Consider the following 114,490-nt stretch of genomic DNA (forward strand, 5'->3'; position numbering starts at 1 on the left):
GCCGGGCCCTTCAGGACCTCGATGGACTGGACGTTCTGGGTGTCCGGCGCGCCGTTGTAGCCGCGGGCGATGTTGAAGCCGTTGAAGAAGATGTCCTGGGTGGCGAAGCCCCGCACCGAGTACAGGGCGAGGTTCTGGGCGCCGAAATCGTTCTGCTTGCCGACCCCCGGCACGTAGTCGAGGGCGCGCTCGACCCGGGTCGCGGCGGTGTCGACCAGGACCTCGCGGGGCACCACGTCCACCTGCTGCGGCACGTCGCGACGTGGCGTCACCGTCTTGGTCCCGCTGTGGAGCTCGGGCACCCGATAGGTCGGCGTGGCGGTGAAGGTGCCCTCGACCGAGAGCGCGTCGAGCACCACGGCGGTCTCGCCGGAGCGCGCCCCCTGGGCCCCGACGGCGGAGGGGATCGCACAGGTCAACACCAGGGCGGGCCAAAACGGATGCGATGGACGACGGGACAAGACGGACGGCCTCGGCAGTGGCACGTCACCGCGAACGAGGCCGAAACACGCGCGACGCGTATGCTCCCGCACCCGCCGGGGCACCCCGCCCAGCGCGTTTCGCGTGTGACCACGACTGACGGCAGGTCTCCTGGCTCGCGGGTCACCGCCCTCTCATCGTCTTCCCAGGTGCCGAGGCACCCAGTGACGTGTTGATGATGGGCTCGCCGCTCACAGTTGCGGGGGCAGCCGCGGCTTCGGGCTTCCACCCTCACCGCGTTCCCTTTTGATCCTCCGGGGAGGAACCGTCGAGGACAAGGAGCCCGAAGAGGCGGTTCGCCGTCAACGGCATTCCGAGGCTTTCCCCTGGCATGTGCTTCGACGGTGACAGGCCGGCGCTCACGACGATTGGCTCAGAGCTCCGCGGCGTCCGCATCTCGACTTCTTCGCCTCGAAGCGGACCGTCGGGGCGCGCCCCGACATCCACGCGGCGTCTTGCGATCCGGACATCGGGCAGGCACGAAGACGTGCGAAGGCGGACGGAATCCAACCTCGATCCGGAGCCCACGTGCGAAACACCTTGGCCATGAGCTTGGCCATGAGCCCAGGTCACCCCCCCTGGGCGGCGCCGCCGGGGGGATGGATCGGACGGGCTCTCCCGGAGCTTGCGACAGATCCGGATCGCGAGGCCCACGGGTGGACGCGGCGCTGACCGTCCGCATCCGGTACCGGCGCCCGTGAGGCGTGCGGTGCTCGGCAAGGTCGCAGGGTCGCGCAGGGCCGATGGGCTCCGGCCGCAAGGGCAGGGAGGCGCCGGCGTCGCGCCGGAGGCACGCGCTTCGGTCTCGGCGCCGGGACCTCGAGCCCGTCCCGCCGTCACCGGCGATTGCGGGCTTCACCGCGTGAAGCCGATGGGCACGTCGGTGTCCGGGTGCCGGAAGATCCCCATGCGAATCCCGTAGATGGCTTCGAGGGATTCCGGCGTGAGGAGGTCGTCCGGAGAGCCGCGCCGGATGAGGCGCCCGCCGTGGAGGGCGAGGATCTCGTCGCAGTAGCGCGCCGCCAGGTTGATGTCGTGCAGGACCACCAGCACCGTGACGCCGCGCGCGTCGGCCAAGCGCCGGACCAGGGCCATCACGTCGACCTGATGGGCGACGTCGAGGGCCGAGATCGGCTCGTCGAGGAGGAGGCAGCCGGCATCCTGCGCCACCAGCATGGCGAGCCAGACCCGCTGGCGCTCGCCCCCCGAGAGGCTGTCGACGAGACGCTCGGCGAAGGCCTCCGTGTCGGTGAGGGACATCGCCTCGGTGACCATCCGGCGGTCGGCGGCGCCGACCCGACCCAGGGCTCCGTGCCAGGGATAGCGACCCATGGCGACGAGCTCGCGCACCAGCAGTCCCGGCGCCTGGGGCGTCGCCTGCGGCAGGTAGGCGACGGCGCGCGCGAAGGCCCGGTCGCCCCAGGCATCGAGGACGCGACCCCGGAAGCTGATGCGGCCCCCGCTGGGGCGCTGCTGGCGGCCCAACAGCTTGATCAGGGTCGATTTGCCGGAGCCGTTATGCCCCACGAGGCCGACGACGCCCCGGCTCGGCAGGTCGAGGGTGAGGGGGGCGAGGAGCTGGCGCCCGGGCACCGCGAACGACACCCCGTCGAGCCGGTAGCCCACCGCGTCCCCCGCCGGCGGGACGGCCCCGGGGGCATCGGTGGGTAGAATGGCCGTGGCGATCATCCGGGATGGTCCGTCGAGGCGCGAGGTCGGTCGGGGCGGGATCAGGCCGAGGCGCGGACCGGGGGAGCGTCCCTCAGCAGCGCTTGCGCGATCTCCTGCCCGCGAACCACCAGGATGGAAAGCAGGGTGTCGCTCAGGCCGTGGCTCTCCTCGCTGAAACCCTGCAGGTAGATGGCCGGCTCGAAGCCGGGCCGGGTCCGCAGGCGGTAATCGCGATCGACGCCCCCGTCCGCGAGGTAGGGCTCCAGGGCCGGCATCAGGGACTGGACCCGGTCGCGCCGATAGCCGGTGGCCAGGATCACCGCGTCGTAGCGGTCGCGGCGCCGGGCGCCCGTGGCCTCGTCGACGAGGTCGAGCGCGACCTGCGGGCCGTGGTCGGTCACCGCCTCCACGCGGGTCCGCCGGTGCAGGGCGTGCCGGGCCGTGCCCACGACCTTCTGCTGGTAGAGGATCTCGTAGATCCGGGTCAGGAGGTCCCCGTCGATCACCGAGTAGTTGGTGCCGCGGAATTCCTCGATCAGCGCGCTGCGGCCCGAATCGGGCTGGCCGTAGACGAAGTCGGTGAAGTCGGGATTGAAGATCTCGTTGACGAAGGGGCTGTCGTCGGCGGGCTTCAGGGCCTGGCCGCGGAAGATCAGGTCGACCTGCGCGCCCGGCAGCCGGCTCTGGAGGTCGAGGAACAGCTCGGCGGCGGTCTGGCCGGCGCCGATCACGGCGATGCGCGGCGAGGGGCCGGCGAGGGGGAGCGCCTCGATGCTCCGAAGGTAGCCGGAGGAATGGAACACGCGCGGATTGCCCTGAGAGCCCGTGAAGGCCTCCGGGATGCGCGGCTCGCCGCCCGTGGCGAGGACGACGGCCCGGGTCCGGCGACGGCGCTCGCGCCCGGCGCCGTCCATCGAGCGCACGACGAGGTGGCGCACCGTCTCGCCCGTCCGCTCCGGCTCCACCGCCAGGACGGTCTCGCCGTAGTCGCACCGGTCGGCGAAGTGGGACGCCACCCAGCGCAGGTAGTCGTTGAACTCGATCCGGCTCGGATAGAACGACTTGCGGTTGATGTAGTCGGTCAGCCGGCCGTGCACGTGGAGGTAATTGATGAAGCTGAACGGGCTCGTCGGGTCGCGCAGGGTGACGAGATCCTTCAGGAACGAGATCTGCATGCCGCTGTCGGGCAGCAGCATGCCCCCGTGCCAGAGAAACTCGGGCTGGCGCTCCAGGTAGCGCACCCGGGCGGGACGCCCGCTCCGGCGGCCGGCCTCGTCGAGGGCGATGGCGAGGGCGAGGTTCGACGGGCCGAAGCCGATCCCGATCACGTCCTGCACGGCGCCGCCCGGTCCCTCACCGCCGAAGGTGAAGGCCTCCGCCTCGGGGACCGGGCTTCGAAGGCCCAGGGCGGCGCCGGACTGATAGCCTTCTGTCATGCGGCGGCTCCCAGCGCGCGGTCTGCGATTATCGCGTCGTCCCCGCGCGCGGGCTGCGCCTGCGGCAGGTTCGGCGCCCACAGCCGCTCGCCGAAGAAGCGCTCGCGCAGCAGCATCACCAGGGCGGCGCGCTTGTGCGGGAAGTCGAAGGTCTTGATGCGGGCGAAGCCCGAGCGTTCGAGGTTGCGCAGTTGCTGGACGTGATCGGCCCGGGGCTCGCCGACGATCCGGTCGGTGCGCGCATCGTCGAGGAAGAGGGCGTGCATCAGCGAGGGCAGCCAGGCGGAGACGTAGGGCCGGCCACGGAACCGGTCCTCGCCCACCAGCACGTGCCAGCCGCGATCGTAGTCGCGCACCTCGTAGAACGGCGCGAGGCGGTTCTCCTTGGCCCAGTACACCTCGAAATAGCCGAACGGTTCGTCGCCGAAGCTGCCGATCAGGGGGAGCATGTGCGGATCGGCGATGAGGCCGGCGAGGTAGGCCTCGTGCTTGGCGCGGGGACCCGCCTCCGCCCAGACCGCGTCGACGCGCGGGTCGTTCATCCAGCGGTGCAGCCGATCGACGTCGTCGAGGGTCGCCGCCCGGAACGCAACCGACTGTCCGAGCCAGGGGACGAAGCGCCGATAGAGGAGTCCCGTGGGCTTGGGCGCCCGCAGGGGATGGCGCCGCCCCTCGGTCATCACCGGCATGGCGGGGAAGTCCCGGCGCGACGGGTCCGCGAGCCAGGGCTCGGGACGCTGCCAGAGCAGGGCGGCATGGACCGCGAGCGCGTCCCCGTCACCCACCGCGAGGCCCGCGGCGCGCAGGGCCGGCAGCAGGGCCGGCATGAGATCCGCGGCGCCCGCGAGGTCCAGACCGATCCGGTCCTGGTCCGGATGGGCCGCCGAGACGGCCTCGAACGCGGCCATCAGGGCGGGCAGCGCGGTTGCGGCGTCCAGGCCCTCCCCATCCTCGAAGGTCAGGCGGACGGGGCCGGTCCCGGACAGCCGCAGGCGCAGGGCCACGCGGTCGTCCGCCACGACGCTGAGCTGTTCGCCGGCCTGGTGGACGATCCGGGGGCGGCCGGCCGCCTCTCCGGCGCGAAAGGGCATGGGGGTTCGCAACATCGGCCTCGCCTTCGCTGGCAGGTCTGCACGGCTGACAGGTCTGCACGCCGGCAGGTTCTCCGCTGTCAGGCGCGGACCGCCCCCGATCGCGCCGGGGACGCAGCACCTGTTGCCCACAAGGACGCCGGGGCGCCGCCGCGATTTAGGCCCGGCCCGAACTTTTTTCGCGGCGTCGGACTAAATTCGCGGCGGCCCTCACCGTCCTGCCTAGCGAGACCGCAGCGTTCCGGGAGCAGGCCCATGGCCATCGACGACAGCGAAGCGACGTTCCTCGTCGTCCTCAACCACGAGGCGCAATACTCCATCTGGCCGTCCTTCCGGCCGGTGCCGCAGGGCTGGGCCGCCACCGGATATTCAGGGACCCGGGCCGACTGCCTCGCCCATATCGACACGGTCTGGACCGACATGCGACCGGCCTCGCTGCGGCGCGCCCTCGACGGGGACGCGCCGGCGCCCCGGACCTGAGCCCGCCGCCGCTCCCCAGCCCCGCATGTCGTCAGGAGATCCGATGACCGTCGTCGTCCCGCGCGCTCCGATCACGGTGGCGCCCGCCCGCGATTTCGTCCGCCACCTGCGCGGGCTGGCCGAGGCCCATGGCCCGGTCGCGGCCCTGCATTTCCTCGACGATCCGGCCTCAGGCGAGATCACGGTGAGCTACGCGGACCTCGACCGGCGCGTCCGGGCCGTCGCCGCCCGGCTCCAGGGCCATGCGCTGCCGGGCGACCGGGTCGCCCTGATGCTGGAGACGGGCCTCGACTACGTGGCGGCCTTCTTCGGCTGCCTCTATGCCGGCCTGATCGCGGTGCCGGCCTTCCCGCCCGAGGCGCGCCGGGCCCAGCATCAGGCGCGCCTGTCGGCGATCCTGACGGATTCCGAGCCGGCGGTGATCCTGGTCCACCGGGAGGCCGGCGACATCGTCCGGGCCATGCCGGGGGCCGGCGTTGCCGTGGTCTTAGGCGTCGAGGACATCGCAACGGCGGAGGCCGAGGACTGGCGCGAGCGTCTGCCGGAGCCGGACGGGATCGCCTTCCTGCAATACACTTCCGGGTCCACGGCCTCGCCCAAGGGCGTCGTGGTCAGCCACGCCAACCTGATGGCGAACGAGCGCGCGATCCGCGACGGCCTCGGCTTCCGCGCGGACGACGTGCTGGTGAGCTGGCTGCCGCTCTACCACGACATGGGCCTGATCGGCGGGCTGCTGCAGCCGATCCATGCCGGCGTCCCGGCGGTGCTGATGTCGCCCAAGCACTTCCTGGGGCGTCCCGCCCGCTGGCCGGAGGCGATCCACCGCCATCGCGGCACGGTGAGCGGCGGACCCGACTTCGCCTTCCGGCTCTGCCACGACCGCGTCGACGACGACGCCCTGGCGCGCCTCGACCTGTCCTCCTGGCAGGTGGCCTTCTCGGGCTCCGAGATGGTGCGTGCCGCGACCATGGCGGATTTCGCCGCGCGCTTCGCCCCCGCCGGCTTCGACCCGCGCGCGCTCATGCCCTGCTACGGCCTCGCCGAGGCGACCCTGTTCGTCTCGGCGGGCCGGCGCGGCGCCGGCCTGCGCAGCCTCGATCTCGATCCCGGGAGCCTGGCCCGGGGCGAGGCGCGGGAGACGGGGAGCGGGGCGGCGAGCCGCCTCGTCGAGTGCGGCATGTCGCCGGAGGACCATCCGGTCCGGATCGCCGACCCGGCCGGGGCCTTCCTGCCGGAGGGCGTCGTCGGCGAGGTCCGCGTCTCCGGTCCCAGCCTCGCCCAGGGCTATTGGCGCAACCCGGCGGCGAGCGCCGAGACCTTCCCGGAGGTCGAGGGCCGGCGCTGGCTGCGTACCGGCGACCTCGGCTTCCTGACGGCGGGGCGGCTCGTCCTGGTGGGACGGGCCAAGGACCTCATCATCCTGCGCGGGCAGAACGTCTATCCGCAGGACGTCGAGCGGGTGGTCGAGGCGGAGGTCGACATCCTGCGCCAGGGCCGGATCGCCGCCTTCGGCCTGGAACGCGAGGGCCGCGAGGGCATCGGCGTCGCCGTGGAAGTCTCGCGCAGCGTCCAGAAGCTGGTGCGGCCCGAGGCGCTGGCGGCCCTGGTCTCGGAAGCCGTGGCCGACGCCTTCCTGGAGACCGCCCGCGTCGTCGTGCTCCTCAATCCGGGCGGCCTGCCGCGCACCTCCAGCGGCAAGATCCAGCGCGGGGCCACCCGCGAGGGCTGGCGGGCGGGCAGCCTCGATGCCTACGCGGTGATCGAGGATGGCCGGCCGGCCGGGGCGCGGGACCGGCAATCCGCGGCGCTCGCGCCCACCGAGGCGCTGGTGGCCGGGCTGTTCGCCCGGGTCCTCGGGCGGACGGAGCAGGATCGCGACAGCCACTTCTTCGCCCAGGGGGGCGACTCCCTCAGCGCGATCCGCCTCCTGACCGAGATCCACGCCGCGACCGGCCTGTCGCTGCCCGCCGCGACCCTGTTCGCCCATCCGCGCCTCGGCGCCCTCGCGCAGGCCCTGGACCGCCTGCGCGAGACCGGCGCCGCCCAGGCCGCGATCCCGCGCGCGGATCGCTCGGGCGCGCTTCCGCTCTCGCCCGGCCAGGACCGCCTGTGGTTCGAGGCCGCCTACGGTGACGGCCCCGGCCACCACATCGCCGGCGGCCTGCGCCTCGACGGCCCCCTGGACCGTGCGGCCCTCGAAACCACTCTGTCCGCGCTGACGGGGCGCCACGAGGCGTTCCGCACGCGGCTGCGCCAGCGCCCGGACGGGCGGGCGGATGCCGTGATCGATCCCGTGGCCGCATCGCCCGACCTGCCCGAAACGGACCTGTCGGGGCTCGACGAGCGGGCGCGCGAGGAAGCCCTGGAGGCGCTCATCCATGCCGAGGCGGAGGCTCCCTTCGCCCTCGATGGCGGCGCTCTCTCCCGGTTCCGGCTGGTGCACTGCGCCCCCGAGGCGCACGTGCTTCTCGTCACGATGCACCACATCGTCTCCGACGGCTGGTCGATGCGGGTGATCCTGCGCGAATGGCCGGCCCTCTACGCGGCGGCCCGCGCGGGCCGGGCGGATCCCCTCGAGCCCCTGCCGATCCAGCCCGTCGACGTCGCGGCCTGGCAGCGCGACCCGGCCCGGGAAGCGGCGCGCGCCGAGGACCTCGCCTGGTGGCGCGCGCGCCTGGATGGGACGGAGCCGGATCTCGCTCTGAGCGACCGTGCCCGTCCCACCGAGACGGCGTCCTCCGGCCGGCTCGCCTTCCGGATCGATCCGGCCCTCGGCCGCGGCGTGGCGGATTTCGCGCGCGCCACCGGCACCTCGCCCTTCGCCGTGCTGACCGCCGCCTTCGCGCTGGTCCTGGGCCGCTTCGCGGGCACGCGCGCCCTGCGCCTCGCCCTGCCGGTGGCCGGGCGCCAGCGCCCGGAGACGGAGGGCCTGGTCGGCCTCTTCGTGAACACCCTGGTCATCCCGGTCGCGATCGAGCCGATCGGCGACGGGCGCGGCCTCGTCGCCCGGGTCTGGTCCGTACTGGCCGAGGCGCAGGCCCATGCGGAGCTGCCGTTCGAGCGCCTGGTGGAGGCCCTGCAGCCGCAGCGCCTGCCCGGCCGCGCCCCCCTGGCGCAGGTCATGATCAGCCAGCAGCCAGCCGGACTCGGCGCCCTCGGGGAGGCGGGTGGCCTCAGCCTGACGGCTTTCGGGCGGGATACCGGCGATCCGGCCTTCGACCTCGTCCTGGAAGTCGCGGAGAACGCGGAGGCGCCCGCCTGCACCTTCGCCTATCGCACCGTGCTGTTCGACCCCGGCGCGGTCGCGCGGATCCGCGACGGTTTCCTGGGACTTCTGGCTGCGCTGGTGGCGGAGCCGGCGCGGCGGGTGGACCTCCTGCCGCTGGTCCCGGAACGGACCCGCCTGGTGCCCTCGACGATCCGGTTGGTCCACTGGTCCTCGATGCCGATGACCACCACGGCGGCGACGTTCGGGTTCTGGCAGGTCCGCAGGGCTTCGCGCTGCCCCTCTCGCAATCCGACCTGGCNATCATGTCCATCGGACTGCACCAAGGGGCGCATAGGCCGCGACCTGTTCCAGCAGGAGACCCTGGAGCGGATCCGCGACGGTTTCCTGGGACTTCTGGCTGCGCTGGTGGCGGAGCCGGCGCGGCGGGTGGACCTCCTGCCGCTGGTCCCGGAACGGACCCGCCTCGCGCTGTCGGCCCCCTATCCCGGACCGCTGCCCCTGGCCGACGACCTCCTGCCCGGCCTGATCGCGAAGGCCGCCGCCGCACGCCCCGACGCGCCCGCCGTGATCTGCGGCGAGACCACCACCACCTTCGCCGCCCTCGACGCCAGCGCCAACCGCCTCGCCCACGCCCTCGTCCGGCACGGCGTCCGGGCCGAGACCCGCGTCGCCGTCGCCCTGCCGCGCTCCGCCCGCCAGATCGCCGCCTTCCTCGCAATCCTGCGCGCCGGCGGCGCCTTCCTGCCCCTCGATCCCGGCCTGCCCCCCGCCCGGATCGCCGCCCTCCTGGCCGATGCCCGACCGCGCCTCGTCCTCGGCGACGCCGACACCCTCGCCCGCCTCGCCACCGTCCCGGGCCCGCCCGGGACCCTCGACCGCGACGCCCTCGATCACCAAGCCCTCGACCTCGATCTCGACGCCCTCGACCTCTCCCGCGAGCCCGCCACCGCCCCCGCCGTGCCCCTGCACCCGGACCAGCTCGCCTACGTCATCCACACCTCCGGCTCCACCGGCCGGCCCAAGGGCGTCGCCGTCGCCCACGGACCCCTGGCTCGAAGGGTGGTTCGAGACCCNCTCTCCCGCGAGCCCGCCACCGCCCCCGCCGTGCCCCTGCACCCGGACCAGCTCGCCTACGTCATCCACACCTCCGGCTCCACCGGCCGGCCCAAGGGCGTCGCCGTCGCCCACGGACCCCTGGCCGCCCATCTGCGCGCCACCGGCGCCCTCTACGAGACCGGACCCGACACCCGCGAACTCCACGTCCTCTCCATGAGCTTCGACGGCGCCCACGAGCGCTGGATGGTGCCCCTCGCCTTCGGCGSCTGCCTCGTCCTCAAGCCCGACGGCCTCTGGACCCCGCGCGAGGCCCTCGACGCCATGGAGCGCCACCGCGTCAGCCATGCGGGCTTTCCCACCGCCTACATGCACGCCCTGGCCCGCGAGGCCGCCGCCGGACCCGCCCCCAGCCCGCGCTCCTACGCCTTCGGCGGCGAGGCCCTCTCGCGCGAGAGCTTCGGGCTCATCGCRCGGGCCTTGCGCCCGCGCTTCCTCGTCAACGGCTACGGCCCCACCGAGACGGTGATCTCGCCCCTGGCCTGGAAGACCGACGGACGGGCCGGCGTCGAGGACGCCTACGCGCCGATCGGCCGGGCGGTCGGCCCGCGCCGCGCCCTGRTCCTCGACGCSGCCCTGGAGCCGGTGCCGGTGGGGGTGACGGGCGAGCTCTACCTCGCCGGCGMYTGCCTGGCGCGGGGCTATCTCGGACAGCCCGGCCAGACGGCGGCCCGCTTCCTGCCCGACCCCTACGGGGCGCCCGGGGCRCGGCTCTACCGCACSGGCGAYCTCGCCCGCTGGCGGGCGGACGGGACGGTGGCGTATCTCGGGCGRGCGGACGCGCAGGTGAAGCTGCGCGGCTTCCGGATCGARCTCGGCGAGGTCGAGGCGGCCCTGCTCGCCCAGGAGACGGTGGCGGGCGCCGCCGCCGCCCTGCGGGACGGGCCGGCGGGTCCGCGCCTGGTGGGCTACGTGGTGGCGGCCCCCGGGGCGGCGCCGGCGGAGGSGCCCTTGCGGGCGGCCCTRGCGCGGCGGCTGCCGGATTACCTGGTGCCGGGCCGGATCGTGGTGCTGGCCGCCCTGCCGCTGACGCCGGGGGGCAAGCTCGACCGGGCGGCCCTGCCGGCGCCCGCCGACCTCCCGGCCGAGGCGGCCYCGGCCCGCCCGCTCAGCGAGACCGAGGCCGTCGTCGCGCGCATCTGGGCCGAGGCCCTCGGCCTCACAACCATCCACCCCGATCAGAACTTCTTCGAGGCCGGCGNCGGCCCGCCCGCTCAGCGAGACCGAGGCCGTCGTCGCGCGCATCTGGGCCGAGGCCCTCGGCCTCACAACCATCCACCCCGATCAGAACTTCTTCGAGGCCGGCGCGCATTCCCTCACGGCCCTGCGGGTGCTGACCGCCCTGGGAACGGCCTTTCCGGGCCGCGCGCCCACCATCGCGGACCTGTTCAACAACCAGACCGTGGCGACCCTGGCGGCGGCGCTCAGCGCCGACGCGGTCGGCACGCCCCAGGTGGTGCACCTCTCACGCACCGGGACCCGCCCGATGCTCTACTGCTTCCCAGGCCTGATGGTGAACACCCGCGAATACGCGCCCCTGGTGCGCCGCCTCGGGCCGGACCAGCCGGTGACCGGCTTCGTGTGCTACTCGCTCACCGAGGCCCGCAAGAGCGTGGTCTCGGTGGAGGACATCGCCGCGCGCTACGCGGAGACCATCCGGGCGGAGTGCGCGGGCAGGCCCTGCACCCTGCTCGGCTGGTCCTGGGGCGGGGTGCTCGCCTACGAGGCCGCCCGGATGCTGGGCTCGGACGTGGACCTGACCTTCGTCGGCATGCTCGATGTCTGCGACATCGACGTGAACTTCGCGGTCGGCGCCCTGCCGCGTCTGTCGCCGGAGGCGCGCAGCGCCCGGCAGGCGCAGGTCGCCCTCTGGCTCGAGCGCTCGCCGATGCGGGCCGACTGGGAGGACCTGTTCCGGCGCATGGACGAGGGCCTGACGGCGCAGTTCCTCGCCTACGTCGCCGCCTCCGGCCCGCTGCCCGCCGACGGGCCGGGCCTCGGCAGCAAGGAATTCGAGCTCTGGACCTTCGTGGACAACACGCTGCTGTACCGGGGATACCGAGCCGCGGCCTTCGATGTCCCGATCCGGGTCTGGCTCGCCGGGGAATCGCTCGCGCGGGGGCTCAACCACGTGGATTGGAGCCGCTACTCCCGGCACGTGCTCAGCCGCGATGTCATTCCCGGCGTCACCCACCGGGAAATCGTCGATTCGGCCGACTTCCACGCCAGTTTCGCGGCCCGCCTGGACGCGGGCCGGGCCTGAGGAGCGCTCAGGATTCGTCGAAGACCTCCAGGACAGGGCTCGCCGCCACCGTGAAGCCGAGGCGCCGGTAGAGGCGCTCGACCGGGCCTTCGCCGACGCATTGCAGGAACACCGTCCCGGCGCCGGTCTCCGCCGCGCAGCGGAGGGCGGCCCGCGTCGCCTGGGCGCCGAGACCCCGGCCCTGGCGGGACGCGCGAGTGCCGACATTGTACAGGCCCGCCAGGGGGCCGGCCCGGTAGAGCGAAGCGCAGGCCACCGGCACGCCCGCCTCGCTCAGGGTGAGGTGCCGGGTCTCGACCCCCGGCACTGCCCGCGCCGCGGCCAGGAGCGGCACGAAGACCGCCTGCGCCACGGCGTTGAACGCGGGCTCCGCGTAGAGGTCGCCGCAGACCGAGAGGAAGGCGTCGCCGGGGGCGGGGGCCGTCTCCACCGTCAGGTCGATTCCCTCCGGCGGGGCGGCCTCCGACGCATCGGAGCCCCGCACCATCCACCGGGTCGGGTAGCGGGCGAGGCAGGCCGGCTCCGCATCCGGATCGGCCGGCGCCTCGTCGTCGAGGGCGAGGCGCGCGGGCCGGCGTCCGTGCCGGCGGGCCATGGCCGCCATCCAGCCGAGATCCCGCGTGCCGATGGCCAGATTGAAGCCCGGCTCGGGCAGGGCGGACCAGACGTAGCACCCGCCGGCGGGGGCCGGCTCGACGCCGGCCACGTAGCATCCCGCCTGCATCCGCAGATGCGCGTTAAGCAGCGTCGTGAAGTCCGTTTCGGGCCGAAACTCGGTTCGAACCATGGATTCCGCCTCTCGCGTCGCTTCGCCAGGGAGCACAGGGGCAAGACGATTCCTGTCCGCCGATTGTATCATAGATAGCAACTGCAGAAGACTATTGCCCATCGACAGGGTATTTTTGAATTGGAACTCTTCTAATTCCAGATATCATTTTCAAGTACAAGCTTGAATTCGTCAGCGATATGCCGACATAGCCTCGCTTGTGAAATCGACGATCGCGGATAACGCGGGCCCGGGCGCCGAGCCCGCTCCGTTTCCGAAGGATCGTCGCGGCCATCACGATGAGGAAGGCTGTCGATGACACAGACCCGGGCTCCCGTGCCCCCGCAGGGCTCCTCCCCCGCCATCGCCACCCTGCTCGCCGCTCTGGTGCGCGAGCAGGCCACCCTGGTGGACGTCGCCGCCCGCATCCTGCGTGACCGCGCCACCGCGGAGGACGTGGTGCAGGACGTCGTCCTCAAGCTGTGCGAGGCTTCGGTCTGTCCCGAGGTCGCGGCGCCCGCGCCGTACCTGCGCCGCATCGTCCGCAATGCCGCGATCGATTGCGCCCGCCGCCATCTGCGCGAGCGCTGCCGCCTGGCGCCGGACGCCGAGGCGGATGCCGTGCCGGCGCCCTGCACCTGCCCGCAGGCGCACATGGAGCGCTGCGAGGCGCTCCGCGCCGTCCTGGCCGCCCTGGCGGAAACGCCCGAGCGCACCCGACGGGTCTTCCTCGCCCACCGCATCGACGGCGTGCCCCAGAACGTGCTGGCCCGGGAAGCCGGCATCTCGCCGACGCTGGTGAACTTCATGATCCGGGACGGCACCGCCCTGTGCCGGGCCGCGGCGGCGTGAGGCTGGATCAGGTCCGGCGCGGATCGGCGTCAGCGATCCGGCAAAGATCTCTTCAGACGAGACGAAGAACAGAGACCGCTTCGTGAATGAACAATACCTGCGACATTCTAATTAGAACGATTACAAAACAAGCATCTCTGTTGTTTCCGCATCGCCCATCCTTTAGGGCTGGCCGATCTGAGACATCGCTCGATCGGCTCGAATTGCACATCCGCGCGTACGGGGAGACCATCCTGTGACATTGCTGGCGGCCGAGGCCCAGGTCCATCTCGCCGATGCCGAGCGGCACGTGGCGCATCTCTGCGAGCATTTCGAGGAGCACGACTTCCTCGTCGAGGCCGCGCCCGGGCGTGCCCGGATCGCCTTCGACATCGGGACCGGTAGCCTGGAGATCGACCGGGATCGCCTCACCCTGCGGGCCGAGGCCGACGACACCACCCGGCTCGCCGCCATCAAGTTCATGCTCGCCCAGCACCTGCAGGAGCTGCCGGGTGCGGCGGAGGCCAGGCTGATCTGGACCGGGGACGGCTGCGCGGACACCACCCTGCCGAGCCTGCGCGAGGTCCGGGTCCGGCGGATCGAGGATCTGACCCCGCACCTGCGCCGCATCACCTTCGGGGGCCAGGATCTCGCCCGCTACGACGCGCCGGACATGCACATCCACCTGCTGATCCCGCCCGAGGGCCAGCCGCCGGTCTGGCCGGTGCCGGGCGCCAACGGGATCCCGGTCTGGCCGGAGGGGCCGTCCGCGCCGGCTATGCGCACCTACACCGTCCGTCGGGTCGATGCGGCGGCCGGCGAGATCGCGGTGGACTTCGTCCTGCACGATGCGCCCGGTCCGGGGGCGGCCTTCGCCGCGCGGGCCCGCTTCGGCGACGTCGTCGGGTTGCTGGGGCCGGGCGGCCGGGGCGTCGCGCAGGCGGACTGGTATCTGCTGGCCGGCGACGAGACGGCGCTGCCGGCCATCGCCCGCATCCTCGAGCGCCTCTCCCCGGAGGCCACCGGCGTCGCGGTGATCGAGGTCGGCGAGGTGGCCGACGAACTGGACCTGGCGCATCCGGAGGGAATCGCCCTGCACTGGCTGCACCGGACGGGCGCACCGGCGGGATCCACGCTCCGGTTGGCCGAGGCCGTGAAGGCGGTTCCGATTCCGCAGGACCGCAGCGTCTTCGCCTGGGCCGGCACCGAGTTCGAGACCTTCAAGGCCCTGCGCGCCCATTGGCGCAAGACCTGCGGCCTGCCCCGCGACCGGCACCTCGCGGTGGCCTATTGGCGGCGCGGGCACAGCGAGGACGCGGACGCGTAGGGACCCGCGATGGCCGCCTTCGGCTTCCTCGACGTCGCGCCCCTGCGCGCGAGCCCGGGCTTCCGGCTGCTCTACGCGGCGCGGGCCGCCTCCTTCCTGGCCTTCGGGGTGCTCGGCGTCGCCGTCAGCCTGCAGACCTACGCGCTCACGGACTCGTCCCTTCAGGTGGCGCTGCTGAACGCCGCCGTGGCGGGGCCGATGGCCCTGTCGCTGATGGTCGGCGGCTGGCTCGCCGACCGCTTCGACCGGCGCACCGTGATGGTGTGGTCCCGGACCGCGCACCTGGCCGCGATCCTGATCCTGATGGGCAACGCGGCCCTGGCCGAGCCGGGAATCCTGCCGATCTTCGCGGCCGCCGTGGTGGGCGGGGCGACCTTCGGCTTCGGCATGCCGGCCCTGATGGCCGCGACCCCGGCCCTGGTCGGGCGCGAGCACCTCGCCGGGGCGGCCGCTCTCACCGCCGTGGCGGCTCAGGCCGGCGCCATCGCGGGGCCGTTCCTCGCCGGGGCGATCACAGCGCGGATGGGCCTGGTCGCCTGCTACGGACTGGTGGCGCTGGCCTCGGGCCTGACGCCGATCCTGCTCGCTCGGCTGCCGCGCCTGCCGCCGGCGCGCGGCGAGCCCGGCGGCGACGCGCCGTCGGATCGGACGGGCGGCCTCCGGTTCCTGCTGCGCTCGCCCCTGGTCCTCAATCTCCTGCTCATCGACCTCGTCGCCCTGGTCTTCGCGGTGCCCTACGTGCTCCTGCCCGAACTCGCCGCCCGCGCCTTTCGCGGCGACGCCGACAGCCTCGGCCTCCTCTACACCGCGCCCGCTTTGGGCGCCCTGATCGGCGCCCTCGGCTCCGGCCGTGCCGGGGCGAGCCCCTGGGCGGGACGCTGGCTGCTCGCCTGCGTGGCGGTCTGGGCCGGAGCCTGCCTCGCCCTCGGCCTCGTCGGCGGCCTCGTCCCGGCCCTCCTCGTCCTCGCCATCCTGGGGGCCGCCGCGAGCCTGGCCGGCATCCTGCGCGCCGCCCTGATCCAGCGCGCCACGCCGGACGCGATGCTCGGCCGGGTCTCGGGCCTCTGGGTGCTGGAGGAGACCCTCGGCCCGGCGCTCGGTGGCATGCAGATGGGCACCAGCGCGCATCTCGCCTCCGCACGCCTCGCCCTGGTGACGGGCGGAGGGCTCTGCCTCGCAGCGACGGCCGGTTTCGCGGCCCTCATCCCCAGCCTCCGGCGCGCGAGCCTCGCGCCCGAGAAGCGCCCCGAGACCGGCCATGCCGGGCTGGTTCCGGCCGATGCGCGCTGAAACCCGTCGCCGGATCGTCCTCGGATGGATTCTCGTCCTCCTCGCCGCGTCGCTGCCGGCGCGGGGGGAACCTCCGGGACCACGCGTCGCCGCCCTCGACTGGGGCGCGGTGGAACTGCTGCTCGGCCTCGGCGTCGTGCCCGTCGGCGTGACCCAGCCGAAGGGCTACAACCGCACCGTCGTGGCGCCCGCCCTGCCGCCGGGCGTCACCGATCTCGGCCTCGTCGTGGAGCCCAATCTCGAGGTCCTGGCCCGGCTGAAGCCCGACCTCATCCTGGGCAACCCCCTCCAGGTGGCCAGCCAGGGCGATTCCCTCCGCCGGATCGCGCCGACCGAGGCGGTCTCGATCTACGCCCAGGCCGGCACGCCCTACGCCCAGGCCCGGGCCGAAACCCGGCGCATCGCCGCGCTGATCGGGCGCGAGTCCGCCGCCGAGGCCCTGGAGACGCGCACCGAGGCGCTGCTGGAAACCCTCGCGGCGGAGGCCTGCCCCGGCGACCGGCGACCGGTCTTCCTCGTCTGGATCGTCGATCACCGCAACGTGGTGGTCTACGGCCGCAACAGCCTGTTCCAGACGGTGCTCGACCGGCTCGGCCTCGCCAATGCCTGGACCGGGGCGACCAACGCCTACGGCTTTGCCGCCCTCGGCATCGAGCAACTCGCCGCAGGTCCGCCCGACGCCCGCATCGTCCATATCGGCCCGATCCGCTCGGATGCCGCCCGCGCCCTGGCGTCGAGCCGGCTTTGGCAGACGCTCCCGGCGGTCCGCGATCACCGGGTCACCGTGCTGCCGCCGGTCTGGTTCTACGGCGGATTGCCGGCGATCGCGCGCTTCGCCGGTCTGATGGCGGACCGGCAACGGGAGACCTGTCCGCGTGGCTGAGGCGCGGGCCATCGCGGGCGCCCCCGCGCGCCGCCCCTCCGGCACGGCGCTGCTCATCGGGGCCGTGTGCCTCGCGGCCGCGCTCCTCACCCTGCGCAGCCTCACGGCGGACCTGCCCCTGGCGCGGGCCCTGTCCGCCCTGTGGACCCCGGACTGGACCGACATCCACCAGGTCATCCTGCACGAGAGCCTCGCCCCCCGCCTCGCCACCGCCTGGCTCGCCGGCGCGGCGCTCGCCCTGTCCGGGACCGTGCTGCAGCAGGTCCTGCGCAATCCCCTGGCCTCGCCCTCGACCCTCGGGATCTCGGCCGGCGCGCAGCTCGCCCTGGCGCTCGCCTCGCTGTTCGCCCCCAGCCTGTTCGCGAATGGGCGCGAGGCGGTGGCGCTCGCGGGAGCCGGTCTCGCGGCGCTCGCGGTCTTCGCCCTCGGCCGGAACCGGGGCTTCGCGCCCCTCGGGCTGCTGCTCGCCGGGCTCGTGGTCGAGCTCGCCTGCGGGGCGATCCAGACCCTCCTGGTCATCCTGCACCAGGAGCGCCTGTTCGGGCTGTTCGTCTGGGGTGCCGGGTCGCTGGCCATGAACGACTGGTCGGCCCCGGCCTACCTCGCGCCGCGCCTCGCGGTCGCCGCCGGGCTCGTGGCCCTGATGGTCCGGCCGCTCGCGCTCCTCGACCTCGACGAGACCAACGCGCGCAGCCTCGGGCTCGGCCTCGGGCCGGCCCGCCTCGGCGCCCTGGTGATCGCGGTGGCGCTCGCCGGCTTCGTGGTGAGTGGCGTCGGCGTGATCGGCTTCGTCGGCTTCGCCGCGCCGATCCTGGTGCGGCTGACCGGCACCCGGCGCCTGCGCGACCGCCTGATCGCCGCGCCGCTGCTGGGGGGCGCCCTGCTCTGGCTCACCGATGCGGTGGTGCTGGCCCTCGGCCCCCTGGTCTCGCTGCCGACCGGCGCCTTCGCGGCGCTCCTCGGCGTGCCGCTGCTGCTCTGGCTGCTGCCGCGCCTGCGCGGGGTCGGAAGTCTGCACCACGCCACCGAGGCGACGGCGCGCGCGCCGAGGCCCTGGCGCCGCATCGCCGCCTGGGGCGCGCTGTTGGCGCTCCTGTCCGTCGGCGCCCTGGTGCTCGGCCGGCAGGAGGGCGGCTGGGTCGTCAGCCTCGGCGATGGCTTCGCCGAGGTGATGCCCTGGCGCTGGCCGCGCGTCGTCGCCTCGCTGGCCGCGGGCGCGACCCTGGCACTGGCCGGCGCCCTGGTCCAGCGCCTCACCGGCAACCCCCTCGCGAGCCCGGAGGTCCTCGGCGTGAGCGCGGGAGCGGCCTTCGGACTGATCGTCGTCAGCCTGCTCGTCGCCCTGCCGGACCGGGCGATGCTCCTCGGCGCGGGCGGCGCCGGCGCCGTGGTCTCCCTCCTGGCGATCCTGGCGCTCGGCCGGCGGGCCGCCCTCGCACCGGAACAGATGCTGCTCGCCGGCATCGCCCTGACCACGGGCTTCGGCGCGCTCCTCACCATCCTGATGATCAGCGGCGATCCGGCGGTGGTGATGCTGCGGGCCTGGACGGCGGGTTCCACCGCGCGGGTGGCGCCCGACGATGCCGTCGCGGCCCTGGCGCTCCTCGGGATCGGGGCGGCCTGCCTGCCCCCGGTGGTGCGGTGGCTCGACCTGATGCCGCTGGGGGACTCCACCGGGCAGGCCCTCGGCCTGAGTCTGGGGGGAAGCCGCCTCGCCATCCTGACGCTGGCGGCCCTGCTCACGGCGGCCGGAACCCTCGTCGCCGGTCCCCTGAGCTTCGTCGGTCTCGTGGCGCCGCAGGTGGCGCGGCTCGCCGGCCTGGCGCGGGCCGCGCCCCATCTCGCGGGCTCCGCCCTCGCCGGCGCGCTGATCATGGTGGCGGCGGATTTCGTCGGCCGGATGGCGTTCTTCCCCGACCAGCTTCCGGCCGGCCTCGTCGCGGCCCTGGTGGGCGCGCCTTTCATGATGTGGCTGCTGGCCCGACGGTAAGTCTTCGAGTTTTTACTTATTCCAAAGTGTTGATGTGTTGAATCAACAACGCCATATTGAAATATGTGAAACGGTCGCACAGTCAGCTTGATCAATAGCCTCCCGCATGCGCACCTCGTCGTCGCAAGATAAGTTCGCCTGCTTAGAATAACTCCAGAATTCAGTCGGGAGCATTCGGCAAGTGCCCTTTTGACGGATCTCGCTGATCCCGTCTGCTGCATGACGTCAAGATCGGCATCGGAAAGCATTCCCCATGATCCAGGTCGACCTCCTTCCCGCTTCCTGCAGGTCCGCGCGTCCCGGTCGCCGGATCGGCGCGGCGGGCGTTTCCGCCCTCGCACTGGCGGCGATGGTGCCGGCCCTGGGGTGCGCCACGGCCCTGGCGCAGGGCGCGGGCGGCACCGCGGCGGTGCAGCTCGAAACCCTGTCGGTGGCCGGTTCGGGGACCGGCATCCCGGCCGGCACCGCGAGCGCGCTGAAGGCGGCCACGTCGTACGTGGTCCCGAATTCGAACACCGGCACCAAGACCGACACCCCCTTGCGCGAGGTGCCCCAGTCGGTCTCGGTGGTGACGCAGAAGCAGATCGAGGACCGCGGCGTCCAGAACCTCGCCGACGCCCTGGGCTACAGCGCCGGCGTGGTCACCTCGCCGCAGGGACAGGACGGGCGATTCGACCAGCTCATCATCCGGGGCTTCGACCAGACCCAGCGCGGCATCTACAAGGACGGCCTGCGCCTGCCGCAGACCAGCTTCTCGGGCTTTCCAATCGAGCCCTACGGCGTCGAGCGCATCGACGTGCTGCGCGGACCGAGCTCGGGCCTGTTCGGGCTCAATGATCCGGGCGGCCTCGTCAACTTCATCACCAAGAAGCCCCTCGCGGTTCCCTATCGCGAGATCTTCGGCGGGTATGGCAGCTTCAACCGCAAGCAGTTCGGCTTCGACCTGAGCGGCCCGGTCAACCCCGAGAAGACGATCCTCTACCGCGTGACCGGCCTGCTGCGCGAAGGCGGCACGCAGGTGGACGATGCGCCGCTGGACCGGATCTACATCGCCCCCGCGGTCACCTTCGCGCCGTCGGCCGATACGAGCCTGACGCTGCTCGGCAACTATCAGAAGGACCGCACGGGCGACACCTTCCGGGCCATTCCGCGCGACTACACCAACGGCAGCAATCCCTATCGAGCGCGGCTGCGCAGCCGCTTTCTCGGAGAGCCGAACTTCTCGCGCTTCCTCGCCGAGCACTTCGAGGGCGGATACCAGTTCTCGCACCGGTTCGACGATTCCTGGACCGTGCGCCAGAACCTGCGCTACGCCCATGCCTCGACGGACTACAACGCCGTCTATGCTACCGACAGCAGCCCGGCGGCGCCCAACATCCTGGGGCGCTCGGCGCAGACCTGGCTGGAGGAGTACGGCGTCTTCACCGTCGACACGCAGCTCCAGCACGATTCCCAGTTCGGCCGCATCAAGAACACCGCGCTGGTCGGCGTCGACTACAGCAAGATCAACAACAAGAGCAATCAGTTCGGCGGGCCGTCCGCCGCGCTCCTCGGCGCCGGTCCCCTGGTCGGCCCCCTCGACATCCTGAACCCGGTCTACGGCACGGGCGTCGCCACCCTGCCGCAGACGCGGCTCGCGCGCATCGACCAGGAGCAGGTCGGCCTCTACGCCCAGGACCAGGTCAAGTTCGACGACCGCTGGGTGCTCAGCCTCAACGGCCGCTACGACTGGGTGACGACGAAGACGACCGCCACCAACCCGCCGATCGACGCCGTGCGCCAGCAACTCGACGCCTTCGGAATTCCCAACGCGATTCCCGCCGTCTTCGGCGCGAACCAGGATGCCCAGGCCTTCAGCGGCCGGGCCGGCCTGTCCTATCTCTTCGACAACGGCCTGACGCCCTACGTCTCGGCGGCGCGCTCCTTCAACGTGCTGCCGGTCTACGTCCAGCAGAGCACGACCCAGACCATTCCGGGCCTTGGCGCGATCCCGACCTCGTACAACATCCTCCCGCCCAAGCCCGAGCGCGGCGAGACCATCGAGGCCGGCGTGAAGTTCCAGCCGCCGGGTGCCGCGAGCTCGATCCTGTTCTCGGTGTTCGACACCAAGAAGACCAACGCGCTGACCTTCGACCCCACCGATCCGCTGCAGCAGGCGTTCTACCAGGTCGGTGAGATCTCGGTGAAGGGCTTCGAGACCGAGGCCACCGTGGATCTGCTCAATGGGTTCAAGCTGATCTCCTCGGCGACCGTCCTGAGCGCCGAGGTGACCAAGGACGAACCCCCTGCCGGCGCCCTGAGCGCGGTCGGGCGGCGCCCGATCCAGGTGCCGAACTTCACCGCCGCCACCTGGGCCGACTACACGGTGCAGGACGGACCCTTCCGCGGCCTCGGCCTCGGCGCCGGCTTCCGCTACGTCGGCGCCAGCTTCGGCGACCCTCAGAACACCATCCGGGTGCCGGATTACTTCCTGGTCGATGCCGCGATTCGCTACCAGTACGAGAACTGGCGCTTCCAGGTGGCGGCCAACAACCTGCTCGACCGCGTCTTCGTCGGCACCTGCTCGCAGCAGATCGGCTTCGTGGGCTGCAACTACGGCGAAGGCCGCCGCGTCACCGGAACCGTCAGCTATCGGTGGTGACCCGCCTTCGATCGTCGAGGGCCGGCCGGTCGGGCCGGCCTCGGCGTCAGTCCGCGAACTTGTAGCGTGCGCAGAGCTTGTTGCCGTCCGGGTCGCGCAGGTAGGCGAGATAGATCCGGCCCATCGGCGTCCGGCGCTCGCCCGGCGGGTTTTCCACGGAGGTGCCCCCGTGGGTGACACCCGCTTCGTGCCAGGCGCTGGCCTGGTCCGGGCCGTCCATCGCGAACCCGATGGTCCCTCCGTTGGCAGCGGTCGCGGCTTCCCCGTTGATCGGCCTGGTGATGACGAACCGGCTGCCGCGATGCGCGTAGACCAGACGTCCCAGGGCATCCGTCGTGCCGGGCTCGCCGCCGACGGCTGCGAACAGCGCGTCGTAGAACGTCTTCGACCTGGCCAGGTCGTTGCTGCCGATCACCATATGGCTGAACACGTCGTCGCCTCCCTCGCTCGTTGGGCCGCAGGGCTACCGCGACCGAGGCCATCGCTGCAACCACGACCCTGTTCGGTCGCCCAGCATGACAGTCCGGGAAGCTGAACGATCCGCCCTGCCGAACCATGCGTGGAGCAGGCGGCGGAATGGCCAGCGTCCGATCCGGACCATGCAGGGCGTGGAGCACCGGCCCTATGCAGCGAGAGCCGACGCGGGCGGCCCGATCTTGACCGAGAGAGCGTCGGAGCAAGAACAACCAAAACTCCACTTCCTGGTATTCCGAATACTACATACCAAAAATTGATCTTGTTGCTTGCGTTATTTCTACTATCTTCGGCTCATTCACTCTCTCGCCGGAGGAATAATGCCTTACACTGCCCATCATCTTTACAGCCGAGAGGATGTCACGGTTGCGCTCGGCACATCATCCTCGCGAAAGTTGCGGGCTGAGTCGGATGCCGATGCAGTCGCCGAGGCCAACATCTGGCTGCTGTCGTCGCGGATCGTGGCCCGCATCGCCGGTGACGCGCCGCCCGTGGCCGAAGTCATCTGGAAAGACGGCGAAGTTTTCGCCTGTGTGAGGATGGAGCCGCAGCCAGAACCGACCGGAGGCGGCTGAACCTGCATCGCCGGGAGGATGGCGAGGCGCCGCGCCGCCGAGCGCCTGTGCGGGAGGCCGGCACCGTTCGCCTCGACGAATCCGGCGCCCCGGCAATCGGCACCGCCATGGCGATGGCGATGGCCGGGGCCTATCCGGAGGGAGAGCGCGGCCGTGCGGTACGGATCGCGACTCTCTGCGGCGATGGGGCAGGGGAGGTCCACAAGCCCCAAGGTCCACAAGCCCCAAGGTCCACAAGCCCCACGAAAGGAAGATCCCTGAGACTGCGGCGCTGCGTTGGGGATTGATACCTTGGTCCGAACAGCCCTGTGCCTGGTGATGCTTCTGGCATCGGCCGTGCCGTCGGCCTCCGAGCCGTGGCTGAAACCGCTCTTCGTCCGATTGCCGCCGCTTGCGGTCGAGGGCGACCAGGGCCGCCCGGCCGTGCCCCAGACCAGGGCCGCGTTGCAGGAAGCGAACGCCAAGGCCGCGGCCCTGATGAACGCCTTCGAACACCGCATCGGGCAGAAGGCCCATCGCGCGATGAGCTCGATCTGTCAGGGCTGCGCGCTCTCCGCCCAGGCGGCGAGACGACCCATCAGACCCATGGAAGCCACCGCCCTCACGGAGGAGCACATCGTCGACGATCCGGCTCAGGCTCCGGCCGACTGAGCCGGGACGCCCGCACCGCCTGCACCGGCGACGTGACCTCCCCGGGCCACGTGCCTCTCCGTCCGGATGCCGCGTCCGCATCCCGTGACCGGCGAGATCCTGAAGGCCAGGGCGAGCAAGCCCCCGACGCCGGGGCTTGACCGGTCGACGAGGGCCCCGCGCTCGATCTCCGAGGCCCGACCGTCTCGCGACGGGTCCCCCCGACGGCCAGGCATTCGGGGCGCAGGGGCCGACCGTCATCGACAACCGGCGGTGCCCCGCAGAGCCGGAGGGTCTTCCGGACCGGGCGGCGCGCACGCGCCGTCCCGGGGTTCCAGGCGCACGGGACGGCGCGTGCGCGCCCGCACAGGCTTGCGACCGGTCGCGGCCTGCCTGTCTGGCCTCGCCCGGCGCGGCAACCACATGAGGTCACCGACGGGCGCGGCGCAGGCCGTGCGCCGTCCGTTCGTCCCTGCCGCTTGTCCTTGAAACAACGTGAGCGTCCCCATGACTGCCCTGTCCGACCCGATCCGCATCGGCGCGATCGACGCCAAGAACCGCGTCTTCATGGCGCCGCTGACCCGCGGCCGCGCCACCCGCGAGCACGTCCCGACCCCCCTCATGGTGGAGTATTACCGCCAGCGCGCCGGCGCGGGCCTGATCCTCACCGAGGCGACCGGCATCTCACAGGAAGGCCTGGGCTGGCCCTTCGCGCCGGGCATCTGGTCCGACGAGCAGGTCGAGGCCTGGAAGCCGGTGGTCCGGGCCGTGCACGAGGCCGGCGGCAGGATCGTCTGCCAGCTCTGGCACATGGGGCGCATCGTGCACCCGGACTTCCTCGGCGGCGAAAAGCCGATCTCGGCCTCGGCCACCACGGCCCCGGACGCCGCCCACACCTACGAGGGGAAGAAGCCCTACGCCGAGGCCCGGGCGCTGCCCGCCGACGAGATCCCCCGCCTCCTGGCCGATTATGACCGCGCCGCCCGCAACGCCATCCGGGCCGGGTTCGACGGCGTGCAGATCCACGCCGCGAACGGCTACCTCATCGACCAGTTCCTGCGCGACGGCGCGAACTTCCGGACCGACGCCTATGGCGGCTCCATCGAGAACCGCATCCGCCTCCTCACCGAGGTGACGCGGACGGTGGCCGATGCCGTGGGCAAGGACCGCACCGGCGTGCGCCTGTCGCCCAACGGGGCGATCCAGGGCGTGGACGATTCGAACCCCGACGCCCTGTTCGGGGCCGCCGCGGCCGCCCTGTCGAAGATCGGCATCGCGTTCCTCGAGCTGCGCGAGCCGGGACCGAACGGCACCTTTGGCACGGCCAACCATCCGCCGGTCGCCCCGACCATGAAGGCGGCCTTCGACGGCCCCCTGATCCTGAACTCGGATTACGACGGCCCCCGCGCGCAGGCGGCCCTCGACGAGGGCCGTGCCGACGCCGTCGCCTTCGGGCGCCCGTTCATCGCCAACCCCGATCTGCCCGAGCGGCTGTTCACGGGAGCGGCCCTGAACAAGGACGTGGCGAAGACCTGGTACAGCCAGGGTCCGGAAGGCTACGTCGATTATCCGACGCTGGATGCGGCGAAGGCCGCCTGATCGGCGATCCGATGGGATTGCGGCCGTCTCCTGTTTCGTTCTCGGAAGGAGACGGCCCGTCGACGGAGGACGGACGCACCCTGCGCCAATTTGTGCGGATCGCCTCGGTAGAGGTCGGCGCTATCGCTCGGACCAGAGACACCCTATGTGTTGCGATCGACGAGGATAGCCGCTTTTGCCTTCGACCGACGCCTGCTCAGTCGCACCGACCGGATGGACCGAGTCCGATCGGCTGGCGGAGCTCGCCAGCCTCGATCTGGCCGCGTCCGGGCGGGAAGCCGTCTACGACGACCTGACCCGCATCGCGGCGCTGCTCTGCGACGCGCCCATCGCGCTGGTGAGCCTCGTCGAGGCGGACCGGCAATGGTTCAAGGGCCGGGTCGGGCTCGAACTGCCCGAGACGTCCCGGCAAATGTCCATCTGCTCGCACGCCATCGCGGCCGGGACGCTCCTCGTCATCCCGGACCTGACCCGCGACCCGCGCACCCGCGACAACCCCCTCGTCACCGGGGAGCGCCAGCTCCGGTTCTATGCCGGCGCGATCATCCGCTCGCGCGCGGGCTATCCCCTCGGCACCCTGTGCGTCCTCGACCGGGTCCCGCGGCCCGATGGGATCACCCCGGTCCAGGCCGAGATGCTGGAGGCCCTGGCACGGCAGGCCGCGACGCTGATCGAGCTGAACCGGACGCGCGGCGAGGTCGAGGCCCGCGAGGCGGAACTCGAGGCGAGCGAGCGCCGCTTCCGGGTGATGACCGGCGCCATGCCGCAGATGGTCTGGACGACGCAGCCCGACGGCTACCACGACTTCTACAACGACCGCTGGTACGAATTCACCGGCATGCCGCCCGGCTCGACCGACGGCGAGGCCTGGAACGGGATGTTCCATCCCGACGACCAGGAGCGGGCCTGGACGCGCTGGCGCCACAGCCTGGCCACCGGCGAGCCCTACGAGGTCGAGTACCGCCTGCGCCACCATTCCGGGGCCTATCGCTGGACCCTCGGCCGGGCGATGCCGCTCTCGGATGCCGATGGGCGCATCGAGCGCTGGTTCGGCACCTGCACCGACATCGAGGACCTGAAGCGGGCGGAGGCTGAGGCACGCAAGCTCGCCGCCATCGTCGAGCAGTCGCAGGACTTCATCGGCATGGCCGACCGCGAGGGATTGGTCCAGCACATCAACGAGGCCGGACGGCGCCTCGTCGGGCTGCCGGACGTCACCGCCGTGGCCGGAACCCAGATCCTCGACTACTTCATGCCCGAAAGTCAGGCGCTCGTCACCGGGACGGTCCTGCCCGCCGTCGAGCGGCAGGGCTGGTGGGAGGGCGAGCTCGCCTTCCGGCACTTCGGCACGGGGGACGGGATCGCGGTCCTCTACAACATCTTCCCGGTCCGCGACGACGAGGGCCGCTTCGTCGGCTACGCCACCGTCACCCGCGACCTGCGCGAGCGCAAACGGGCGGAAGAGGCGCAGGATCTGCTGATCAAGGAGCTCTCGCACCGGATCAAGAACATCTTCGCGGTGGTCGGCGGCATCGCCGGCCTCTCGGCCCGCACCGATCCGGCCGCGCGCCCCTTCGTCTCGGCCTTCCGCGAGCGCCTCGGCGCCCTGGCGCAGGCCCACGAATACGTCCGGCCGCACTCGCCCGCCAGCGCCCCCGCGGTGAAGGGCCAGACCCTGTTCGGCCTGATGCGCCTGATCATGGCGGCCTACGTGCAGGACGGCCGCGCGCGGATCGTCGTCGACGGCGACGACGTCGCCGTGGGAGAGCGCGCCGCAACCGCGCTCGCCCTCATCATGCACGAGCAGGCCACGAACGCGATGAAGTATGGCGGCCTGTCGACCGAGGCCGGCAGCGTCCGCCTCACCGGCCTCCGCGACGGGCCATCCTACATCCTGACCTGGGCGGAGAGCGGCGGCCCGACCGTGACCGGACCGCCCACCCGGCAGGGCTTCGGCACGGTCCTGGCCCAGCGCAGCGTCGTCGGGCAGCTCGACGGCACCCTGGAGCAGGATTGGGCCCCGGGCGGCCTCGTCATGCGCCTCGTCGTGCCGGTGGACAATCTCGGTTCGTGAGCCCGCGTCCGTATCGCCTCGTCGTCTTCGATTTCGACGGAACCCTGGCCGACAGCTTCCCTTGGTTCGCCGGAATCATCAACGGCGTGGCCGACCGCTACGGCTTCGCCCGCATCGCCGAGCACGAGACCGAGACCCTGCGGAGCATGGATGCGCGGGCGATCGTCCGGCACCTCGGCATCCCGGCCTGGAAGCTTCCGCTGATCACCCGGCACATGCACCGGCTCGCCGCGCGCGACATCGCGGCGATCCCGCTGTTCCCCGGGGTCCCGGACCTGCTGGCCGAGCTCGATGGGGCGGGTCTTCGCCTCGGCATCGCGAGCTCGAACCGGGAAGCGACGATCCGGCGGAAACTGGGACCGGCGGCCGGGCGCTTCACCCACTACGCCTGCGGCGCCGCGCTGTTCGGCAAGGCGCGACGCCTGCGCGCCCTGATCCGCGACGCCGGGATGGTCCCGTCCGAGGTGCTCTACGTCGGCGACGAGATCCGCGACCACCAGGCCGCGACCGAGGCCGGCTGCGCCTTCGGGGCGGTGGCCTGGGGCTATAGCCGCGCCGAGGCCCTGGCGGCCCGGGCGCCCGCGCACGTCTTCTCCGAACTGGCCGCGATCCGGCGATGCGTCGTGTCGACGCCGCCACAGGCGCCCGGAAACCGCCCGGCGGAGGTTTCGGACCGGTTGCATCCCGCGTCCATCGGGCGCCTGATTAACCTGTGATAGGCCGGCACCTGCGGCGCACGGGACGCTCGGAGATGGACACGACACGTCGATCGCAGCCGGTCGGAACGGAACCAGCCGCGAGCCGGGACCAGGTGGTCCGCCGATCCCAGGCGCGTGGGGCGCGGTCGCATTTTCTCGTGGCCTGCCTGGCCGGCGGCCTGCAGGCCACCTATGCCCCGGAACCGGAGGCGGACGTCTCCGACCTGTTCGCCGGCCTGATCGCGCGCCTCGAGGCCGGCGAGCCGGGCGTGGGCTGAGCCCATCAGGTCCGGGCGCGACGCCCGCGCCGGCTGCGCGCCACGGCCTCCCTGAGGACCCGCGAGAGCTGCTCCACCGAATAGGGCTTGTGCAGCAGCTCGAAGCCGTGAGCCCCCTCCTCGGCCAGGACGTGGCTGTAGCCGCTGGCCAGCACCACCGGCAGGTCGGGACGGCGCCGGGCGATCTCCTTGGCGAGCTCGATCCCGTTCATGCCCGGCATGACGATGTCGGAGAACACCACCTCGAAGCGGAAGGGGATCTTCTCGAGCTGGCGCAGGGCGTCGGCGGCGGAGGTCGCCCAGACCGTGTGGTAGCCGAGTTCGGCCAGGGTCTGCGTCGCGAAGCGGCCGACCTCCGGATTGTCCTCGACCACGAGCACGCAGGTGCCGTGTCCCTCCGTCAGAGGCTCGGCCTCCTCGGGGAGCCCGGCGGCCTCCGGCACGGCCGCGACCTGCGGCAGGAACAGGGTGAAGGTCGAGCCGCGGCCCGGCGCGCTCTCGACGACGACCTCGCCGCCCGATTGCTTGGCGAAGCCGAAGACCTGGCTGAGGCCGAGGCCGGTGCCCTGGCCCACCCCCTTGGTGGTGTAGAACGGCTCGAAGATCCGGTGGAGGTCGCCCGCGGCGATGCCGGCCCCGGTATCGGTCAGCGACACGGCCACGAAGGCGCCCTGGCGGATGTCGAGGGGTGGGATGCCCTCGACGGTAGCGACGCGGATCGTCAGCCGGCCCTGACCGTCCATGGCGTCGCGGGCGTTGACCGCCATGTTCACCAGTGCGGTGTCGAACTGGCTCGGGTCGGCATGCACGTAGCAGGGCGCCTCGGGCACCTCGACCACGATCGCGATGCGGGCGCCGGTCAGGGTTCCGACCATCTCGCTGATCGCGGCGACGCCGGTGCCGACGTTGAAGGTCTCGGGCTTGAGGGCTTGGCGCCGGGCGAAGGCGAGGAGCTGGCCGGTGAGCTTGGCGGCCCGCGCCACCGTGTCGGAGATGGCGTCGACGTAGCGGCGGCGGCGATCCTCGGCGAGTCCCGGACGCTTCAGGAGGTCGGTCGAGGACTTGATGACGGTCAACAGGTTGTTGAAGTCGTGGGCGACGCCGCCGGTGAGCTGGCCCACCGCCTCCATCTTCTGGGCCTGGCGCAGGGCCTCCTGGGCCTGGGCCAGGGCGGCCTCCCGCGCCTTGTCCTCGGTGATGTCGCGGCCGCTGCAATAGGAGCGCCCGCCCTCCGGCACCGCGGTCCAGGACAGCCAGCGGTAGCCGCCGTCCCGGGTGCGGTAGCGGTTCTCGAAGCGGAAGACCGGCGTGCTGCCCGCGAGCGTGCGGATCGCCGCCTGGGTGCGCTCGACGTCGTCCGGGTGGATCAGGTCGACCACGGGGCGCCCGGCGATCTCCGATTCGGACCAGCCGAGCACCACCTCCCAGGCGGGGTTCAGGCGCTCGAAGTAGCCGTCCGGGTGGAACACGCCGAGGAGGTCGGGGCTGACCAGCCAGGTCAGACCGCGCTCGTTGGAGCGCAGGACGACCTGGCGCTCGAGGTCGGCGTTGAGGAAGCGCAGCTCCGCCTCGTTCCGGCGCAGCGCGATCTCGGCCAACGCCCGGTCGGTGACGTCGACGCCCTCGACGAAGATGCCCGTGACGGTGCCGTCGTCGTCGAAGATCGGCTGATAGACGAAGTCGAGGTAGAGCTCGACCTCCGGCCCCTCCGCCGCGGCCTTCAGGGTGAGCTTCGAGGCGGTCGCGGTGAACGCCTCCCCGGTGCGGTAGACGGTGTCGAGGAGGCCGAGATAGCCCTGGGCCACGGCGTCGGGCAGGGCCTCCGCGACGGTCCGGCCCAGGACCGGCCGGTCGCCGACGAGGCGCCGGTAGGCCGGGTTGGCGAGTTCGAAGCGATGCTCGGGCCCGCGCAGGACGGCCATGAAGCTCGGCGCCTGTGCGAAGAGCTGCTCGAGGCGCTCGCGCTCGGCCTTGGCCCGGCGCTCCGCCTGCACCCGGCCCGTTGTCTCGGCGCAGGCGCAGAACATGCCGGCGACCTGACCGGCCTCGTCGCGCACCGGCGTGTAGCCGAACGAGAAATAGGTCTCCTCCGGGTAGCCGTTGCGGTGCATGACGAACGCGATGCCGTCCATGTGCGTGGCCTCGCCCGCATAGGCACGGGAGAGGATCGGCTCCACCTGCGCCCAGATGTCGTGCCAGAGGTCACGGAACGAGCCGCCGAGGGCGGCCGGGTGCCGGGAGCCGCACATGGCGGCGTAGCCGTCGTTGTAGAGGGTGATGTAGTCCGGTCCCCAGACGATGAGCATCGGCTGCTGTGAACCGAGCATCACGCCGACCAGGGTCTTGAGGGCCTGCGGCCAGCCGGCCGGGGCGCCGAGCGAGGTTCCCGACCAGTCGTGTCGGCGCAGGAGCGCTCCGGTCTCGCCACCCTCGACGAGAAAGGCTTCGCGAAACGGCATCCTCGGGTCCTCTGCCCGCCTGGGAGCGACCCCTGGCGCGCCGTTCAGGGAGCGCGCGGCGAATCTTCCGCGTTGGCGCTCGGGGGCATCCTCCGCCGGTGGCCGGGGCGATCGGCCGCGCCCGTCCGCCTCCGGCAGCGGGCCGCGACGGTTACAGTCCGCGGTTGGCGCCCGGAACCACACTCGCGCCGGATCCGCTGCCGAACGGCTCGTATTTGGTCAGGCCACGGAAGAGCTGGCTGAGGAAGGCGCGGTCGGCGCCGCTGGTCGGCGTGGTCCGCTCGATGAAGTCGAACACCTTGCCGTCCTGCAGCCCGTAGAGCGCCACGCGCTCCACCTTGAAGGCCTGGTTGAAATAGACGGCGGTGACCTTCTGGTCTTCGACCCGCTCTCCGAGGAACAGGACCGTCCGGCGCGTGTTCTGGCTGATGTAGTACCAAGACTTGTTGCCGACGGTGGAGACGGTGGACGGCGTGCCGAGGACCTGCAGCACCTGCTCGGCGCTCATGCCGGGCTTCACGGTGGCGAGGGCCGCCTGGTCGATCTGGTAGCCATGGCGGATGTCCTCGCCGATGCAGCCGGACACACCAGCTCCGATCACGCCGAGGACGGCGAGGCGAGCGAGCGACGAGACGAGACGGCGCGACATCGGCCACCCTTGCTGCAAATGAGGAACTGAACGCGTCTTCCGTGAAGGCGACTTCCCGGAAGGCATCTTCCGTTCAGGCGTCTTGCGGCCCCGATCCCGACCCGGCACCGAGGGCAGAAGAATCCCGATGGAGGTTGCACCTTGACCGTTCGCTGCCGTAACGCGGGGTTATGGTTTTGACAAGGCAAGCCCGGCCACACCCACGGTCCGTCCGTACCTGCGCCAAGCCCGAAGGCGGGAGGAGACGCGCATGAAGATGGGACTCCTGGACCGGCTGCGCAGCTGGGGACGGTCGAGCCCGCGCGAGCAGGTGATCGAGACGCTGCACGGGCGGATCAACGAGGCGGCGCGCCACCCCGACCTCTACCTGCGCCTCGGCGTCCCGGACACGCTGGAGGGCCGGTTCGAGTGCCTGATCCTGCACGTCATCCTGGTGCTGCGGCGGCTCAACCGCCTGCCCGAGCCGGCGGCGGACGTGGCCCAGGATCTCGTGAACTCGGTGTTCCTGCAGCTCGATTCGTCGCTGCGGGAATCCGGCATCGGCGATTTCGGGGTGCCCAAGCGCATGAAGAAGCTCGGCTCGGCCTTCTACGGCCGCGCCGAGGGCTACGATGCCGCCCTCGATGCCGGAGACGTCGCGGCGCTGCAGGCCGCGCTCGCCCGCAACGTCCTCGGGCTCGACGCGCCGGAGGCCGCGGCGGAACTCGCGCGCTACGTCCGCGCCAGCGACGCCGCCCTGGCGCGCTCCGACCTCGACGGCCTGATCGGCACCGGCCCGGCCTTCCCGCCGCCGCACACCTTCGCCGCCCCCGCTGCCGGGCTGGACGGCACCACGACACGGACAAGCCCATGACCCGTCACGACAAGCCTCACCACGACACGCCCCGCCGCGACGAGACGGGCCCGCTCTCGCGGATCGTCAGCGTCGACCGCCTGCGCCGGAGCGACGGCCGCCTCGTCGTCACCGCGACCCCGGACGAGTGCGCGGCCCTCGCCGCCGACTTCAAGATCCCGGCCATCCGCGACCTCGAGGGCGACTTCGAGACGAGCGGGCCGTCCTCGGCCTTCCGGGTGCGCGGGACCGTGACCGCGCAGGTGACCCAGGTCTGCACGGTGTCCCTCGAGCCCTTCGAGGGCCCCGTCTCCGAGCCGGTGGATCTGCTCTTCACCGACACCGACCGGCTCGCCGGGACGGATGCGGAGGATGCCGACGTCCCCGATCCGATCGTCGGCGGCAAGATCGACTTCGGCACCATCACGGCCGAGTTCCTGGCCCTCGGCCTCGACCCCTATCCGCGCAAGCCCGGGGTCGCCTTCGAGCCCCATATCGAGGACCAGGACGAGCCGCCGCTCGCCGGCCTGCGCGGCCTGAAGCCCGCCAACGACTGAGCCGACCGGCCCTCACGGCGGAACGGCGTTCGGCGAAAGCCTCAGATTTCGTTTGCCCGCCGAGCCTCAATCGCTATTTTCCGCCGCGCCGGGCAGGGGGCCGGTCGTTCGCCGCACCCCGCCCATCGTGATGCCTCCCCGCCGGGAGGCGGTCCCTTCCGCGTTTCAGAGGCCACCGGCCACCCGCCATGCCCCAGAGAGTGTGCATCTCGCTCGACGCCATGGGCGGCGACCACGGCCCCACGACCGTGGTGCCCGGCGCCGCCATCGCCCGCGAGCGCCATCCCGAGATGACGTTCCTGATGTTCGGGGACGAAGCAATCCTTGCGCCATTGGTGGCCGCCGAGCCGCGCCTGAAGGGGGCCGTCGAGATCCGCCACACGACGATGGCGATCTCCATGGACGAGAAGCCGAGCCAGGCGGTGCGCTCGGGGCGCGGCAAGTCCTCGATGTGGCGCGCCATCCAGGCGGTGAAGGACGGCGAGGCCGACGCCGCCGTCTCGGCCGGCAACACCGGCGCCCTGATGGCGATGTCGAAGATCTGCCTGAAGACCCTGGCGGGCATCGAGCGCCCGGCCATCGCCTGCCTCTGGCCGACGGTGCGCGGCGAGAGCGTGGTCCTCGACGTCGGCGCCACCATCGGCACCGATGCCGAGCACCTGGTCGAGATGGCCGTGATGGGCGCCGCCATGGCCCGGATCGTGTTCGACCTCGACCGGCCGACGGTGGGCCTCCTCAACGTCGGCACCGAGGAGATGAAGGGCAACGAGGCCGTCAAGGAGGCGGCGCGCACCCTGCGCGAGACCGACCTGCCGAACCTCGCCTATCACGGCTTCGTCGAGGGCAACGACCTCGGCAAGGGCACGGTGGACGTCGTCGTCACCGAGGGCTTCACCGGCAACATCGCCCTGAAGACCGCGGAGGGAACGGCCAAGCAGATCGGCAGCTACCTGCGCGCCGCCATGAGCCGGACCCTCTCGGCCAAGATCGGCTACTTCTTCGCCCGCCACGCCTTCAAGGCCCTGCGGGACAAGATGAATCCGAGCCGGGCCAATGGCGGCGTGTTCCTCGGCCTTGAGGGCATCGTCATCAAGAGCCACGGCTCCGAGGACGCGCACGGCTTCGCGGCGGCCGTGGACCTCGCCCACGACATGGCCCGGCACGACCTGATGCGCACCATCCGCGACATGCTCGACCTGACGCCGGCCGCGGCCGCATCGTGAGCCGCGCCGCGAACAGAAGGACGGCCCCATGACGGTCACCACCGGGACGGCCCCCTCCGGAAAGGTCCTGCGCTCCGTCGTCGTCGGCTGCGGCTCGGCCCTGCCGGCCCGATGCGTCAGCAACGACGAGCTCAGCCGCACCGTCGACACCTCCGACGACTGGATCGTGCAGCGCACCGGCATCCGGCAGCGCTACCTCGCGGACGCCAGCGAGACCACCTCGGTCCTCGGCGCCCGCGCCGCCCGGGCGGCCCTCGACGAGGCCGGCCTGACGGCCGACGACATCGACCTCATCATCTGCGCCACCTCGACGCCCGACCATACCTTTCCGTCCACCGCCACCGAGATCCAGGCGGCTCTGGGCCTGCGCGGCGGCTTCGCCTTCGACGTCCAGGCGGTCTGCGCCGGCTTCGTCTACGCCGTGACCACCGCCGACAAGTTCCTGAGCACGGGCAGCGCCCGGCGCGCCCTGGTCATCGGCGCCGAGACCTTTTCTCGGATCCTCGACTGGGAGGACCGCACGACCTGCGTTCTGTTCGGCGACGGCGCCGGCGCGGTGGTTCTGGAAGCGCGCGAAGGGGAGGGCACCAGCGCCGATCGCGGCGTGCTCACCGCAAGCCTGCGCTCGGACGGGCGCCACCGCGAGAAGCTCTACGTGGATGGCGGCCCCGGCTCCACCGGCACCACCGGCCACCTGCGGATGACCGGCAAGGAGGTGTTCCGCTTCGCCGTCGGCTCCGTCACCGACGTCATCGACGACGCCTTCCGGGCCTCCGGTACCAGCGCCGAGGAGTTGGACTGGTTCGTGCCGCATCAGGCCAACCGGCGGATCATCGAGGCCTCGGCCGACAAGCTCGGCATCGCGCGCGAGAAGGTGGTCCTCACCGTCGATCGGCACGGCAACACCTCCGCGGCCTCGATTCCCCTGGCCCTCGACGTCGCCCGCAAGGACGGCCGGATCCAGCCCGGCGACCTCGTGATGATCGAGGCGATCGGCGGCGGCTTCACCTGGGGCGCGGCCCTCATCCGCTGGTAGGGGCCCGGTGTTCGAAAAACGGGGCCTCACGCACAGTTGACCCCGGCCTGAACGCCGATTAGCGTGCGCAATCATAGAGATACTAAGAAAACTCGAATCGCCTTGGGGAATATCGCATGACGGGAAAGACGGTCACACGCGCCGATTTGAGCGAGGCCGTCTACCAGCAGGTCGGCCTCTCTCGGACCGAGTCGTCCGCCCTGGTCGAGACGGTCCTGTCCGAGATCTGCGCCTGCCTCGCCAGCGGCGAGACGGTGAAGCTGTCCTCGTTCGGCTCCTTCGTGGTGCGCAGCAAGGGGCGCCGGGTCGGGCGCAACCCGAAGACCGGCGTCGAGGTGGCGATCGAGCCGCGCCAGGTCATGGTGTTCAAGCCCTCGAACGTGCTGAAGGCCCGGATTAACGGCCTGAACGGCGCGGCCGAGCACGACGACGAGTAGGCCCCAGATGTCCCTCGCGGCGCGGATCGACGAGACGGTGTCCGACCCTCACGACGGCGAGGCGCCTGTACGCGAGGCCTCCGAAAAGAGCGCCGGCGCCTTCCGCACCATCAAGGAGGCCGCCGACGAGCTCGACGTGCCCCAGCACGTGCTGCGTTTCTGGGAGACGCGCTTCGCCCAGATCCGCCCGGTCAAGCGGGCCGGCGGGCGGCGCTACTACCGCCCCGACGACGTCGATCTCCTGAAAGGCATTAAGCGCCTGCTGCATGGGCAGGGCTACACCATCCGGGGCGCCCAGCGCGTGCTGCGGGAGCGCGGCCTGCGCTTCGTCCAGTCGGTGGGCCGAGGCGAGGCCGTGGCGGCCGCGCCCTCGCTCCAGGACGCCGAGCACGAGGCACCGGCGGCCACATTGCCCGCCGGCGAGGGCCTCACCGACGGGCAGCGGGCGGTGCTCGAGGCGGCGCTGGACGACCTTCGGACGTGCCGCGCGGCCATCGCCCGCCTGCGCCTGCCGCCGGAGCCGGCCGCGGACACCTGACGCCGCGAGTCTGTGCGGACGGATCGACGCCCACTCGACGGCCGCGCCCGCGATCCCCACATCCGATTCACCTGGGCCGAATCCACCGCGTCCCGCGCGGATCGCCCGGCGTGATCGGAGTTCGTCCCGCATGCTGCTCGCCCGTTCCCTCACCCTCCTGGCCGCCGGCGCCCTTCTGGCCGGGCCGGCCCTGGCGCAGACCACGGTCACCCGCAGCGAGACCGCCGCGACCGGCAAGAGCGTGCGCCTCGCCATCGTGCCGAACCTGAAGAAGGACTGCTCCACCGGCCCGATGCCGGAGATCCGGGTCAGCGGCGCGCCGAAGAACGGCTCGCTCATCACCAAGGTCGGCAAGATCAAGACCCCGGCGAAGTACCGCTGCCCCGGCAAGGAGGCCGCGGTGCAGGCGGTGTTCTACCAGAGCAAGGACGGCTTCACCGGCAGCGACGAGGTGACAGTGGACGTCAAGGATTCCGACGGGAACGTCCAGACCCAGAACATCAAGATCACGGTGGGCGCCGCCAAGTCCGACGGGGGGAAACCCGACGCAGCCGCGAAGAAGGACTCCACCGACCTGTGAGCCGTCCCCGGGGCCACGACCGACCGTTGCCGTGGCCCCGGCACCGAACCCGGATGGCAGGCCCGCCCGTTGCACTGTGGCACGCATCACACGCCCGATTTCCGTGATGAATGCGCTGCGACAAAACTGGGCCTGTCAGTTGCATCCAAGGCGAGACAGGATGAAGCTGTCGCTGTCGTGAGGGGATCGGAAAGCCTATGCCGTCGACGAACGACCTGTTCCAGAGCTTCGCCCGTGGCTACGAGGCGCGTCGCGATACGGAGATGAGCCTCTCCGAGTATCTCGAGGCCTGCCGCGACGAACCGCTGATGTACGCCTCCGCCGCGGAGCGCATCCTCGAAGCCATCGGCAAGCCCGAATTCGTGGACACCGCGAAGGACCCGCGCCTCGGGCGCGTGTTCATGAACCGTACGATCCGGGTCTACCCCGCCTTCGCCGAGTTCTACGGCATGGAGGAGACGATCGAGCGCATCGTCTCGTTCTTCCGCCACGCGGCACAGGGGTTGGAGGAGCGCAAGCAGATCCTCTACCTGCTCGGCCCCGTCGGCGGCGGCAAGTCCTCGCTCGCCGAGCGCCTCAAGGCCCTGATGGAGACCCACCCCATCTACGTGCTGAAGGCCGGCAACGAGGTCTCCCCGGTCTTCGAGAGCCCGCTGGGCCTGTTCGACCCCGAGACGATGGGGGCCGAGATCCAAGAGCGCTACGGCATCCCGAAGCGCCGCCTCACCGGCCTGATGAGCCCCTGGGCCCTCAAGCGCCTCGACGAGTTCAACGGCGACATCTCGAAGTTCAAGGTCATCAAGGTCCGGCCCTCGCGCCTGCGCCAGATCGCCATCGCCAAGACCGAGCCGGGCGACGAGAACAACCAGGACATCTCGAGCCTCGTCGGCAAGGTCGACATCCGGCGGCTGGAGACCCTCTCGCAGGCCGATCCCGACGCCTACTCCTACTCGGGCGGGCTCAACCGGGCGAACCAGGGCGTCCTCGAATTCGTCGAGATGTTCAAGGCGCCGATCAAGATGCTGCACCCCCTGCTCACCGCGACGCAGGAGGGCAACTACGTCGGCACCGAGAACATCGGCGCGATCCCGTTCACGGGCGTGATCCTGGCCCACTCGAACGAGTCCGAGTGGCAGACCTTCAAGACCAACAAGAACAACGAAGCCTTCATCGACCGCATCTACGTGATCAAGGTGCCCTACTGCCTCCGGGTGACCGAGGAGCAGCGCATCTACGAGAAGCTGGTCTCGGGCTCCGAATTGTCCGATGCCGCCTGCGCGCCGGGCACCCTGGAGATGCTGGCCCGCTTCTCGGTGCTCTCGCGCCTGCGCGAGCACGCCAATTCCAACGCCTTCTCGAAGATGCGGGTCTACGACGGCGAGTCCCTGCGCGAGGTCGATCCCCGCGCCCGCTCGATGCAGGAATACAAGGACGCCGCCGGCGTCGACGAGGGCATGGACGGGATCTCGACCCGCTTCGCCTTCAAGGTGATGGCGGCGACCTTCAACCACGACACCACGGAGGTCTCGGCCGATCCGGTCCACCTCATGTACGTGCTGGAGCAGGCCCTGCGGCGCGAGCAGCTGCCGCCCGAGACCGAGAAGCGCTACCTGGAGTTCATCAAGACCGAGCTGGCCCCGCGCTACGCGGAGTTCATCGGTCACGAGATCCAGAAGGCCTACCTCGAATCCTACCACGACTACGGCCAGAACCTGTTCGACCGCTACATCGACTATGCCGATGCGTGGATCGAGGACCAGGACTTCAAGGATTCCGAGACGGGGCAGCTTCTCAACCGCGAACTCCTGAACCAGGAGCTGACCAAGATCGAGAAGCCGGCGGGCATTGCCAATCCGAAGGACTTCCGCAACGAGGTGGTGAAGTTCGCCCTGCGCTCGCGGGCGCAGCACGGCGGTCGCAACCCCTCCTGGACGAGCTACGAGAAGCTGCGCGAGGTCATCGAGCGGCGCATGTTCAGCCAGGTGGAGGAACTGCTGCCGGTGATCTCCTTCGGGTCCAAGAAGGACGGCGAGACCGAGAAGAAGCACGGCGAGTTCGTCGATCGGATGGTGGCCCGCGGCTACACCGAGCGGCAGGTCCGCCGTCTTGTCGAATGGTACATGCGGGTGAAGCAGGCCGGATAGGGCGACGCGAGACGCCCTGTCCCACGGGTGAAGGGGGCGGCCACGCCGGTGGCCGCCCCGGCCAGTCGATCCCACATTGGTTCCGAGGGCGAAGGCACACATACCGGATGCACATCGTCGACCGTCGTCTGAACCCCGGGGGCAAGAGCCTCGCGAACCGCCAGCGCTTCCTGCGGCGCGTGAAGGACGTGGCCCAGCGCGCCGTGCGGGAATCCGCGCGGGAGAAGGACATCAAGGATCTCGGCAAGGACGGCCGCGTCTCGGTGCCGGCCGACGGCGTCCGCGAGCCCCGCTTCGCCCGCCAGCCCGGCACCGGCCTGCACGACCACATCCTGCCCGGCAACAGGACCTACGTGGAGGGCGACCGCATCGAGCGTCCGCCCTCGGGCGGCGGCGGCAAGGGGTCGGGGGAGGGGGGCGAGGGCTCGGAGAACAGCGAGGACGCCTTCCGCTTCGTGCTCACCCGCGAGGAATTCCTCGAACTCTTCCTCGAAGACCTCGAACTGCCGGATCTGGCCAAGCGCCGGCTCTCGGTGGTGGAGACGGAGGGGCTTCGCCGGGCCGGCTACACGATCTCGGGCTCGCCGGCCAATCTCGCGCTCACCCGGACCCTGCGCAATTCGATGTCGCGCCGCATCGCCCTGAAGCGGCCGAAGCCCGACGAGATCGCCGCCCTGGAGGCGCGCATCGCCGCGACGCCGTCGAGCGATCCCGACCTGCCGGCCCTGCTCCTGACGCTCTCCGCGCTGCGCGAGCGCACCAAGCGCATCCCCTACGTCGATCCCCTCGACCTGCGCTACCGCCGCTTCGAGACCTATCCGCGCCCGGTGGCGCAGGCGGTGATGTTCTGCCTGATGGACGTCTCGGGCTCGATGACCGAGCACATGAAGGATCTCGCCAAGCGCTTCTACATCCTGCTGCACATCTTCCTGACCCGGCGCTACCGGCACGTGGAGATCGTCTTCATCCGCCACACCGACAAGGCGACGGAGGTGGACGAGGAGACGTTCTTCGGCTCGCGCGAGACCGGCGGCACCCTGGTCTCCTCGGCTCTGGTCGAGATGAAGCGCGTCATCGCCGAGCGCTACGACCCCAACGACTGGAACATCTACGCCGCGCAGGCCTCCGACGGCGACAACGTCTCCAGTGACGGGCCGACCGCGACGGAGTTGCTGCGCGCCCACATCCTGCCGGCCTGCCAGCACTTCGCCTACCTGGAGGTCGGCGACGAGAACGGCCCGCGGGCCGGCTTCGTCGAGCACCGCACCACCCTCTGGCGGACCTACGAGGGCCTGGCGAAGACCGGCGCGGCCATCGCCATGCGCAAGGTCAACCACCGCCGCGACATCTACCCGGTCTTCCGCGAACTGTTCGGGCGCAAAGACGCCCGGGCGGAGGCCGAGGCCTGAGCGCCCGCGCGTCGCGTCGCCGGTCGCGCGGGACACGGGACCCTTCGAGCACGGACCCTTCGAGGAAGGCGTAAATCGTATGGTCGGCAGCATCATCCGCCCCAAGCCCCAGCCCATCTCCGGCGGCCGGGAGCCGCTCTTCACCGGGAACGACTGGGACTTCGACACGATCCGGCGCATCCACGATGCCTGCGAGGTCGAGGCGCGGGCGCTCGGCCTGTCCTGGTACCCCAACCAGATCGAGATCATCACCGCCGAGCAGATGCTGGACGCCTACGCGTCGATCGGCATGCCGCTGTTCTACAAGCACTGGTCCTTCGGCAAGCACTTCGCCCAGCACGAGGCCGGCTACCGGCGCGGCATGATGGGGCTCGCCTACGAGATCGTCATCAACTCGGACCCGTGCATCTCCTACATCATGGAGGAGAACACGGCGACGATGCAGACCCTGGTCATCGCGCACGCGGCCTTCGGGCATAACCACTTCTTCAAGAACAATTACCTGTTCAAGCAGTGGACCGACGCGGAGGGCATCCTCGACTACCTCGACTTCGCCAAAGGCTTCATCTCGCGCTGCGAGGAGCGCCACGGCCACGCCGCCGTCGAGGCGGTGCTCGACGCCGCCCACGCCCTGATGAGCCAGGGCGTCCACCGCTACCCGCGCAAGAAGCGGCCGGACCTGGCCTCCGAGCAGCGCCGCGAGCGCGAGCGGGCCGAGCACGGCGAGCAGATCTACAACGACCTCTGGCGCACCCTGCCGCAGAAGGTCGCCGGCGTGCGCCCCGACCTCGCCGCGGAGCGGCGCAAGGCGCTCCTCGAACTGCCGCAGGAGAACATCCTCTACTTCCTCGAGAAGGCGGCCCCGCGCCTGCGGCCCTGGCAGCGCGAGATCCTGCGCATCGTCCGCCTCGTGGCGCAGTACTTCTACCCACAGCGCCAGACCAAGGTGATGAACGAGGGCTGCGCCACCTACTGCCACTACCGGATCATGAACGCGCTGTCCGAGAAGGGGCTGATCGGCGAGGCGGCCTATCTCGAGTTCCTGCAGTCGCACACCAACGTCGTGCGCCAGCCGAACTACAACGAGCGCGGCTACAACGGCCACAATCCCTACGCCATCGGCTTCGCCATGATGCAGGACATCGCCCGCATCGTGGAGCAGCCGACGCAGGAGGACCGGGAGTGGTTCCCCGAGATCGCCGGCACCGGCGATGCCATGGCGACCCTGCGCGACATCTGGGCGAACTACCGCGACGAGAGCTTCATCGCCCAGTTCCTCTCGCCCAAGCTCATGCGCGACATGCGGCTGTTCCACGTCGTCGACGATCCCGACGAGTCGGAGCTCTTCGTGGAGGCGATCCACGACGAGCGCGGCTACCGCAAGATGCGCCGCTCCTTCGCCCGGCAATACGACGTGGCCTGGCTCGATCCGGACATCGAGGTGGTGGACGTGGACCTCACGGGCGACCGCCGCCTGATCGTGCATCACCGCGCGCTGAACCGCATCACCCTACAGAAGGACGATGCCCGGCGGGTGCTGCAGCACCTGGCCGATCTCTGGGGCTACGACGCGGTGCTGAAGGAGATCGATCCGGCCAACGACGCGGTGCTGGCCGAGCATCACGCGAGCGCCCGGCCGATCTTCTTCTGAGCGGATTTGTGAGCGGACCCGGATTGGCGCGGCGCCGGTCCGGGTCTAGCCTGCGCCCATGACGAACGACGACCTGCGCGAATCGCGCGCCGCCCTGATCCTGCTCGCCGTCGCGGTGGGCTCCGTCCTGATCTTCGGAGCGGTCACCATCCTGATCCAGCTCTGACGCGCCGCGTGGGGCGCTTCAGTGGGTCCAGGGCGCGGTGCGGTTGAACTTGAAATTGTCCGAGTAGGACAGGCCCTTGCGCAGGATGGGCTTCTGCGGCTCCTCGACCCGGTAGGACAGACCGGCGCGGGTGGCGTAGGCCACGGCCTCCTCGCGGGTCTCGAACTCGAGATGCACCTGCTGCAGCATGTCGGACGAGCCGGTCCAGCCCATCAGCGGGTCGGTCTCGCGCGGCGCGGTCTGGTCGAATTCCAGCACCCAGGCCTTGGCGCGCGCCGTTCCGGACTGCGTCGGATCCTTCGCGGGCTGGTAGATGCGGGCGCTCGACATCGGGTCGTCCAACTCCAGGGAGCCTCGGCGGGAAACAATGGTCGGGGCGATAGGATTCGAACCTACGACCCTCTGGTCCCAAACCAGATGCGCTACCAGACTGCGCTACACCCCGACACGCTTGCGCGTAGAGGGGACGTACGGTTTCGGCGGTGAAATGGCAACCGGGCGGGGCGAACATAAGGTCGTCGCCCGGTCGTGAGGGGCGGGTGCCGGAACCGGGAGCCCCGAGGAAGACCCGGACTGCGTTCCCGCCGTATTCCATCGGCCCGGACCGGGTCTTCGACCGCCGAACGAGCCCGGCACCGGCCGAGGCGGGGACGGAGTGCCGCGTGCCGTTGAAGACCCGATCGATCCGGGGCAGGGCGGTCGGCCGCATCGGATCGGGCCTGCGCCGCCCGAACGCTCCGGCACTTCGAGCCTGCGCGCGACCGGCGACACGCGAGGAGCGAAAAATCCCGCTTCAGGCGCGGCCGTTGCCATCGGCAAGTGTTCGAAATCCAACGCACTGTCTTGTGAGGCAACGATAATTGGAGGATCGCCGTTCCTGGGCGATGACCCAGACGTCTCCCGCTCGCGAGCACATCCGTTCGATTCTCCTGAAGCTGGCCCGGCTTCGCGAGGCCAAGCGCCAGCCGGAGGCCAAGCGCCAGCGACCGGACACGAACCAGCCGTCGCGGGTCGCTCCGGGCGAGTGACGGCCGGTCAGGCCCGCGCCGCGATGGCCGCAGGCCGCATCGAAGCCGGTGCGGCGCATCCTTTTCCGCCCACGCCTCGCTGGACAGTTCCGGTCGCGCCCCGCCACGATCGGCGCAGCGAACGGAAACGACGGAGCGGCCGATGAACGATGCGAAGTTTCGCGCCCTGGAGGCGCGCATCGACGCATTGGAAAGCGAGGTGAGGCGCGCACGAAACGACATCCAATGGGCGATCGCCCTGATGTTCGTCGTTCCGGTCGGGCTCCTGATCATCCTTCGGGTCTGGTCGTGAGGATCGGCACCGGCGCGAGGCGCCGCGAAGGTCGTAAGGGTTCGACTCCGTTCGTTAACGCGTCGGTCACAATGACGGCAATCAATCCGTTCCCGAGCGTCGAACCATGGTATTAGGGTTCGAACGAGGGCCGATCGATGTTCCTGATCTTACTGGCCGCCATGGGCGGAGGCATTATCTCGACGGCGCTGCTTCTGCCGTACGGGATCTGGACCGCACTGATGTGCGCGCCGCTGACGGGAAGTCTTTGTGCCGCCGCGGCTGGCGCCGTAATCATGCTGCGCCGGGGCGAGGATTGGAGCACGGACGCGGCGTTCGACGAAACCACCAGCGACCAGACCGACGCCATGGTCAAGATGCTGCGCGACATCGCTGCCAAGGGCCGCGAGACCGGCGAGACCGCGAAGCGTCCCGCGGCGGGCAACTCCAGGGCGGCTTGAGGCGCGCCTCGGCGGCCCGGCGCCGGCCGAACCCGACCCGAAAATCACCGCACGCGCAACGAAGCGACTGGCCCGGTGACGCGCCGGACAGCCCGGCCAACCCTCTCGGCCTGGGGCTCGCGGGCTGTGCGCCTGTCTCGGACGGGCCGCCGACGAAGGCGGGCAGGCGCCACACGGTGCGTTCTTCCTGCACCCCGATCAGCGATCATTCCGCAGTGCCGCCGGCCGCCGCCGGCGCCAAGGCAGGCCGCATGGCCGTCTCGGCTGACGGGACCGGCCTCGTCGGACCGATGGCTGTCCCTGCGGGACGGAGCCAGCCGGGTTCAGACCCTACACGCGCAAATCGACGACGCGGCGCTGACTTGGAATTCCGTCGCTCTCGCCGGCGCGCGAGCGGTCCACCTCGACGGAGACGATGCGGGGCTCGGTCTCGTGGCGGCGCGCGGCGTCGTTCCGGCTGCCATGCACGATCTCGGTGGCCCGGAGGATGCCGACCTGCGTGATCGGAACGGTGATCGTCATGGGCGTCGATCCTTCGGAAGGCTTCGAGGCGCACCGGTCCTCAGGCCAGGATGTCGAGGACCCGGCGCTCGGAGTCGAGCGTCGATTTCAGGATGGCGGTGTTCATCCCGATGTTGGACTTTTCCTGCAGGAGCTGGACGGCGGTGGTCGAGAGATCGACCTGGGTCGCGCTCGGCAGGCTGGTGCCGATCGTCGCGACGCCCTCGGCCGCCGTGGCGTAACGCTGGGTCGCGGCCAGTAGCCCGCCGCTGCTCGCCGAAATCGCGCTGACCATGCCGTCCTCCCCTCGTCCCCGCCGAGGCAACCACGCGCCCCTGAAGGTCCGGTTGAGAAACTCCGGCGCATTTGAGCGACCCGTCGCGGCCGGGTCCGCGCTTGACCCCACGTCCTCCGGACCCCACCTCGCCCGCGACGCGGCCGGACCGAGCCTCGGCGCGCCGCACGGAGACCGCGATGATCGATCTGTATTATTGGCCGACCCCGAACGGCCATAAGGTCACGATGTTCCTCGAAGAGGCGGGGCTCGACTACACCCTGAAGCCGGTGAACATCGGCAAGGGCGACCAGTTCAGACCAGATTTTCTCGCGATCGCGCCCAACAACCGCATGCCGGCGATCGTCGACCACGCCCCGGCCGGCGGCGGCGCCCCGGTCTCGCTGTTCGAGTCCGGCGCCATCCTGCTCTACCTCGCCGAGAAGACCGGGCGCTTCATCGCGCAGGACGTGGCCGGCCGCGCCGAGGTGCTGCAATGGCTGTTCTGGCAGATGGGCGGCCTCGGGCCGATGCTCGGCCAGAACCACTACTTCACCCAGTACGCGCCGGAAAAGGTGCCCTACGCCATCGACCGCTACCTCAAGGAGACGAACCGGCTCTACGGCGTCCTCGACCGGCGGCTCGCGGACCGGCCCTTCCTGGCCGGTGCCGACTACGCGATCGCCGACATGGCGAGCTATCCGTGGATCGTGCCCTACGAGAAGCAGGGCCAGCGGCTCGAGGACTTCCCGAACCTCCGGCGCTGGTTCGAGGCCATCGCCGAGCGCCCGGCGACGAAGGCCGCCTATGCCCGCGCCCCCGAGATCAACCCGGATTTCGGGAAGACCATGAGCGAGGAGGCCAAGAAGGTCATGTTCGGCCAGACCGCGGCGACGCGGGGCTGATCCGGGCCGCATCCGGGCGAAGGCCGATCCGCGTCCCGGGAGAATCGCCGGATGGGGCCGGCCGCGCCCTCAGCGCCGCAGGGTGTCCAGGGGCACCGGGGCGGCGTGCGGGCGGGTCGCCAGCATGCCGTCGATCAACGCCAGCACCTCGGCCCGGCCGCAATTGGCGGCCGGCTCGAAGGGCGTCCAGGTCTGGGTGAAGTCCAGCCGGGCGAAGACGTCGCGGTAGTGCCGCAGCTCGTTCGTGGTCAGGGGCACCCCGCGCACGAAGGCCTTGTGGGCCGAGATGGTCAGCGCACGCCGGAAATCCTGCGGGTCGAGCTCGAACTTCAGGGCGTCGCCGCAGAACAGGATCTTCCGCCCGCGGTCGAACAGCACCGCGTGCCCGTCGAAGTGGCCGGCGGTGCGGTGGAGCTCGAGGCCGGGCAGGGGCTCCAGGAAATCGTCGTAGGGCCAGGAGACCTGCAGCGCCGCGCTCCAGGTGAAGTCGGCGGCCGGCAGGCAGAGTTCCGGGTCGAAGCGGTCCTGCAGCTGGACCAGGGCGCCGTAGGCGTGCGGGTGCGAGGACGACAGGACCTGCATCCCGCCGAGGCGTGCGATGTGCTGGAGGGCCGCCTCGCTGAAGACCGGGCAGGCCTCGAAGCCCATGTTCCCGGACGGCGTCTGGACGAGGTAGGCGCTCGGGCCGATGCCCGAGACGGGATCGTTCCAGAACCGCCAGACGCCGGGCTCCAGCTCCTCCCAGTGGCACGGGAACCGCTCCTGCGCCTCCCGCTCGGTCCAGAACTGCCAGCCCTTCTGCGGCACCACGTGGCGGGCATCGAGGCACATCGGACAGGCCGGCGGCCGCTCGAAATGGCGCTGCCAGAACCCGCAATTGTCACAGGTGTAGGCGGGCAGATCGAGGGCGCCGGCGAAGGGCAGGTATCCGGGAGACACGAAAGATTGCTCGCGTTGGCGGCGGGGACCGCGGGTAGCCTCGGGCTGAGGCGTGCGCATATAGGCGCGAGGTGGAGAGCGGCCATACGGCCCCGCACCTGAACGCCACCGGAGGACCATGCCCGTCCCGAGCCTCGCCTTCGACCTGACCCGCCTGATCACCCGCCTGCGGCATCCGAGCCCGAGCGGGATCGACCGGGTCGACCTCGCCTATGCCCGCCACGTCCTGGCGCAGGAGGGGGACCGATTCGGCCTGGTCTCGACGGCGTTCGGCCCCCGGGTGCTGGCCCGGGCGGAGGCGCGCGCCATCGTCGAGGCCGTGGCGGCCGGCTGGGTCGAGGATCGCGACGCGCCGCAGGACCCGGTCTACCGGCGGCTGGCGGCGAGCCTCGGGGCGGCGACCGACGCTGGGATGCCGGCCGCCGCCGCGCCGGCGCGCGGCGGTGCCTCGGACCGGCGCCGGATCCAGGCCCGGACGGCGGCCACGACCCTGCGCGCGCGGGGCCCCGAAATCTTGCCCCCCGGGACCGTCTACCTGCACAGCTCGCACCTGCGCCTCGACAAGCCCGGCCGCTTCGACTGGCTCTACGACCGGCGCGACATCCGCCCCGTGTTCTTCGTCCACGACCTCATCCCCATCGACTACCCGGAATACGGGCGCCCCGGAGAGGCGGAGCGGCACCGGATCCGGATGGAGACCGTGGCCCGCCACGCCGCGCACGTGCTGGTCAATTCCCGCGACGTCGGCGAGCGCTTCGCCCGCCACTGCGCGGCACGCGGCCTGCCCGCGCGGCCCGTGACGGTGGCGCTCCTCGGCGTCGAGCCGGTGTTCCGCCCGGCGGGGGAGGGGCCGTCCTTCTCGCCCGCGCGTCCGACCTTCGTCGCCTGCGGCACCATCGAGCCGCGCAAGAATCACCTGGCGCTGCTGCATCTCTGGCGCGACCTCGCCGAGCGGCACGGGCCGGACACGCCCCGCCTCGTCCTCGTCGGCCGGCGCGGCTGGGAAGCGGAGAACATCGTCGACATGCTGGAGCGCTGCCCCGCCGTCCGGGCGCACATCAGCGAGGTCAGCGGGTTGTCGAGCCACGGCCTCGCGGCCCTGCTGCGCTCGGCGACCGCCCTGCTGATGCCCTCCTTCGCGGAGGGCTACGGCCTGCCGGTCGTGGAGGCCGCGGCCTCCGGACTTCCGGTCGTCGCCTCGGACCTCGCGGTCCACCGGGAGATCGGCGCCGGCTTCGCGCAGTTCCTCGATCCCCTCGACGGACCGGGCTGGCGCCGGGCGGTGGAGGACCTCGCCGATCCGGGCTCGTCCCTGCGGGACGCGCTCGTCGCCCGGCTCGCAGGAGCCGTCCTGCCATCCTGGACGAATCACTTCGCCACCGTGGAGGAGGCCCTCGGGCAGGCGATTTGCGGTCCTGATACCTGACGCATAAGAACAACCGTCAGAGAACGGTCGCCCCTCCGGGCGGGAAGTCATGGGGATGGACGGATGAAGGTTGTCGACCTCGACCGGGATGCGATCAAGGCCGGCCTCGCCGACCGCTCCCTATTGGTGATCGACGTGCGCGAGCCGCACGAATTCGACCAGGGGCACATTCCCGGGGCGGTCCCGCATCCGCTCTCGACCTTCGACACGGGGGCCATCGCGGCGCTGATCGCGCAGGACGGCCGCCGCCCGGTCTTCTCCTGCATGTCGGGCGTGCGCTCGGTCCATGCCCTGGCGGCCGCCCAGGGCGCCGGACTTCCGATCGAAGCCCATTATACCGGCGGGTTCAAGGACTGGGCGGGTTCGGGTGAACCGGTCGAAGTCTGAAGATCAGCAGAACATGTGTGGCAGCGCACGACATGATTCCGGACAGACCTCTAGCTGGCGCAGCGTAGGGAACAACCATATGCGCATGCGCTCGATCTTCAGTCTTCTTCCGGCCCTCGGGCTGGTGGCGTCGGCGCTCGTCGCGCCGGCCCTCGTGACCTCCGCCCGGGCCCAGGCGCCCGGCGGGCCGCCGCCGAAGGTCACCACCGCCAAGCCGGTGGTGCGCGAGATCGTCGAGACCGACACCTATACCGGCCGCTTCGACCCCGTCGACATCGTGGATGTCCGCGCTCGCGTCACCGGCTACCTCGAGAAGGTGAACTTCACGGACGGCGCCACGGTGAAGAAGGGCGACCTGCTCTTCGTCATCGACCGGCGCCCCTACAAGGCGGCCCTCGACCAAGCCCAGGCGGCTCTGGTCTCGGCGCGCGCCCGCCTCAACTTCTCGCAGACCGACCTCGACCGCGCCCAGACCCTGAGCAAGTCCGGCAACATCTCCGAGCAGGTCACCGACCAGCGCCGACAGGCCTCGCAGACCGCGCAGGCCGACGTCGACAGCGCCGACGCGCAGCTGCGCCAGGCCCAGCTGAACTACGACTTCACCGAGGTGAAGGCCCCGATCTCCGGCCGCATCAGCCGGCGCCTGGTCACCGAGGGCAACATCGTCATCACCGACCAGACCCAGCTGACGACGATCGTCTCCCTCGACCCGATCTATTTCGGCTTCACGGTCGATGAACGCTCGTTCCTGAAGTACCAGGGCAGCCTCGGCATCGGCATGGGCGAGACCCAGAAGGGCAAGGGTGTTCCGATCCTCATCGCGCTCACCGGCGAGGCGAAGCCGACCCGCAAGGGCACCCTCGACTTCGTGGACAACCGGGTCGACAACGCCACCGGCACGGTGCTCCTGCGCGCCACGGTGGAGAACCCCGACGGGTTCATCAAGCCCGGCCTGTTCGGCGTGGTCGCGCTGCCCGCCACCAAGCCCTACCAGGGCATCCTGCTGCCCGACGAGGCGGTCTCGGCCAACCAGGACAAGCGCATCGTCTACGTCGTCGCCGACGACGGCACGGTGTCGCTGCGCGACGTCAAGCTCGGGCCGAAGGTCGATGGCTACCGGGTCATCCGCGAGGGCCTGAAGGGCGATGAGAACGTCGTGGTCAACGGGGTGAGCCGCGTACGGCCCGGGGCCAAGGTCGCGGCCGAGGCCTCGACCCTGCCGCCGAGCAAGACCTGAGACCGCCGCCCCGGACGAGATAGACCCCGGCCGAGCGCGGCCGGGGAGCGGCCACCAGACCGCGGACGAAGAAACGATGCCGCCTCGGACCCGCGCGAGCGGGCCGCGCGCGGCGAGAGGTTCAAGCGATGCGTTTTGCCCACTTCTTCGTCGATCGGCCGATCTTCGCGTCGGTCACGTCGATCGTCTTCCTGATCCTCGGCTACGTCGCCTACCTGTCGCTGCCCGTGGCGCAGTATCCCGAGATCGTTCCGCCCACGGTGACGGTGCGCGCGAGCTTCCCGGGCGCCAACGCGGAGACGGTGGCGGCCACGATCGCGACGCCGATCGAGCAGGAGGTCAACGGCGTCGACAACATGCTCTACATGACGTCGTTGTCGACCAACGACGGCAACATGCTGCTGACGGTGACCTTCAAGGTCGGCACCAACCTCGATATCGCCAACGTCCTCGTCCAGAACCGCCTCTCGGTGGCGCAGCCGCGCCTGCCGCCGGACGTGCGCAACCTCGGCGTCACCGTGCGCAAGGCCTCGCCGGACCTGATGCTGGTGGTGCACCTGCTGTCGCCGAAGAAGACCTACGACCAGAACTACCTCGCCAACTACATCTACCTGAACATCCGCGACGAGCTCCTGCGCCTCGACGGCGTCGGCGACATCACCATCTTCGGCGGCAACGAATACGCCGAGCGCGTCTGGCTCGATCCGAACAAGCTCGCGGCCTACGGACTGACCACCTCCGACGTCATCACGGCGCTCTCGGAGCAGAACGTGCAGGTGGCCGCCGGCGCCCTGAACTCGCCGCCCGCCGCCACCGGCCAGGCCTTCCAGCTCATCGTGCAGTCGCAGGGGCGCTTCCAGAGCCCCGAGGAGTTCGCCGACGTCATCGTCAAGGCCTCGGACGGCCGCCTCGTCCGGGTGAAGGACATCGCCCGCGTGGAGATGGGTCAGAAGGACTACACGACGAATTCGTTCCTCAACGACACGCCCGCCATCGGCATCGGCGCCTTCCAGCGCCCCGGCACCAACGCCCTCGACGCCGCCGCGTCGGTGCGCAAGGTGATGGACAACCTCAAGAAGAACTTCCCGCCGGACATCGAGTACCGCATCGCCTACAACCCGACGGAGTTCATCGAGGAGTCGATCCACGAGGTCTACAAGACCCTCTTCGAGGCCGTCGGCCTCGTCGTCATCGTGGTGCTGGTCTTCCTCCAGAGCTGGCGCACCGCGCTGATCCCGGTGATCGCGATCCCGGTCTCGCTGGTGGGCACCTTCGCGGCCATGTCGGCCTTCGGCTTCTCGCTGAACAACCTCACGCTGTTCGGGCTCGTGCTCGCCATCGGCATCGTGGTCGACGACGCCATCGTGGTGGTGGAGAACGTCGAGCGCAACATGGCCGAGGGCCTGTCCCCGGGCGACGCCGCGCACAAGACCATGGACGAGGTCGGCGGCGCCGTCATCGCCATCGCGCTCGTGCTCTCGGCGGTGTTCATCCCCACCGCCTTCATTCCCGGCATCACCGGCCAGTTCTACAAGCAGTTCGCGCTCACCATCGCGGCCTCGACCATCATCTCGATGTTCAACTCGCTGACGCTGTCTCCGGCGCTCTGCAAGCTGCTCCTGAAGCCCCACCACGAGCACGCCAAGCCGAAGTTCTTCCTCTTCCGCTTCGTCGCCTGGCTCGCCGACATGTTCAACAAGGGCTTCGACTGGCTCTCGAACACCTACGGGCGGATCATCTACGGCCTGACCAACTACGCGGTCGGGCTGATCGCGATGCTGCTCGTCTATGCCGGCGTCATCGCCGCCACCCTGCACCTCGTCCAGACCACGCCCACGGGCTTCATCCCGGACCAGGACCAGGGCTACCTCATCGGCGTGGTGCAGCTGCCTTCCGGCGCCTCGCTCGACCGCACCACCGAGGTGGTGAACCGGGCGGCGGCGGCGGCCCGCAAGATCGACGGCGTGACCAACACCGTCATCATCGCGGGCTTCGACGGCGCGACCTTCACCAACACCACCAATTCGGGCGTGATGTTCATCACCCTGGCGGGCGCCAAGGAGCGCGCGACGCAGGGGCGCAGCGCGGCGGTGATCACCAACGACGTGATCAAGGCCACCGCGGACATCCAGGAGGCCCGCGTCATCGTCATCCCGCCGCCGCCGGTGCGCGGCCTCGGCCAGGGCGGCGGCTTCAAGATGCAGATCGAGAGCCGGCAATCGTCGGCGATCGGCCCGCTGCTGGGCGCCGTCGGCGAGGTGCTGGGCAAGGCCAACCAGAGCAACGACGTGCAGCGGGTGTTCACCACCTTCGGCAACGACACGCCGCAGCTCTACCTCGACATCGACCGCACCGTGGCGCGCATGCTCAACGTGCCGCTCTCCAACGTGTTCTCGACGGTGCAGACGGCCCTCGGCGGCGCCTACGTCAACGACTTCAACACCCTCGGGCGCATCTACCAGGTCCGCGTGCAGGGCGACGCGCCGTTCCGCGTCTCCAAGCAGGACATCGAGCAGCTGAAGGTCCGCTCCTCCACCGGCGCTCTGGTGCCGATGGGCACGCTGGCCACGATCCGCGAGATCACCGGCCCGCAGATCGTCCAGCGCTTCAACCTGTACTACTCGGTGCCGGTGCAGGGCACGGCCAAGCCCGGCATCTCCACCGGCCAGGCGCTGGACGCCATGGAGGCCATCGCCAAGGACACCCTGCCCGACGGCTACTCCTACGACTGGACCGAGATCGCCTACCAGCAGAAGGCGGCGGGCAACACGGCGATCTACGTCTTCGCGCTCGGCGTGCTCCTCGTCTTCCTGGTGCTCGCCGCGCAGTACGAATCCTGGGCGCTGCCCCTGGCCATCCTGCTGGTGGTGCCCACCGGCGTGCTGGCGGCCCTGTTCGGGGTGCAGCTGCGGGGCCAGGACAACAACATCCTGACCCAGATCGGCCTGATCGTGCTGATCGGCCTTGCGGCCAAGAACGCCATCCTGATCGTGGAGTTCGCGCACCAGCTCGAGGAGACCGAGCGGAAGGGCCCCGTGGCCGCCGCCGTCGAGGCCTGCCGCCTGCGCCTGCGCCCGATCCTGATGACGGCCTTCGCCTTCATCCTCGGCACGGTGCCGCTGGTGATCGCCACCGGCCCCGGCGCCGAGATGCGTCAGGCCCTCGGCACCGCCGTCTGCTTCGGCATGATCGGCGCCACGGTGTTCGGCCTCTTCCTCACCCCGGTCTTCTACGTGGTGATCCGGAACTTCCTGATCTGGCTCGCCAAGAAGCGCGGCAAGGACCCGCACAACACCACGCCGGACAAGCACGATCCGCACGCGGCCCCCTCGCACGCCTGAGACCCTTCCGAGCCCGGATGCGGACCCCGCATCCGGGCTTCACGTTGGGGGTTGCGCCCCGCAGACCGGAAAGCTAAAGACCCCTCACCCCGTCAGGGGCGTCGGAGCGTAGCGCAGCCCGGTTAGCGCACTAGTCTGGGGGACTAGGGGTCGGAGGTTCGAATCCTCTCGCTCCGACCATTCACATCAGCCGATCACCCCCCAGGTGGCCGACATCCGCGAACCGGCCCATCGGCACGCCCGGTCCGGTTCCCGCGGTGCTCATCCTGTTTCGCGATCGCCGAATGGGCGAGAGCCAGGGTTCGAGCCGGACAGCATTTCGAAATCTCCGACGCGAACGACCGGCCCTGGCCTTCGGGACGACCCATGCTCCCCGGGACCCTGGGCCTCTTCCACGCGGCGGACGGTGCAGGCCATGGACGGGCCGTCGGCTCCGAGCGGTGACGGACGACCGATGGCGATGCCGCCCCGGCGGACGACAGGTCCGCCCCGTGCCCCCTGAGCGGCCGGGAAACCGGAGCGGCTCGCGCCGGACGGAACTTGCGCGCAGAATGCCTGCCGGATTACGGGGCGATGGCGCCCTCCGTGGAACGCGGGGGCACGGGAGGCATGCCGTGAAGGGCACGCGATGGTTGACCAGGGTCGCGACGGGCCTCCTCCTCGGCCTCGCCCCGGCCGCGGCCGAACCCAGCATGCGCAAGTTCCTCGAAGGCCGCTGGGTCGGCGACGGCCTCCAGATCCGCGTCGATCAGGATGCCGTTCAGGCGAACGACAATCCGGAGAAGCCGTTCGAGTGGAGCCCGCTCAACATCCGGGACGTGACCGGTGGCATGATCGTGTTTCAGATCGGCTCCCGCCAGTACATCGGACTGATCGACGGCCAGCAGATGACCGTGACGATCACGGGGTCGAGCAGTTCGCACGTGCTGACCAAGGTCCCCCCCACGCCGCCAGTCCGGCAGGGCCGTCCGTAACTCTCCGGGTAAGCCGGCGGCCCGGCGCGGACGGAGAATCGCCCCTTTTGCGCGCCCCGTCCGCATCTCGCGGCAGGGCGGACGCGGCCGGGACCGACGCGGTTCGGACAACACGAAATCGTCAGCCGCTTCCGACCGCCCGTCGCGCGGCGGCCGGGCGCCCTCCGGACCCGCCGACGGCGGATTGACTCGCGGGCAAGCTTGGCCTTCTCACTCCGCCCCGGAGGCCGCGCGGGCACGCGGCGCCGGCCGGGCGGGCCACCGATCTCGGCTCTCGGCCGAGCCTTCGGGCGAAGCGGCCGCCGAGCGGACGGAGAACGGCGCCTGTCGGGGGCTCGGGAGCCCATCGAAAATTTGCCACGAATGGCGTCACACAGAAGCGAAGCGACTTGATTTAAGACAATCTCGGCCGATTCCTTTGACCTGTCCGGCCTGCGAACAGGAACGCTCAGATCTGGTGAGATGCGTATTCGCCAAGAAGAACCATCCTGAAACACCGCACTCCGGATCCTCCCCGAAGCTTCCGAAACATCCATCCGCCCGCGACCCGTCCTCCGGCGCTCAACCTGAAAGCTCTCCTGCGGCACATGACCGGGACAAAGCGCACGATCGCGACCATTCTCGCACCTCTCGGACTGCTGATCTGCGCGGTGGTGGCCGCTAGTCTCTGGCCCGGCCCGGTCATGAGCGTCCTGACCGGCCTGAGCGCGGCGGTCCGGGAGCGCTTCGGGGCGAGCGAGGCCGAACCCGCTGCGGGCGGCGAGGCGCGCGAGGGCAGTTCGGCCCGGCTGTTCCGGCCGAGTCCGGCGCAGCGCGCCGCCCTGAACATCGTCCCGATCGCGGCGGTCGAGTTCCGGCCCGAGGGCACGGCCGAGGGCCGCATCGCGCTGAACGACGACGACAACGTGCCGGTGACCTCGCCCTATGCCGGCCGGGTGACCCGGGTGCTGGTGCGCGCCGGGGACGCGGTGAAGGCCGGGGATGTGCTCCTCACCCTCGAGGCCACCGACATGGTCCAGGCCCAGAACGACTACCAGACCGCCCTCAACACCCTCGCCAAGGCGACCGCGCTGTTGAAGCTCGATCAGACCATCGCGACGCGCCAGCAGGAGCTGTTCCAGGCCAAGGCGGTGGCCCTGAAGGACTATCAGTCGGCCCAGAACGACGTCATCGGCGCGCAGAGCGACCTGAAGACCGCCGAGGCCGGCCTGGAGGCGGTGAAGAACCGCCTGCGCCTCCTCGGCAAGACCGACGCGGAGATCGCCGCCTTCGAGAAGAAGGGCACGCTCAGCCCCGAGACCCAGATCCGGGCGCCGATCGCCGGCACCATCGTCCAGCGCAAGGTCGGACTCGGGCAGTATCTCTCGACCGCCAGCGACCCGATCTTCGTGATCGGCGACCTCTCCACGGTCTGGCTGGTGGCCAACGTGCGCGAGAGCGAGATCCCGCGCATCCGGATCGGCCAGGAGGTCGAGGCGACGGTGGCGGGCTTCGGCGACCGGATCTTCAAGGCGCGGGTCAACTACATGTCCGCCAGCCTCGACCCGGCGACGCGGCGCCTCGCGGTGCGCAGCGAGGTCGAGAATCCCGACCAGGTTCTGAAGCCGGAGATGTTCGCCACCTTCACGATCTTCACCGGGCCGGGGCGGAGCGCGCCGGCCGTGCCCGCCGCCGCCATCGTCTACGAGGGCGCGCGGGCACATGTCTGGATCGCGCGGCCCGACGGGGCCATCGAGGCCCGCGACGTCACCCTCGGGATGACGGCCCGCGGAATGGTCCAGGTCACCGCCGGGGTCGCGGTGGGAGAGGCGATCGTCACGCGCGGGGCCGTGTTCATGGATCGGGCGACGAGCGGTGACAAGGCGTCCTGACCCGTCGGGCCCGAGGCCCCTTCCTCGTCGTCATCGGGCCGCGGCCGGAAAAGTCTCACGATGAACAGCCTGATCGTCTTCGCCCTGCGCCAGCGCGTGCTGGTCTGCCTGCTGTTCCTGGTGATGCTGGCGCTCGGCTATGCCAGCTATACGCAGCTCAACATCGAGGCCTATCCCGATCCGGTGCCGCCGCTCGTCGACGTCATCACGCAGAATCCCGGGCAATCGGCCGACGAGATCGAGCGCTACATCACGATTCCCCTGGAGGTGCAGCTCGCCGGCATCCCCAACGCCACCGTGGTGCGCACCATCTCGCTGTTCGGCCTCTCGGACGTGAAGGTGCAGTTCAGCTACGCCTTCACCTACCAGGAGGCCCTGCAGCGGGTGCTCAACCGGCTCTCGCAGCTGCCGCCCCTGCCCAATGGCGCCCAGCCGCAGATCTCGCCGACCAGCCCCGTCGGCGAGATCATGCGCTACAAGGTGACGGGGCCGCCGGGCTACTCCTCCACCGACCTCAAGACCCTGCAGGACTGGGTGCTGCAGCGGCGCTTCAAGGCGATTCCGGGCGTCGTCGACGTGACGGCCTTCGGCGGGCGGACCAAGGAATACGAGATCGCCGTCGACCTCAACCGGCTCCAGGCCCAGGGCCTCACCCTGGTCCAGCTCGTCACCGCGCTGAACAATTCGAGCATCAACGTCGGCGGCCAGACCCTGAACGTGGGCGAGCAGTCGGCGGTGGTGCGCGGCATCGGCCTCATCCGCGACATGGACGACATCCGCGACACGATGCTGACCCAGGTCAACGGCGTGCCGGTGCTCGTGCGCGACGTCGCGGAGGTGCGGGTCTCGCACGCACCGCGCCTCGGCATCGTCGGCCATGACGGCGACAACGACATCGTCGAGGGCATCGTCCTGATGAGCCGCGACGGCGAGAGCCTGCCGACCCTGCGCCTCGTCAATGCCGAGATCGACAAGATCAACGCCAGCGGCATCCTGCCCCCGGACGTGCGGGTGGAGCGCATCTACGACCGCAGCGGGCTCATCCACACCACCACCCATACGGTGATGCACAACCTCGTCTTCGGCGTGACGCTGGTCTTCGTGGTGCAGTGGCTGTTCCTCGGCTCCCTGCGCAGCGCGATCATCGTGGCGGCGACGATCCCCTTCGCGCTCGGCTTCGCCATCCTGATCCTGGTCCTGCGCGGGGATTCGGCCAACCTCCTGTCCCTCGGCGCCATCGATTTCGGCCTCATCGTCGACGCCACCGTGATCATGGTCGAGAACGTGTTCCGGCACCTCGCCGAGCCGGAGCACGGCGAGGGCCAGACGCCGCCGGGGGGCCTGACCGGGCGCCTCGGCACCATCGCCATCGCGGGCGCCGAGGTGAACCGGGCGATCTTCTTCTCGGCCACGATCATCATCGTGGGCTTCCTGCCGCTCTTCACGCTGACGGGCGTGGAGGGCCACATCTTCGGCCCGATGGCCAAGACCTACGCCTACGCGCTGCTCGGCGGCCTCATCGCCACCTTCACGGTCTCGCCCGCCCTCTCGGCCCTGATCCTGCCCAGGCACGTGGAGGAGCGCGACACCCTGGTGGTGCGCGCCCTACGCTTCGGCCACGTGCTGATCCTGCGCTTCGGCCTGCGCAACAAGGTGCTGTCGCTCCTCGTGGTCGCCGCGGTGCTGGGCGCCTCGGGCATCGCCGCGCGCACGCTGGGCCTCGAATTCCTGCCCAAGCTCGAGGAAGGCAACCTCTACATCCGCGGCACCATGCCGGCCTCGATCTCCCTGGAGGCCGGCAACGCCTACGTGGAGCGCCTGCGCAAGATCATCGCCGAGGTGCCGGAGGTGGTCACCGTGCTCTCGCACCAGGGCCGCCCGGACGACGGGACCGACGCCACCGGCTTCTTCAACGTCGAGATCCTGGCGCCCCTGAAGCCCTTCGACACCTGGCGCAGGGGCCTCGACAAGGAGGGGCTCGTCCGCGACCTCTCGGCCAAGCTCGACGAGGCCTTCCCGGGGATCGAGTTCAACTTCTCCCAGTACATCGAGGACAACGTCCAGGAGGCCGCCTCCGGGGTGAAGGGCGAGAACTCGGTCAAGATCTACGGCAACGACCTCAACGACCTCACCCGCACCGCCGAGGAGATCAAGGCCGCCCTGTCGCGGGTGCCCGGCATCGCCGACCTCTCGGTCTTCGCCTCTCTCGGCCAGCCCACGGTGCGGATCGACATCGACCGGCGCAAGGCCGCCCGCTACGGCCTGTCGCCGGGCGACGTGAACACCACCGTCCAGGCGGCGATCGGCGGCCAGACCGCCGGCGACCTCTACGAATACGGCTCGGACCGGCACTTCCCCATGCGGGTGCGCCTGGCGCCCCAGTATCGGCGCAGCCTGGAGACCATCCGCAACATCACCATCGGGGCGGCCAACCCTACGGGCGGCGTGGTGCAGGTGCCGCTCTCCGAGATCGCCACCGTGGAGCTCGTCTCCGGTGCGGCCTTCATCTACCGCGAGAACCAGGAGCGCTACATCCCCGTGAAGTTCTCGGTGCGCGGGCGCGACCTCGGCGGCGCGGTGCTGGAGGCGCAGGCGCGCATCGCCCAGGACGTGACCCTGCCGGCCGGGTTCCACCTCGAATGGGTCGGGCAGTTCACCAACCTGCAGGACGCCGTCCAGCGCCTGACCATCGTGGTGCCGGTGACGATCGCGCTCATCGCGCTGCTGCTCTACGTCAACTTCAACTCCGTCACCGACATGGTGCTGACGCTGAGCGTGATCCCGATGGCGATGATCGGCGGCATCCTCGCCCTGTTCCTCACGATGACGCCGTTCTCGATCTCGGCGGCGATCGGGTTCATCGCGCTCTTCGGCATCTCGACCATGGAGGGCGTGATCCTGCTCTCGTACTACAACCAGCTCGTCGACGAGGGCTGGGCCCGGACCGAGGCCGTGTGGCACGCCGCCAACGTCCGCATGCGCCCGGTCATGATGACCTGCGTCGCCGCCTGCGTCGGCCTGCTGCCGGCGGCGATCTCCACCGGCATCGGCTCGCAGGTGCAGAAGCCGCTCGCCCTGGTGGTCGTCGGCGGCATCCTGCTCGCGCCCAACCTCATCCTCGTGGTGGTCCCGATCCTGATCGCGCTGTTCTCGCGCCGCGTGCCGGCCGCGATCCCCTCGGAAGCGGCCGCCCGGGCCATGGCCCAGGCCGAGCACGCATGACGCGGCGATCACAGCCCCGCGCGCCGTCCGCCGGCCGCGTTGACTTCGAGGCCGGCCCGGCGCCTCTACGGCCGCGGACGGCGACAGGATTCTCCGACACCATGGCGGCATCCACACAGACCCGGGCCAGCTCCCGGAGCGAGGCCCGGGCCGGCCGGGCATCCGGCGCCGCCCCAGTCCGCGCGCTCCTCGCCGCCGCGGCCCTGTGCGCCGTCGGCGGCTGCGTCGTCGGGCCGGACTACGTGCCGCCGGCCGATCCGCCGGCCACCCGCTACACCCGCGAGCCCCTGCGCAACCCCACCGCCACCGACAACATCCGCACCGCCCATGGCGGCTCGGCCGACCAGAACTTCGTCGCGGGCGCCGACGTGCCGGGCCAGTGGTGGACGCTGTTCCGCTCCCCCGCCCTCGACCGCCTCGTGGCGGAGGCGCTCGCCAACAACCCGAACCTCGACGCCGCGCAGGCCGCCCTCCGGATCGCGCAGGAGAACGTCGAGGCGCAGCGGGGCACCCTGTTCCCGGTGGTCGGCGCCAATGGCCTCGGCTCGCGCCAGAAGGCCCCCGGCGGCGCCCTGCAGGGGCCGCTCAACGACACCCGGCAGCTGTTCTACAGCCTCTACACGCCGCAGGTGACGGTCTCGTTCACCCCCGACGTGTTCGGCGGCAACCGCCGCCAGATCGAGTCTCTGGAGGCGCAGGCGGAGAACCAGCGCTTCCAGCTCGAGGCGACCTACCTGACGCTGACCACGAACGTCGTCCTGGCGGCGATCCAGGAGGCGTCGCTGCGCGCCCAGATCGACGCCACCCGCAAGGTGATCCAGGCCCAGACCGAGGTCCTGAACCTCTACAACAAGCAGCTTTCCCTCGGGCAGATCGCCGGGGCCGACGTGGTGGTGCAGCAGGCCGCCCTCTCGGTCTCGATGCAGCTGCTGCCGCCCCTGGAGAAGCAGCTCGCCCAGCAGCGCAACCTCCTGACCGCCCTGGTCGGGCGCCTGCCCAGCGAGGAGATCGCGCCGACCTTCACCCTGGCCTCCCTGCGCCTGCCCACCAACCTGCCGGTGAGCCTGCCCTCGCGCCTCGTGCAGCAGCGCCCGGACGTGAAGGCGGCCGAGGCCAACGTGCAGCAGGCCAGCGCGGCGGTGGGGGTCGCGGTGGCGAACCGCCTGCCGCAGTTCAACATCACCGCCAATGGCGGCGCCAGCGCGGTGCGGATCGCGCAGCTCGCGACCTCGGCCGCCTCGTTCTACGGCATCGTCGGCACCGTGGCGCAGCCGATCTTCGATGCCGGGACCCTGTTCCGGCGCCAGCGCGCGGCCGAGGAGGCGCTGAACGAGGCCCAGGCCCAGTACCGGGCCGTGGTGATCGGCGCCTTCCAGAACGTCGCCGACACGCTGCGCGCGCTCCAATCCGACGCCAAGGCGGTGGCGGCGGCCTCGGCCGCCGAGCGGGCCACCGGCGAGAGCCTCGGCCTGATCCGCAAGCAATACGCGGCGGGCGCCCTCAACAGCACCCAGGTGCTGATCGCCCAGCAATCCTACCTCTCGGCCCTGGTGACCTCGGCAGGCGCGCGCGCCAACCAGTATGCCGACACCGCGGCCCTGTTCCAGGCCCTCGGCGGCGGCTGGTGGAACCGCACCGACGTGAAGCCGGCGCCGCCGAGCACGGACCCGGCGAAGTTCCTCTAGGGGCAGGGGCCGGGAACCGCCGGGCCGGGCAGTCCGGAGCGGCGCGGGCAAACCGTTCGTTACCAGGGGGTTAAGCCGCGATTTGTTGGCTTGGGCCGACGAGATGCGCTATAGGTTTGGGCAGGACACCGCACGGGTCGGCTCAGCGGCCGGAGACGCGCGCGACAACGCCGTGAGCGGGCGGGACCGACCCTTGCCGCCGACGCTCCGGACCCCGGACAGGTAGAGACCGAAGACCTTGGCAGAGAACGACATTCCGGGCGCCGGCACGCCGCCGCCCGCCTCCGACATCAAGCCCGTATCCATCACCGACGAGATGAAGCGCTCCTACCTCGATTACGCCATGAGCGTGATCGTGAGCCGGGCGCTGCCGGACGCGCGCGACGGCCTCAAGCCGGTGCACCGGCGCATCCTCTACTCGGCCTACGAGAGCGGGCACCTGCCCGAGCGCAAATACGTCAAGTCGGCCCGCATCGTCGGCGACGTGATCGGCCTCTACCACCCGCACGGCGACCAATCGATCTACGACGCCTTGGTCCGCATGGCGCAGGACTTCTCGATGCGCCTGATGCTCATCGACGGGCAGGGCAATTTCGGCTCCGTCGACGGCGATCCGCCGGCCGCCATGCGCTACACCGAGTCGCGCCTCGCCAAGCCGGCCAACGCGCTGCTCGCCGACATCGACAAGAACACCGTCGACTTCCAGCCGAACTACGACGAGTCGCGCGAGGAGCCGACCGTCCTGCCGGCACGCTTCCCCAACCTCCTCGTCAACGGCGCCGGCGGCATCGCGGTCGGCATGGCCACCAACATCCCGCCGCACAACCTCGGCGAGCTCATCGACGCCTGCGTGGCGCTCATCGACGATCCCGGCCTCTCGATCGAGCAGCTCACCGAGATCGTGCCTGGCCCCGACTTCCCCACCGGCGGCTCGATCCTCGGCCGCGCCGGCACCCGCCAGGCCTACGCCACGGGCCGCGGTTCGATCATCATGCGGGCGAAGTCCCACGTGGAGGAACTGCGCAAGGAGCGCGAGGCGCTGATCTTCACCGAGATCCCGTATCAGGTGAACAAGGCGACGCTCATGGAGAAGATCGCCGAGCTGGTGAAGGAGAAGCGCGTCGAGGGCATCTCCGACCTGCGCGACGAATCCGACCGCGACGGCATGCGCATCGTCGTCGAGATCAAGCGCGACGCCATGGCGGACGTGGTGCTGAACCAGCTCTACCGCTTCACGCCCCTGCAATCGTCCTTCGGCTGCAACATGGTGGCGCTCAACGGCGGCCGCCCCGAGCTGATGAACCTGAAGGACCTGCTCCAGGCCTTCATCGACTTCCGCGAGGAGGTGGTGTCGCGGAGGACCAAGTTCCTCCTCAACAAGGCCCGCGAGCGCGCCCACGTGCTGTGCGGCCTCGCCATCGCGGTCGCCAACATCGACGAGGTCATCCGCCTGATCCGGACCTCGCCCGATCCCAACACCGCCCGCGACGCGCTGATGGCGCGCAGCTGGCCCGCCCACGACATCGCCCCGCTCATCGCCCTCGTGGACGATCCGCGCCACCGGGTCGCCGAGGACGGCACCTACCGCCTCTCCGAGGTGCAGGCCCGCGCCATCCTGGACCTGCGCCTGCAGCGCCTCACCGCGCTCGGCCGCGACGAGATCGGCGACGAGCTGAAGAAGCTCGCCGACGAGATCGCCGACTACCTCGACATCCTGCGCTCGCGCCTGCGCATCATGGGCATCGTCAAGGACGAGTTCGCGGAGGTCCGCGAGGCCTACGCCACCCCGCGCCGCACCGTGATCCTCGACTGGGACTCGAACGTCGAGGACGAGGACCTGATCCAGCGCGAGGACATGGTCGTCACCGTGTCCCATGCGGGCTACGTCAAGCGCGTGCCGCTCTCGACCTACCGCGCGCAGCGCCGGGGCGGCAAGGGACGCTCGGGCATGTCGACCCGCGACGAGGATTTCGTCACCCGCCTGTTCGTGGCCAACACCCACACGCCGGTGCTGTTCTTCTCGAACCAGGGCCAGGTCTACAAGGAGAAGGTCTGGCGCCTGCCGATGGCGGCGCCGAACGCCCGCGGCAAGGCGCTGGTCAACATCCTGTCGATGGATGCCGGCACCGAGCGCATCACCACCATCATGCCGCTGCCCGAGGACGAGGCCTCCTGGGAGACCCTCGACGTCATGTTCGCCACGGCGAGCGGCAGCGTGCGCCGGAACAAGCTCTCCGACTTCGTGCAGGTGAACCGCGCCGGCAAGATCGCCATGAAGCTCGATGCGGGCGACCACATCGTCCACGTGGAGATCTGCCGGGCCGACCAGAACGTGCTGCTCACCAGCCTGGCCGGCCAGTGCATCCGCTTCCCCGTCGAGGACGTCCGCGTCTTCAAGGGCCGCGATTCCACCGGCGTGCGCGGCATCAGCCTCGCCAAGGACGACCGCGTCATCTCGATGACGATCCTAAACAGCTTCGAGGCGACGCCCGAGGAGCGTGGGGCATTCCTGAAAATGCAACGCGCCGTGATCGGCGACACGGAAACGACCGACGCCGACTCGGAAGAGGTGGCCACGGATGCTCCGCTTCTCTCGCAGGAGCGCTACGCCGAAATGGGTGCCGCGCAGCAATTCGTCCTCACCCTGTCCGAGCGCGGCTACGGCAAGCGCACCTCGTCCTACGAGTACCGGACCTCGGGCCGGGGCGGCAAAGGCATCACGGCGATGCGGGTCAATGCCCGCAACGGCAACCTCGTGGCCTCCTTCCCGGTCCAGCCCTCCGACCAGATCATGCTGGTCACCGATGGCGGCCAGCTCATCCGCGTGCCGGTGGACGACATCCGCATCGTCGGGCGCGCCTCGCAGGGCGTGACGGTGTTCAACACGGAGAAGACCGAGAAGGTCGTGTCCGTCGAGCACATCGAGGGCGAGGACGAGAGCGAGGGCGGCGACGAGGCCGTGCAGGCCTGACCGCACGCTCCGGCGCGGGGGGCCTCACGGCCGTCCGCGCCGCGTCGGGCGGCCTACGCCGCTTTCGTGTCCGGGCCGGAGGTTCCGTTTCGGGACGAAATGTTCTACCCCGGGCCGCGATGATCCGCACCGCCCTCTATGCCGGCTCGTTCGACCCGGTCACGAACGGACACCTCGACGTCATTCGTCAGGCGTGCCGGCTCGTGCAGACCCTCGTCATCGCCATCGGCGTGCATCCCGGCAAGGCGCCGATGTTCTCGCCCGAGGAACGTGCCGAACTCCTGCGCGCCACCTGCGAGCCCCTGGCCGAGGCCGAGGGCACCGCGCTGACGATCGTGACCTTCGACGACCTCGCGGTCACGGCGGCGCGGCGGGTCGGCGCCACCGTCTTCATCCGCGGCCTGCGCGACGGCACCGATCTCGACTACGAGATGCAGCTCGCCGGCATGAACGGCGCCATGGCGCCGGAGGTGCAGACCGTGTTCCTGCCCGCCTCCACCGGCGTCCGGCCGATCACCGCCACCCTCGTCCGCCAGATCGCGGCCATGGGCGGCGACGTCTCGCCCTTCGTGCCGCCGCTGGTGGCGGCGCGCCTCGCCCAGCGCTTCGCCGCGGCCTGAGCCACTCCTCGTCACGACCAACGAAAGCATGCTGACCCCATGGCCTTTGGACTGAATCGCCGCCTCGCCCTCCTCGGCCTCGCCGGCCTGCTCGCCACGGCCCCCGCGGCCTGGGCGGTGGACGACAACACCGTCTACCTCGACACCAAGGACGGCCGCGTCACCATCGAGTTGCGCCCCGAGATCGCCCCGAAGCACGTCGCCCAGCTCAAGACCCTGATCAAGCAGGGCTTCTACAACGGCCTCAAGTTCCACCGGGTGATGGACGGCTTCATGGCCCAGACCGGCGACCCGAAGGGCAACGGCACCGGCGGTTCCAGCCTGCCGAACATCCCGGCCGAGTTCTCGCAGGCGCCGTTCCGCCGCGGCACGGTGGGCATGGCCCGGTCGTCCGACCCGAACTCGGCCAATTCGCAGTTCTTCATCTGCCTCGGCGACGCGCCCTTCCTCAACGGCCAGTACACCGTGGTCGGCCTGGTCTCCTCGGGCATGGAGGCCGTCGACGCGATCAAGAAGGCGGCGCCCGGCGCCGCGGGCGGGGCGGTGCAGAACCCCGACAAGATCGTGAAGATGCAGATGGCGCAGGGAGCCAAGTAGTTTGCGGGGCGTCGGCCGCCACCTCGGGGCACTGGCGGCCTTCGCCGCCGCCGGGCTCCCCGTGCGGGCGGCGCCCTCCACCGGCCCGCTGACCCTGCCCGAGACCCTGCGGGGCACCGTCCAGGTCCCGCAGGCCGCGCCGCAGACGGGCATGGCCGACGGACAGAAGGCTCCCGACGGCCAGAAGCCGGCCGACACCCTGCGGGAGCTGTATCCCGTCCTCGCCGCGTGCTGGGAAGTCCCCGAGGGCCTGGCTCGCTTCGAGCGCACCGAGATCACCGCCCGCTTCGCCCTGCGCCGGGACGGGTCCGTCATCGGCACGCCGCGCGTGACCTTCTCGACGCAGGATTCGGACACCCGCGCCTACCGCATCCTCACGGATGCGACCCTGGCGGCGATCCGGCGCTGCACGCCCGCCCGGATCACCCCCGCCCTCGGCGCGGCCATCGCGGGGCGCCCCATCGCGCTCCGCTTCATCTACCAAGGACCCAAGGGAAAAGGAGTCTAGACCCATGGCAGAGACCGAGACCATCATCCTCGAGACCAGCAAGGGCCGCGTCGTGATCGGGCTGCGCCCCGACCTCGCCCCGAACCATGTCGAGCGCCTGAAGACGCTCGCCGCGCAGGGCTTCTACGACGGCGTGCCGTTCCACCGTGTGATCGACGGCTTCATGGCCCAGACCGGCGACCCGACCGGCACCGGTTCGGGCGGCTCCGACCTGCCGGACCTCAATGCCGAGTTCAACGCCGAACCGCACGTGCGCGGCACCTGCTCGATGGCGCGCACCAACTTCCCGCACTCGGCCAATTCGCAGTTCTTCATCTGCTTCGGCGATGCCCGCTTTCTCGACAAGCAGTACACCGTCTGGGGCAAGGTCGTGGAAGGCATGGACGTGGTCGACACCCTGAACAAGGGCGAGCCGCCGCGCTCCCCCGACAAGATCGTCAAGGCGACCGTCGGCGCGGCCTGATCCGGCCCGGACGACTCGAGCACGAAAATCCGGTTTCGAGGGAAGTGTCCGCGCGAAGGTGCGGACACTTCTTTCGTTTTCGAACCCGGCGGGGCTTGGCACGGCACGCGCGGCCTGGGAGACCGCGTGCGATGACCGGCACCCTCCCGCTTCGCGACGTCCTCCTCGCCCTGGCGGTGGTGGCCGTCTGGGGCACGAACTTCGTCGTGATCCGGATCGGGCTCGACCACCTGCCGCCACTGCTGTTCGCGGCGCTGCGCTTCGTGCTCGCCGCCCTGCCGGGCGTGTGGCTGCTGCGCCGTCCCGCCGTCCCGTGGCGCAACCTCGCCAGCTACGGCCTGCTGATCGGGGCCGGACAATTCGGCCTGCTGTTCATCGCCATGCGCGGCCAGATCTCCCCCGGCCTCGCCTCCCTGGTGATCCAGATCCAGGTCTTCTTCACCATCGGCCTCTCGATGCGCCTCACCGGCGAACGGGTGCCCGGCCACCAATGGGCGGCCCTCGGCCTCGCGGCGGCGGGCCTCGCCGTCATCGCCCTCCACACCGACGCCACCACGACGCCGCTGGGCCTCGGGCTCGTGGTCTGCGCCGCGGCGAGCTGGGCCGGCGGCAACATGGCGGCCAAGCGCAGCGGGGCGCGGTCGATGCTGCCCTACGTGGTCTGGGCGAGCCTGTTCTCGGCGCCGCCGCTCCTCGCCGCGTCGTTCGCCCTCGAGGGCTGGGAGGCCATCCGCGACGGCCTCTTGCGGGCCGACCGGGCGACCTGGGCCGCGGTGGCCTGGCAGTCGGTGGGCAACACCATGTTCGGCTACGCGGTCTGGGGCTGGCTGCTGTCGCGCCACCCCGCCGCCTTGATCACCCCGATGGCGCTGCTGGTGCCGCTCTTCGGCATGGGCGCCTCGGCCCTCTGGCTCGGCGAGCCGCTGCCGCCCTGGAAGCTCGGCGCCGCCGGCCTCGTCCTCGGCGGCCTCGCCCTCGGGCTGCTCTATCCGCGCTGGCGGGCGCGTGCGGCGGCCAGGAATGGCCCGGCCTGAGCGGCCCGACCCCGCCGTGTCAGGTGTCTCCGCGCGCGGCGAGGCGAGCCTCGGCGGCCGCCAGGTCGTCCGGCGCGTTGATGTTGGCGAAGGGGTCGTCGGGCTCCGCCGGCCAGGACACCGCCACCGCGCCGTGGCGCCTGAGGAAGGCGCCGACCCGGCGCTCGCCGCGGGCGACCAGGGCCTCGCGCAGATCCGCCCGCAGGGCCACCGGCCAGAGCGCCACCGTGAAGTGCTCGCGCCCGCCCGACGCCGCCATGGCGATGGCGTCGTCCCGCCCGACCGCTTCGGCGAGGCGGGTGACGAGGTCGACCGGCAGGAAGGGCGCATCGCCGGAGACGCTGGCGACGTGGCGCGTGGTCGGGTGGTGAGCCGCCGCGTGCTCCAGCCCGGCGAGGATACCGGCGAGCGGCCCCGGATGGTCGGCCACCCCGTCGGGCACGATCGCGCCCGGAAAATCGGGGAAGCGGCCCGGATCGCCGTTGGCGTTCAGGATCACGCCGGCCGCGCATTGCGGGGCGAAGCGGGCCAGCACCCGGTCGAGCAGGGTGCGGCCGCCGAGGCGCCGCAGGGGCTTGTCGCCCCCGCCCATGCGGCGCGCGAGCCCGCCGGCGAGGATCACGCCCAGCACCGGCGGCATCGGCGGTTACTCGATGACGATGCGGGGCGCCGCCCGCGGAGCCGGGCCGCCGGTCAGGTTGCCCCAGAGCTTGGCGGCGATGCCGCGATAGACCTGCGCGTGCGGCCCGTCGGGATCCACTGCCACCACCGGGCGGCCCGCATCCGAGGTCTCGCGGATCGTCATGTTCAGCGGCACCTCGCCGAGGAACGGCACCTCCAGCCGCTCGGCCTCGGCCCGCGCGCCGCCATGCCCGAAGATGTGGGAGGCCGTGCCGCAATGCGGGCAGATGAAGGTCGCCATGTTCTCGATGACGCCGAGGATCGGCACCGCGACCTTCCGGAACATCGTGACGCCGCGGCGCGCGTCGATGAGGGCCAGATCCTGCGGCGTCGAGACGATCACCGCCCCCGAGAGCGGGGTCGCCTGGGCCATGGTGAGCTGCGCGTCGCCGGTGCCGGGGGGCATGTCGACCACGAGGACGTCGAGCTCGCCCCAGGCGACCTCGCGCAGCATCTGGGTGATGGCCGACTGCACCATCGGCCCGCGCCAGATCATCGCCGTCTCGGGTTCGATCAGGAAGCCGATCGACATCACCTTGATGCCGAAGCCCTCCATCGGCGCCAGCAGCCGCTCCTCGATGACGCGCGGCTTGCCCGACAGGCCGAACAGCTTCGGCACCGAGGGGCCGTAGATGTCGGCATCGAGCAGGCCGACCTTCAGGCCCTGGGCCGAGAGGGCGAGGGCGAGGTTGCAGGCGGTCGTCGACTTGCCGACGCCGCCCTTGCCGGAGGCGACGGCCACGATGTGGCGCACGCCCGGAAGGGCCGGGCCGGTCCGCGGCGGCGGCGGGGCGGCGAGACGGCCGGGGGCGGGCGGCTGCGGGGCCGCGGCCTGAGGGGCGTGCTGGGCCGGCTGGTTCGGGCCGCGCTCGGAGGTCAGGCTCGCGAAGACGCCGGAGACGCCGGGCGTGGCCAGGATCGCGCCCTCGGCCTGGCGCCGGATCGGCTCGAAGCGCTCGGCCTCGCTGGGGTCGATCAGGATCGAGAACATCACCCGGCTGGTCGGGTCGACCACCACCTGCGACAGGCGCCCGGAGGCGGGCAGGGTGGTGCCCGCGGCATCGACGGTCACGCTCGAGAGCACCTTCAGGACGTCGTCACGGGTGATCGCCAAGGTTCGGGCTCCTGGCCGCGTCCGGCCGGGGGCCGAGGCGCGGCGTCACTTCGGGGATCGCGGATGCCGCGGCCCCGGCCGGGCCGCGCGCGACGAACCCATGCGACAGCACAGGCCGTGACGGAGCGCAAGCGCTTCCCCCACCTGCCGGGGGCGAGACCCCTCGTCGCGGCAGGTGTCCCGACCGATCCGGGCGGCCCGGACGACGCGCCCCGATTTCGATCAATTCGTTCAGATTCCGGTAGGCATGAGTCGAGGGGAGGGGCGGCGCCTTGCGTCCGCCGGGCCGTCCGCGACGTTCGGTGCAACACGAAGAGGACGCCCACCGGCGGCCTCGACCGCCGCAGGATCCCTCCACCGTGCCCCCCTGGTTCCGCCTGCCACCCTGGTTTCGCTCCCGGTCTCCGGCACCCGCTCGGGCGCCGAGGCCCCGCCCGCGCGGTGAGGTCGCCGATCGCGACCTGACCATGAGCCCGTATCTCCTGCGCTTCTCCCGGCCGGTCTCGGCCCGCTACGAGATCGACACCGGCCGGGAGCGGGCGCTTCACCTGCGCCGCACGATCCTGATCGGGCTCGTGTTCCACAACGCCTACAACCTGACGACCGCCCTGCTGATGCCCGACATGCTGCCCCTGGCGCTGGCCCTGCGGCTGTTCCTGGTCACGCCGCTCGGCCTGCTGCTGGCCTGGTCGGTCACCCGGATGCCGGGTCCGCGGCGCGAGCGCATGGTCACGGCCACGATGCTGCTGGTCACCGCGGTGCCGATCCTGCTGTTCAGCCTGGAGCGGGAGGCGATGAGCGCCATCTGCTACATCGAGTACCCGCTGATGATGGTGTTCGCCACCATGATGCTGGTGCTGCGCTTCCCCCACGCGCTGATCCTCACCGGCCTCAGCGCGGCGGCCTCCTTCGTCAGCATCGCCCTGCGGGTCGACCTGCCCACCGAGCTCGCCCTCTGCCTGGCGTTCCAGACCGTGGCCGGCGCCTTCTTCGTCCTCTACGGCAACCACCAGATCGAGGGCGTGCGGCGGCGCTCCTACCTGGTCTCCCTGCGGGAGATCCTGCGCTCGGCCGGCCTCGAGCAGGACCGGCGCGTGCTCACCGCGCTGTCGGAGACGGACGCCCTCACCGGCCTCGCCAACCGCCGCGCCCTCGACGGCGCCCTGTCCGCCACGGCCGGCGACGCGCGCGGCCTCGCCCTGCTGATGATCGACGTCGACCACTTCAAGCGCTTCAACGACGCCTACGGCCACCCGGCCGGCGATGCCTGCCTGCGCCGGATCGCCGAGGCTCTGGCGGGGGAGACGCGCGGCGGGCGGGACTGCGTCGCCCGCTACGGCGGGGAGGAATTCTCCGTGCTGATGCGCGGCTGCGACGATCGCGCCGTCGCCCGGGTGGTCCGGCGCCTGCGCGCGGGCATCGCCGCCCTGGAGATCCCGCACGCGGCGCGGGGCGACGGCGAGCCCTTCGTCACCGTGAGCATCGGCGTCGCCGTGGCCCCGGCCGGACGCACGACGTCCCCGTCCGAGCTCCTGGCCGAGGCGGATGCCGCCCTCTACGAGGCCAAGGGGCAGGGCCGGAACCGCCACGTCGTCCGCGTGGTCGACGGGGCGGCCGTGCTCCTCCACGACCGCCGCCTCGGCCGGCTCGGCGCCCTGCGCCGCAAACCGGCCCGCCCGGCCGCCCAGGGCGGGTCCGCGCTGCCCCCGGCGGCGCGCCTCTCCGAAACCAATGCGGCCCTGGCTCGTTGAGCACACGATCCGGCCGCCGATCGCCGCGCCGGAAAGCCATTCGTCGAGTTGGAGACTGCAATCCCATGCACCAGGGCAACCACCGCGACCACGAGGGCGCCAAGAAGCTGTTCGCCCTCATCAAGGACGTCAAGGTCGCGATGATGACCACCGCCGACCAGGACGGGAAGCTCTACAGCCGCCCGATGTGGTGCCAGGAGGCGGACGAGAACGGCGACCTGTGGTTCTTCACCAAGCTGCACTCCCCGAAGACCGCCGAGATCAGCAAGGACAACCAGATCAACCTCGCCTACTCGGATCCGTCGAGCCAGACCTACGTCTCGATCGCCGGCAAGGCCGAGATCGTCACCGACCAGGCGATCATCAACGACAAGTGGAGCGAGAGCCTGAAGACCTGGTTCCCCAACGGCAAGGACGATTCCGAGGTCGCCCTCCTGCGCGTCCACCCCGAGAAGGGCGAGTACTGGGACAGCCCGAACGCGACGATGCTGCACATCTACGGCTACGTGAAGGCCGCGCTGACCGGCGAGTCGCCCAAGACCGAGACCAAGAAGGTCGACCTCGCCTGAACCTCCGGTCCGGAGTTTCCGGAGGGCGGCGTGCCGAGGGGCGCGCCGCCCTCTTTCGTTCGGCGGGTCGATCGCACGGACCTGCCTCGCTCCGGCGATCCGCCCGCGAGGCGCCGGTCGTTCCGGGACCGGCCCGGAGCCCGAGACGGGTCCGGGCCGACGCAGCGGGCGCGGCCTGGCCGAGGGGCGGCGCCCTCAATTCGCCCGGGCGACCTCGACGAGGTTGTCCGAGAAGGACGGCGCGTGGCCCATGTCGGTGAAGGCCCCCGACGAGATGCTGTTGACCGTGCCCTCGTTGAGCTGGCGCCAGTAACCCAGCGTCGCGACCACGATGCCGGCCTTCACGTCGTCGGTGATGCGCGCCACGCCCTTGAAGGCGCCGCGGTCGTTGGCGACCTGGACCTTGTCGCCGTCCCGGATGCCGCGGGCGTCGGCGTCGGCCTGGCTGATCATCACGAACTGCTCGCCCTGGCCCTTCTGCTTGTCCTCCATGTTCGCGTAGCAGGAGTTCAGGAAGTAGTGGCTTTTCGGCGAGACGATGTTGAGCGGGAAGCGCTTGGCCAGTTCCGGGTCGTTGGCGTGGGATTCCCGCGGGCCGAGGTAGTCGGGCAGCGGGTCGAGCGCCTCGCCGGGCTGGAAGCCCTCGTACATCTGACGGAACGGCGGGGCGACGAAGTTCGTGGCGCCCTCGACCTTGAGCATGCACTTGCCGGTCGGCGTCGGGAAGTTGCCCTCCTTATGTGGCGCCCGGTCGTCCGGCGTGCCGACCTTGAGGCGGGCGAAGCCGTGCTCGCGCATGTACTGGAGATCGATGCCCTCGCAGGCCGGCGCGTTCCAGTCGACGTAGTGCTCCAGGCACTCCGTGTCGGTCCACTTGAAGTTCTCTTCCTCGAAGCCGAGCCGGGCCGCGAGCTGGCGGAAGATCTCGTTGTTCGGGATCGCCTCGCCCGGCGCGTCCGCGCACTTGGTGTTGTAGGTCAGGTAGAGATGGCCCCAGGACAGGATCATGTCCTCCATCTCCGCGCCCATCGTGGCCGGGAGCAGGATGTCGGCGTAGGAGGCGGTGTCCGAGATGAAGTGCTCGGCCGAGACCATGAACAGGTCCTCGCGCATCAGCCCCTCGACGATCTTGTCGGTCTCGGGCGCCTGCGTGACCGGGTTCGAGTTCCAGCACATCATCGACAGGATCGGCGGGTCGAGCTTCAGCTCGCCGGTGAGGGCGCGTCCGATCTGCAGGTTCGAGACGACGCGGGTGCCCTCGGGGATCAGGTCGGGCCGGCACATCACGTCGAACTTGTAGGGGTGCTCCCAGACGCCGAACTGGGTGACGCCGCCGCCGACATGGCGCCAGGCACCGGTCAGCGCCGGAATGCAGGTGACCGCCCGGATGGTCTGGCCGCCGCCGTAGTGGCGCTCCAGGGCGACGCCCATGCGGATCGCGGCCGGCTGCGCGGTGGCGAGTTCGCGAGCGAGGGTGCGGATGTCCTCGGCCGGGACGCCTGTGACCGCGGCGGCCCACTCGGGCGTCCGGGTGCTGGCGCGCTCCTTCAGCTCCTCGAAGCCGACGGTGTGATTGTCGACGTAGTCCTGGTCGACCAGGCCCTGTTCGATGATCGAATTGATCAGCGCCATGGCGAGCGCGCCGTCCGTGCCGGGCTTCGGGGCGATGTGCCAGTCGGCCGCCTTGGCGGTGCGCGAGGCGTAGGTGTCGATCACGACGACCTTGGCGCCCTTCTTCTGGGCGTCCTTGACGATGGCCCAGTGGTGCAGGTTCGTGCTGACCGAGTTGCAGGCCCAGATGACGATGTACTTGGAATGGATGTAGCTGTCCGGGTCGAGCCCGGCGGTCGGGCCGACCGTCAGCAGCCACGCCGTGCAGGAGCCCTCGCCGCAGAAGGTGCGCTCCATGACCGTGGCGCCCATCCGGTTGAAGAACGCGTCGCCGCCGTTCAGCCCGTGCACGAGGCCCTGGTTGCCGAGATAGCTGTAGGGCGCGATGGCCTGCGGCCCGTACTGATCGATGATCGCCTTCCAGCGGGTCACGATGGTGTCGAGCGCCTCGTCCCAGCTGATCCGCTCGAACTGCTTGGAGCCCTTCGGCCCGACGCGCTTCATCGGGTAGAGCAGCCGGTCCGGATGGTAGTGGCGCTTCTCGTAGTCCTTCAGCTTCACGCAGAGGCCGCCCCGGGTCATCGGGTGGTCCGGGTTGCCGCGCACGCCGAGCAGCTCCCCGTCCTTGACCTCGAACAGCATCGAGCAGGTGTCCGGGCAATCGTGCGGACAACCGCCGAAGAAGGTCTCGGTCAGGCTCTCGGCCTGAGCGACGAGCAGGGAATCGGGCTTGACGATCTCGTTCATGGTTCCTCCACGGCCGAGCGTCCCGTCTTATTGTTCCTGACGGGCCGGCCCGGTGCCCGGGCAGGATGCACTTAAGTGCGAACAATTCCAAATTACGTTTCGGCGAAGACGGGCTCGCGCTCGAAGCACCATCCGCGTCGACCGATTGACTCGACCCGCGCTGCCATGCGCCTCTGCGGCCGCACGGGCGCCGGGAGCGCCCGCAGAGGGGCCGTGATCCGAACCATGCTCGATCTCGCCACGCGGGTGTACAACCACAGCTTCAAGATCGACCCGATCGTCCGGTCGCTGCTCGACACGGACTTCTACAAGCTCCTGATGGCGCAGACGATCTTCCGCCGCCATCGCGACGCCCGCGTCACCTTCGGCATCCAGAACCGCTCGCGGCAGGTGCGGCTGGCCGAGTTCGTCGATGCCGGCGAATTGCGCGAGCAGCTCGACCATGCCCGCTCGGTGCGCCTGAGCCGGGGCGAATCCACCTGGCTGCGCGGCAACACCTTCTACGGGCAGCGCCAGATGTTCTCGGCCGACTTCATGGACTGGCTCGAGGAGTTCCGCCTGCCGGACTACGAATTGGAGGCCCGGGACGGGCAGTACGTCCTGACCTTCCACGGCCCCTGGCTCGAGACCACCATGTGGGAGGTGCCGGCGCTGGCCATCCTCAACGAGCTGCGCACGCGGGGCGTGGTGCGCCACCTCGGCAAGCTCGACCTGCAGGTGCTCTACGCCCGGGCCATGACTCGGGTCTGGGAGAAGATCGAGCGGCTGCAGCGCCTGCCCGGCCTCTCCATCGCGGATTTCGGGACCCGGCGCCGCCACGGCTTCCTCTGGCAGGACTGGTGCGTCGAGGCCATGCACGAGGCCCTGGGCAACCGCTTCCTCGGCACCTCGAACTGCCTGATCGCCCTGCGCCGCGAGGTCGAGGCCGTGGGCACCAACGCCCACGAGCTGCCGATGGTCTACGCGGCGCTGGCCGACGACGATGCGGGCCTCGCCCGCGCCCCCTATGACGTGCTGGCCGACTGGCAGCAGGATTACGCCGGCAACCTCCTGGTGATGCTGCCCGACACCTACGGCACCACGGGCTTCCTGCGCCACGCCCCCGACTGGATGAATGCCTGGACCGGCATCCGCATCGACTCGAAGGAGCCGATCGCCGGCGGCGAGGAGGCCATCGCCTGGTGGCGCTCGCGCGGCTCGGACCCGCGCGAAAAGCTCGCGATCTTCTCCGACGGGCTCGACATCGACACCATCGAGGCGATCCACGCCCATTTCCACGGCCGGATGCGGATCGGCTACGGCTGGGGCACGCTGCTCACCAACGATTTCCGCGGCCTGGTGCCGGACGGCCGCCTCGACCCGATCTCCATCGTCTGCAAGGTGATCGCCGCCGACGGCCGGCCCACCGTGAAGATCTCCGACAACCCGTCCAAGGCGATCGGCCCGGCCGAGGAGATCGCGCGCTACACCCGCGTCTTCGGCGACGTGGGCCAGGCGGCGATGCCGGTGGTGGTCTGAACGGGGTTCAGCCCGGGGACTGGACGATGACCCCGTACCAGCCGAGCCCCGCATAGGTCTCGTAGCCGGGCGTGCGGTGGAAGGCGACGATCTGGCCGGTGCGGGAATCGAGGTCGGCGCCGCTCACGCGGCCGTCGGCGGGCAGCGGCAGGGTCTCCTCCAGCACGCCGCGGCCGTCCGAGGCCGCGATCACCCGGTGGCGCGCATCGACGAGGAGGACCCGGGTGCGGGCCCGGTCCTCGCCCGCCACCCGCACGCCGTCGACGATGGCGCGGGCCTGGGCCTGCCAGTCGAAGTGGATCGCCAGGACGCCGATCGGCCGGGCCCGGCTGTGGCCGTCCGCGCGGACGCTGGCGCAGTAGGTCGCCACCTGCGCCCCGCCGAGGCCGGGCTGGCCCGTCACGTCGGCGGCGACGTAGGCATCCCCGTCGGGGAGGGCGGCCGCGCGCCGGAACCAGTCCTGGTCGGCGACATTGCGCCCGACGAGGCCGGGATAGCGGTCGGGCCGGCCATGGGCGAGGACGTTGCCCTGCAGGTCGCAGAGCCAGAGGTCGAGATAGACCGTGTAGGCGTCGAGGATGATGCCCAGGCGCCGGGTGGCGTGGGCGGCCGCCTCGGGAGTCGGGGCCGCGGCGCAGGCCACCATGGCCGCGTCGGTGGCCCACCAGCGCACGTCGCAGGTGCGCTCGTAGAGGTTGCGGTCGATGAGCTCGACCGCGTTGAGGGCGAGGTCGATCAGCCGGTCGGTCTGCGATTCCTCGGCGAAGCTCCGGACCCGGACCTGGAGGCCGGCGATGCGGTTCGACAGCTCGACCTCGAGCGCCCGGGCGACGCCCTCGACCTCCGCGCCGATCGCCCGCACCTCCTGGGCCACCACCGAGAAGCCGCGGCCCATCTCGCCGGCGCGGGACGCCTCGATCAGGGCGTTCAGGGCGAGCATCTTGACCTGTCCGGTGATCGCCTGGATGCGCCGGCTCTTGTCGGACGAGATCCGCTGGAGCTCTGCGATCTCGGCGGCGATCCCGCGCAAGTTCGTGGCGTCGGGGGCGGCGCCAACATCCATCGCCGTGTCGTGCAAAACCGCCTCCAATCAATCTTCGCCGGACTTCGATCGCCGTCGCGCGTCGGCAATTCCTACGAAAACAAGCTTATCATTCGATTAAAGCCCGCGCCTCCGTCAGTTCCCGTGGGTCCAACGGCGGGCCTATCCTTCGCTGTTTCGTTCTAGACCCCGATGGTCGACAGAGATCATGAAACAAGTCTTCGGCGACCGCGCAGATCGAAGAGCCATGATCGTGCCCGACCGCGACCGGGTGCCAGCACAGCGGCCTGCCTCGCAAGACCTGCCCCTGTAACGCGGCCCGCGCCGGCTCCGCTTCTCTTGGCCCATACGGGCGAGATCGTCGCGGCGTCTCGGAACTGATCTTCCGAAAGCCCGGCCCATCCGGCTCCCGGAGGCGTCGTTGCCTGCGCGAGGCCGCCGCCGAGCCATGCAGCGAATGCAGTCTCGCTCCGGTTCGATCACGGTTTCGCGACGCGACGAACCGCCGGGAGGGATCGATTGTCCGGGGCGCTTCGTTCTTCTCGCGGCGATGCCGGCCGGAGGGCCGGCCCCGCCGCGTCGCGTCTGGAACACGGAATTCGGAATGGCCCTGCGATCCCCCCCGAAGCCGTCCCTCGTCCCGCCGCGACCGACCCGCATCGCGGCGGCCGGCACGCCGACCCAGGCCCTGACCTCGCCGATCATCGTCGCCGCCCTGATCATGGTCGGGCTCTATGTCGGGCGCGACGTGCTGATCCCGATCGCCATCGCGATCCTGCTCTCCTTCGTCCTCGGCCCCCTGGTGAACCTGCTGCGGCGCTGGCATTTCGGCCGCTTCCTCTCGGTGGCGGCCTCGGTGCTCCTGGCGCTCGGCACCGCCGCCGCCCTGGCGACGCTGATCGGCGTCCAGCTTGCCGACATCGCCAAGGACGTGCCGCGCTACCGCAGCACCATCGAGCGCAAGATCGAGGGCCTCAACGACACGCCGGCCGGGCGTCTCGCCGGCTACGTCGCCAGCATCGGCCGGACGATGCACGAGAGCCACGAGGAGCCGAAGCCCGAGCCCAAACCCGAATCCCGGGCCAATCCCGCCCCGCCCGAGAAGGCGATCCTGGTGGAGTTGAAGGAGCGGGTGCCGGGGCCGGTGACCCTGGCGGGCACGCTGCTCTCGCCGATCCTGCACCCGCTGGCGACCATCGGCATCGTCTTCGTGGTGCTGCTCTTCCTGCTGATGCAGCGGGAGGACCTGCGCGACCGCATGATCCGGCTCGCCGGCTCCAGCGACCTCCACCGCACCACGGTGGCGATGGACGACGCCGCCAAGCGCCTCAGCCGCTACTTCCTGGTCCAGCTCGGCCTGAACGCCTCGTTCGGCCTGGTGGTCGGCGTCGGGCTGTACGTCCTCGGCGTGCCGAACCCGGTCCTGTGGGGCATCTTCTCGGCGCTGATGCGCTTCGTGCCCTATGTCGGCGCCTTCGTGTCGGCCCTGTTCCCCCTGGCGCTGGCGGCCGCCATCGATCCCGGCTGGTCGATGGTGATCGGGACGCTGATCCTGTTCCTCATCCTGGAGCCCCTGGTCGGGCACTTCATCGAGCCGATGCTCTACGGCCAGTCCACCGGCATGTCGCCCTTCGCGGTCCTGGTCTCGGCCCTGTTCTGGACCTGGCTCTGGGGACCCGTCGGCCTGCTCCTCTCGACGCCGCTGACGGTCTGCCTCGTGGTGCTCGGGCGCCACGTCGACAAGCTCGAATTCCTCGACGTGCTGTTCGGGGACCGGCCGGCCCTGACGCCGGTGGAGAACTTCTACCAGCGCATCCTGGCCGACGACCCGGAGGAGGCACAGGAGCATGCCGACCTCATCCTCAAGACCTGCTCGCTCACGGCCTATTACGACGAGGTGGTGGTGAAGGGCCTCGAGCTCGCCGCCCGGGACGCCGCCCGGGGCGTGCTCACCACCGAGCAGAAGAACGACATCCGGGCGAGCGTCGGCGGCCTCGTCGAGGAGATGGCCGACCGCGACGACCTGCGCAGCGAAACCGAGGCCAAGGCCGATCCGGACGCGCCGCGTCCCGACCCCGTGCCTGAGGCCTGGCGGCCCGCCGGCACCGTCCTGTGCGTGGCCGGGCGCAGCTTCGTCGACGAATCCGCCTGCGCGATCCTGGCCCAGCTCCTGGCCAAGCGCGGGATCGGCGCCCGGGTGGTGCCGTTCGCCGACGTGGCCCGGGCGCGGATCGGGGCGTTCGATCCCGGCCCGGCCCGGCTCGTCTGCATCGTGTCGATGGCGATCAGCGGGGAGCCCACGCACCTGCGCCGGCTGGCCGAGCGCCTGCGCCGCAAGCTGCCGGGCGCCTGCTTCGTCCTCGGCCTGTGGCAGGCGGACGATGCCGGCCTCGACGAGGCGACCCGGCGCCGGGCGGTGGATGCCGACATCCACGTCTCGTCCCTGCGGGCCGCCGTGGAGGCCGTGGTGGCCGCCGCGCACGGAACCCGCGGCCCGGCCGCCGAGGCGCCGAAGCCGGAGACCGAGTTCGCCCGGGTGCAGCCGATGCCGGTCTGACGGCCGGGGGATGCGGTTTTGGGCTTGACCGCCGCCCCCTCCGTCCGCTTCGCTCGCCGGCATTCCGGGGTCCCGACGGACGGGGTCTCGCCTGAGGGGAGTGCCGATGGGCGTCGTCGATCTCGCGCGGTTCATGGACGATCTCGCCACCGCCTCGGGGCAGGCGATCCTGCCGTTCTTCCGCGCCGCCTTCGGCATGGACGACAAGGCCCGCGGCGGGGCCGCCTTCGACCCGGTGACCGAGGCCGACCGGGCCGCCGAGGTGGCGATGCGCGGCATGATCCGGCGGCAGTTGCCGACCCACGGCATCCTCGGGGAGGAATTCGGCTCGGAGAACCTCGACGCCGAATGCGTCTGGGTCCTCGACCCCATCGACGGGACCCGGGCCTTCGTCGCCGGCCTGCCGACCTGGGGCACGCTGATCGGCCTGACCCATCACGGCGCGGCGGTGCGCGGCCTGATGCACCAGCCCTATCTCGGCGAGCTGTTCTCCGGCGACGGCGCCCAGGCCCGCCTGCGCGCGCCGCGCGGCGAGCGCCAGCTCCTGACCCGTCGCGGCACCGCCCTCGGCCAGGCGATCCTCGCCACCACGGACCCACGCCTGTTCGCCGAAGGCGAGGAGCGCGAGCGCTTCCGCGGCCTCGAAGGCGCGGTGCGCCTCTCGCGCTACGGCACCGACTGCTACGCCTATTGCATGCTCGCCGCCGGCCAGGTCGACCTCGTGGTGGAAGCCGGGCTCAAGCCCTACGACATCGTCGCGCTGATCCCGATCATCGAGGGCGCGGGCGGCATCGTGACGACCTGGGACGGCGGCCCGGCCACCGGGGGCGGACGCATCGTCGCCGCCGGGGACCGCCGCCTGCACGAGGCGGCCCTGCGCCACCTCAATCCGTGAGGCGCAGCCCTCACGCCGCCTTCGTGGTTCACGCACCCGGCGGTTCGATTCCCACGCTCGCCACGTGCGCGCGAGGTCCACAGCGCGAGGTCCGCAGGGGGGGGGCGATTTCCGCCGGTCCACCCCGAGGCTGGGAACGCCGTCGGCGGACCATCATGCGAGGCTTCCGCCGGTGCTTTCTCGAAGGCCCGGATCGATGCGTGCGAGGATCGATGCGTGCGAGACACGGCCGCCGCCCCACGGCGTCGTGGCGCCGGCATATCCCGACGGGATCCTTACGTCTCGCGCAGCCATTTCCAGACGTGCTGCACCGTCCCTCGACCGCCGCCTTGCTGGACCGTCCGACGCTCGCCGCGCCAGGCCTGAGGGGGAGCGCCGTAGCGCTTGCGGAAGCTGCGGCTGAGCTGGGAGACGCTGCTGAAGGCAAACACCTCGGCCAACCGGCCGATGGTCCGCCTCTCCATCGGATCGGCCAGAGCGTCGCGCACCGCCCTCAGGCGCTCGTTTTGCACGAAGTGCATCACACCCCCCTCCGGCTCGAACATTCGGTAGAGGGTGGACCGCGAGACCAGCATCTGCGCGGCGATGAACTCGGGCGACAGGTCGTTCCGCGACAGGTTGGCCTGCACGATCATCCTGGCCAGCGCCATCAGGCCGCCGTCGAGTTCGCGGCCATCCAACACATCCGTGGCCTGCGAAGCATCGAGGAGACGGCGCAGGAAGGCGACGAACTCATCTGCGAAGGCCTCGGCTTCGTCCGCGCGCGTGGTCGGCAACCGGCGGTAGATGTCGAGGATGCGGGCGGCCAGGAGCCGGTTGCGGGCCGCATCGAAGCGCAGGCCGTGCTCCTCGAGCGGCAGCCCGTGAAGGCGGGTGGTCGGCACGGCGATGCCGATCGCGTCGGCTCGGTCGAGCATGCCATCGAGCAGGTGACGGCGGCCTATGAACGTCACGGCCCCGGGCGAAGCCGACACGTCCTTGCCACCGACGGTGCCCTGGAAGCGGCCAGATCGGTAGAGCTGGACCATGTAATGGTCGGGACCGGCATCGACGCGTCGGCGGTCCCGCTGGAGCCGCTGCGTCGAGAGCAGCGAGCGATGGGTGACGAGATCGCTGATCTGGTAGGCCACGTTGGCGCCGAAGGGCAGCGGGGCGGATCGCGTCGTCGGGCTGACCGCGTACATCGGCGCCAGGAGGGTGCGCCATCGCTCGAAAGCCTCGCCCGGAGGCAAGCCCGACGTCGTCAGGAAGAAGGACGGCAGGCCCGCCTCAGCCGTCGCGTCTGCAGTCAACGGGCCACATCCCACGCTATCCGGCCCATTCGGCGGAGGAGGCTAGGCATGCAGTCCTCGACGGGGCAAGACAAATGCCCGTGTCCGGCCGGGGCGGCGCATATCCGGCGCAAGCAGGGCGGGAGCCGCGTTCGCGAGCAGGGCACGCCCGCATCCACGGCGTGATCGGGTCGAGGGCCTCTCGGTCTGGGATCGGCGTCAGGTTCGGACGCCTCGCTGCCGCCGAGGCACAGAGGCCCCGGGGCTCAAGCCCCCCGCGTCCCGAACGTCACGCCTCCAGCCGCGCGCGCTCGGCCGGTTCCGCCGCGTCCGAGCCCGGCATGAAGGCGTCGAAGGCCGCCCAGAAATCCTCCCGGATCGCATCGCGCTCCGACAGGATCTCGTGGCGCGCGCCGGGCAGCACCAGGATGTGCCCGGCCCGGAGGCGGCGGGCGAAGCGCTCGGTGGTGCGGGTGCCGCAGACGGGGTCGGCGCCGGCCGCGACGATCAGGGTCGGCACCGCGATCCGTCCCGGCACGCCGGGCGCGGCGAGGCGCTTCATGGCCCGGAAGGCGCTGGCGAGCCAGGCGATGCTGGGATCGCCGACGGCCCCGGCCCCGACGTCGCGGGCCGCCGCCGCGTTGCGGGCGTAACGCTCCGGGTCCCGGCACAGGCGGTTGTTCGGATAGGGCTTGGTGGCGATCGAGACCGCCGAGCCGAAGGGGATGTAGCGCCGGCCCCAGCCGATCCCGTGCAGGACGCGCGCGAGGAAGGCCGCGCCCGCGGGCCAGCGCACCATGCGGATCGACAGCATCGGCGCCACGGTGACGATGCGCCGGAACGGCAGCCAGCCGTCATGGGCGCCGGTCAGCGCCACCGCGCCGCCCATCGAGTGCGCCAGGCAGAGATGCGGGTGGGGCATCAGCGGGCGCAGGATCGCGTCCTCGATCGCCTTCAGGTCGCGGCGGTAATCGTCGAAATGGGCGACGTGGCCCCGGTGGGGATCGTCGACCTGGCGCTGCGATTCGCCCTGGCCGCGCCAGTCGAAGGCGACGACGGCGAAGCCCCGTCCGCGCAGGTCGGCGATGGTCTCGTAATACTTCTCGATGAATTCGGCCCGGCCCTGGAGCAGGCAGACCGTGCCCTTCACCAGGCGGGTGGTCGGGCGCCAATGGGCGGCCCGCAGCTCGATCCCGTCCTCGGTGCGCACCGCCTTGAGGGCACCGCCCGGCGGAACGGGATTGTCGGGGGTGGAACGCAGGGTCAGCATCGACGAAGTCTCACGCAGAGAAAGGGACCGAAATTTTTGGCCTCGGCCGCGGCCCAGGCTCTTGCGAGGCTCAAATCCCGCTCCGATATCACGGGAGCACCGGCCAATACGGCGGTGCGACTGGTCCGGCCCACGGGCGGACCCGAATCCAGCATGTTGCTTCTTACGGAGAATGTGTGATGCGTCAGTTCGACCTTGCTCCCCTTTACCGCTCCACCGTCGGTTTCGACCGCCTGTTCTCGGCCCTCGACCAGTTCGTCAGCGCCGACGCGGCCCCGACCTACCCGCCCTACAACATCGAGCGCACCGGCGAGAACGCCTACCGGATCACGGTGGCGGTGGCCGGCTTCACGGATTCCGATCTCGCGATCGAGGTCAAGGAGAATGCGCTGACGCTGAAGGGCGAGCGCAAGTCCGACCCGGCCAAGCCGGCGGAATTCCTGCACCAGGGCATCGCGGCCCGCGCCTTCGAGCGTCGGTTCCAGCTCGCCGACTACGTCCAGGTGACGGGGGCCGCCCTCGAGAACGGCCTTCTCCACATCGATCTCGTCCGCGAGATTCCGGAGGCCAAGAAGCCGCGCCAGATCCAGATCGCCACCGGCCGCGCCCCGCAGGCCCCGGTGATCGAGGGCTCGGTGCAGCAGGCCGCCTGATCGGCGCTCATGGGTGCCCGGAGCGCCCCGGCCGCGAGGCCGGGGCGCTTTCCCCTGTTCAGAAGCCTCCGTCGAACCAGTCGTCGCGGCTCGGCTCCTTGCAGCGGTAGCCGACGAAGCAGCGCGGCGTATCCCCCGCGGGCACAAAGGCCGGCACCGTGATCTCGGTGACCTCGCAGAAACTGCGGTCGCGTACGAAGCGGTCATAGGTCGCCCCGCCGGTTCCGAGCACGAGACCGCCGCGGCGATCGACCAGCGTCTTGGCCTGGCTGCAGGACATGCTCGTGGTGGAGGCCCGCTGGGCGAGGGCGGGCGCTGTGAAGGCGCAGAGGGCAAGGGCGACGGCGAGAACGCGGTTCGGCATGGCCGGTCAACGCGCGGCCCGCCCGGCAGATCCCGGACCGGCCTATCGCGTCGCGACCGCGCCAGCCCCGGGCATCCCGCCCCGGGCGTCGGGCGCGGTCACAGGTCGCCGAAGATCAGCTGTCCCTGCGGGCTCGGCCGACGCGCCGGCGCCTCGCCCTTGGGGCGCTTGGCGGCCGGCTTGCCCGTCGCCCTGCGCAAGGCCGGCCGCTGGGCCGGCGGATCGGCGCGCAGGCGCGCCTTCGCCTTGTCGCGGGCGATCGCCTCGGGGGCGTGCGGATCGTCGTCGAGCCACTTGCCGCGCTTGATCACCTCGTTGACCCGGCCCTGGTTCACCCCGACCTTGAAGGCGATCTCCTGCTGGGTCATGCCCGTGGAGGCGTGCAGGTCGAGGATGGCGCGGGCCAGTTCCGGGGTCATCTTCTGGCCGGTGAGGCGCCGGGCGGGCTTGATCGTGCGCGTGGCCCGGTCCCGCTCGCGCAGGCGCTCCAGCAGGGCGAGGGCCATGTGCATGCCGTGCTCGCGCAGGGACTCCTCGAATTCCTTCAACGTCGCCATCGTCGGCATCCTCATCGCCGCAGGGTTCCGTGAGACCGGAACCGCGACCGTTCCATCAACGCGACCGAAACGCCAGGGTTGCGCCGGACAGGGGCTCAGGGTTGGGCCGGTTCGGGCACCCTGACAACAGGCAAGATCCGTCATCCACCGCTATCCTCCTGTCCGGGCGGGGAAGGGCGGGCGGCAGGCCAGCGCAGGCATCGGAGCCGGCGCGTGCCAGCCCGTGGCCAGCGGCGCGCCGTTCGGCTAAACCGCCGGTCCCGCCGCGGTTTTCCCGAGGAGCCCCGCCCGATGATCAGCCCGATCGTGTCCGTCTCCCGTGCGGGGCCGCCCCCCGGCACGCCATCCCTGGTGGATGCCCTCGAGAGCGGCGCGGTCCTGATGTTCCCCGACCTCGACTTTCCCCTGAGCGCCTTCGAGGAGCGCTTCGTCCAGCGCCCCTTCGCCGACGGCAAGGCCAAGAACGTCAACATCCGCGGGGCCGAGGCCACCCTGCGGGGCGCGGCCGGCACGCCGGAGGAGCAGGAGGCCCTGCGCCAGGTCCTCATCCGCTACCGCGGCTTCGCCGAGGCGCTGGTTGCCCAGCACCTCCCGGCCTATGCCGGCAAGGTCTCCTTCGCCGGCACCTCCTACCGGCCCTTCGAGGTCGACCGGCGCAAGCTGAGCTGGCGGCGCGACGACACCCGGCTGCACGTGGACGCCTTCCCGTCGAACCCCATCGGCGAGAAGCGCATCCTGCGCATCTTCCGCAACATCAACCCCGATGGCCAGCCGCGCCACTGGCGGGTCGGCGAGGATTTTTCCGCGATGGCGGAGAAGTTCCTGCCGCGCCTGCCCGGCTACTCGCCGCTCTCGGCCCGGATGCTGGCGCTCCTCAAGATCACCAAGGCGCGTCGGAGCGAATACGACCACCTGATGCTGCACCTGCACGACGCCCTGAAGCAGGACATGCGCTACCAGGAGACCGCCCCCCAGGCCGACGTGCATTTCTCGCCCGGCCAGACCTGGGTGACCTTCTCCGACCTCGTCATGCACGGCGCCATGGGCGGCCAGTACATGTTGGAGCAGACCGCCTACCTCGCGGTGGCCGACCAGGCCCGCCCCGAGCGCAGCCCGCAGCGCCTGCTCGCCAAGGCCCTCGGCCGCCCCCTTCGCTGACGCCTCGAACCTCGTAAGGCCGGAGACTCCCATGATCCTCGAAATCGCCCAGATCGACGTCAAGCCCGGCATGGAGGCCGAGTTCGAGGCCGGCATCGCCAAGGCCGCGGCGATCTTCAAGGCCGCGAAGGGCTGCCGCAGCTTCGCCGTCCGCCGCTCCATCGAGAAGCCGCAGCGCTACCGCCTGCTCATCGAGTGGGAGACCCTGGAGAACCATACCGTGGACTTCACGGGCTCGCAGGCCTGGAAGGACTACCGGGCCATGGTCTCGCCCTGCTTCGAGGCCCCGCCCAGCGTCGAGCACACCGAGCTCGCGCTCCAGGCCTTCTGAGGCCGCCTCACCGTCCGGAGCCGCGCACCAGCCTCTTGATGCGGTCGTCGAGCCTGCCGATCCGCGCGCGCACACCGCGCGCGGTGCAGCTCGACAGGGTCTCGCCGGCGAAGAAGCCGAACTGCTCGGCGCGCTCGCGGCAGGCCAGGACCGGCGGCAGCGCGATCACCAGGACGAAGGGCGCCGTCAGCAGGACGAGGTTGAGGAGGAGCGACGGCGCCCAGCCGAGGGTGAAGCCGCGGCTCGGCGCCTCGGACTCGGCCTCGCGGATGCGGCGCACCGGCCGGGGCGTGCGCAATCCGTCGCGGATGGTCGCCTGCCGGATCTGGGCGGCCGCCGGGGTCGCCGGTCCCTCGGCCGGCAATTCGCCCCGGATCCGCGCCTGCGCGCCGAGGTCGTCCGTGGTCAGTGTCTCCGATCCGAGGTTCACCGCGCCCTCCCGCATCGATCCATTCCGAGCCCGGTCACGCGCCGCTACCGCAGGCCGTTGGCGACGGTCCGGAGGTCGCCCTCGAGATTGAGGACGCGTCCGGCGAGATTGCGCCGGGCGCAGGCGGTGTTGTGCACGATCTCGGGAAGCCAGGACCCGCGCGCCGCCGCGCCCTGGCAGTCCATCAGGAAGCCCGCCCCGAGCAGAAGCGTCATCGGGCCCAGCATCAGGGTCAGCTTGAGCATGCGGCCGATGCCGAATCCGCCGCGGCGGCGCCGGGCCGAATCGCGGGGCCGCCGCACCGGCTGGTCGTCCGGCGAATCGTCCGGCGAGTCGTCCGGCTCCTGGTCGCGCGGTCCGAACTCCCGTTCGTAGTAGGCTTCGAGCTTGCTGCGCTTCATCGGTGAGCGTCCGCCGACCCGGCTCGTGCCGGACTCATCGACCCCAGGGTCGCGCGAACACGGATAAGGTCCGCCTAACGGCGGGGTCGAGAAGCCCACGACCTCGACGCGTGCTTTCGGAATACTGAACGCGATGGCTGCGTTCGCGCGCGATCCCGGTGACATCCGCCCGCGGACTGCGTACCTAGGATCGACGCACGCCGAGCCGTTCCAGCCGCCCCCTGTCACCGAGCGATCCTCGCCCATGATCCAACGCCCCCTCCGCATCGGCACGCGCGGAAGTCCGATGGCCCTGGCCCAAACCGGGATGGTCCGAGACCGGATCGTGGCGGCCAATCCTGGCCTCGAGACCGAGATCGTGGTGGTCAACACTGTGGCCGACCGCATCCTCGACCGGCCCCTGTCGGAGATCGGCGGCAAGGGCCTGTTCACGAAGGAGCTGGAGCAGGCGCTCTACGCCGACGTGGTCGACGTCGCCGTCCACTCGATGAAGGACGTGGAGACCTGGCTGCCGGACGGGCTCGTCATCGCCTGCATCCTGGAGCGCGACGACCCGCGCGACGCCTTCCTGTCGCCGCGGGCCTCCGGCTTCGCCGAGCTCCCGCCCGGGTCCCGGGTCGGCACCTCGTCCCTGCGCCGGGCGGCGCAGGTCCTGATGCGCCGGCCCGACCTCCGGATCGTGCCCCTGCGCGGCAACGCCAACACCCGCATGCGCAAGCTGGAGGAGGGCACCTGCGACGCCACCCTGCTGGCGCTCTGCGGCCTGGAGCGCCTCGGCATGGCCGACATGGCCCGGAGCGTCCTCGAAGTCGGCGAGATGCTGCCTGCGGTGGCGCAGGGCGCGCTCGGCATCGAGTGCCGCGAGGCCGATGCCGCCGTGCGCGCGCTCTTCGCCCCCCTGGTCTCGGCCCGTGCCACCGCCGAGCTCGAGGCGGAACGCGGCCTCCTCGCCGAGCTCGATGGCTCCTGCCGAACGCCCATCGCCGCCCTGGCGCGGATCACCGGTGATACGCTCAGCCTCGACGGCCTGCTGTTCCTGCCCGACGGAAGCGCCCACTGGGCGGTGCAGCGCTCCGGGGCCGTCGCCGACGCCGCGCGGATCGGCCAGGAGGCCGGGGCCGAGCTCAAGCGCGCGGCGGGCGACACCTACGCCCGGCACCTGCAGTAGGCGCTCACGCCAGGCTGCGCTCGATCGCTTCCTCGTCGCAGATCACGCTGGCCGCCCGGCGGTACTCGATGCCGAGGGGCCGGGTCAGGATCGGGGGCTTCGCCCGAGCGGTGAAGGCGTCGAGGAAGACCCGCATCACGTGGTCGACCGCGGCGGGCGTCACGGAGCGCAGGTCGTCGTCGTAGTAGCGCGCCGCGTTGGCGGTGCTGGTGACGATCTCGTAGGCGGGAAAGTAGACGGCCCGCGGCTCGGCGGCGACGATCTCCTCGGCCGCCGCCCGCAGGGCGGCCTTGCTGTAGGTGTTCGACACCAGCACGTGCCGGTCCGCATAGGTGGCGATCAGGGGCACCGGCGAGACGGTGAGGATGACCCGCGCGCCGGGATTGACCGCGAAAAGCCGCTCCAGGAATACCAGCATGTCGTCGCGCACGTCACACGTGCGCGCATTGACGAAGGCGTAGGTCTCGGGGTCGAAACTGCCGCCGACGACGCCGGGCGCCACCGGCAGCATGGCTCCGTCCGGCCGGTGCATCCAGCCCTCGGTCAGTCCCAGGGTGAAGACGAGGACGTCGAGGCTCTCGAACATCGCCCGCACCGCCGCGAGGTGCCGAAGGCGGTCGGCCTCGAGCGCGGCGCCGTCGGCAAAACCGGTTGGCTCGATGCCGGGGCGGAACGGGTCCACGAGACGTCCGTCCGGACGGGTCCAGTCCGGCAGGGCAGGGGTGTAGGTGCCGTAGGCCCGGTCGAACAGCTGCAGGAGCTGCCGGGCGGTGTAGATGTTGCCGTAGCGGGCGGAGTAGATGCCGTATTGCCGCTCGGCGGCGGCCTCGGGCGTGATGTCGGCGGGAGCCGCCTCGGCGAGGTAGTGCCCGAACCCCGCCCCGGTCAGCGCGCGGGCGACGTGCTGGGCGAAGCAGGAGCCGGCCGTCGCCACGCGGGCATCGGAGCCGATCGTGAAGTGCCCGCTCGGGCCGGGCGCCAGGGCGAAGGGCGGGACGCCCGCCACGACCTTGCGCCAGAATCGCTCGGCCGGTAGATCGGCGTAAGGGTTCCTCACCAAGGCGGCATCTCCATCCGATCGCTCACGCCATTGCCGCACGCGTCCCCCGAGACCACGACCCTGGCCAACACCACGATCTCCGGCTCCCTCGCGGCGCGGGCGGCCTCGCTCGCTCGCCCGGTCTCTTCATGGCGATCCTGGGCGAGAGCATGGCGCCGGTCCAGCGACGATGCCATCGATCCGTCGCGGACCGGACCGCGCATCGCCGTGCTGGGGAACTGCCAGGCGGAGGGCGTCGCCCAGTCCCTGTGCCTGTTGCTCCCGCAGGCCCGGGTCGAGCTGGTCCCGTTCGACGGCCTCGGGCGCCGATACGGCACCCTCGAGCGCCTGAAGGCGCACCTCGCTCCCTTCGATCACGTCTTCACGCAGTTCTTCTCCGAAGGCTTCATCCGTGGCGGCAACGCGCACGCCCTGGGCGAGGGAGACCCGCGCCTTCGCCTGTATCCGACCATCCTGTTCCCCGGCTACCAGCCCGACATGGTCCTCGTGGGCGACGTCGGCGCGCTGTCGGCGGCGCGCCTCGTCGCCTCGCCGGTGGGTCCCTACCACTCGGCCATCGTCCTGTGCGCCTATCTCGAGGGGCGGGGGCCGCGGGAGACCGCGGAACTGTTCCGGGACACCACCTATGCGCAGCTGGGCTTCTACGAGGCCTGGAACGTGGCGGCGGCCGAACTTCTCGGCACCGCCGGCGACCTCGGGTTCCCGCTGGAGTCGGAGCTCGCCCGATGGTCGCGACGCGGCTGCTTCATGCACGTCCTCAACCATCCCAAGCTGTTCGTCCTGGCGGACATCGCCCGTCGCCTCGCAACGGAAGCGGGCCTGAATCCGAGCCCGGCATCGGTCGAGGATTACCTGCCGGACGATCTCGCCACCGGTGCGGTCTGGCCGCTCTACCCCGATCTCGCCGCACGCTACGGCCTGACGGGCACGATGCTGTTCAAGGACCGGGGCCGCCGGGGCGGTCCGAAACTCTACGACCTGCCGACCTTCATCGCCGCGAGTTTCGCGATTTACCGGCGTCACCCGCCGGAAGCGCTCGGCTGCCTCCGGGTCGAGGGCTGGCGCGCCAACCCGGCCGTGCGTGCGCTGTTCAGGGTCTGACCGCGCCCGAACGTCAGATGGCCGCGCGCAGGACCGGCGGATCCGCCTCGGGATCGCGCATCATCGAGGTGGCCAGATCGACCACGTCCTGGATCCGGAAGGGTTTGGCCAGGAAGACGCTGTCCGGCACGGCGCGCCGGTCGTTGCAGCCGCTCGTCGATGCATAGATCACCGGACGATCCGGGTTGAGGGTGCGGAAAGCCTGCGCGACGGACCAGCCATCGATGAGCCCGGGGAGATTGATGTCGGTGAGGAGGAGGGCGAAGGCGCCGCCGGCCGCGGTCCCGGCCTGACGGATGGCCGCCACCGCGGCCTCGCCGCTGGAGACGGAGACAACTGCGATGCCGTTCCGCTGGCACAGGGCGGTCAACATTTCGAGAAGGAGGTAATTGTCCTCGACGACGAGGATCTGACGCCGAGGCATGGATCGCACCAACTCTTTGCACGATCGCCTTAGTCCTGTATCGGTTAACTGCCGATCAACAGACGCGACGGTCGGCGAAGTCTCACGCCCCGCTCTGTTCTGGACGATGCCATGCCGGACCATTCGACCCGAGAAGCCGGGAGGTTCGTGGTCCAGGATGCGCCGGACCGGCCCGCACCGCCGGTTTATGATTCCCGCACCCTGGAGGAACTGGAAGGCATCTTCGGCCGCACGCGGCTGATGGATCTCCTCGACCGCCTCAAGACCGAGATCGGCGAGCGTCTGCAGGCGCCGGTCGCGGAACGCGCTGCCCTCGGCCAGGATGCCCACACCCTGCTCTCGGTGAGCGGCTCCCTCGGCTTCCTCGATCTCTCCAGCCGCTGTTCGGAAGTGGAGCGAGCCTGCCTGCAGGGGGCAGACCTCACGGCGCCGCTGGCCGCCGCGCGGAAGTCCGCGGCCACCGCCGTCGCGGCGATACGGGCACTCCAGGACCGAACCTGAGACCGAAGGCCGGTCGCATGTTGCAGTGCGGCCACGCCTCGACCGCAAGTGCAGCCGCGGGTCCGGACGTCGCGCCGATGCCGCAATCGAGTCCGATCCCGGAACGGTCGAAGTCGCGCCTGCGTGTCGCGAGGCTTTGGCCGATTTCGGAAAGGTTCGCTCAGGGTTGACGGAACCTTCGCTTAACCGAGACCGCATAAGAACCGCCGATGTGGCCCCGAGGGGGTCCCGCGAGGCGACGTCGCCGGCCTGATCGTCATCGATCCGGCGGCCGTGCCCGAGGAGAACAGGATCATGTCCATGATTGCGCGCTTCCGCGTGTTTCCGCTGGCGGCCGCCCTCTGCGCCGCCCTCAGCGTCGCCGCCTGCACCAACGACAAGGACCTCGCCGATGCCTCCGGGTTCGGTGCCGGCGGCATGAACGGTGGCGCCAACACCCCCGGCAGCGCCCAGGACTTCGTGGTGAACATCGGAGACAGGGTCTTCTTCGAGTCGGACTCCACCGACCTGACGCCCACCGCCACCGCCACGCTCGACAAGCAGGCGAACTGGCTGCAGCGCTACCCGCGCTACACCTTCCTGATCGAGGGCCATGCCGACGAGCGCGGCACCCGCGAGTACAATTTCTCCCTCGGCGAGCGCCGCGCCCAATCGGTGAAGGACTACCTCGCGTCCCGCGGCATCGCGGGCGGCCGCATCCGCACCGTCTCCTACGGCAAGGAGCGCCCGGTCGCCGTCTGCAACGACATCTCGTGCTGGTCGCAGAACCGCCGGGCCGTCACCGTCCTCGACCGCGGCGCCGGCTCCTGAGGTCTGGATGCGACAGGTCCCGGGGGCTCGACCGCCCCCGGATCCCTGCATGCGAGGTGGCGCGTCGCGACATGGCCGCATTTTTGCCGCGGGGGACAGCATTTGCTATCGGCGGGCCGCGATCCTCGCGAGCGCACTTCCGCCCCCTCGACCACCGGTGACGACCGCCATGCTTGCCCGTCTTCTCCTCGCGACCCGTCTCGCCGCCGCAGCCGGACTCGTCTCGGGATCGATCCTGTGTGGATCGTCGGCCCCGGCGATGGCGCAGGACGCGTCCGACTTCGTCGTCCGGCTCAACCGCCTGGAGAACCAGTCGCGCCAGACCGCCGGACAGATCGAGACGCTGCAGTACGAGAACCGCCAGCTCAAGGAACAGCTCCGCAAGTTCCAGGAGGACGTGGAGTTCCGTCTCCAGGAGGCAAAGGGCGGCCGTCCGGCGGTTCCGGCCAACTCCAATCCGGCCCCCGCCAAGGCGCAGAAGCGCAGCGACGCCTTCGATCCGAGCCACAATCCGGGCCAGCCCGGCGCGCCGATGCAACTCGGCACCACGACGCCGAGCCCCTCGGTCGTCGAGGCACCACGCGCCCGCAGCGTGCCTCCGACCGTCGTCGAATCGGACGACGACGAGCCCGGCCTGACACCGCCCGGCCTCGGCGGTCCGGTCGACCTGACGCCGCCCGCCCGCGTCCCGACGACCGGCGCCCTGCCGACTCCGCCCCGGGCCGGCAGCGTGGCCGCCACGGGCTCGGGGGATGCGCGCGCAGACTACGAGGCCGCTTACGCCTACATCCTTCAGCGGCAGTACGAGCAGGCCGAGATGGGTCTGCGCCAGTTCATCCAGTCGCATCCGCGCGATGCACTGGTGCCGTCCGCGACCTACTGGCTCGGTGAGAGCTATCTGCAGCGAAACCGCAACCGCGAGGCGGCCGAGCAGTTCCTGAAGGTCTCCACCGACTATGCGCGCTCGGCACAGGCGCCCGAAGCCATGCTGAAGCTCGGCGCTTCGCTCAATGCGCTCGGTGCCCGCGAACAGGCCTGCGCGACGCTCGCCGAGCTCGAGCGCAAGTTCCCCTCGGCCAGCGCCAGCGTCCGTCAGGGCGTCACCCGCGAACAGAAGCGCGCACGCTGCGCCTGACCGCGCGCGACTCCGCGGTCGAGGCCGCACTTCGCTCCCACCTGACCGGTGGACCGGTCCTCCTCGCCGTCTCCGGCGGCCCGGACTCCACGGCGCTGATGGCCGCGGCCGCCGCGATGGACCCCGCTCCAACCTTCCACGTCGCCACGGTCGACCACGGCCTGCGACCGGAGGCGGCCGCGGAGGCCTCGGCCGTCGCGCGCCTCGCCGAGACCTTCGGCTTCCCGCATCGAACCTTGTCCTGGATCGGGCCGAAGCCGGTGCGGGGGGTGCAGGCGGCTGCCCGCACCGCTCGCTACGGCCTCCTCGCGACGCATGCCGAATCCATCGGGGCCGCGTTCGTTCTCACCGGTCACACCCGCGACGATCAGGCGGAAACCGTGCTGATGCGGCTCCTGGCCGGCAGCGGACCGGCCGGCCTCGCCGGCATGCGCGCCGAGCGCAGGCTCACCCGATCGGTTCGTCTGGCAAGGCCCTTCCTCCACCTCTCTAAGGCGGACCTCGTCGCCTATTGCGAGGCGCGCGGGCTCGCGTTCGCACGCGATCCATCCAACGTCGACGACCGCTTCGCCCGCGCTCGCCTGCGCCAGCTTGTGCCGGCTCTCGAACGCGAGGGCCTGAGCACGGACCGGCTCTGCCGCCTGGCCGCGCGCTGCGCCCGCGACGAGGCCGCCCTGCGCGCCCTGGCAGAGGCGGCATTCGAAGCGGCGCTTCGGGACCAGCCGGCCCCGGGCCTGCGCCTGAGTGGCGCTCACCTGGGCACCCTTTCGGACGCCGTGCTTCTACGTGTCGCGAGCCTGGCGGCGGAGCGGATCGCCCCGGGCGGTCGGGAGCGGCTGGACCGGCTGGAGAGCCTCGTCCTCGACGGGCTCCGACCGGCCCTGCACGCGGGTGTGCCACTTCGCCGGACCCTGCGCGAGGTCCTGTTCGAGCTGACCCGAACCGGCGATCTCGTCCTGATCCCGGCGCCGCCGCGACGGGCGAGGGGATCTTCGTAACCCTCCCGATCGATGCGGCCTTGCCGCGGCGGCATGGCCATGGCACCGCCATCCCCTTCGACTTGGCAAGGGGTGACTCGCTGCCTACATTGGCGGGGAGCGTCAGGAGCGACCCGCCCCATTTCGCGCGGTGGGCCCCGATGCCTCCAGGGATTGATCGATGAACCCGAACTTCCGCAATTTCGCCTTGTGGGTCGTCATCTTCCTGCTCGTGCTCGCCCTCGTGACCCTGTTCCAGAACCCGGGTCATCGTGGGGGCGGCTCCGAGATCGCCTACAGCCAGCTTCTGAACGATGCCGATTCCGGCAAGATCCAGACGGTTGTGATCTCCGGGCAGGACGTCAGCGGCACCTATGTCGGCGGCGGCAACTTCACCTCCTACGCCCCCAATGACCCGAGCCTCGTGTCCAAGCTGCAGAGCAAGGGCGTGCAGATCACCGCGCGTCCGCCCTCGGACAACACGCCGTGGTTCATCCAGCTGCTGGTGAGCTGGCTGCCCATCCTCGTGTTCATCGGCGCCTGGATCTTCCTTTCCCGCCAGATGCAGTCGGGCGCCGGCCGCGCCATGGGCTTCGGCAAGTCGAAGGCCAAGCTCCTCACCGAGGCCTCCGGCCGCGTCAGCTTCGACGACGTCGCCGGCGTCGAGGAAGCCAAGGAGGACCTTCAGGAGATCGTCGAGTTCCTCCGCGATCCGCAGAAGTTCCAGCGCCTCGGCGGCCGCATCCCGCGCGGCGTGCTCCTCGTCGGCCCCCCTGGCACGGGTAAGACCCTGATCGCCCGCGCGGTCGCCGGCGAGGCCAACGTGCCGTTCTTCACCATCTCGGGCTCGGATTTCGTCGAGATGTTCGTCGGCGTCGGCGCCTCCCGCGTGCGCGACATGTTCGAGCAGGCCAAGAAGAACGCCCCCTGCATCATCTTCATCGACGAGATCGACGCGGTCGGCCGCCATCGCGGTGCCGGCCTCGGCGGCGGCAACGACGAGCGCGAGCAGACCCTGAACCAGCTCCTCGTGGAGATGGACGGCTTCGAGGCCAACGAGGGCGTGATCATCATCGCGGCCACCAACCGGCCCGACGTGCTCGACCCCGCGCTGCTCCGTCCGGGCCGCTTCGACCGCCAGATCATGGTGCCGAATCCCGACGTCGTCGGCCGCGAGCGCATCCTGCGGGTCCACGTGCGCAAGGTGCCGCTGGCGCCGGATGTCGACCTGAAGGTCATCGCGCGCGGCACGCCGGGCTTCTCGGGCGCCGACCTCATGAACCTCGTCAACGAGTCCGCGCTCCTCGCGGCCCGGCGCGGCAAGCGCATCGTCACGATGCACGAGTTCGAGGACGCCAAGGACAAGGTGATGATGGGCGCCGAACGACGCACCCTGGTCATGACCGAGGACGAGAAGCGGCTCACCGCCTATCACGAGGGCGGCCACGCCATCGTCGCCTTCAACGTGCCGGCCACCGATCCCGTCCACAAGGCGACCATCATCCCGCGCGGCCGGGCGCTCGGCATGGTCATGCAGTTGCCCGAGCGCGACAAGCTCTCGATGTCCTTCGAGCAGATGACCTCGCGTCTCGCGATCATGATGGGCGGCCGCATCGCCGAGGAGATGACCTTCGGGGCCGACAAGGTGACCTCGGGCGCTCAGTCCGACATCGAGCAGGCGACCCGCCTCGCCCGCATGATGGTGACCCGCTGGGGCTTCTCGCCCGAGCTCGGAACCGTGGCCTACGGCGAAAACAACGACGAGGTCTTCCTCGGCATGTCGATGGGTCGCCAGCAGACGGTCTCGGAGGCCACCGCCCAGAAGATCGACGCGGAGGTCCGTCGCCTGGTCGAGACCGGGCTGGAGGAAGCCCGCCGCATCCTCGGCGAGCACAAGGACGACCTCGAGGCGTTGGCCCAGGGTCTTCTCGAATACGAGACCCTGTCCGGTGACGAGATCAAGAACCTGATCGCCGGAAAGCCGCCGATCCGCGATGCGGGCGACGGGCCGACCACGCTGCGCGGATCCTCGGTTCCCTCCGCCGGTCGCGGTCGCCCGCGTGGCAGTGACGGCCTGGAGCCACAGCCACAGGCCTGATCGCCTCGTCGCGATCGTCCCACCATCACGAAGCGCGAGCCCGCCCCTGGCGGGCTCGTTCGTATCGAGGCACTCCGAACGATACGCCGGATTTGTTCCGCCCCGACGAGGTCCGCATACGGGATCTTCAGGACCGGCCACGAACCTCGTATCGAAGCATCGTCACCGACGGCGAGCTGAAGGATGGCGTCTTGAGGCGAACTCGGCTCCCCTACACCGAAGACAGAAGACGGGACGCGAAGCTCATGTCGCGCAAGTATTTCGGCACGGACGGCATCCGGGGCCGGGCCAACGGCGTCATCACGCCGGAGCTCGCTCTCAAGGTCGGTCAGGCAGCGGGCCTGATCTTCCAGCGGGGCGACCATCGCCATCGCGTCGTGATCGGCAAGGATACGCGGCTGTCCGGCTACATGATCGAGACGGCGCTGATCGCCGGCTTCACCTCGATGGGCATGGACGTGCTCCAGCTCGGACCGATGCCGACGCCCGCGGTGGCGATGCTGACCCGTTCGATGCGCGCCGACATCGGCGTGATGATCTCGGCCTCGCACAACCCGTTCGAGGACAACGGCATCAAGCTGTTCGGGCCGGACGGCTTCAAGCTCAACGACGAGGTCGAGCGCGAGATCGAGGCCCTGATCGACGGCGAGTTGCACAAGCGCCTCGCCGGCCCGCGCGACCTCGGGCGCGCCAAGCGCATCGAGAGCGTGCACGCCCGCTACATCGAGTTCGCCAAGCGCTCGCTCCCGCGCAACATCACCCTCGACGGCCTGCGCATCGTGGTGGACTGCGCCAACGGGGCGGCCTACCGCGTGGCGCCCGAGACGCTGTGGGAGCTCGGCGCCGAGGTGATCGCCATCGGCGTGGAGCCCGACGGCTTCAACATCAACCACGATGTCGGGTCGACAGCGCCGGCAGCCCTGGCCGCCAAGGTCCGGGAGCTGCGCGCCGATATCGGCATCGCCCTGGACGGCGACGCCGACCGCGTCCTCATCATCGACGAGAAGGGACAATCCGTCGACGGCGACCAGCTCATGGCCGTGGTCGCCCGGTCGTGGAAGGAAGACGATCGCCTGACGCAACCGGGTCTGGTCGCCACGATCATGTCCAATCTCGGTCTCGAGCGCTTTCTCGGCGGTATCGGCCTCAACCTCGCCCGCACGGCCGTGGGTGATCGCTACGTGCTCGAATACATGCGGGAGCACGGCTACAATCTCGGCGGCGAGCAGTCGGGACACATCATCATGTCCGACTATGCGACCACCGGCGATGGCCTCGTGGCCGCCCTGCAGCTCCTCAGCGTCGTCAAGCGCCAGGAGCGACCGGTGAGCGAGGTCTGCCACTGCTTCGAGCCGTTGCCCCAGGTTCTCAAGAACGTGCGCTACCGCTCCGGCGAGCCCCTGAACGCCGACTCCGTCGTCACCGCGATCGCACAGGCACGCGAGCGCCTGGGCAATTCCGGCCGCCTCGTGATCCGCCCGTCCGGCACCGAGACGGTGATCCGTGTGATGGCCGAGGGCGACGATCGACGCCTCGTCAACGAAGTGGTGGACGACGTCGTGGATGCCGTGGCCAAGGCGGCCGCCTGAAGCGGATCACAGGCGGTCGTAGGCCGCCGGCGCGACCTGCCGCCACGCCGCCAGGAGGGCGGCGAGCAACGTTTCCTCGTCGGCCTCCCACAGATCAAGGCTCGTCCAACCCCGGCGGCCCCAGGCACCGTCCACCGCCTCGAACAGATCGGGCTCGGCCTCGGTCCAGGCTTCCTGTTGCGCCCGTGACAGCCGCAGGACCACGCGCTCCTCGTCCACCCAGAGGGTAGCGAAGATCCGGCCCAGCACCCGAAAATCCGGATGGCCGCTATGCGCGCCCTCGACCACCTCCGGCAGGGCCGATGCGAGGCGGCGGACGTCCTCCGGTCTCACGCTCACGAGTGCCGCATCTCCATGGTAACCGAGCAGCCGACAAGGATATCGCCGCCCAGAACCGCGCGGCAGGCCAGTGGAAGCGTATAGGGGAACAGAGCCCAAGGGACGCCGTCAACGCTTCGGCAAGGATAAGATTTAACGTTAAACCCGATTTAACCCTTGCTGCCCATGATGTCCCTGTCATCCCGCCGGCGTCTCGAGCTTCCGGCACACGGTCGATTGAAGGACATCCGATGCGCCGCACCAAGCTGACTTCCTTGGCGCGCTCGATCACGCTCATTGCGAGCGTGGCAGCGCCCTGCCTCGCCCAAGCGGCGGATCTTCTGCCTCCGCTGCCGCCCGAGCCGCTCCCCCCGCCAGTCGAGATCGGCGGTGGCTGGTATCTGCGCGGGGATGTCGGCGCGGGTGCGGTCGAGGTCAACAAGATCGTCACGCGTCGGCAGGACGGATATCTGCCGCCGACCTATCAGATCGAACAGAAGGCCGTGAGTGGCTCATTCTTCGCGGGTGGCGGCGTCGGTTATCAGTTCAACGCCTTCCTCCGCGGTGACATCACCGGCGAATATCGCGGCGGCAGCCGACTGAACTTCAGCGACAGCACACTCGAAACCCCGACTTACAAGTACTTAGATTACTACAATGCAAACCTTGCGTCTGTGGTTGTCATGGCCAACGGCTACATCGACTTGGGGACGTGGTACGGGGTTACTCCCTATATCGGCGGCGGCGTCGGCTCAGCGTTCCACCACGTCAGCGGGTTCAATGATATCGGCCCTGCCGGATCCGGAATCGCTCGCGAAAAATACTCCTCGACATTCGCATGGTCAGCCCAAGCAGGTCTGGCCTACAGCGTGACGCCCAACCTGAAACTCGAGCTCGGGTATCGTTATTCCAATCTCGGCAGCGTGAAGCTGGGAGCAATCAACTGCTTCAATAATGGCTGCGATCTTCCCTACAGCTACACAGCCAAGGACATCACGTCCCATGACGTGAAGGTCGGCATGCGGTGGCTTCTCGGAGGTGCTGCTCCGCTCGTCGCCAGCTACGCGCCCGAGCCAGGACCTCTCGTTCGGAAATACTGAAGGCGAGGCCCCCAGTCCGGCTCTCAATCGAGAATGGAACCGACGAAAGCAGGCGCGGATAGCATCCGCGCCTGCTTTCGTTGCGATGAATTTTATCTCAACAGATCTAGAAAAGCGTTAAGGTTAAGTCTTTTCTAACACTCGGCTTCTACAGTCACCTGACCGGTCCGCCCTACAGTTTGCAACTGCACCGGCGCATCACGCGTATTGTCTGTATGAGGACGTCATGGCCGCACCGCGATCCTGCACCATTTCGATCCTCGTCGTAGCTTTGGCCGGATCGATGTTCGAACGGCCCGCTTTGTCTGCCGACCTCCTTCCGCCTCCGCCCGCAGCCCCCGTGGTCATCGGGGATGGCTGGTACCTGCGGGTAGATGCCACGGTCAGCGACTACGCGAAACCGCGAGATGCGAGCCATCCCCCGTCCGGATCACCGCCACTGCTCCGCATGGATTTCGAGACCGTGCCCGGCTATGGCGGCGGCATCGGCTACCGCATCAACAACTGGCTGCGCGTCGACGCGACGATCGATCAGCGCAATCCATCCCGCTACACCGCCTATTCGTCCGGCTCGGGGTTCGTCACCGGCTACAACGTCGAGGCGGGCCAGATCGACATCTTGACCGGGCTCGTGAACGTCTACGCCGATCTCGGGACGTGGTGGGGCCTGACCCCCTATATCGGCGGCGGCATCGGCTTCGCCGACAAGGGCTTCGGCAAAGCCTACACGCAGACGACCTGCACCGTGGATTCCTGTGACGGCAATGCGGGCACCGGTGTACGGGATGCGGTGCGGCGTCCGAGCCGGTCGGTCACCTCCCTGGCCTGGGCCCTCACCGGCGGCGTCTCCTACGAGATCGGGGGTGGCCTGAGCCTCGACACCAGCTACCGCTACGTCGATCTCGGCCGCGCGAAGACGGGGCTGGACGCCTTCGGCTTCGATTCGCGCCTGAAGGACCTCGCCTCGCACGAGGTCCGCGTCGGCCTGCGCTACAGCTTCGCGGGTGGTCCGGGTCGTCTCGCCGGCCTCCCGATTCCGAGTTTGAACCGCAATCCGTACGAGTAGGCGAACGCGATTGGAACACGTCTTGACCTCAGGTTCGTCCTCGCCTGAAAGCGCAGAGCAACGGACCGTTAAGGTTACTCAAGTAAAAAGAAACTACAGGCCCAGCCATCTGACCCGTCGGGCTGGTGCCTTGAGGACGACATCGATGCGTACCGTTACCCTCGCGCTCCTGGCCGGATTCACCCTCGGCGTCGTCGCGCCGGCCCACAGCGCCGACCTCGATTACGGTGTTCTGCGCGGCGCCGATTACGAGCCCGAGGTCCAGGTCATCGACTGGAACGGCGTCTATTTCGGTGGGCACGCAGGCTATACGTCGACGGACTTCAACTTCGGAAAAGCTGGTCGGACAGACCTCGAGCAGGCCCTGAGAAGTACGACGATTGAGCAGGAATTCAAGATTTCTCAAAGCAACACCCTTCGTCCAGGCGTTGGGCACGGCCTCTCGTTCGGTGGGTTCGCGGGCTACAACTTTCAGTTCGATGAAGCCGTCGTCGGCTTCGAAGTCGATTACACAAGCCTCAATCAGAAAAGCCTATCCAGCGATAGCATAGGTCGCAGACTTGTATACAATGACGGCACGTATGCGTCATATTTCGTGAGTACGAATTCCCGAGCTGCACTCCAGGATTATGCAACCATCCGTGGTCGCGGTGGTGTCGTACTCGGGTCATTCTTGCCCTACTTCACAGGCGGCTTCGCAATCGGGCGAGCCCATGTCGGCAGCGATGTATTCGTCTCGGTTTCCGAGTTTCAGGACGCACTGCAAACGGTACCGCTTGGCGGCCTGACCCGTTCCGGTGGAACGGTCAAGGAACGGTATGCCCTAGGCGGAACTCTCGGCGCTGGCATCGACTATGCCGTGACCCAGAACATATTCCTTAGGGCGGAGTACCAGTATGTCTGGTTCGCCCAATTCGGGGATCACAAGATGAGTCTCAGCACCTTTCGAAGCGCGCTCGGCGTAAAATTCTGACCGTTATCGTAAATTGTGAGTTCGCGCACAGGTCCGACTGTGAACGTCCGTGTTCGATTCGCTTTTCTCGCAGGGGGCGCGATGCTTCGCTTCGTCTTCTTCGCCAGCGCCGTGATGGTGTCCGCGGGCGCCAGTCCGGTCCGCGCGGGCGGTGAACCCGGCCCGTCCTACCGGCGTCCGCTCCCGCCGCCACAGATCGCCTACCGCGATCCGTCCTACGTCGCACCGCTGCGGCCTGTGTTGATCGCTCCGGCTCCGCGCGCACCGCGGTCCCTCGCGCTCCCTCTCTACAACGAACCGCCGCCTCGCTTCCGGGTGCCCTAAGTCCCCTCAGTTCTCGAGCTCGGTGTCCCAGTACAAGTAGTCGAGCCAGGTGTGGTGATACTCCCGGTGGTCGAATTCCGGCTGTCGGCGGTGCAGTTCGTGCCGCGTCGGCCGGTGCGGCTCGTGAAGCAGCGGCATGTCGGCCTCCGCGGGCGTCCGGTTGGCCTTGCGCAGATTGCAGGGCGAGCAGGCCGCGACGACGTTCTCCCAGCTCGACAGGCCGCCGCGGGACCGGGGCACCACGTGGTCGAAGGTCAGGCCGCCGGCCGGGAGCCGCAGGCCACAGTACTGGCACGAGAAGGTGTCGCGCAGGTAGATGTTGTAGCGGGTGAAGGCGGGGCTGCGGGCCAGCGTCACGTAGCTCTTCAGGGCGACCACGCTGGGCACCCGCAGTGACCGGGACGGGGACCGAGCCTCGACGTCGTAGCTGGCCACCAGGGTGACCCGGTCCAGGAACAGCGCCGTGAAGGCGTCCTTCCAGCACCAGAGGGACAGCGGATTGTAGGAGAGCGGCCGGTAATCCGCATTCAGAACGAGCGTTTGGAGATCCAGCATCGGCGCTACCCTCTCGACGGGTCAACGGAGGGACAACGCGCAGGGGTCGGCCGGCGCATCATCCCGTGTTGGTGAAAGATGGGACATCTCCGCATCCCGGGGCGTCGCCGCACGGACCGGGACAGGTGCGGGGACCGGCCTCCGCACGGGCGCCGGCGGGGCGCGGGAGAAGCGGTCATTGGCCAAAAGCCGTCGCATCGGGCGGAAACGCCCGATTCGTGGCGACGCTCATCGGCGCGGATGGTCGTCGCCACCTCCTCGCACGGGAACGAAAAGGCCAAGTCCATCGGGATTTAGTCTAATATCAGCGTGACACGCTTGTGAAGGTCATCGGCGCTTTCCACGAGGTCGCGCCCACAGGCCCTCGGCCCGGCGGCACCGACCGGCCCCGCAGCACGGCATTCGCTCCAGAACCGGCGCGCCGTCAGCCTTTCGCCCCATTGCTCGGCGATGGGGCGGGACCCGGTCGCTCCCCGCCGTCCCGAGTCGCGCAGGTCCTGCCCGCGCCCTTCGGGCATGCGGGTTGCCAGTGGCCCGACGAGGCGAGGCGCGACGGCGCGCCAGGACCGTGCGGCAGCGCGGCGCGAAAGGATCATCATGGGCGGTTTCCCGAGAGGCCAGACGACCCGCGGCATCCGGAGAACGGCGTTGATCGCCGCCTGGCTCGGCGCCCTCGTCCTGGCTCCCGTGGGTGCGAGCGGGCAGGGCGCGCCCGCGGCACCAGCGCAATCGGCACCGGCAGCCGCGACGCAGCCCTCCCCGACACAGGCCAAACCCGGTCCGAACGCGGCGCCGGCGGACGCCAAGGCGGCGAAGGCGCCGGCTCCGAAGCCGGTCGTGTCCGAGCAGATCCAGAACGTCCGCGATCAGCTCGACAGCGCCAAGGCCGATCTCGAGCAGCGCGAGAAGATCCTGACCGGACCCAATGTCGGCAGCGGCGACCTCACACGCGCCCGCGACGGCATCGAGGCCATCGCCGACAAGATCCGCCACGTCATCGACATCACGACGCCGCGTCTCGAGGCCGCCCGCGAGCGCCTGACCCAGCTCGGCCCGAAGCCGAAGGAGGGCGAGGAGGGCGAGGACGTGGCGCGCGAGCGGACGGAGCGCGAACACGCCGTCGCCGAGATCGACGAGACCCAGCGGCTGGCCAAGTCGCTCCTCGTCCAGAGCGACCAGATCGTCGACCAGGTCTCGAACCGCCGGCGGGCGGCCTTCACCCGCGGCCTGTTCGAGCGCTCGACCGCCCTCGTCAGCCCAGACCTGTGGATGCGGATCGCCGCCGACGTTCCGCGCGACCTGCGCGCGCTGCAGGGCGCGGTCGAGGACACCGCGACCCTGTTCGCCCGCAACGGCACCATCGGCAACCTGCTGCTGCTCGGGATCGCCTTCGGCATCTCGATCGCCCTGTATTTCGGCCGGCGCAACATCGCCCCACGGTTCGGGCGCCGCGACGCCAAGGCGGTCGACCCCTCGCCGCGCCGGAAACTGCTGGCGGCCTGGCGGGTCTTCCTGCTGGGCACGATCCCGGCCTTCATCGGCAGCTACGCGGTCTACTACGCCCTCGACGCGACCGATCTCCTGCCCCTGCGCCTGCTGCCGGTGGCGGGCGCCATCCTGGGCGGCCTCGCCTTCATCGCCTTCGTGGAGGCGCTGGCCGACGCGCTGCTCTCGCCGGACAAGCCGTCCTGGCGGGTCGCGACCATGAGCGACGCCGCCGCGGCACGGGTGACGCGCCTGGCCGTCGGCATCGCGGTCGTGATCACGGTGGTCAAGTCGATCGAGGCCCTGAATTCGGGTATCTCGGCGGCGCTGCCCGTCTCGATCGCGACCCGGGGCATCGGCGCCCTCGCCACGGCGCTGATCCTGGCCATCGGCCTGCACCGCTTCGCAGACTCCGCCGAGCAGGAGGAAGCCTGCTTCGGCCCCTACGTGGCGCCGGAGGCGACCACCGGCATCGGCGGTCCGGCGCGGCTGCTCGGCTGGGCGGCGGCGGTCGTCATCGCCATCGCTCCCCTCACCGGCTACGTCGCCTTCGCGGCCTTCGTGATCGATCAGCTCGTCTGGACGGCTGGCCTGTTCGTCCTGCTGTTCCTCCTGATCTCCAGCGCCGACACCTTCATCGGCGGCACCCTCGGCGACGACACCAAGATCGCGACCGCACTCCAGGCCAATACCGGTCTGCGCAAGCGCTCGATCAACCAGATCGCCGTGCTGGCGACCGGGCTCGCGCGGGTGGTGCTGGTCCTCGTCGCCGCGCTCCTGGCCCTGGCTCCCTGGGGGCTCGACTCGACGGACGTGTTCAGTTCGGTTCGCAGCGCCTTCTTCGGCTTCAAGGTCGGCGACGTCACGATCTCGCTCTCGACCATCGTGCTCGCGATCGGCCTCCTGCTCCTCGGCATGGCGGTGACGCGGGCGATCCAGCGCTGGCTCGAACAGACCTACCTGCCGGCCACCGACCTCGATGCCGGCCTGCGCAATTCGATCTCGACCATCGCCGGCTACATCGGCTTCCTGCTCACCCTGGCGCTGGCCTTCTCCTACCTCGGACTGAGCCTGGAGAAGCTCACCATCGTGGCCGGCGCGCTCTCGGTCGGTATCGGTTTCGGCCTGCAATCCATCGTCAACAACTTCGTCTCGGGCCTGTTGCTGCTCTGGGAGCGCCCGATCCGGGTCGGCGACCAGGTGCTGATCGGCGACAGCGAGGGCATCGTGAAGCGCATCTCCGTGCGCTCCACCGAGATCCAGACCTTCGACCGCTCGGCCGTGATCGTCCCGAACTCGAACCTGATTTCCGGCATCGTGAAGAACCGGGTGCGGGGCGACCGCACCGGCCGCGTCAGCATCACGGTCAGCGTCCTGCGCAACCAGGACCCGGTTCACGCCGCCGAACTGCTGATGGGTTGCGCCCAGGCGCAGCCGGACGTGCTCAAGGAGCCCGGTCCCCGCGTGGTCTTCCGCAAGATCGGCGACCCGTTCCTGGAGTTCGAGCTGATCGTCATGATCGTCGACGTCAGCCTCAGTCTGAAAGTGCAGAACGATTTGAACCTTACGGTCTTTCAGACCTTGTCGAAGGCCGGAATGATCCCGGATCTCGGGCCGGGCTCCAGCGTGGTCACCGTGCAGGGCCTGGATTCCTTCCAGAGCGCCGTGGGGCAGATCGCCAGCGTGTTTACGCAGCCGCAACGCTCCGGGGAGCAAGGCTCGACGCAGCGCGCCGAGGACCGGCTCGACGAAGCCGAGCCGATGCGCTCGGCGGAGGCGGCCCGGCGGCGCGCAGGAAGCTGACGCGGGACGTTGAGGAGATCGTGACGTGGGGCGCAGATCGCTAAGGGATGTCGGTACCGGCCTCGCGGCCGGCGGCCTTCTGCTCGTCACGGGCTGCGCCACCCCCGAGCCCGTCAACGCCACGCTGCCGAGCCTGTATTGGCCGATGACGACGCAATCGGCGCAGGTGGACACGGCGACCGCCCGCGACATGATCTCGGCCTATCGCGCCCGGAGCGGCGTCGGAGCCTTGCGCCTCGACCCCGAACTGCAGAAGCTCGCCGAGGCGGAAGCCGCCGCGATGGCCGCCGCCGACAAGCCGAGCCGGGCGCAGACGGTGAAGAATGCGGTGGAGCGGCTCGGTTTCGATGCGGCCGAGGCCAATCTCTCGGCCGGCTACCACACCTTGGCCGAGGCCTTCTCGGGATGGCGCGACAGCCCGGCCCATAACGCCGCGATGCTGGCTCCCGGCGCCCAGCGCATGGGAATCGCCACCGCTTACGCGCCCGGCTCGAAGTACAAGGTCTACTGGGCGCTGCTGCTGGCGAAGTGATCTTCGCCGAGCCGAAAAACCGATCTCGACCCGAGGCTTGTGCCGACCTTCGCGACCACGACCTGAAGAGCTGGACGGCCCGGCTGGGTGCACGCCGTCGCGGCCCACGGCGTTCAGGGAAGGGTCTTCATCCGCGGAGTGGGGGAGGTTTCGCTGAGGAGCGTCACCGTCACCCGGCGATTGGCGGGCAGGTAAGGATTGTCCGGAAACAACGGCTCGGTATCGGCCTTGCCGGCCACGGATGCGAAGCGGTCGTCGGGCACGCCGCTGCCGGCGAGGATCTCGCGCACACTGATCGCCCGGTTGGTCGAGAGTTCCCAGGGCGGTGCGGGCGGCCGTGTTCCGGGCCGGTCCGTGGCGGTGTAGCCGGTGATGGCGATTCGGTTCGGCATCTTGCGCAGGGTGAGCGCGATGCGCTCGAGGAGGCGCCGGGTCCGGGCATTGGGTCGGCTCGACCCATCGGGGAACATCGAGGCTCCATCCTGGTCGACGATGGACAGGTCGATCCCGCGCTGCGAGGGCGAGACGACGATGTTTTTCGACAGCTCGGCGATCTCCGGCATGTCCTGCAAGGCCTGGCGCAGGCTCGCGGCCGCGAGGCCGGCCCCGTCCGGATAACCCTTGTCGGGCATGCCCTCGTCGACGTTGCCGTCGACGGCGGGCGGGGTGGTGTGGTCGGACGCGCGTTCGGGCGCGACGTCGCGGCGGAACTTGACCTTGTCGGCGTACGGCAACCCGTCCTTCTCGATGATGCCGGCAAAACGCGACTCCTTGTTGACGCCGAAGGCGTCGCGCATGGAACCGGCCACCGCCTGCATCTTCTTCTGATCCTGGGTCGAATAGGCGGCGATCATCACGAAGAAGCTCATGAGGAGCGCCATCAGGTCGGCGAAGGTCACGAACCAGCCGTGGCCGCCATGCGCACCGCCGCGCTTCTTCTTAGCCATGCGCGTCGCCGCGGCTGGTGCGGGCGCGTGCCATCACGCCGGCTCGGCAGCGAGTTCGTCGCGGTGGTTGTGCGGCAGGTAGGCGATGAGCATCTCGCGCACCAGGGATGAGCTCTTGGCGTCGCGGATCAGCAGGATCCCGTCGATGATCAGCGAGCGCGAAACGTCCTCCTCCTCCAGCTTCACGTGGAGTTTGTCGGCCAGCGGCAGGGTGATCATGTTGGCGATGAGGGCGCCGTAGAGGGTGGCGAGGAGGGCGGTCGCCATGGCCGGACCGAGCTTCGAGGGGTCCGACATGTTCGCGAACATCGTCACCATGCCCAGGATGGTGCCGATCATACCCCAGGCCGGGGCACAATCGCCGAAGGCACGGTAGATCTTCGAGCCCTCGTCGAGGTGCATCAGGAAGTTGTCGCGGTCGCGTTCCATCGTGTCGCGGATGAACTCCCGGTCGTAGCCATCGGCGATGTAGCGTGCGCCCTGCGCCAGGAAGGGATCGGAAATCTCCATGTTCTCCAGGGCCATCGGCCCGGATTTGCGCACGACGTCGGCGATCTTCGTGATCTCCTCGATGAGGTCGCGCGGCTTGATCGCGCGCATCGAGAAGGCATAGCGCAGGCCCATCGGCAGCCCGTGCATCATGGTCGAGAAGGGAAAGCGCATCATCGTGGCGGCGGTGGCGCCGCCGAAGATCACGATGACGGCGTGCTTGTCGAAATAGGCGGCGAAGTTGCCGCCATCGATCATGATCAGGACGAAGACGACGCCGAAGCCGCCGACGAGGCCGATACCGGTTGCGAGATCCATGATCACTCGAGCCTGGGCGGCTGCCCGCATGCCGCGTCGGCGCCGCAGGACGAGGCGCCGTCCCCACGATTACGGAATCAGGTTGAACGAACCGTAAAAACCCTGGCCAAACGCTGCGGGATCGCGTCATGCACCGTTCAGGGAGGTCCCGACATAAAGCACGGGACGCCAAGGGTTTGGCGGCCTCCGCCGGGAAGCGTCGTCGCAACCCGGTCCGGCATCGGAGCACACGGTATCATGTCGTTGGTTCGTCTCTACGTGCGCGTGATGGGTCTTCTGGGCGCCGACCGCCGTCTGGCCGCCGTCCTGGCCTGCGCCAACGTGGCCCTGGCGGTGGCGGCCTTCGCCGAACCGCTGCTGATGGGACGCATCATCGACCAGCTCACCCATCTCAAGAGCAGCAGCAACGCCTTCGCGACGCTGGCGCCGCTGATCGGGGCCTGGGTCGCCTTCGGCCTGTTCACCATCGCGGCCGGTGTCACGATCGCCCTGCACGCGGACCGGCTCGCCCACCGCAATCGCCTGTCGGCCATGGCGAACTACTTCGAGCACGTGCTCGAGCTGCCGCTGGCGTTCCATTCCTCGAATCATTCGGGCCGGGTCCTCAAGGCCATGCTGGAGGGCTCGAACGGCATGTTCTGGCTCTGGCTCGGCTTCTTCCGCGACCACTTCGTGGCCTTCGTGTCGCTGATCGTCCTCCTGCCGATGACCCTGTTCGTGAACTGGCAGCTCGGCTCGATCCTCGTCGTCCTCGTGCTCGCCTTCACGGCCCTGACCACCATGGTCATGCGCCGCACCGAGACGCTTCAGGGACGGGTCGAGGCCTACCAGTCGGGCCTCGCCGAGCACGCCTCCGACGCACTCGGCAACGTCGCCGTCATCCAGTCCTTCACCCGCGCCAAGGCGGAGAAGGAGGCGATGCACGACATCATCCGCAACCTGCTCGCCGCGCAGATCCCGGTCCTGTCCTGGTGGGCCCTGGCCAACGTCGCCACCCGCGCCTCCGCGACCCTGACGATGACGGCGATCTTCATCACCGGTATCGCCCTGCACCAGCACGGTCAGGCGAGCGTCGGCGAGGTCGTGGCCTTCATGAGCCTCGCCACCATGCTGGTCTCGCGCCTCGATCAGGTCGCCACCTGCATCAACGGGCTGTTTCAGCAGATGCCCAAGATCGACGAGTTCTTCGAGATCCTCGACACGACGCCGGCCGTCCACGACCGTCCGGGCGCGCAGCAGGTCGCCCGCTTCGACGGCGAGGTCGCCTTCGAGGGCGTCGGCTTCTCCTACAATGCCCGTCGCAAGGCGGTGGAGGATGTCTCCTTCACGGCCCGGGCCGGCGAGACCGTCGCCCTGGTCGGCACCACCGGCTCGGGCAAGTCGACCACGCTCGGCCTGCTGCACCGGGCCTTCGACCCGGATCACGGCGCCATCCGCATCGACGGCACCGACATCCGCGACATCGGCCTCTCCTCGCTGCGCCACAACATCGGCGTGGTGTTCCAGGAGCCGATGCTGTTCGCCCGCTCGATCCGCGAGAACCTGCAGGTCGGCCGCCCCGATGCGACGGATGCGGAGATGCTCGACGCCCTGGAACGGGCCCAGGCCACCGAGTTCATGGCCCGGCAGGCGGACGGCCTCGACACGGTGATCGGCGAGCGCGGCCGGTCCCTCTCCGGCGGCGAGCGCCAGCGCCTCTCGATCGCCCGCGCCCTGCTCAAGAACCCGCCCGTCCTGATCCTCGACGAGGCAACCTCGGCCCTCGACGCCACCACCGAGCGCAAGCTGCAGGGTGCCCTGGAAGCCGTGATGGAGGGCCGCACGACCTTCGTCATCGCCCACCGCCTGGCAACGATCCGAAACGCCGACCGCATCCTCGTCTTCCACGAGGGCAGGATCGTCGAGTCGGGCAGCTTCGACGACCTCGTGGCGCAGAACGGCCGCTTCGCCGATCTGGCTCGGGCGCAGTTCATGGCGGCGCAGGAGCCGGAGGGTATGCCGCTCGCCGCCTGATTCTGCCGCGTCGACGCGATCGAAAAGCCCTCGGCCCACCACGCGGCGAGGGCTTTTCCCGGTCCGGACGCGCCGTGACAGGGACGTCAGGCGCGATGAGAGGCCTCGGGCGAGGGTCTTGCCGATCGCCGGCCATTCGTGGTGGGTTCCGGAGGGCTCGCCCGGACCGACCGCGCGGCGGTCAGTCGATGGAAGCCGAGGTCGCCGCGTCCTCCGCCCAGACCCGGAACTTCGTCAGCCGATTGGGGCCGAAGGTGTGGGTGAGCGGCACGTCCGCTGCGTCGCGACCCCGCGCCACCAGGATACGGCCCCGCCGGGGTGCGTTGTTGCGCGGATCGAAGACGTGCCAGGCGCCGCCGAGATAGACTTCCGTCCAGGCGGCGAAGTCGCCCGGCGCGTGCGGCTCAGGCTCACCGATGAAGCTGAGATAGCCGGTGCAGTAGCGGGTCGGGATGTTCAGGGCCCGGCAGAAGGCGACGAACAGGTGGGCGTAGTCGCGGCACACGCCGCGCCGGCTCGCGAAGGCATCGGCGGCCGTGCGGTCGACATGGGCGTAGCCGTAGCCGAAGCTGATGTGACCATGCACGTAGTCGCAGATCGCCTGCACGCGCGACCAGCCGGGGGTGAGATCGCCGAACAGCGCCCAGGCCTCGCTCGAGAGCAGATCGGACTCGCAGTAGCGGCTGGCGACCAGGAAGGGCAGGGCCTCCTCGGGCAGATCCTCGACCCGATGCTCCTGCGCATCCGGCGCAACGGCGTCGAGGTCTCCGTTATCCGCGATCTCGGCCTGGACGCTCAGGGTCAGCGCCCCGGCGGGGGCGACGAAGCGCACGGTGCGGTTGCCGAAGACATCGCGAAACGTCCGCACCGGCAGCGGCGGATCGAGCGTGAGCACATCCGGCGGCACCGCGGCGAGGCCGGTCGCCTGATAGGAATTGAGCCGGGCGATCAGGGGGGTCGGCTGCGGGAACTCGTAGCCCATCTCGCAACCGAACCTGATCCGCATCGAAGCTCCCCCGGGCCGGCCGCCGCGCCGCCGCCTTCGCGCCCTCACTGCCCGTGCCGGAACCCGGACACTAGGCCGCCAGGGTCACAGGCGGATGTCATCGCACGGCCTGCGCGCAGATGAAGCAGCGGGCTCAGAGCCCCCGGGCTCGCGCCTGCTTCTGCTGCATCCGCGCCTGGAGCCGCACGCGCCGCGCTGCAATGACGGTGCCATTGATCTCGCCGCCGAACAGGAACATCGCGGCGAGCCAGTAGAGGAAGACGAGGAACACCATCGCGGTGGCGAGGCCGCCATAGGTGGAGGCGTAGGCGTTGGAGAAGCGGTCGAGATAGTAGCCGAACCCGAGGCCGGCCAGGAACCACAGCAGCAGCGTCACCGCGATGCCCGGAACCACAGCCAGCACCGAACGGCGCCCGGTGGCGACGAACTTGTGGGCGATCACCAACACGGTGAGCAGCAGGAAGGCGGTGATGCCGATCCGTCCGATCGCGACGGTGAGGCTCAGGGGCTCGAGGCCCGGCGCGACGTTGATGACCTTCCGCCAGATCAGTGGACCCAGCACCACCAGGAGAGCGAAGGCGAGCATCGCGAAGGCGCCGCAGACGACATAGCCGATGGATTCCAGGCGCGTCAGCCACCAGGGGCGCACCTCGCGCAGGCCGTAGGCGCGGTTCAACCCGACACGCAGACTCTCGACCCCGGAGGAAGAGAAGTAGAGCGCCAGCAAGGCACCGAGGGTGAGCACGCCGCCACGCTGCTCGGTCAGCACCCGGTGGATCTCGTTGACGATGGGCTTCGCGACCTCGCGGGGCCAGGCATCGAAGATCAGGACACTGGCCTCGTCGGCCAGGGACTTGGTACCGAACAGTCCGGCGAGGGCGGCGAGCAGGATGAGGAACGGGAACAGCGCGGTCAGACTCGACAGCGCGATATGGCTGGCGATGGCCCAACCGTCATGGGCGACGAAGCGCTGGGCGGCGACGCCTGCGATCTCGAACGGCTTGCGGAGAGGTCTCACGGGTTACGGGCTCGTCCTCGAACGGGGCAGGGGGCGGGCGTGTCTTCTAAACGCAACGCGGCCGGTTCGCGCAACGTGCCGTGCGCGGGGCTCGGCCTCGCCGACTTGAATTCTCCGCGACCCTGTGATGCGTGGCGCGCGTCATGCCCGCGCCCGCTCCGTTCCTCGTCCCCGCCCTCTTCGTTCTGATCTGGGCGACGGGCTTCGTCGCGGCACGCTTCGTGGCGCCCCACGCCGAGGCCTTCACCTTCGTGGCGATCCGTGTGGTCGCGGTCGCGCTGCTGCTGGGTGGCCTTGCCCTGACTCTAAGGTCTCGCTGGCCGCGCGGCCGGGCCGGCTGGCTCCATGCCGGCTTTGCCGGCCTGCTGATGCAGGGGATCTACGTGATCGGCGTGTTCTGGTCGGTGCAGCGTGGCCTGCCGGCGGGCATCGCCGCCCTCGTCGGCAGCCTGCAGCCCCTGTTGACCGCGACCCTGGCGGGACCCGTCCTCGGAGAGCCCGTGAGCCGGCGGCGCTGGCTCGGCATCGGCACCGGCTTTTCTGGCGCGCTGCTGGTCCTGGCGCCGAAGGTCGGCACGTCCGATCCCTCCGGCATCCCCGTTCCGGCCCTTGCGGCGTGTCTCTTGGCGATGATGGCGATGACGGGGGGCACTCTCTGGCAAAAGCGACACGGGGCCGGCGCGGACCTCCTCAGCAACGCCGCCATCCAATTCGTGGGCGCCGCTGTCCTCGCCGTACCGATCGCCCTCCTGTTCGGGACCGGTGGCTTCGATGCGTCGACGCCCCTGTGGCTCGGCCTTGCTTGGTCGGTCCTCGTCAACTCCGTCGGCGGCATCCTGTTGCTGCTCCTGCTGATCCGACGCGGCGCGGTGGCAGGGGTCGCCGCGCTGCTGTTCCTAGTCCCTCCGGTCTCCGCGGTGATGGCCTATGCCCTGTTCGGCGAGTCACTCGCGCCGATCCAGATGGGCGGCATGGTCATCGCCACCCTGGGCGTCGCCCTGGCCAGCCGTGGCTGATCGACCGCGTCGGAGAACGACTTTTTCTTTGAGAAACATCTCAATAAAATTCATCACCCCACGAAGAGCAAAGAGAAATCAGGGTTTTTCGATGTGGCGAATAATGAATTCGGGCGGGATAGTGCCGCAGTGCGGCGAGACGCCTCTACAGGCGTGACAAACCTACCTATAATAGACGGTAAAGCCCCCTTCCTTTGCCAGCGAGTTTGCCATGTCAGCCTCTCCCGTCGTCTCGACCGAACCGCAGGATCTTGTGACCCTCGCCCGCGACGCCGCCGAGGCCGCCAAGGGCCTCGTCGCCGAAGCGACCCGGCGCGTGCGCGCCACGATCCTGTCGGACGAGGGCAAGATCTCGGCCGAGAAGATGGAGGCGGAGCAGCACGCCACCCACGGCCTCGCCTGGATCGCCACCTACGCCGAGGGCGTTCGGGAGCTCGGCGCCTACGCTCAGCGCCTGACCGAGAGCGGAGAATTCGGCGAGACCGAGAGCCTCCTGGTCCGGATCGGCCTCGGCGAGTACCTCGACCAGATGTTCTCCGGCATCCCGATGAGCCAGGGCGAGATGGTGCGGCCGACCGGCTCCCTCGGCCTGGGTGCGCGCGAGATCGCCAAGTTCCGCACGGAGGCCGTCGAGACCCTGATCGCCGAGGGCAACACGGCTGAGAATCGTGCCGCCCTGGTGGCCCGCATCCGCGACAACGGCGGCGCGGCCACCATCGGCAAGTCCGGCCTCGACGAGGACATGGAGGCGATCCGCTCCGAGATGCGCCGTTTCGGCCTCGCCGAGGTCGTGCCGCATGCGCACGAGTGGCACAGCCAGAACGCCTACATCCCGATGGAGATCGTCACCAAGATGGCCGAGCTCGGCGTCTTCGGCCTGACGATCCCGGAGGAATACGGCGGCATGGGCTTGCCCAAGATCTCCATGTGCGTGGTCTCGGAGGAATTGTCCCGCGCCTATATCGGCGTCGGTTCGCTCGGCACCCGCTCGGAGATCGCCGCCGAGCTGATCCTGTGCGGCGGCACCGAGGAGCAGAAGCACCGCTTCCTGCCCGGCATCGCCTCGGGCGACACGCTCCCCACCGCCGTGTTCACCGAGCCGAACACCGGCTCCGATCTGGCCAGCCTGCGCACCAAGGCGGTCAAGGACGGCGACGTCTGGAAGATCTCGGGCAACAAGACCTGGATCACGCACCCCGTGCGCGCCGACATCATGACCTGCCTCGTGCGCACCAAGCCCGAGGAGAAGGGCCACAAGGGCCTTTCGCTCCTCATCGCCGAGAAGCCGCGCGGCACCGATGCCGAGCCCTTCCCGGTCGCCGGCCTGTCGGGGGGCGAGATCCACGTGCTCGGCTACCGCGGCATGAAGGAATACGAGCTCGCCTTCGACAATTTCGAGGTGCCGGCCGCCAACCTCCTCGGCGAGGTCGAGGGCAAGGGCTTCGCCCAGCTCATGCAGACCTTCGAATCCGCCCGCATCCAGACGGCGGCCCGCGCCATCGGCGTGGCCCAGAACGCCCTCGATCTCGGCCTGCGCTACGCCGAGGAGCGGGTGCAGTTCGGCAAGGCCCTGATCAACTTCCCCCGCGTGGCCGACAAGATCGCCATGATGGCGGTGGAGATCAACATCGCCCGCCAGCTCACCTATTTCTCGGCCCGCGAGAAGGACGAGGGCAAGCGCTGCGACCTCGAGGCCGGCATGGCCAAGCTCCTCGGCGCCCGCGTCGCCTGGGCGGCGGCGGACAACGCCCTGCAGATCCACGGCGGCAACGGCTTCGCGCTGGAATACGCGGTCAGCCGCGTGCTCTGCGACGCGCGCATCCTCTCGATCTTCGAAGGTGCCGCCGAGATCCAGGCCCAGGTCATCGCCCGCCGCCTGCTCGAAGCCGCCTGAACGATCGGCATCGGCGATCCGCGGCGACGCGGATCGCCAAGGGGAATGCCGGGGCGAGCCGATCGCCCCGGCATTCTCGTTTCTCGGATGGAGCGCTGCTCTGCGCTACTTGGTGACCTTCACCGACACGGGGTCGCTCGACGGGAAAGTCTCCTCCAGGGCTTCGTCGAGGCGCTGATCGAGTTCCCCCTTCTGGTTCTCGGGACGGTGCTTGTCCGACCCTTTCGGGGCCGCTTGGCCCGTCGTGGAGATGGTGTCGGTCTCCGCGGTCTTCTGCTGTTCGGCCATCCAGGGCACTCCTTCGGTTCCGGGCCAGCGCCGTTGTCGGCACGTCGTCCGGGACAACGTCGGGCGCGCGCCCGGTTTCCATTAGCCGGAGCGTCGGACGGAATCAGGCCGGGCGCCGAGGCTTGCAGCGAGGAACCGCGCGACCGGGGATTTCGATGCCCGATCGACGCGCCGTGCTCCCATCCTTCAGGACGCAGCCGGGAGTTGGGCGCGGGTCGTGGTCCGGTCAGTGCGGGCACCCGCCGTCCGCGCCTCGCGCAGAACGAAGTCGTAGACCTGCGTCAGCCGGTCGAGATGCGCATCGGGCGTGAGGGGCGCGGCCCAGTACCGCTCGTAGGCGGCCCGGCTCATGCGCTCGGCGAGGCCGTCGTCGGAGAGGCGCACGAGGTGGGCGGCGAGCGAATCCGCTTCGCCCGAGCGAAACCAGAAGCCGGTCTCGCCATCTTCCACCGCCTCGCGGCCGGCACAGGCATCGCTGACGATCACGGGCGCACCGCAGGCGAGAGCCTCGTAGACGGTGAGGGGCTGGCCCTCGTACCAGACACTGGGGAAGACCAGGGCCCGGGCCTGTCGCATCAGCGCCTGAACCCCGTCCGGGTCGCGCCAGCCGAGCATCACCGCCTCGGGATAGCGCGCCGCAAGATCCGCGCGAGCCGGCCCGTCCCCGACGAAGACCGGGCGCACGCCGGCGCGGCGCGCCGCCTCGGCGAAGATCGGTGCGCCCTTCTCGGTGGAGATGCGTCCGACGAACAGGAAATCACCGGGCGGCCCGGCATGGAGGGGAGCCTCGTCCACCGCGATGGGGTTGTCGACCCGGTGAAAACGGGTCGAGTCCGGCAGGTGCGGGGCGACGACCCGTTCCTGCAATGCGCTGAGGGTAACGATGTGCGGGAACAGCGCCTTGAGGCCCGCCACATGCTCGAGGCCGAGGTGGCGGACAACCCGCAGGAGCTTGCGCGGATAGCTGCGGGCGTCGCAGTTCGTGCTCAGGCAGCCCAGGGACATCGGCGTGCGGTGGCAGATCCGGTCGGCCGGATACTCGTAGAAGCCGCCGTTCGGGCACACGAGGAAGAACTCGTGCATGGTGTAGAGCAGCGGCAATCCGGAGGCCGCGAGGCTGCGCCCGATCGAGGGCGAGAGCGCCTTGGCGAAGGCATGGACGTGGACCACGGTGTCCCGCGGGTCGAGGCCGCGCAACTCCATCGCCAGCCGCCGGGCCGCCGGACGGTTCCAGATCGCCTGCGCGGCGAAGGCGAGCTTGTTCTTCGTCGTGCCGACGTCATCCTGTCCGAGGCAGACCACGCGGATGCCGGCCGCCTCCAGGCGCGGATCGGCGGGGCCGACGGC

At 70.2% G+C, this 114,490-nt stretch carries 99 protein-coding genes, 2 tRNA genes, 2 pseudogenes and 1 riboswitch (2 of these 104 running past the window's edge); of the genes and pseudogenes, 70 read left to right on the forward strand and 33 right to left on the reverse strand.

The genetic code is table 11. The features are described from left to right. From ASF49_RS14640 to ASF49_RS14655, 4 genes are all read right to left on the reverse strand, one after another. Positions 1-422, reverse strand: the 5' end (the start) of a protein-coding gene (locus ASF49_RS14640; RefSeq protein WP_243214428.1) for a TonB-dependent siderophore receptor. 1,648 nt of this gene lie to the left of the window's left edge; the window shows 422 of its 2,070 coding nt (coding positions 1-422); it begins with the start codon at positions 420-422; its stop codon lies beyond the left edge, outside the window. A 142-nt stretch (positions 423-564) separates the two neighbouring features. Further along, positions 565-765: riboswitch (cobalamin riboswitch) on the reverse strand. 570 nt (positions 766-1,335) lie between these two features. Next, positions 1,336-2,169, reverse strand: a complete 834-nt coding sequence (locus tag ASF49_RS14645; RefSeq protein ID WP_082511293.1) for an ATP-binding cassette domain-containing protein — start codon at positions 2,167-2,169, stop codon at positions 1,336-1,338. Between the two features lie 41 nt (positions 2,170-2,210). Beyond that, positions 2,211-3,587, reverse strand: a complete 1,377-nt coding sequence (locus ASF49_RS14650) for a lysine N(6)-hydroxylase/L-ornithine N(5)-oxygenase family protein (RefSeq protein ID WP_056474022.1) — start codon at positions 3,585-3,587, stop codon at positions 2,211-2,213. Then, complete coding sequence (locus tag ASF49_RS14655) at positions 3,584-4,678, reverse strand: GNAT family N-acetyltransferase (protein WP_056474025.1); 1,095 nt, start codon at positions 4,676-4,678, stop codon at positions 3,584-3,586. Before ASF49_RS14655 ends, ASF49_RS14650 begins: the two co-directional genes overlap by 4 nt. 255 nt (positions 4,679-4,933) lie before the next feature. On the opposite strand from ASF49_RS14655, the gene ASF49_RS14660 reads away from it, so the two are divergent. The 5 genes and pseudogenes from ASF49_RS14660 to ASF49_RS24320 all read left to right on the forward strand — a co-directional run bounded on the left by ASF49_RS14660 (position 4,934) and on the right by ASF49_RS24320 (position 11,763). Next, a complete protein-coding gene (locus ASF49_RS14660) occupies positions 4,934-5,158 on the forward strand; it encodes an MbtH family protein (protein WP_055955600.1) in 225 nt (74 codons plus the stop codon). Between the two features lie 43 nt (positions 5,159-5,201). Then, a pseudogene (locus ASF49_RS23755) lies at positions 5,202-8,498 on the forward strand (condensation domain-containing protein); the annotation flags it as partial. A gap of 453 nt (positions 8,499-8,951) precedes the next feature. Next, the coding region (locus ASF49_RS24525) for an AMP-binding protein (RefSeq protein WP_244472832.1) at positions 8,952-9,460 on the forward strand (509 nt) is incomplete at its 3' end. Position 9,461: 1 nt separating this feature from the next. Beyond that, positions 9,462-10,701 (forward strand): annotated as a pseudogene (locus tag ASF49_RS24530) (AMP-binding protein); the annotation flags it as partial. 72 nt (positions 10,702-10,773) lie between these two features. Beyond that, positions 10,774-11,763: a thioesterase domain-containing protein gene (locus ASF49_RS24320; protein WP_244472833.1), complete on the forward strand. Its 990-nt coding sequence runs from the start codon at positions 10,774-10,776 to the stop codon at positions 11,761-11,763. A gap of 7 nt (positions 11,764-11,770) precedes the next feature. Here the strand turns inward: ASF49_RS24320 and ASF49_RS14670 are convergent, their stop codons facing one another. Then, positions 11,771-12,550, reverse strand: coding sequence for a GNAT family N-acetyltransferase (locus tag ASF49_RS14670; protein ID WP_056474031.1), 780 nt, complete (start codon positions 12,548-12,550; stop codon positions 11,771-11,773). A 294-nt stretch (positions 12,551-12,844) separates the two neighbouring features. Here ASF49_RS14670 and ASF49_RS14675 point away from each other — a divergent pair, with 294 nt between their 5' ends. The 6 genes from ASF49_RS14675 (at position 12,845) to ASF49_RS14700 (ending at position 21,491) form a co-directional block, all read left to right on the forward strand. After that, on the forward strand, positions 12,845-13,381 hold the full coding sequence (locus ASF49_RS14675; RefSeq protein ID WP_056474034.1) for a sigma-70 family RNA polymerase sigma factor: 537 nt from the start codon (positions 12,845-12,847) through the stop codon (positions 13,379-13,381). A 235-nt stretch (positions 13,382-13,616) separates the two neighbouring features. Continuing rightward, complete coding sequence (locus tag ASF49_RS14680; protein WP_243214420.1) at positions 13,617-14,687, forward strand: siderophore-interacting protein; 1,071 nt, start codon at positions 13,617-13,619, stop codon at positions 14,685-14,687. 9 nt (positions 14,688-14,696) lie between these two features. Next, positions 14,697-15,977, forward strand: a complete 1,281-nt coding sequence (locus ASF49_RS14685; RefSeq protein WP_056474038.1) for an MFS transporter — start codon at positions 14,697-14,699, stop codon at positions 15,975-15,977. After that, complete coding sequence (locus ASF49_RS14690; protein ID WP_056474451.1) at positions 15,967-16,860, forward strand: ABC transporter substrate-binding protein; 894 nt, start codon at positions 15,967-15,969, stop codon at positions 16,858-16,860. The genes ASF49_RS14685 and ASF49_RS14690 overlap by 11 nt, the downstream gene beginning before the upstream one ends. Next, complete coding sequence (fhuB, locus tag ASF49_RS14695; RefSeq protein WP_056474041.1) at positions 16,853-18,850, forward strand: Fe(3+)-hydroxamate ABC transporter permease FhuB; 1,998 nt, start codon at positions 16,853-16,855, stop codon at positions 18,848-18,850. Before ASF49_RS14690 ends, fhuB begins: the two co-directional genes overlap by 8 nt. A 253-nt stretch (positions 18,851-19,103) precedes the next feature. Further along, positions 19,104-21,491: a TonB-dependent siderophore receptor gene (locus ASF49_RS14700; RefSeq protein WP_082511295.1), complete on the forward strand. Its 2,388-nt coding sequence runs from the start codon at positions 19,104-19,106 to the stop codon at positions 21,489-21,491. Between the two features lie 46 nt (positions 21,492-21,537). Here the strand turns inward: ASF49_RS14700 and ASF49_RS14705 are convergent, their stop codons facing one another. Further along, positions 21,538-21,921 (reverse strand): VOC family protein, encoded by a 384-nt coding sequence (locus ASF49_RS14705; RefSeq protein WP_056474043.1) that lies wholly within the window; start codon positions 21,919-21,921, stop codon positions 21,538-21,540. Positions 21,922-22,285: 364 nt separating this feature from the next. Between ASF49_RS14705 and ASF49_RS23770 the strand changes: the two genes are divergently transcribed. From ASF49_RS23770 to ASF49_RS23775, 6 genes are all read left to right on the forward strand, one after another. Continuing rightward, complete coding sequence (locus ASF49_RS23770) at positions 22,286-22,540, forward strand: hypothetical protein (protein WP_156653026.1); 255 nt, start codon at positions 22,286-22,288, stop codon at positions 22,538-22,540. A gap of 291 nt (positions 22,541-22,831) precedes the next feature. Continuing rightward, the gene (locus tag ASF49_RS14710) at positions 22,832-23,191 is read left to right on the forward strand and encodes a hypothetical protein (RefSeq protein ID WP_156653027.1); all 360 of its coding nucleotides are present in this window, start codon (positions 22,832-22,834) and stop codon (positions 23,189-23,191) included. Positions 23,192-23,677: 486 nt separating this feature from the next. Further along, positions 23,678-24,769: an alkene reductase gene (locus tag ASF49_RS14715; protein ID WP_056474049.1), complete on the forward strand. Its 1,092-nt coding sequence runs from the start codon at positions 23,678-23,680 to the stop codon at positions 24,767-24,769. Between the two features lie 175 nt (positions 24,770-24,944). Continuing rightward, entirely contained in the window at positions 24,945-26,843 is a 1,899-nt protein-coding gene (locus ASF49_RS14720; RefSeq protein WP_056474053.1) for a PAS domain S-box protein, read from the forward strand. Continuing rightward, the gene (locus ASF49_RS14725; protein WP_082511297.1) at positions 26,840-27,559 is read left to right on the forward strand and encodes an HAD-IA family hydrolase; all 720 of its coding nucleotides are present in this window, start codon (positions 26,840-26,842) and stop codon (positions 27,557-27,559) included. The genes ASF49_RS14720 and ASF49_RS14725 overlap by 4 nt, the downstream gene beginning before the upstream one ends. A gap of 95 nt (positions 27,560-27,654) precedes the next feature. Then, positions 27,655-27,819: a hypothetical protein gene (locus ASF49_RS23775; protein ID WP_156653028.1), complete on the forward strand. Its 165-nt coding sequence runs from the start codon at positions 27,655-27,657 to the stop codon at positions 27,817-27,819. 5 nt (positions 27,820-27,824) lie between these two features. Here ASF49_RS23775 and ASF49_RS14730 read toward each other — a convergent pair whose 3' ends face one another. Then, positions 27,825-30,278 (reverse strand): PAS domain-containing protein, encoded by a 2,454-nt coding sequence (locus tag ASF49_RS14730; RefSeq protein WP_056474056.1) that lies wholly within the window; start codon positions 30,276-30,278, stop codon positions 27,825-27,827. Between the two features lie 151 nt (positions 30,279-30,429). Beyond that, entirely contained in the window at positions 30,430-30,927 is a 498-nt protein-coding gene (locus ASF49_RS14735) for an outer membrane protein assembly factor BamE (RefSeq protein ID WP_056474058.1), read from the reverse strand. Between the two features lie 256 nt (positions 30,928-31,183). On the opposite strand from ASF49_RS14735, the gene ASF49_RS14740 reads away from it, so the two are divergent. The 10 genes from ASF49_RS14740 to ASF49_RS14785 all read left to right on the forward strand — a co-directional run bounded on the left by ASF49_RS14740 (position 31,184) and on the right by ASF49_RS14785 (position 41,334). Continuing rightward, a complete protein-coding gene (locus tag ASF49_RS14740) occupies positions 31,184-31,780 on the forward strand; it encodes a ubiquinol-cytochrome C chaperone family protein (protein WP_156653047.1) in 597 nt (198 codons plus the stop codon). Further along, positions 31,777-32,316 carry a YceD family protein gene (locus tag ASF49_RS14745; RefSeq protein WP_056474062.1) on the forward strand — a complete coding sequence of 180 codons (540 nt, stop codon included), beginning with the start codon at positions 31,777-31,779 and terminating at the stop codon, positions 32,314-32,316. The genes ASF49_RS14740 and ASF49_RS14745 overlap by 4 nt, the downstream gene beginning before the upstream one ends. Before the next feature lie 188 nt (positions 32,317-32,504). Continuing rightward, complete coding sequence (plsX, locus tag ASF49_RS14750) at positions 32,505-33,539, forward strand: phosphate acyltransferase PlsX (protein ID WP_056474064.1); 1,035 nt, start codon at positions 32,505-32,507, stop codon at positions 33,537-33,539. 28 nt (positions 33,540-33,567) lie between these two features. Beyond that, complete coding sequence (locus tag ASF49_RS14755) at positions 33,568-34,575, forward strand: beta-ketoacyl-ACP synthase III (protein ID WP_056474066.1); 1,008 nt, start codon at positions 33,568-33,570, stop codon at positions 34,573-34,575. 116 nt (positions 34,576-34,691) lie between these two features. After that, entirely contained in the window at positions 34,692-35,012 is a 321-nt protein-coding gene (locus tag ASF49_RS14760) for an integration host factor subunit alpha (RefSeq protein WP_056474070.1), read from the forward strand. Positions 35,013-35,019: 7 nt separating this feature from the next. After that, positions 35,020-35,550 (forward strand): MerR family transcriptional regulator, encoded by a 531-nt coding sequence (locus ASF49_RS14765; protein WP_056474073.1) that lies wholly within the window; start codon positions 35,020-35,022, stop codon positions 35,548-35,550. A 130-nt stretch (positions 35,551-35,680) separates the two neighbouring features. Next, positions 35,681-36,130 carry a hypothetical protein gene (locus tag ASF49_RS14770; RefSeq protein ID WP_056474075.1) on the forward strand — a complete coding sequence of 150 codons (450 nt, stop codon included), beginning with the start codon at positions 35,681-35,683 and terminating at the stop codon, positions 36,128-36,130. Between the two features lie 197 nt (positions 36,131-36,327). Continuing rightward, entirely contained in the window at positions 36,328-38,274 is a 1,947-nt protein-coding gene (locus tag ASF49_RS14775) for a PrkA family serine protein kinase (protein ID WP_056474078.1), read from the forward strand. A gap of 107 nt (positions 38,275-38,381) precedes the next feature. Next, positions 38,382-39,683 carry a YeaH/YhbH family protein gene (locus ASF49_RS14780; protein ID WP_056474081.1) on the forward strand — a complete coding sequence of 434 codons (1,302 nt, stop codon included), beginning with the start codon at positions 38,382-38,384 and terminating at the stop codon, positions 39,681-39,683. Positions 39,684-39,762: 79 nt separating this feature from the next. Then, on the forward strand, positions 39,763-41,334 hold the full coding sequence (locus tag ASF49_RS14785) for a SpoVR family protein (RefSeq protein WP_056474084.1): 1,572 nt from the start codon (positions 39,763-39,765) through the stop codon (positions 41,332-41,334). A gap of 184 nt (positions 41,335-41,518) precedes the next feature. Here ASF49_RS14785 and ASF49_RS14790 read toward each other — a convergent pair whose 3' ends face one another. Next, on the reverse strand, positions 41,519-41,830 hold the full coding sequence (locus ASF49_RS14790) for an ETC complex I subunit (protein ID WP_055950667.1): 312 nt from the start codon (positions 41,828-41,830) through the stop codon (positions 41,519-41,521). A 38-nt stretch (positions 41,831-41,868) separates the two neighbouring features. Then, positions 41,869-41,945: transfer RNA gene (locus ASF49_RS14795), tRNA-Pro, on the reverse strand. A 439-nt stretch (positions 41,946-42,384) separates the two neighbouring features. Between ASF49_RS14795 and ASF49_RS23780 the strand changes: the two genes are divergently transcribed. From ASF49_RS23780 to ASF49_RS14800, 3 genes are all read left to right on the forward strand, one after another. Next, positions 42,385-42,528 carry a hypothetical protein gene (locus ASF49_RS23780; RefSeq protein ID WP_156653029.1) on the forward strand — a complete coding sequence of 48 codons (144 nt, stop codon included), beginning with the start codon at positions 42,385-42,387 and terminating at the stop codon, positions 42,526-42,528. 142 nt (positions 42,529-42,670) lie between these two features. After that, positions 42,671-42,820, forward strand: coding sequence for a hypothetical protein (locus ASF49_RS23785; RefSeq protein WP_156653030.1), 150 nt, complete (start codon positions 42,671-42,673; stop codon positions 42,818-42,820). A 137-nt stretch (positions 42,821-42,957) separates the two neighbouring features. Beyond that, positions 42,958-43,260 (forward strand): hypothetical protein, encoded by a 303-nt coding sequence (locus tag ASF49_RS14800; protein WP_056474086.1) that lies wholly within the window; start codon positions 42,958-42,960, stop codon positions 43,258-43,260. Positions 43,261-43,590: 330 nt separating this feature from the next. Here the strand turns inward: ASF49_RS14800 and ASF49_RS14805 are convergent, their stop codons facing one another. Both ASF49_RS14805 and ASF49_RS14810 read right to left on the reverse strand, forming a co-directional pair. Beyond that, positions 43,591-43,782, reverse strand: a complete 192-nt coding sequence (locus ASF49_RS14805) for a hypothetical protein (protein WP_056474088.1) — start codon at positions 43,780-43,782, stop codon at positions 43,591-43,593. Positions 43,783-43,822: 40 nt separating this feature from the next. Beyond that, positions 43,823-44,056 carry a hypothetical protein gene (locus ASF49_RS14810; protein WP_056474089.1) on the reverse strand — a complete coding sequence of 78 codons (234 nt, stop codon included), beginning with the start codon at positions 44,054-44,056 and terminating at the stop codon, positions 43,823-43,825. Positions 44,057-44,235: 179 nt separating this feature from the next. Here ASF49_RS14810 and ASF49_RS14815 point away from each other — a divergent pair, with 179 nt between their 5' ends. After that, complete coding sequence (locus tag ASF49_RS14815; RefSeq protein WP_056474091.1) at positions 44,236-44,940, forward strand: glutathione binding-like protein; 705 nt, start codon at positions 44,236-44,238, stop codon at positions 44,938-44,940. A gap of 69 nt (positions 44,941-45,009) precedes the next feature. On the opposite strand, the gene ASF49_RS14820 is transcribed toward ASF49_RS14815, so the two are convergent. Further along, positions 45,010-45,879, reverse strand: a complete 870-nt coding sequence (locus ASF49_RS14820) for an MBL fold metallo-hydrolase (protein WP_056474095.1) — start codon at positions 45,877-45,879, stop codon at positions 45,010-45,012. Between the two features lie 118 nt (positions 45,880-45,997). Here ASF49_RS14820 and ASF49_RS14825 point away from each other — a divergent pair, with 118 nt between their 5' ends. From ASF49_RS14825 to ASF49_RS14895, 15 genes are all read left to right on the forward strand, one after another. Further along, positions 45,998-47,305 (forward strand): glycosyltransferase family 4 protein, encoded by a 1,308-nt coding sequence (locus ASF49_RS14825; RefSeq protein WP_056474097.1) that lies wholly within the window; start codon positions 45,998-46,000, stop codon positions 47,303-47,305. A gap of 63 nt (positions 47,306-47,368) precedes the next feature. Beyond that, on the forward strand, positions 47,369-47,692 hold the full coding sequence (locus ASF49_RS14830; RefSeq protein WP_056474100.1) for a rhodanese-like domain-containing protein: 324 nt from the start codon (positions 47,369-47,371) through the stop codon (positions 47,690-47,692). Positions 47,693-47,777: 85 nt separating this feature from the next. Then, positions 47,778-48,929: an efflux RND transporter periplasmic adaptor subunit gene (locus ASF49_RS14835; protein WP_200930062.1), complete on the forward strand. Its 1,152-nt coding sequence runs from the start codon at positions 47,778-47,780 to the stop codon at positions 48,927-48,929. Between the two features lie 128 nt (positions 48,930-49,057). Continuing rightward, positions 49,058-52,270 carry an efflux RND transporter permease subunit gene (locus ASF49_RS14840; RefSeq protein WP_056474104.1) on the forward strand — a complete coding sequence of 1,071 codons (3,213 nt, stop codon included), beginning with the start codon at positions 49,058-49,060 and terminating at the stop codon, positions 52,268-52,270. 102 nt (positions 52,271-52,372) lie between these two features. Beyond that, a tRNA-Pro gene (locus ASF49_RS14845) sits at positions 52,373-52,450 on the forward strand. 512 nt (positions 52,451-52,962) lie between these two features. After that, on the forward strand, positions 52,963-53,244 hold the full coding sequence (locus tag ASF49_RS14850; protein ID WP_156653031.1) for a hypothetical protein: 282 nt from the start codon (positions 52,963-52,965) through the stop codon (positions 53,242-53,244). A gap of 587 nt (positions 53,245-53,831) precedes the next feature. Further along, positions 53,832-55,115 (forward strand): efflux RND transporter periplasmic adaptor subunit, encoded by a 1,284-nt coding sequence (locus tag ASF49_RS14855; protein ID WP_082511299.1) that lies wholly within the window; start codon positions 53,832-53,834, stop codon positions 55,113-55,115. Positions 55,116-55,175: 60 nt separating this feature from the next. Further along, positions 55,176-58,337, forward strand: a complete 3,162-nt coding sequence (locus ASF49_RS14860; protein WP_056474111.1) for an efflux RND transporter permease subunit — start codon at positions 55,176-55,178, stop codon at positions 58,335-58,337. Between the two features lie 101 nt (positions 58,338-58,438). Next, positions 58,439-60,022, forward strand: coding sequence for an efflux transporter outer membrane subunit (locus ASF49_RS14865; protein WP_056474114.1), 1,584 nt, complete (start codon positions 58,439-58,441; stop codon positions 60,020-60,022). 238 nt (positions 60,023-60,260) lie between these two features. Next, the gene (gene gyrA, locus ASF49_RS14870) at positions 60,261-62,993 is read left to right on the forward strand and encodes a DNA gyrase subunit A (RefSeq protein ID WP_056474117.1); all 2,733 of its coding nucleotides are present in this window, start codon (positions 60,261-60,263) and stop codon (positions 62,991-62,993) included. Between the two features lie 119 nt (positions 62,994-63,112). After that, positions 63,113-63,613: a pantetheine-phosphate adenylyltransferase gene (gene coaD / locus ASF49_RS14875; RefSeq protein WP_056474120.1), complete on the forward strand. Its 501-nt coding sequence runs from the start codon at positions 63,113-63,115 to the stop codon at positions 63,611-63,613. A gap of 51 nt (positions 63,614-63,664) precedes the next feature. Then, entirely contained in the window at positions 63,665-64,210 is a 546-nt protein-coding gene (locus ASF49_RS14880; RefSeq protein WP_056474460.1) for a peptidylprolyl isomerase, read from the forward strand. Between the two features lie 31 nt (positions 64,211-64,241). After that, a complete protein-coding gene (locus tag ASF49_RS14885) occupies positions 64,242-64,718 on the forward strand; it encodes a hypothetical protein (protein ID WP_431739890.1) in 477 nt (158 codons plus the stop codon). A gap of 4 nt (positions 64,719-64,722) precedes the next feature. Then, complete coding sequence (locus tag ASF49_RS14890) at positions 64,723-65,181, forward strand: peptidylprolyl isomerase (protein ID WP_056474122.1); 459 nt, start codon at positions 64,723-64,725, stop codon at positions 65,179-65,181. Between the two features lie 131 nt (positions 65,182-65,312). Then, the gene (locus tag ASF49_RS14895; protein WP_056474124.1) at positions 65,313-66,215 is read left to right on the forward strand and encodes an EamA family transporter; all 903 of its coding nucleotides are present in this window, start codon (positions 65,313-65,315) and stop codon (positions 66,213-66,215) included. Positions 66,216-66,234: 19 nt separating this feature from the next. Here the strand turns inward: ASF49_RS14895 and mobA are convergent, their stop codons facing one another. Together mobA and ASF49_RS14905 are read right to left on the reverse strand one after the other, a co-directional pair. Beyond that, entirely contained in the window at positions 66,235-66,855 is a 621-nt protein-coding gene (gene mobA / locus ASF49_RS14900) for a molybdenum cofactor guanylyltransferase MobA (protein ID WP_056474127.1), read from the reverse strand. 6 nt (positions 66,856-66,861) lie between these two features. Further along, positions 66,862-68,010, reverse strand: a complete 1,149-nt coding sequence (locus ASF49_RS14905) for an Mrp/NBP35 family ATP-binding protein (protein ID WP_056474130.1) — start codon at positions 68,008-68,010, stop codon at positions 66,862-66,864. 467 nt (positions 68,011-68,477) lie between these two features. Here ASF49_RS14905 and ASF49_RS14910 point away from each other — a divergent pair, with 467 nt between their 5' ends. Together ASF49_RS14910 and ASF49_RS14915 are read left to right on the forward strand one after the other, a co-directional pair. Next, positions 68,478-69,761 carry a GGDEF domain-containing protein gene (locus tag ASF49_RS14910; RefSeq protein WP_056474134.1) on the forward strand — a complete coding sequence of 428 codons (1,284 nt, stop codon included), beginning with the start codon at positions 68,478-68,480 and terminating at the stop codon, positions 69,759-69,761. A 65-nt stretch (positions 69,762-69,826) separates the two neighbouring features. Beyond that, the gene (locus ASF49_RS14915; protein WP_056474137.1) at positions 69,827-70,330 is read left to right on the forward strand and encodes a pyridoxamine 5'-phosphate oxidase family protein; all 504 of its coding nucleotides are present in this window, start codon (positions 69,827-69,829) and stop codon (positions 70,328-70,330) included. A gap of 195 nt (positions 70,331-70,525) precedes the next feature. On the opposite strand, the gene ASF49_RS14920 is transcribed toward ASF49_RS14915, so the two are convergent. After that, the gene (locus ASF49_RS14920; RefSeq protein ID WP_056474140.1) at positions 70,526-72,688 is read right to left on the reverse strand and encodes a molybdopterin-containing oxidoreductase family protein; all 2,163 of its coding nucleotides are present in this window, start codon (positions 72,686-72,688) and stop codon (positions 70,526-70,528) included. Positions 72,689-72,913: 225 nt separating this feature from the next. Here ASF49_RS14920 and pncB point away from each other — a divergent pair, with 225 nt between their 5' ends. Beyond that, positions 72,914-74,206 carry a nicotinate phosphoribosyltransferase gene (gene pncB, locus ASF49_RS14925; protein ID WP_056474142.1) on the forward strand — a complete coding sequence of 431 codons (1,293 nt, stop codon included), beginning with the start codon at positions 72,914-72,916 and terminating at the stop codon, positions 74,204-74,206. Positions 74,207-74,213: 7 nt separating this feature from the next. Here pncB and ASF49_RS24740 read toward each other — a convergent pair whose 3' ends face one another. Next, a complete protein-coding gene (locus ASF49_RS24740; RefSeq protein ID WP_056474146.1) occupies positions 74,214-75,269 on the reverse strand; it encodes a methyl-accepting chemotaxis protein in 1,056 nt (351 codons plus the stop codon). A gap of 583 nt (positions 75,270-75,852) precedes the next feature. Between ASF49_RS24740 and ASF49_RS14935 the strand changes: the two genes are divergently transcribed. Together ASF49_RS14935 and hisN are read left to right on the forward strand one after the other, a co-directional pair. Continuing rightward, the gene (locus ASF49_RS14935) at positions 75,853-77,805 is read left to right on the forward strand and encodes an AI-2E family transporter (RefSeq protein WP_056474148.1); all 1,953 of its coding nucleotides are present in this window, start codon (positions 75,853-75,855) and stop codon (positions 77,803-77,805) included. A gap of 106 nt (positions 77,806-77,911) precedes the next feature. Then, the gene (gene hisN / locus ASF49_RS14940) at positions 77,912-78,700 is read left to right on the forward strand and encodes a histidinol-phosphatase (protein WP_056474151.1); all 789 of its coding nucleotides are present in this window, start codon (positions 77,912-77,914) and stop codon (positions 78,698-78,700) included. A 275-nt stretch (positions 78,701-78,975) separates the two neighbouring features. On the opposite strand, the gene ASF49_RS14945 is transcribed toward hisN, so the two are convergent. Both ASF49_RS14945 and ASF49_RS14950 read right to left on the reverse strand, forming a co-directional pair. Beyond that, on the reverse strand, positions 78,976-79,830 hold the full coding sequence (locus ASF49_RS14945) for a helix-turn-helix domain-containing protein (RefSeq protein WP_243214417.1): 855 nt from the start codon (positions 79,828-79,830) through the stop codon (positions 78,976-78,978). Between the two features lie 430 nt (positions 79,831-80,260). Continuing rightward, entirely contained in the window at positions 80,261-81,241 is a 981-nt protein-coding gene (locus ASF49_RS14950; RefSeq protein ID WP_056474159.1) for an alpha/beta fold hydrolase, read from the reverse strand. 179 nt (positions 81,242-81,420) lie between these two features. Here ASF49_RS14950 and ASF49_RS14955 point away from each other — a divergent pair, with 179 nt between their 5' ends. Continuing rightward, positions 81,421-81,894 carry an Hsp20 family protein gene (locus tag ASF49_RS14955; RefSeq protein WP_056474166.1) on the forward strand — a complete coding sequence of 158 codons (474 nt, stop codon included), beginning with the start codon at positions 81,421-81,423 and terminating at the stop codon, positions 81,892-81,894. A gap of 58 nt (positions 81,895-81,952) precedes the next feature. Here the strand turns inward: ASF49_RS14955 and ASF49_RS14960 are convergent, their stop codons facing one another. Both ASF49_RS14960 and ASF49_RS14965 read right to left on the reverse strand, forming a co-directional pair. Further along, the gene (locus tag ASF49_RS14960; protein WP_056474169.1) at positions 81,953-82,258 is read right to left on the reverse strand and encodes a hypothetical protein; all 306 of its coding nucleotides are present in this window, start codon (positions 82,256-82,258) and stop codon (positions 81,953-81,955) included. Positions 82,259-82,356: 98 nt separating this feature from the next. Beyond that, on the reverse strand, positions 82,357-82,815 hold the full coding sequence (locus ASF49_RS14965) for a hypothetical protein (protein WP_056474171.1): 459 nt from the start codon (positions 82,813-82,815) through the stop codon (positions 82,357-82,359). Positions 82,816-83,106: 291 nt separating this feature from the next. On the opposite strand from ASF49_RS14965, the gene ASF49_RS14970 reads away from it, so the two are divergent. Beyond that, on the forward strand, positions 83,107-83,973 hold the full coding sequence (locus tag ASF49_RS14970; protein ID WP_056474174.1) for a Kdo hydroxylase family protein: 867 nt from the start codon (positions 83,107-83,109) through the stop codon (positions 83,971-83,973). Between the two features lie 31 nt (positions 83,974-84,004). Next, the gene (locus ASF49_RS14975) at positions 84,005-84,304 is read left to right on the forward strand and encodes an antibiotic biosynthesis monooxygenase family protein (protein ID WP_056474177.1); all 300 of its coding nucleotides are present in this window, start codon (positions 84,005-84,007) and stop codon (positions 84,302-84,304) included. A gap of 7 nt (positions 84,305-84,311) precedes the next feature. On the opposite strand, the gene ASF49_RS14980 is transcribed toward ASF49_RS14975, so the two are convergent. Both ASF49_RS14980 and ASF49_RS14985 read right to left on the reverse strand, forming a co-directional pair. Further along, the gene (locus ASF49_RS14980) at positions 84,312-84,734 is read right to left on the reverse strand and encodes a hypothetical protein (RefSeq protein ID WP_156653033.1); all 423 of its coding nucleotides are present in this window, start codon (positions 84,732-84,734) and stop codon (positions 84,312-84,314) included. Between the two features lie 44 nt (positions 84,735-84,778). Further along, on the reverse strand, positions 84,779-85,135 hold the full coding sequence (locus tag ASF49_RS14985; RefSeq protein ID WP_056474184.1) for a hypothetical protein: 357 nt from the start codon (positions 85,133-85,135) through the stop codon (positions 84,779-84,781). Positions 85,136-85,379: 244 nt separating this feature from the next. On the opposite strand from ASF49_RS14985, the gene hemC reads away from it, so the two are divergent. Then, complete coding sequence (hemC, locus tag ASF49_RS14990; RefSeq protein WP_056474187.1) at positions 85,380-86,303, forward strand: hydroxymethylbilane synthase; 924 nt, start codon at positions 85,380-85,382, stop codon at positions 86,301-86,303. Between the two features lie 4 nt (positions 86,304-86,307). Here hemC and ASF49_RS14995 read toward each other — a convergent pair whose 3' ends face one another. After that, positions 86,308-87,363 carry a GSCFA domain-containing protein gene (locus tag ASF49_RS14995; RefSeq protein WP_056474189.1) on the reverse strand — a complete coding sequence of 352 codons (1,056 nt, stop codon included), beginning with the start codon at positions 87,361-87,363 and terminating at the stop codon, positions 86,308-86,310. A 30-nt stretch (positions 87,364-87,393) separates the two neighbouring features. Here ASF49_RS14995 and ASF49_RS15005 point away from each other — a divergent pair, with 30 nt between their 5' ends. Continuing rightward, complete coding sequence (locus ASF49_RS15005) at positions 87,394-88,464, forward strand: WcbI family polysaccharide biosynthesis putative acetyltransferase (RefSeq protein WP_243214414.1); 1,071 nt, start codon at positions 87,394-87,396, stop codon at positions 88,462-88,464. Between the two features lie 13 nt (positions 88,465-88,477). Here ASF49_RS15005 and ASF49_RS15010 read toward each other — a convergent pair whose 3' ends face one another. Continuing rightward, positions 88,478-88,888 carry a response regulator gene (locus tag ASF49_RS15010; RefSeq protein WP_056474199.1) on the reverse strand — a complete coding sequence of 137 codons (411 nt, stop codon included), beginning with the start codon at positions 88,886-88,888 and terminating at the stop codon, positions 88,478-88,480. A gap of 111 nt (positions 88,889-88,999) precedes the next feature. Here ASF49_RS15010 and ASF49_RS15015 point away from each other — a divergent pair, with 111 nt between their 5' ends. From ASF49_RS15015 to glmM, 6 genes are all read left to right on the forward strand, one after another. Further along, a complete protein-coding gene (locus ASF49_RS15015) occupies positions 89,000-89,389 on the forward strand; it encodes an Hpt domain-containing protein (RefSeq protein ID WP_082511301.1) in 390 nt (129 codons plus the stop codon). A 294-nt stretch (positions 89,390-89,683) separates the two neighbouring features. Continuing rightward, positions 89,684-90,199, forward strand: coding sequence for a peptidoglycan-associated lipoprotein Pal (gene pal, locus ASF49_RS15020; RefSeq protein WP_056474202.1), 516 nt, complete (start codon positions 89,684-89,686; stop codon positions 90,197-90,199). Between the two features lie 169 nt (positions 90,200-90,368). After that, on the forward strand, positions 90,369-91,334 hold the full coding sequence (ybgF, locus tag ASF49_RS15025; RefSeq protein ID WP_056474205.1) for a tol-pal system protein YbgF: 966 nt from the start codon (positions 90,369-90,371) through the stop codon (positions 91,332-91,334). Continuing rightward, positions 91,331-92,332 carry a tRNA lysidine(34) synthetase TilS gene (gene tilS / locus ASF49_RS15030; protein ID WP_156653034.1) on the forward strand — a complete coding sequence of 334 codons (1,002 nt, stop codon included), beginning with the start codon at positions 91,331-91,333 and terminating at the stop codon, positions 92,330-92,332. Before ybgF ends, tilS begins: the two co-directional genes overlap by 4 nt. A gap of 160 nt (positions 92,333-92,492) precedes the next feature. Then, positions 92,493-94,409 (forward strand): ATP-dependent zinc metalloprotease FtsH, encoded by a 1,917-nt coding sequence (gene ftsH / locus ASF49_RS15035; protein WP_056221088.1) that lies wholly within the window; start codon positions 92,493-92,495, stop codon positions 94,407-94,409. A gap of 245 nt (positions 94,410-94,654) precedes the next feature. Continuing rightward, positions 94,655-95,998, forward strand: a complete 1,344-nt coding sequence (gene glmM / locus ASF49_RS15040) for a phosphoglucosamine mutase (protein WP_056474211.1) — start codon at positions 94,655-94,657, stop codon at positions 95,996-95,998. 6 nt (positions 95,999-96,004) lie between these two features. Here glmM and ASF49_RS15045 read toward each other — a convergent pair whose 3' ends face one another. Beyond that, a complete protein-coding gene (locus ASF49_RS15045; protein WP_056474214.1) occupies positions 96,005-96,337 on the reverse strand; it encodes an MmcQ/YjbR family DNA-binding protein in 333 nt (110 codons plus the stop codon). 230 nt (positions 96,338-96,567) lie between these two features. On the opposite strand from ASF49_RS15045, the gene ASF49_RS15050 reads away from it, so the two are divergent. The 3 genes from ASF49_RS15050 (at position 96,568) to ASF49_RS15060 (ending at position 99,455) form a co-directional block, all read left to right on the forward strand. Continuing rightward, complete coding sequence (locus ASF49_RS15050) at positions 96,568-97,416, forward strand: outer membrane protein (RefSeq protein ID WP_056474219.1); 849 nt, start codon at positions 96,568-96,570, stop codon at positions 97,414-97,416. Between the two features lie 283 nt (positions 97,417-97,699). After that, complete coding sequence (locus tag ASF49_RS15055) at positions 97,700-98,482, forward strand: outer membrane protein (protein ID WP_244472835.1); 783 nt, start codon at positions 97,700-97,702, stop codon at positions 98,480-98,482. A gap of 145 nt (positions 98,483-98,627) precedes the next feature. Continuing rightward, positions 98,628-99,455: an outer membrane protein gene (locus tag ASF49_RS15060; RefSeq protein WP_056474225.1), complete on the forward strand. Its 828-nt coding sequence runs from the start codon at positions 98,628-98,630 to the stop codon at positions 99,453-99,455. Positions 99,456-99,785: 330 nt separating this feature from the next. On the opposite strand, the gene ASF49_RS15070 is transcribed toward ASF49_RS15060, so the two are convergent. Next, positions 99,786-100,334, reverse strand: a complete 549-nt coding sequence (locus tag ASF49_RS15070; protein ID WP_056474240.1) for an HNH endonuclease — start codon at positions 100,332-100,334, stop codon at positions 99,786-99,788. Positions 100,335-100,931: 597 nt separating this feature from the next. Here ASF49_RS15070 and ASF49_RS15075 point away from each other — a divergent pair. Then, positions 100,932-103,622: a DUF3772 domain-containing protein gene (locus tag ASF49_RS15075; RefSeq protein WP_056474243.1), complete on the forward strand. Its 2,691-nt coding sequence runs from the start codon at positions 100,932-100,934 to the stop codon at positions 103,620-103,622. A gap of 25 nt (positions 103,623-103,647) precedes the next feature. Beyond that, positions 103,648-104,154, forward strand: coding sequence for a CAP domain-containing protein (locus ASF49_RS15080; RefSeq protein WP_056474246.1), 507 nt, complete (start codon positions 103,648-103,650; stop codon positions 104,152-104,154). A 113-nt stretch (positions 104,155-104,267) separates the two neighbouring features. On the opposite strand, the gene ASF49_RS15085 is transcribed toward ASF49_RS15080, so the two are convergent. Together ASF49_RS15085 and ASF49_RS15090 are read right to left on the reverse strand one after the other, a co-directional pair. Then, the gene (locus tag ASF49_RS15085) at positions 104,268-105,101 is read right to left on the reverse strand and encodes an OmpA/MotB family protein (protein WP_056474250.1); all 834 of its coding nucleotides are present in this window, start codon (positions 105,099-105,101) and stop codon (positions 104,268-104,270) included. 33 nt (positions 105,102-105,134) lie between these two features. Continuing rightward, on the reverse strand, positions 105,135-105,908 hold the full coding sequence (locus ASF49_RS15090) for a motility protein A (RefSeq protein WP_056474253.1): 774 nt from the start codon (positions 105,906-105,908) through the stop codon (positions 105,135-105,137). A 237-nt stretch (positions 105,909-106,145) separates the two neighbouring features. On the opposite strand from ASF49_RS15090, the gene ASF49_RS15095 reads away from it, so the two are divergent. Beyond that, positions 106,146-107,921, forward strand: a complete 1,776-nt coding sequence (locus tag ASF49_RS15095) for a glucan ABC transporter ATP-binding protein/ permease (protein ID WP_056474255.1) — start codon at positions 106,146-106,148, stop codon at positions 107,919-107,921. A gap of 181 nt (positions 107,922-108,102) precedes the next feature. Here ASF49_RS15095 and ASF49_RS15100 read toward each other — a convergent pair whose 3' ends face one another. Together ASF49_RS15100 and ASF49_RS15105 are read right to left on the reverse strand one after the other, a co-directional pair. Beyond that, positions 108,103-108,927: a transglutaminase-like domain-containing protein gene (locus tag ASF49_RS15100; protein WP_056474259.1), complete on the reverse strand. Its 825-nt coding sequence runs from the start codon at positions 108,925-108,927 to the stop codon at positions 108,103-108,105. Positions 108,928-109,060: 133 nt separating this feature from the next. Continuing rightward, positions 109,061-109,945 carry a YihY/virulence factor BrkB family protein gene (locus tag ASF49_RS15105; protein WP_056474261.1) on the reverse strand — a complete coding sequence of 295 codons (885 nt, stop codon included), beginning with the start codon at positions 109,943-109,945 and terminating at the stop codon, positions 109,061-109,063. Between the two features lie 143 nt (positions 109,946-110,088). Between ASF49_RS15105 and ASF49_RS15110 the strand changes: the two genes are divergently transcribed. Next, positions 110,089-110,961, forward strand: coding sequence for a DMT family transporter (locus ASF49_RS15110; RefSeq protein WP_056474265.1), 873 nt, complete (start codon positions 110,089-110,091; stop codon positions 110,959-110,961). Between the two features lie 211 nt (positions 110,962-111,172). After that, a complete protein-coding gene (locus ASF49_RS15115) occupies positions 111,173-112,855 on the forward strand; it encodes an acyl-CoA dehydrogenase family protein (RefSeq protein WP_056474269.1) in 1,683 nt (560 codons plus the stop codon). 105 nt (positions 112,856-112,960) lie between these two features. Here the strand turns inward: ASF49_RS15115 and ASF49_RS15120 are convergent, their stop codons facing one another. Both ASF49_RS15120 and ASF49_RS15125 read right to left on the reverse strand, forming a co-directional pair. Next, positions 112,961-113,143, reverse strand: a complete 183-nt coding sequence (locus tag ASF49_RS15120; protein WP_056474271.1) for a hypothetical protein — start codon at positions 113,141-113,143, stop codon at positions 112,961-112,963. Positions 113,144-113,329: 186 nt separating this feature from the next. Continuing rightward, positions 113,330-114,490, reverse strand: the 3' portion of a protein-coding gene (locus ASF49_RS15125) for a glycosyltransferase family 4 protein (RefSeq protein ID WP_056474274.1). Its footprint extends 114 nt past the window's final position; the window shows 1,161 of its 1,275 coding nt (coding positions 115-1,275); its start codon lies beyond the right edge, outside the window — the gene reads right to left on this strand; its stop codon occupies positions 113,330-113,332.

The sequence above is a fragment of the Methylobacterium sp. Leaf104 genome (assembly GCF_001422885.1).
GTDB lineage: Bacteria > Pseudomonadota > Alphaproteobacteria > Rhizobiales > Beijerinckiaceae > Methylobacterium.

Coding starts and splice junctions, on each gene's coding strand:
- ASF49_RS15050 (WP_056474219.1), top strand. CDS start 96,568: ATGCGCCGCACCAAGCTGACTTCCTTGGCGCGCTCGATCACGCTCATT.
- ASF49_RS15075 (WP_056474243.1), top strand. CDS start 100,932: ATGGGCGGTTTCCCGAGAGGCCAGACGACCCGCGGCATCCGGAGAACG.
- ASF49_RS14790 (WP_055950667.1), bottom strand. CDS start 41,830: ATGTCGAGCGCCCGCATCTACCAGCCCGCGAAGGATCCGACGCAGTCC.
- ASF49_RS24740 (WP_056474146.1), bottom strand. CDS start 75,269: ATGGATGTTGGCGCCGCCCCCGACGCCACGAACTTGCGCGGGATCGCC.
- ASF49_RS15015 (WP_082511301.1), top strand. CDS start 89,000: ATGCCGGACCATTCGACCCGAGAAGCCGGGAGGTTCGTGGTCCAGGAT.
- ASF49_RS14735 (WP_056474058.1), bottom strand. CDS start 30,927: ATGTCGCGCCGTCTCGTCTCGTCGCTCGCTCGCCTCGCCGTCCTCGGC.
- ASF49_RS14805 (WP_056474088.1), bottom strand. CDS start 43,782: ATGACGATCACCGTTCCGATCACGCAGGTCGGCATCCTCCGGGCCACC.
- plsX (WP_056474064.1), top strand. CDS start 32,505: ATGCCCCAGAGAGTGTGCATCTCGCTCGACGCCATGGGCGGCGACCAC.
- ASF49_RS14910 (WP_056474134.1), top strand. CDS start 68,478: ATGAGCCCGTATCTCCTGCGCTTCTCCCGGCCGGTCTCGGCCCGCTAC.
- ASF49_RS14765 (WP_056474073.1), top strand. CDS start 35,020: ATGTCCCTCGCGGCGCGGATCGACGAGACGGTGTCCGACCCTCACGAC.
- hisN (WP_056474151.1), top strand. CDS start 77,912: ATGGGCGTCGTCGATCTCGCGCGGTTCATGGACGATCTCGCCACCGCC.
- ASF49_RS14955 (WP_056474166.1), top strand. CDS start 81,421: ATGCGTCAGTTCGACCTTGCTCCCCTTTACCGCTCCACCGTCGGTTTC.
- ASF49_RS14785 (WP_056474084.1), top strand. CDS start 39,763: ATGGTCGGCAGCATCATCCGCCCCAAGCCCCAGCCCATCTCCGGCGGC.
- ASF49_RS14745 (WP_056474062.1), top strand. CDS start 31,777: ATGACCCGTCACGACAAGCCTCACCACGACACGCCCCGCCGCGACGAG.
- ASF49_RS14830 (WP_056474100.1), top strand. CDS start 47,369: ATGAAGGTTGTCGACCTCGACCGGGATGCGATCAAGGCCGGCCTCGCC.
- ASF49_RS15100 (WP_056474259.1), bottom strand. CDS start 108,927: ATGCGGATCAGGTTCGGTTGCGAGATGGGCTACGAGTTCCCGCAGCCG.
- ASF49_RS14740 (WP_156653047.1), top strand. CDS start 31,184: ATGGGACTCCTGGACCGGCTGCGCAGCTGGGGACGGTCGAGCCCGCGC.
- mobA (WP_056474127.1), bottom strand. CDS start 66,855: ATGCCGCCGGTGCTGGGCGTGATCCTCGCCGGCGGGCTCGCGCGCCGC.
- ASF49_RS14660 (WP_055955600.1), top strand. CDS start 4,934: ATGGCCATCGACGACAGCGAAGCGACGTTCCTCGTCGTCCTCAACCAC.
- ASF49_RS14825 (WP_056474097.1), top strand. CDS start 45,998: ATGCCCGTCCCGAGCCTCGCCTTCGACCTGACCCGCCTGATCACCCGC.
- ASF49_RS14835 (WP_200930062.1), top strand. CDS start 47,778: ATGCGCTCGATCTTCAGTCTTCTTCCGGCCCTCGGGCTGGTGGCGTCG.
- coaD (WP_056474120.1), top strand. CDS start 63,113: ATGATCCGCACCGCCCTCTATGCCGGCTCGTTCGACCCGGTCACGAAC.
- glmM (WP_056474211.1), top strand. CDS start 94,655: ATGTCGCGCAAGTATTTCGGCACGGACGGCATCCGGGGCCGGGCCAAC.
- ASF49_RS14975 (WP_056474177.1), top strand. CDS start 84,005: ATGATCCTCGAAATCGCCCAGATCGACGTCAAGCCCGGCATGGAGGCC.
- ASF49_RS14650 (WP_056474022.1), bottom strand. CDS start 3,587: ATGACAGAAGGCTATCAGTCCGGCGCCGCCCTGGGCCTTCGAAGCCCG.
- hemC (WP_056474187.1), top strand. CDS start 85,380: ATGATCCAACGCCCCCTCCGCATCGGCACGCGCGGAAGTCCGATGGCC.
- ASF49_RS14780 (WP_056474081.1), top strand. CDS start 38,382: ATGCACATCGTCGACCGTCGTCTGAACCCCGGGGGCAAGAGCCTCGCG.
- ASF49_RS14950 (WP_056474159.1), bottom strand. CDS start 81,241: ATGCTGACCCTGCGTTCCACCCCCGACAATCCCGTTCCGCCGGGCGGT.
- ASF49_RS14960 (WP_056474169.1), bottom strand. CDS start 82,258: ATGCCGAACCGCGTTCTCGCCGTCGCCCTTGCCCTCTGCGCCTTCACA.
- pncB (WP_056474142.1), top strand. CDS start 72,914: ATGCTCGATCTCGCCACGCGGGTGTACAACCACAGCTTCAAGATCGAC.
- ASF49_RS15110 (WP_056474265.1), top strand. CDS start 110,089: ATGCCCGCGCCCGCTCCGTTCCTCGTCCCCGCCCTCTTCGTTCTGATC.
- ASF49_RS14800 (WP_056474086.1), top strand. CDS start 42,958: ATGTTCCTGATCTTACTGGCCGCCATGGGCGGAGGCATTATCTCGACG.
- ASF49_RS14775 (WP_056474078.1), top strand. CDS start 36,328: ATGCCGTCGACGAACGACCTGTTCCAGAGCTTCGCCCGTGGCTACGAG.
- ASF49_RS15070 (WP_056474240.1), bottom strand. CDS start 100,334: ATGCTGGATCTCCAAACGCTCGTTCTGAATGCGGATTACCGGCCGCTC.
- ASF49_RS15120 (WP_056474271.1), bottom strand. CDS start 113,143: ATGGCCGAACAGCAGAAGACCGCGGAGACCGACACCATCTCCACGACG.
- ASF49_RS14855 (WP_082511299.1), top strand. CDS start 53,832: ATGACCGGGACAAAGCGCACGATCGCGACCATTCTCGCACCTCTCGGA.
- ASF49_RS15090 (WP_056474253.1), bottom strand. CDS start 105,908: ATGGATCTCGCAACCGGTATCGGCCTCGTCGGCGGCTTCGGCGTCGTC.
- ASF49_RS14840 (WP_056474104.1), top strand. CDS start 49,058: ATGCGTTTTGCCCACTTCTTCGTCGATCGGCCGATCTTCGCGTCGGTC.
- ASF49_RS15115 (WP_056474269.1), top strand. CDS start 111,173: ATGTCAGCCTCTCCCGTCGTCTCGACCGAACCGCAGGATCTTGTGACC.
- ASF49_RS14935 (WP_056474148.1), top strand. CDS start 75,853: ATGGCCCTGCGATCCCCCCCGAAGCCGTCCCTCGTCCCGCCGCGACCG.
- ASF49_RS14860 (WP_056474111.1), top strand. CDS start 55,176: ATGAACAGCCTGATCGTCTTCGCCCTGCGCCAGCGCGTGCTGGTCTGC.
- ASF49_RS15085 (WP_056474250.1), bottom strand. CDS start 105,101: ATGGCTAAGAAGAAGCGCGGCGGTGCGCATGGCGGCCACGGCTGGTTC.
- ASF49_RS14920 (WP_056474140.1), bottom strand. CDS start 72,688: ATGAACGAGATCGTCAAGCCCGATTCCCTGCTCGTCGCTCAGGCCGAG.
- ASF49_RS15010 (WP_056474199.1), bottom strand. CDS start 88,888: ATGCCTCGGCGTCAGATCCTCGTCGTCGAGGACAATTACCTCCTTCTC.
- ASF49_RS14810 (WP_056474089.1), bottom strand. CDS start 44,056: ATGGTCAGCGCGATTTCGGCGAGCAGCGGCGGGCTACTGGCCGCGACC.
- ASF49_RS14715 (WP_056474049.1), top strand. CDS start 23,678: ATGACTGCCCTGTCCGACCCGATCCGCATCGGCGCGATCGACGCCAAG.
- ASF49_RS14690 (WP_056474451.1), top strand. CDS start 15,967: ATGCGCGCTGAAACCCGTCGCCGGATCGTCCTCGGATGGATTCTCGTC.
- ASF49_RS14865 (WP_056474114.1), top strand. CDS start 58,439: ATGGCGGCATCCACACAGACCCGGGCCAGCTCCCGGAGCGAGGCCCGG.
- ASF49_RS14770 (WP_056474075.1), top strand. CDS start 35,681: ATGCTGCTCGCCCGTTCCCTCACCCTCCTGGCCGCCGGCGCCCTTCTG.
- ASF49_RS15095 (WP_056474255.1), top strand. CDS start 106,146: ATGTCGTTGGTTCGTCTCTACGTGCGCGTGATGGGTCTTCTGGGCGCC.
- ftsH (WP_056221088.1), top strand. CDS start 92,493: ATGAACCCGAACTTCCGCAATTTCGCCTTGTGGGTCGTCATCTTCCTG.
- ASF49_RS14965 (WP_056474171.1), bottom strand. CDS start 82,815: ATGGCGACGTTGAAGGAATTCGAGGAGTCCCTGCGCGAGCACGGCATG.
- ASF49_RS14915 (WP_056474137.1), top strand. CDS start 69,827: ATGCACCAGGGCAACCACCGCGACCACGAGGGCGCCAAGAAGCTGTTC.
- ASF49_RS14755 (WP_056474066.1), top strand. CDS start 33,568: ATGACGGTCACCACCGGGACGGCCCCCTCCGGAAAGGTCCTGCGCTCC.
- ASF49_RS15055 (WP_244472835.1), top strand. CDS start 97,700: ATGTTCGAACGGCCCGCTTTGTCTGCCGACCTCCTTCCGCCTCCGCCC.
- ASF49_RS14645 (WP_082511293.1), bottom strand. CDS start 2,169: ATGATCGCCACGGCCATTCTACCCACCGATGCCCCCGGGGCCGTCCCG.
- ASF49_RS14890 (WP_056474122.1), top strand. CDS start 64,723: ATGGCAGAGACCGAGACCATCATCCTCGAGACCAGCAAGGGCCGCGTC.
- ASF49_RS23770 (WP_156653026.1), top strand. CDS start 22,286: ATGCCTTACACTGCCCATCATCTTTACAGCCGAGAGGATGTCACGGTT.
- ybgF (WP_056474205.1), top strand. CDS start 90,369: ATGCTTGCCCGTCTTCTCCTCGCGACCCGTCTCGCCGCCGCAGCCGGA.
- ASF49_RS15060 (WP_056474225.1), top strand. CDS start 98,628: ATGCGTACCGTTACCCTCGCGCTCCTGGCCGGATTCACCCTCGGCGTC.
- ASF49_RS14730 (WP_056474056.1), bottom strand. CDS start 30,278: ATGCCGTTTCGCGAAGCCTTTCTCGTCGAGGGTGGCGAGACCGGAGCG.
- ASF49_RS23785 (WP_156653030.1), top strand. CDS start 42,671: ATGAACGATGCGAAGTTTCGCGCCCTGGAGGCGCGCATCGACGCATTG.
- ASF49_RS23780 (WP_156653029.1), top strand. CDS start 42,385: ATGACCCAGACGTCTCCCGCTCGCGAGCACATCCGTTCGATTCTCCTG.
- ASF49_RS14970 (WP_056474174.1), top strand. CDS start 83,107: ATGATCAGCCCGATCGTGTCCGTCTCCCGTGCGGGGCCGCCCCCCGGC.
- ASF49_RS14685 (WP_056474038.1), top strand. CDS start 14,697: ATGGCCGCCTTCGGCTTCCTCGACGTCGCGCCCCTGCGCGCGAGCCCG.
- ASF49_RS14700 (WP_082511295.1), top strand. CDS start 19,104: ATGATCCAGGTCGACCTCCTTCCCGCTTCCTGCAGGTCCGCGCGTCCC.
- ASF49_RS14670 (WP_056474031.1), bottom strand. CDS start 12,550: ATGGTTCGAACCGAGTTTCGGCCCGAAACGGACTTCACGACGCTGCTT.
- ASF49_RS14815 (WP_056474091.1), top strand. CDS start 44,236: ATGATCGATCTGTATTATTGGCCGACCCCGAACGGCCATAAGGTCACG.
- pal (WP_056474202.1), top strand. CDS start 89,684: ATGTCCATGATTGCGCGCTTCCGCGTGTTTCCGCTGGCGGCCGCCCTC.
- ASF49_RS14760 (WP_056474070.1), top strand. CDS start 34,692: ATGACGGGAAAGACGGTCACACGCGCCGATTTGAGCGAGGCCGTCTAC.
- ASF49_RS14655 (WP_056474025.1), bottom strand. CDS start 4,678: ATGCCCTTTCGCGCCGGAGAGGCGGCCGGCCGCCCCCGGATCGTCCAC.
- ASF49_RS14895 (WP_056474124.1), top strand. CDS start 65,313: ATGACCGGCACCCTCCCGCTTCGCGACGTCCTCCTCGCCCTGGCGGTG.
- ASF49_RS14850 (WP_156653031.1), top strand. CDS start 52,963: ATGCGCAAGTTCCTCGAAGGCCGCTGGGTCGGCGACGGCCTCCAGATC.
- ASF49_RS14675 (WP_056474034.1), top strand. CDS start 12,845: ATGACACAGACCCGGGCTCCCGTGCCCCCGCAGGGCTCCTCCCCCGCC.
- ASF49_RS14985 (WP_056474184.1), bottom strand. CDS start 85,135: ATGAAGCGCAGCAAGCTCGAAGCCTACTACGAACGGGAGTTCGGACCG.